Source organism: Amycolatopsis thailandensis, from assembly GCF_042723255.1.
In the GTDB taxonomy this organism is placed as follows: domain Bacteria; phylum Actinomycetota; class Actinomycetes; order Mycobacteriales; family Pseudonocardiaceae; genus Amycolatopsis; species Amycolatopsis thailandensis.
Genome location: NZ_JBHXJK010000002.1, coordinates 59,301 through 153,925 on the forward strand (window position 1 = coordinate 59,301; position 94,625 = coordinate 153,925).

Sequence of the window (94,625 nt, forward strand, 5' to 3'; positions counted from 1 at the left end):
GAGCCCTGGTGGTCGGCGGGGACGATGACAGCCGCCCGGGCCTAGGTCGCCATGTGGCTTGCGGTGGTGGTGAGCGCGGTGACCAGCAGCGCGCGAGCCCCGGCGGGGGCACCGGCGCCGACCAGCCCGAGGCCGCGGGCGGTCGCGAGGTCCAAGGCGACCTCGCGACCGTCGCGGACACCCAGACCTGGCGCGACGGTGGGGGGTCGGCCGGCGCCGGTCTGGGGCGCGCCCACCACGAGGGGTGGCGCAGGCGGGACACGCTGTGGACGCTGCTGTTCCCCGTCCTCGAGGTAGTCCTCGTCGAGGTCGATCTCGTCGTCGGCCTCGGCGCGCAGGTGAGCCAGCCGCAGCTGGTAGACCACCGGCGCGACGGGCAGGTCGTCGCGGTCACCGCTGCCGGGCCGATACCGGCTGCGATAGCGGCGGCGGGCGACCATCAGCGCCGCGCTGACCGCGGCGGCAAGCCCGAGACCGACGAACAGCTCCGCTCCCCACCGGACGCCGGGGTCGCCCGTCGCGGGAGGGGTGTTCGTGCTGGTCGCGGCCGGTGGTGCCTGCTGGGTGGACGGTGCGGGTTGCGCTGGTGTGGATGGTTGGATGCTCGTCGGTGGCGCGGCGGAGGTCGGCGGCGCTGCTGTCGGCGGGGTCGGAGTCGTCTGCTGCGGGTCGGCTGGCTGCTGCGGCGGCACGGCCGGCGCGCTCGCCTCGCGCGGCAGGGCGAGTTCCTCGCCGGGGAAGATCAAGCTGGGCTTGGTGAAGCTATGTCCGTTCGGTTGCGGCTTTCCCTTGTTGAGGTCGAAGATCTCCGGCCAGCGCGCGCCGTCACCGAGGCTGCGTTCGGCGATGCGCCACAACGAGTCGTGGACTCCGTTCTGCGGTGCCAGCACGACCACCGACTCCGGATGCGCGGGAGCGGTGACAGTGTTGTCTCCGGTGGTGGTCTGAGCGGCGAAGACCGCGTTGCGGACCACTACGGTCTCCCCGGCGGGGGCCTGGTGTTGCCAGGCCGGGGCGGTCGCCACGACCTGCGATCCGGTCCCGAGCGATGCGGACAACGAAGCGACCGGTGCCGGTGCGGGCCGGTTGCCCAGCACCGCCAGCAGCACCGCACCGACCAAGACGCCCGCCAGCGCGTGAACTGGACCGGCGGCGGAGAAGTCCGGCAACCGGGCCGCGTCGAACCCGCTGCGAGCCAGATCCACCGTGCACCGCAGGACGTCGATGGTGAATGCGGCCCACGTGATCCAACACAAGCAGGCGAGGAAGTCCAGCAGGAACGTGGTCGTCATCGGGCCGAGCAGCACGCCCTGGACCTCGGCCCACGTCGGGACGTGGTTCGGCAACGGCCAGCCGATGTAGTGCCACAACGCCCAGGGCAAGCCCGCCACAAGCGCGAGCAACACGCTGCCCGCGATGAGACCTCGTAGCACCCGGCCAACGAACCGGAACATGCCGCCCAGCGCCCACCAGACGCGGCGGCCCGCGCTCGGTGGCCGTGCCGGTTCCCGGCCGGACTGGTGCGATGTCGAGGTCACAGCTGGCTCGTTTCCTTGGCAGTACAGGGCTTTAGAGTTCGATCCTCGCCACTCCACGAGGCATCGGACGCAGAGGAGCCGGGGTGCGCCTTGCGCGGCAGCCGCCGACGGGCTCGAGCGTTGTCATGTCACTCCCGCCGTGACGCGTTCGGGCGCGTCTGCGCTGTCGGTGCGAGGTACGGCGGGCTCGGGCGGCACGGGCGCCTGGCCGTTCGTCGCTGTCTTCGTCGCGGACGGCGCTCCGCTGGGTGTAATCGCGGCGGGCCTCTTCTTCTTTGTGGCGCGGGGCGGTTTCCGGGGCGTGAGCCACGCCGTCAGATCGGCGGCCGGAATGTTGGTGAACCGCGCCAGCTCATCGATGTCCAGCACGTCGCTCGCGTCAGCGAGTACCTCACCGAGTTGCCGTTCGACCTCGTCGAGTTGCTCGACGAGCGCCGTCCGGCGTTGGGCGAGTTCACCGACCTCCTTTGCCGCAGCGGAACGCTTCGCGCGCCGGGCCGTGTCGGCCGCCTCGACGCGGCGGTCGATCTCCTCGGCCGTGGCAATGTCGGTTGTAGCCATCCTGGTCTCCTTTGCGTTGACGTGCCGATGCGAGCGTTGGGTGCCCTATGGGTCGATGGTCACCACCCCGCGCTGGGGATGAGCGCTGCCGGTGCCGTGGACGGTGAGGCTGGAGATCCCGACCATGCCCAGCAGCTGTGTGTTCTGGGAGGCGGTGATGGTGACTGTGACCGTGTCGCCGGAGACGGTCACGGTTCCGGAGGCCCCGACGGTCGCGAGATAGCTTTGCGCGTCGGCGACCGCCTGAACCGGCACCAGTTGCAGGGTGCCTGTGCTGCGGTAGGAGGCGAGGTCGATGGCCTGGGCGCCGGCGCGAGCAGCGGCCTCCGCTTGCCCGTTCGCCTTGACCTTGGCGGACAAGGCCAAGCCCCCGTCCAGGGTCAGTCCGGCCAGCGCGAGGATTCCGATGGTGAGCACCACGACGAACGCGGTCGCCCTGCCTTCGTCGGCCCGCCACCAGGTCTGCCGCTGTGTTCGCCACCAGTGGCTCCAGGGTGGCCGCTGATCCTGTTCCTGGCGGATCATGCGCCGCCTCCGGAGGTATTCCCCGAGACCGAGCGCCAGGTATCGACTGGCTCGACAGCGGTGGCGGACAAGCGTTTCTGGCCGGGAACGCCGAGGATCAGCGCGTCGCCGAAGTCGACCGCGCACGACACCGTCACGCTGATCGTGCCGCCCGGTCGCATCCCTCCGGTGGCGGTGTCCACGCTCAGCGACGCGCATGTCACTCCGGCTGAGGACAGCGCGTTGGTGGCGGTGGACTGCGCCGCTGCGGTCGCGGTTGCCGAGGTGCGTTCGATGCTCGCCGCGCGGGCCGCTTGGTGGGCGGCATCGTCCAGCCGCAACCGGGCATCCACCCCTCGGTGGATCACCACAGCGACGAACACGAGCAGCATGACCAGAAACGGCGCCGCTATGGTGACTTCCGCAGCCACGGAGCCCCGGTCCGCGCGCCACCAGGCCACCCACCAACCCCAGCGGGGGTGATCGCGCCCCAGTGGGCGTTCTGGACCACCAGACGGACACGTGGCGGGTATCCGGGTGGTGGGCGGGTTCGTGGTCGTCATAGTGTCCGATCACCCACCGCTGGCCAGATCGGGAACGAACCGTTCGACCGGGCCGGACGCCTCGGCGTGCACCGGCAAGCTGAGGAACGGGATCACCGACGTCGCGGTCCCGGCGATCCGGATCGCCGCGGAGTTCGCGGTGCGGTCGGCACCGACGCTGGTGCCGGTCAACGGGCCGCGCGCGAGCTGATCGAGCATCTGCTGCGCACTCGCGCTGCCCGCGGCCGCGGTTCCGTTCTGGGCTCGCGCGGCGGCGAGCCCCTGGGACGCCGCGGCCTGAGCGATGTGAGTCGCGTGCGACCACAGCGCGAACTGCACGATCGCCAGCAGCATCAACAGAAGCAGCGGCGTCGCGATCACCAGTTCCGCGCTGACCGCGCCGCGGTCGCCGCGCAGCAGCCGCCGGATACGGCCTCGCGAGGCCGTCCTCCCGCGCGCAGGCTGCGGCCGGCCATCACCGCGGGCCCTGTCGGCGCGGCGGCGGCACCGTTGTTCCTGCTCCCCGCGCATCACGGTTACAGGTTGATGCCGTTGGCCTTGGCGGTGACCTTCGCGATGATGATCGCGATGATCGCCAACGCGGCTACCACGAGCAGCGCTGTCACCAGCACCGTCTCGGTCGAGTACCCGGCCTCGGGTTCCCGGCGCAGCACTTCCCACCGCGCCTTCACCGTCGTCCACAATGTCACCAGGTAGAGGTGCATCGCGTTTCTCCTCCCATTTCCACGTGCCTCCGCAACTCACAGTCCATTCAGGACTTGCGTCAGTGCGGGGTAGGCGATGAACGCCAAGAAGCCCAGGAACAACGCCATCACCGGCAGCGACATGCGTTCGGTGGCGGCCTGGGCGTTACCTTCGGCGTCGGTGATCTGGTGCGTGCGCAGCGCCCCGGCCTTGGCCGCCAGTGAGGTGCGGACCTTCGCGCCCTCGGTGCCGGCCAGGCTGACCGAGGCCGCGAGCTCGGACAGCTCGGTGACGTCGAGTTCCTCACCGAGCTGGCGCAGCGTCGCCCACGGTGTCGTTCGGGTCAGCCGGGCGGTGTCGAGGGCTCGGCGGATCTGCTCGAACGCCCAGCCTCGGCCGATGGCGACCGAGTCGTTGAGCGCGCTGTCGACCCCGGCGCCACCGGCGAGAGTGATCCACACCAGATCGAGGTAGGCGGACAGGGCGTGGCGGAACCCAGTGCGCAGCTTCGCCGCGTCCGACTTCGCTTGCAGGTCGGGCAGAAAGAATCCGGCGGCGGCCAGAACGAGTCCAGCGATGATCGGGAACTCGATCCCCAGCGACAACCCGGCCACGGTCAGCAGCAATTGCAACAGGACTGGGGCGAGCAGCCCCGCGATCGCCAGGGTTGCCTTCTCGGCCAGATGGGTCGCGACCGGGCGGCCGATGACCGCCAGATCACGAGCCAACCGCTCGCCGGGCAGCCCGAGCGCGCGCAGCGGCGCGATGAACGGGCGACCGAGCTTGGCCGCCCACCCGGTGTCCTCGGTGGCCAGGATCGGCGTCGGCGCAGGCGCCGCCGTGCTGCGTGCCAGAACCGCCCCCAGGGCGGGCCGGGGCGGGAACGCCCACACCGCCAGCGCCCACAGACCCAAGCCGAGCCCGGTTCCCAGAATCAGTGCGGTGATCACGGGGTCACACCTGCCTCTCGGCGACGAGCGCGGGCTGGTCCTCGGAATCGGCGGCCAAGGACAAGAACCGTTCAGGCTCGGCGACCCTGGCGACCCGCACCAGCCACGTGAAGCCCAGTCCAAACAGGACGCCGATGCCCAGCAGGACGATCTGTCCGGTGGCCGAGTCGTAGGCGGACAAGTACGGGCGGTTGAGCAGCACCACGGCCACCGCGAAGCACAAGGTGGTGCCGACGATCACCCGCACGCTGGTTCGGGTCCGGGCGCGCCCGGCTTCGACCCGCATCCGCATCGAGGCTTGCTCGCGAGCGGTGTGCGCCAGCGAGCCGAGCAGGTCACCGAGCTGGCGGGCCTGCTGCTCCGCCGCGAGCACCAGCGCGGCGATGACGAGGTCGCCGGTGGGGTCGGCGAGCTGGTCGGCCAGGTGGCGCAGGGAGGGCGCCAGCCGGTCTCCGTTCTCGATCCGTACCGCGAGGTCGGTGATCTCGCCGCGGATGGCCGGCGGCGCCAGCGGAGCGGTCGCGAGGATGGCCTGCTCCAGCCCGGCGGCGGCCGAGAGCGTGTCGCGCAGCATCTCAGTCCAGGTCGCGATCGCCTCGATCCGCGCCACCCGGCGTGCGTGCTCGGGGTCGCGGCCCAAGACACGGGGCAATGCCCAGACCGCGAGCCCAGCCAGCACAGCGCCGACAACCCAGCCGGTGGCCACCCCGATAAGCACACCCACCGCGACCGCCAGGCCGCCCCGCAGCGCCTGGCGCTGGTCTCGCGGCCCGGCTTGGGCGCGGCGCGTCTGCCCGCGGCGGAACAGTCCGGAGCGCCGGTTCGCGTCCACGCCACGCCAGCCGATGATGACCAGCAGCAGCCCGACACCGAGTCCGACGCCGAGCAAGGCCGACAGGGCGGTGGTGGCGCTGATCGTGATGTTCACCGCGGCCACCAGCCTTCCGGCTGCTCGAGCAGGCCGGGGTCGAACCCGGCGTCGACGAGGTCGTCGAGGGTGTCGGTGCGCAGTGCCCCGGCCACCGGACGGGCGCGGCGGTCCGCGCCGGGCCGGTAGACCTCATTGGAGACCACTTGGGGGCCGTCGGCACCGACGACCTCGCGGATCGAGGACACGACGCGGGTCGTGCGGTCGGTGCCGCGGGCCAGGTGCACGACAAAGTGCACCGCAGAGGCGACCAGCAGGTTCGTCGCGTCCAGTGGGAGGCGTTCGATGCCTTGGGCGGCATAGGAGGCCAGCCGGGTGAAGGCGATCCTTGAGCTGCTGGCGTGCAGGGTCGCCATCGAGCCGTCGTTGCCCTGGCTCATGGCGTTGCACATTGGGATGACTTCCGGTCCCCGGATCTCGCCGACGATCACCCGGTCCGGCGACATGCGCAGGCCCCACCGGACGAGTTCGGCCTGGGAGATCGCGCCCGCGCCCTCGACGTTGGCTTCACGGGCCTGGAAGGCGGTCACGTCGGCGTGGATGTCGGGGTCGAGTTCCAGGCCGAGCTCGAACGCGTCCTCGATGGTGACGATGCGCTCCATCGAGTCCATCTCCGAGGCGAGTGCCCGCAGCAGGGTGGTCTTGCCCGCGCCGGTGCCGCCGGTGATCAGGATGTTCTTGCGCGCCCGCACCAACGCGCGGAGGAACTGCTCCAGGCCGGGGTCGATGGTGCCGCGAGTACGCAGCTCGGGCAGGGTCACAGTGAGATAGCCGTGCCGGCGGATCGACAGTGAGGTCACCCCGCCCGCGGTCAGGCCCATCACCGCGAACAGTCGTTCCCCGCCGGGCAGTTGGAGGTTGACGGCCGGGGAGCCGTAATCAAAGCGGCGTTCCTGGCTCGACGCGCGGGCGGCGAGCAGCCGGACGAGGTCGGTCAGCTCCTCGTTCGAGCCCGCGATCGGGGCGACCCGTGCGCGGCGGCCGTCGTTGTATTGCACGAAGACCCGGTCGTAGCGGTTGGCGTTGATCGTCTCCACCGTCGGGTCGTCCAGCAGCGGCTGCAAGCCCGCCATGCCGAACAGTTCGTTGATGACCTCGGTGATCACCCGCTGCTCGACATCCCGGCCGACCAGCGACCGGTTGTCCATCAGCTCGTTCTCGCTGTGCGCAGCGACCGCGTCATCCAGGATCGACCGCGCCAGCTCGCGCCGAGCCTCCCTGGTGACCGGGGCGCCGCTGCGGCGCTGCTGGGCATCCACCCGCAGGGGCAGCTCGGTGCCGAGCGTGTCGCGCAGGTGCTGGCGAAGCCGGCCGACAGCCTCGGTTGCCTGCACCGGCTCCGGGCCACTCGGTGCTGGTTGCGGGGACGACTGCGCCCAGCTGGGATGGCCGGACGTATTGGCCGGTTGCCAACCCTGTGGTTGTCCCTGCTGCTGGTGGTGGGGACGCAGGGGGACTGGAGGCGGATAGCCGTTGGGCGGAGGACTGTTGGGCGGATACGTCATGACGCTTGCCCTCCGCGTGAAGTGTTCTCGGGGTTCGGCGGCAGGGGCGCTGGCGCGAGTCGCAGACCGTTGGCCGAGACCGGGCTGGCCGGCACGCCGGGCACACCGTGTACGCCAGCCACCGCGCGCAGCACCGGCATCGGCTGGTTGTCGGCCGGTGCCTGCCGAGGCAACGCGGGCGGCGGTGCCTGCTCAGCGATGAGCACTTTTGCGACCCTGTGCGCTACCTGCCCCAGCGCCGAATGGGCCGGTCCGCTCCGGCCCCACCGCAGCGTGCTGGGCCGTCCACACAGCACAGCGGCACCGTGCGGATCGTCGGGAACGCGGCCCAGCGGCAGCACGCCGAGTTCGCGGGCGACTTCCGCGGTGGAATACCCCTCGCCGACCAGCAACATCGCCGGATGCGCGGTCCACCGGCCGATCGCCGGCAGGCGGCGGGCCAGGTGCGCGAGGTCGTCGGCGTGCGCACGGGTCAGCAAGACCATCGCGTCGGCCGCGCGCACGATCGGCATCGCCGGAGAACCAGCGTCGATCCGGCCGCAGTCCACGATCACCACGGACTCCGGCGCACTCGCGGCCGTCCGCAGGACGCCCGCGCCAGTTGTCGGGTCGGCCAGCGCGGACAACGCCGCTCGCGCGCGGTCGGCGTCCGCTGGCGCGGCCACCACCGGCAACCCGCCCGGCAGGGACTGTGCGTGCTGCCATAGCAACGCCGGGTCGTCGCTGCGCCGGGCGGCGACCGCCACACTCACCAGCCCTGGTGCGGATTCCAGCGAGAACCGCGTCCCGACGTCCCCGCCCGAGGGGTCGGCCTCCACCAGCAGCGCGCGGGCGGGCGTGGGCCAGCGCGCGGCCAGCGCAACCGAGAACGTGGTCACCCCAGGCGACCCTTTCACCGACAGCACCGCCACCAACATCACTGACCACTTCCCGGAAGCATCACGATCGACAACTGACCCGCGGGCACGGCGGCGATCTGGCGGGCGGCGGCCTGGCTCAGCTGCACCGACACCACCGTGATCTGCTGGTTCGGCGGCGAGGTCACGCTGGTGACCACCGCCGGCCACACGGTCGTGGAGTCCGGCGTCGGCGGGCTGGCCAACGCGGCGCCCGCCTGACCGGGCACGAACACCACCGACACATGCGCGCCGGGCGACACCTCCACCGGGAACTGGCCCGCCTTCAACGACAACGCCGCGATCGCCTGCCCCGTCGCGGGAACACCGGCCCCGCTCACCGCGTCCAAGGTCAGCAGTGCACCGGCGGGCAGGCTCGCGGACAGTGTCTTACCCACCACGCTGGCCGCCTGACTAGCGTCCACAATAGACACTCCGGGGTCGACGGCGACGTTGACCTGCTTGAGATCCTGCGCGGTAAGCACTTGCCCGACCGTCACCGGCCGCGCCAACGCCAAGACCGTTTCGCGGTTCCCGGAGTTCAGCGACACCAGCAGGAACGCGGCGGCACACGCCAGCACGAGCAGGGCACCCAGCAGCAGGTGCGGGACACTTCGCCGCCGTTTCGTTCCGCGTAGCCGCGAGGCGGGCTTCTTGCCGTCCGCGACCCAGGGACCGCTGGCCGACTTCGTGGGTCGGTCGATGTCCGGCTGGCTCGTGATGTTCGTGGTCACGCCGGTACCTCCTCCGGGCATGGGGGTAGTGCGCCGCGTCGCCGAGGTTCTTCAGCGAGCGGAGGGATGAGTTGCTGTTTGTGTTGTTATGAAAGGAGGTGCTGCCCGTGGGTGGTCAGCCGCCGCCGTTGTTGAGGGCTTGGGCCTCCGCGACACGGAAGGCCGCGTTGCCGGTCGTGGTCAGGTCCGGGAACGTTCCGCCTTGGCCCGCGCCCGCCCAGGTGACTGTCCAGTGCACCGTCGCGGCGACCGGGAACGCTTGCCCGGATTGCTTCGCGGACGAGGTGCGGTAGGTGTGGCCGCAGTCCGGCGACGGAGCCTTCGGGTCACTGCCCGTCCGGAACGGCGTGCCCGCCCCGGTGCACGTCACCGTGCTGCCGTCGCCCATGGACCACGTCACCGACGTCGGCGTCGCGGTGGCCGTCACTGATACGCCCGGCACGGAGGCTGTCGCCGATACCGGCCCCCACCCGCTCGACAACCACATCCATGTCGGCAAGTTCACCAGCTGATCGCCGATGGGGTTCGCCGCGATGGTCGGCGTGGGCAGCCGCAACTGCTTGCGCGCCATCTGCGCCAACTCGGCCGGCGAAGGCAACTGCGCCGCTCCGGGCGGCTGTCCATCAGCCATCCACACCGGTGGCCGGTACAGGCCGTCGGTGACGCCCGCGGTCGAGCATTGCCATACGTACCAAGAACCTTGCTGGCCCTGAGCTGGTTGAGCGGCTTGCGCCAGGACCACACCACCCGCTGCTGGGCGGGTGAAGACAGCGGGCTGCGCGGTCACGCCGCCTGCGTTCAGGGGCTTGGTGAAGGCGGCGGTGACCACACCGCCGGATGGCGGCTGGTAATCGCTCTTCACGTAGGAGCACTTGGCCAGGTTCGAGTTCCCGCCGATGATCGTGTCGCCGGGGTTGCTGTTGCCGTTGCCTGGGTTGCCGTTGCCCGGACGTCCCGGTTTGTTGCCGTTTCCGGGGTTTCCCGGTTTGTTGTCTTCGCCTTTGCCCGCGCCGAGGTCGCATACCGGGGCCGGCGTCTGGTTGCACGTCGTGCTGCCGTAGCCGCCGTCAGCGAGCGCCGGAGTCACGATGCATATGCCGCCGATGACCACCAGTCCTGTCACGATTGAGACGCGTCGTAGTTTCAGCATGTCCCCACCTCGTGGACGCCGTACTCCGAGACCTTCCATGATCCGTCTGCTTGCTTCAGGACGATGGCGTTGATGAGGTGCCGACCGCCCGGAGTGTCGTTGGCGGGCTGCCCGGTGGAAGCCTTGTACTTCAACCAGCGAGAATCGTCGGAGCAGTCCGTGATCACGATCTTGTTCGGATTGTCAGCAGGGTCGACAGAGGACACTGCGGGCTCGTAAGTGGGCTCGCCCTTGGTCACCAAGCCGTTGTAGTGATCGGCGTACAAGGCCCGTGACATGTTCGTCAGCGCGATCCCCGTCGCGTACCGCCCCAGCTTCGGCGACTGCCAGTCCGATGTGGTCCCAGCGGCGACGAAGTCCTGCCACATGCCTCGGTACGAGGCGAGAGCATCCTGCTTGGCTTTGTCCACAACAGACAACGCCGTGGTCGACGGAGCCGAAGTCGTTGGCGCCTGCCCGGTCGGCTGGGTCGCGCCGGACGATGGGGTGGTCGTGCCGGAACTACACGCGGCGAGAATCACCAACGTGGCTCCCAGGCCGAGCACCGCCCTGGCTCGGCGCCCACTAACGATCAAGACCTTGCGGGCTACCACACCCCACCCCCCAGACATCAGTGAAGATCGTCTATCGTTTTCGTGATACACACCACGTCTACACCACCTACCCCCACCGACTGCAAAGTGTGTAGGCGACTGACTTTGAAGTCGGAAAGGCATTTTCTGTAGATCTTCACTCTTTTGGGCGATAGGCGTCACTGTCTGAGGTTGCCTGCGCGACACTGGAGGCGCGACCAGCACTTTCTGGGGGTAGGCAGTGGCGAATCGACTACAGAACGTTAAAAGTGTCGGTGTCGGTTGATGTCCGCCGCGTTCATCACGGCGTGGGCGGGGGCGGGAATCCTCGTTGGCGGCGCCCTGGCATTCGGCTTCCAATGCCTGCTCACGACCGCTCCGACCGTAACCCTCGCGATGCGGCTCACCGCCACGCTCCTGACTGCCCTCATGTTCGGGGCCCTCGCCTGGCGCTTCGGTCATCAGTTCGACTTGCTGCCGTACAGCGTGCTCGCCGCACTCGGTGTAGCACTCGGCGTGATCGACGTCCTCGAGCAACGACTACCCAGCGTGCTCGTCTACTCGGGCGTCGCCATCGTCGGCGCGCTGCTGGCGACCTCGGCGATCCTGCACTCCAAAGGACCGGACTTCGTGCGCGCCCTGGTCGGCATGGCAGTCATCGCCATCCTCTACCTGGTGCTCGCGTTGGTGTCCGGAGGCGGACTGGGGGCCGGCGACGTGAAACTGGGCGGCCTACTCGGCCTCGCGCTCGGCTGGTTGAGCTGGTCGGCACTCGTTACGGCCACCGTCCTCGGCTGGTTCGCAGCCGCCCTGGTGTTGCTCCTGGTTCGGGCGACCCGACGAAGACCGCAGGGCTCATTGGTGCCTATGGGGCCGTTTCTCCTGTTCGGGGCGTTGATCACGATCGTGGTCGTTCCGGGGTGACGTTCGCTGAAGCTTCGCGCGCCGTCACGACGGCACCTCGGAGTAGTCGACGGCCCCACTCGACAACGCCTGCTGTGCACGGGAAAGGCGCTGGGCCATGTCCGGCCGGAGCCTTCGACTGGCTTCCTCGGGATCGAACATCGCGAACTCGCTGACTTCAGGGTCGATCGCGCGCAAGTTGGCCAACTGATCTCCAGTCAGCGTTCCGCCATCGAAGATGAACACGAGCTGGTCGTCCCATGGACCATGGGGGCCGACCCAGTCCAGCACGAGTATCCGCCCCGCGGTGATGGTGACGCCGAGTTCCTCCACGAGTTCGCGCTCTGCTGCCTTGCGGGGCGGCTCGTTGCTTTCAGCCATCCCGCCGGGCAGGTCCCAGTGCTCCTTGTATGTCGGATTCACCAGAAGGATTCGGCCTGACTCGTCGCGCAGCAAGACGTCGGCAGCCACGCGCTTGCGGGCCTGCTTGGCGTTCCCCTCGGCGAGGTAGGCGAAACGGGCCTCGTCGTCAGTCAGACCGGCCACGTGACAGTTCGCCCTTCCTGCTTACTGGGGACGGGGCTGAGCGCGGCCAGCGCTGTCAGGAAGTCCGCTACTTCGGGCAGGCTTCGAACCACCGCCAAGGATTGGCCGAGTTCGCTCAGGCGCTGCACCACGCGGGCCGAGCTGAGCGATATGGTCAACTGACACACCTCTTGGCCCAGCGACGCAGCCTCATCCGGGCGACCTGCTTCAAGCAGCACGTTCGCGAGGGTGAGCTGACCGAACGCACGGCTACGCACGCGATCCCCCGACCTGAGTCGGATCACCTCTCTGGCTTGGCGTTCGGCTTCCCGGTACTCAGTCAATTGCAGGAAGCACAGGGCGGCCTCACTCGCCAGAGAAGCGTCGTCGAAATTCGCGATCCAGTCGGCAGCGGGTTCGTTGTTCGCTCCGGTCAATATGCGCTCTGCCGTCTCCAGCTCGTGAGTGCACCTTGTTCGTTCCCCTCGCAGCGCGAAGGCGCGTGCTCGCATGGAGTGCAGACGGGCCAATAGCCTTACTGCGCCGGGAGTCTCGCGGGTTCGGTCGAGTCCGACAGTGGCGATCCGAAGGGCGTTGTTCGCTTGGTCGAGCTCGATCGCAAGGTGCGCCATCGAAGCGCAGGCGTTTCCAGCCAACGCTTCGTTGTGGGCAGCCGTCGCCAGCCGAAAGGCTCGGTCAAAGTGGTGATGCGCCAAGGCATCCCGCCCACCGTCATGCGACATCCAGCCCGCGATCTCTGTCATCGAAGCTGCCGCCGCGAACAGGGCCGAGCCATGAACTCCATCTCCCGGATCGAGCAGGCGTGGCCCGATCTCAAGGTTGAGGTACTGCACAACCGACGGGTACAACACTCCGCCACCAACACGTCGGTCGGCGGTCTGGAATGCCTGTGCGGTTACCTGGATTCTTTCCACAACTCCAAGGCCGTGATCTTCCCGCAGCGAAAGTGGTCCGATCGCCGTTGGGGACAGCTCGTTGGTAGCGGGAGCGCGTGTTATCGGGCCGACATTGTTTAGGAGGTCGGCGAGCCCTTCCGGTGAAAGTTCCAACGCCTTGGCGAGGTCTGGCTGGTTCCATGGCTGCGGCGTGCCGGTACCGCGTTCCCACCGGCCGACCGTGGACCGTTCAGTCCCCAGACGCTCGGCCAGCGTCTCCTGGGTGAATCCCATCGCCGCGCGGCGTCGTGCGAGGCCGTCGCGTCGCGTCGCCATGCTCGTCCCCGTTCCGTCGACCAGCCCCGATGTTCCCGTCGCCATTTGCCCAGGTCAAGCCTAGGTATGCGCGGAGTGTACGAGGCTCGATCTCCTGTTGATCTTCCGCAGTCAGTCCCTAGGGTCGCGGTCGGGCGGCGGTCGCCGGAGCGGCCAACTTCTGGCGGCGTGCATCACCATTCCAGAGGCTCGCGTTCGTAGAAGAATCCCCCGGTGGGGCCGTCGTCGGGCAACGTGGCGAGCCAGACGGGCGTGTCGGCACCCTGCTCGACGGTGCGTGGAGCGTTCGGGCCGCCGAGGTCGGTGCGGACCCAGCCGGGGGACGCGGAGTTCACCAGGATTCCGGTGCCGGCGAGTTCCGCGGCGAGGACCCGTGTGACGGCGTTGAGGGCCGCCTTGGAGACGCGGTAGGCGGGCTCGGTGGGCCGCGTCATGTGATGCAGGGAGCCGAGCGTGCTGGACAGGTTGACGATCCGGCCGTACCCGGCGGTACGCATCGCGGGAAGGACGGCTTCGGCGCATTGCCAGGCGCCGAGCACGTTCACCTGCCAGACACGGGAGGCCAGGTCGACGTCGATGTGCGACGGCTGTTGGTCTCCGTCGCTGATCCCAGCGTTGTTCACGAGGATGTCGATCCGGCCGTGCCGGTCGAGGGTGTGCTGGACCGCCGTGGTGATGGTGTCGGGTTCGGTCACATCGAGGCGTACGCCGGAGGAGGCCCACCCTCGGCCGACGAGATCGGTCGCGGTCCGGTTCGCCTGCTCGACGTCGCGGGCGGTGGTGACGACATGGATATCGCGTTCGGCTAGCTGTCCGGCGATGGCGTAGCCGATGCCCCGGTTCGCGCCCGTCACGAGCGCGACCCTGCGAGAGCTGTGCATTCGTTAAGCGGCCAGGTCGGCGAGGTGGAGATCGAGCTTCTGGACTCGAGCCTCGCGGTCGTAGCGCGACATCGCGCTGCGCGCGCTACGGATGGTGTGGATGGACCGCACCGAGCCGGTGTGGCCGGCGAGGTCGACCGCGGTGTGGAGGTCGTCGCAGGCGAGGTCGAGGTCGTTGGCGTGCAGATGTGCTTCGGCGCTGCGGACGTGATAGATCGTGCGATCCCGGACGTACTGGGGGTTCATGCTGCTCAGCGCGTTGTCGATCAGCGGGCGAGCCTTGGCGGGCTGGCGGAGGTCGACCCAGCAGGCAGCGGCCTGCGCGGCGAGTTCCGACTCGTCGAAGAAGTAGATCCAGTCGGGTTCCGGGGTCTGGGACGTGGTCGCGTCGAGTCGTCGTTCGGCGTCGTTGAGGGCGTGACCGCAGGATGCCGCGTCGCCCGCCTTCGCGTACGCCCGCGCCTTCCGGCTGGCCAGCAGCGCCCGAAGTCGCGGAGTGGCGGTGTGCTTCGTCCGGTCCTCGGCGGCGTCGATCAGGGCGATGGCTTCCTGTTGGTGGCCGGTCAGCGTTGCTTGGAAGCTCATGCACGCCAAGACGTGCGCACCGGTCAGGGAGTCGTTCGCGCTGGCCGAGGACCGCAGGGCCGCGACGTAGTAGGACTGGGCGGCGGCATGATGGGCCGCGTCGAAGTGCAGCCATCCGCACAGGCGGGCTGCCTCGGTGACGAGGCTGAAGAGCCGCTGTCCGGCGGCGGTGCTGTAGTCCGCTTGATCGGCGAGGCGAGTCAGCCAGTTGAATTCCGCGACCGCGAGCTGGTGGAGTTCGCGTCCGCCGAACTCGTCATCGAGCTGGCGAAGGTCGGCGAGCCGGTGGTCGAGCCGGTCCAGGACCGTGGCGGACAGGCGCGGGTCGCGATGCTCGGGCAGCGCGCCCGTGGTCGGTGGAACGACGCCAGTCAGGGCTGAACCCCATCGGTCTGCCACGCCAGCGAGCGCGGCACCCGTGATGATCAAGAACCCCCGGCGATCCATCGTGCCTCCCGCGACCTCGTGAAGAACCTGCATCGTCCCGGTAATCGACCAGGGTGGCTCCAGGACGCTGGCCTGCCCGGCTCCGCGCCAGTCCGGCCAGTTGAACGCAGCGCCCACGTCGCGCGCAACCTCAAGCTCGGAGGTCCGGCCAGTGGGAGGACCGGCGAGTTGATCAGGACCGAGGAGAGTGGCGAGGGCGTCGCGGGACAAGTCGAGGGCCTTGGCGAGGTCGGGCTGGTTCCACGGCTGCGGTGTACCGGTCCCTCGCTCCCAGCGGCCTACTGTGGATCGTTCGAGCCCGAGGCGCTCGGCGAGCGTGTCCTGGGTGAAACCCATCGCCGCGCGGCGTCGTGCCAGGCCGTCTCGTCGTGCTGCCATGCTCGTCCCCGTCCGGCTAGACCGCCCCTGATGTTCCCGTCGCCGTTTGGCCAGGTCAAGACTAGGGCCACAAGACACCGAAAGTCCGGCAGGCCGGCGGATCAGCGGAGTACCGAAAAACAGGCGCACGAGCTGCCTTTTGTGTTCGGCGAGAAGCCTCACCGGCTGTGGGGCGGCATGGGTACCATTCGTTCACGCTTCCGAACGCGGCCGAGTAAATGTCCGTCTCCTGGGCGCTGTGGCGTCCGGAACGCACAATCGAGAAGTCTGGTTACACACGGTGTCAACCCGCTTCACCCGATTGACGTAGACGCCGCTCGGTCCATGTTTGGGCAGGTCATCGGGGGTAACGCTCCATCCGCGCCCCATCGCCGCCCCACCGCCGCTCTGGTCCGATCCCCGTGGCGATCGTTTAGTTGATCGGTGTTCGCAGCCGCAACCACCAGCAGTTTTGGAACCGGCCACGGGCACCGCCTGGCTGGCGCACCGAATGGTCGCCGGGTGTCGATCGTGGGCCATTTTGACGGCCTACTCGGATGAAAACGACTCAAACAAACCAAATAATAGGGACTCGCTGACTATTGGAGTAGATATGCTCTCCCAGCGATTCGCGATGCTTTGTGCGTCGCGATGCCCACAGACTCAGCTCGCTGTGCCGTGTTTGTTCGTGCAGCCGGTGTGTCGACGGGAATGGAGTAGGGACACCGCGCGAGGCGGTGCCGCACGATGAACACCGGACCCTGGTCCATCGCGTGCCGTGATGTCGCCGGCCGCGAGCGGACCCTGCGTGTTGTCGTGCGTGGCTCGGAGGTCGTGGTCATGGCTCCCCCAGGGGAAGTCGCGGTCCTCGACCGCGCCGCCACCGCCCAGTTCCGCTCCGCCGTCATGCAAGCCACCGAGGTGGCGACCACACCCGCGCCAGGTGCACCTGGCCTCATCACGACAACCGGCATGGCGAGCACGGCGGAGCAGAACAACGGCGGTCTTCCCCCAACCGCCGAGGGGCGCCCTGCTCTGCTGTCATGTCGCGGCGGGACCACGACCCCGATACCTGGTCTCGCCGCGATCCCCGCCACCAGGGGTGACGCCGGATGATCGCCCTGGTCATCACGGCGAGCGCCGCGCTGGCGTTTGTCTGTTGCCTGCTGCGGTTCGCGTGGCGGCGTCGACAGCAGACCGAATCCGCCTACGCCGGTTCGCATCGGCGCGCGCCACGCCAGCCTCCCAACAGGGTCCTGCGGCACGCGATCGCGACCGCCGGAACACACGGCCTCGGCATGATCCGAAAGACCGAAGGCCCATGAGGCGGCCATGTCACACCGTGCCCGCCGCGACCTTGCTTCGTCGGCTGGGATGGCACCACCGCAAAGTCGACTGCCGCGACGGCGACGGCCAGCGGTCCGCGCTGCACCTTCGGCGGCGCACTCCCGCGGACGTCGAGATCGAGCTGCCCGGCGGACGGCTCGCCCGGCTGACTAACGCCGAGGCCGGGCAGCTCCGGGCGGCACTGCGCGACGTTCTGCTCGCCGAGCACCCGCCGCACCGAGCGGGGGCCGTCTAGCCAGATGTTGAAGCCAGGCCGGATTTGTCGCCGTGCCTTCGGACGAGCGCGCGCTCGCGCCACCGACTGCGGCCGGGCGGAAGCGGTTCCACGACGCCTTCCGCCCGGCCGCCACCAGCACCCACCCCTCTCGAGGAGGACCGACTCATGACCGCCGTCATCGACGACCACCCCGCCCTGGCCGAGCAGCAACCTGACCAACGCGCGCGGGACTACAGCGACGTGTTCGCGTGGCCAACCACCATCGACAGCGTCACCGGCGACGTCCGCCTTCAACTCGGCACGAACGTCGACGCGCTCATCATGCGCGCCGGGTTCGCTGGAGAGGTCAACAATTTCCTTGCGCGGCACATGTTGCGCGCGCCCATCATCGTGGTTCCCGGCGATCCCAACGACTGGATCTTCCTCACCCAGCCACGCACGACCCTGCGCCAGTCGTCCTGGGATGACCTGGTGCGCATCCAGGTCGGCTGGAAACGGCGCGGCGACACCATCTTGCTCCCCGCTTTGGACAACGTGGACGAAGGCGTGCGGTGGCTTGAACGACCGCAACCACACGTGGCCCTTCCGCCGTGGACCGCAGTGGTCGGCGCGGCCCGCTCGACGTCCTCGCTGTGCGGGACGTGGTGAAGATGCCGATCGGCACCCCTGCGCACCGGCATCCGCGCCGCGCCATTGTGATCGCCTCCGGCGGGCTGGACTCCACTGTGCTGGCGTACTGGCTGGCCGCGCGCGGGGCCGAGCTGACGCTGTTGTCCTTCGACTACGGCCAACGGCACCGAGTCGAACTGGAGTACGCGGCCGACATTGCGCGACTGCTCAACTGTCCACACGAGACCGTTGAACTCGCGATGCTCGGGCGGCTGTTGGTCGGTTCGGCCCTGACCGACACCGACGTGTCGGTGCCCGACGGGCACTACACCGACGAGTCGATGCGCGCCACGGTCGTCCCGAACCGAAACGCGATCATGCTCGACATCGCGGTCGCGGTGGCGATCGTGAGCAAGGCCGATGTGGTGGCGTTCGGCGCGCACGCCGGTGATCACGCCATTTATCCCGACTGCCGGACAGAGTTCGTCGAGCGGTTCACCAGGTCGGTCCGCACTGCCAACGAGGGACTGCTGGTCGACGATTTCGAGATCCTCGCCCCATTTCTCACTCAGAGCAAGACCGACATCGTCCGCATCGGCGCGGCACTGGAGGTTCCGTTCGAGCGGACGTGGTCGTGCTACCGAGGCGAGGCAGCGCACTGCGGGACGTGCGGTACGTGCACCGAACGCAAGGAAGCGTTTCAGCAGAGCGGCATCACCGACCCCACCAACTACCGCAGCGTGTGAGGAGATGACCATGATGGCGGGGAAGGAACTCGGCGCACCGGCTGGGCCTGGGCGGGGCCGTCGTTCCCCGTGCCATGGCTCGCGCGTGTCGGGTTGCGAACCGGTACAACGTGGCGAGGGGATCGTTCCTGCCGCCCAAGCACCCAGCACGGTAGCGCAGCGGGCCGGAACAGCGCCAGCGCCCTCCGCCTCCGGACCGCAGTCGCACTCGCTGATGCCGCTGCTGTCCGAGCCGCACCTGCGACGCGCGTTGCGGCAGTGCGGCCGGCGAGCCTCGGCACCCGGTGCCGACGACATGACCTGGGGTCACCTTCGCCGCGATGCGCGCCTGGTGTTGCCGCAACTGGCCATCGAACTCGCTGACGGAACCTGGCGACCCGGACCGGTCCGCGACGTACAGCTCCCCACCTACACCGGCAAACAGATGCACACCTTCATCCCCACCGTGCGGGATCGACTGGTACACCGTGCGCTGCGCAACGCCATCGAACCGGTACTGGAAGCGAGCGCCTTCCGCGATTGGGTCTCCGGGTTCCGCCCACGCCGCAACCGCATCACCTCCCTACGCCAGGCCGCCGTGTACCACCAGGCGCGTTTCCGGTGGGTAGCCGATCTCGACGTCGCCTCGGTGTCGGAAGGCGCAACAGTCGACGAAGTCATCGACTGGCACGCCGAGCACATCCACGACGGCACCTTCCTGGCCCGCCTGCGCAACGCGCTCGCCGCGATGCCGAGCCCGATCGCGCCGGGCTCCGGTCTCGCACCCATGCTGATCAACCTTCGACTGTCCCAAGTGGATAAGAAAATCTCCGGGCTCCGAGTCGTGCGCTTCGCCGACAACTACGTCGCTTTCGCCCGAACCCGCGTAGACGCGCAGGAGGCGTTCTACACCATCAGCGACGCACTCCTGCAACTTCGGCTGCGGCCCAACGAGATCAAGAGCCGCATCCGCGAAGACGTCAACGTCGAAGACCTGTTCCTGATCGGCGGCTGAGGCATGAACCTGGAATGGATCGAGGTCACCGGAGGAGTCTGCGCTTTCGGGGACGACGCGCGCCCTGTCCCGGTCCCGACCCTGTTGTGGACGCGCACCCCCATCGCCTACGGGCACCTGCCGAACGAGCACCCCGGAGTCGGGCCGCGGTTCCCCGTCGCCGAGATCAGCCACGCCGAGGCGGCCGACATTGCCAGCCAGTTGGGCGGGCGGTTGCCGCGCTCGGCGGAGTGGGAGTGGATGGCCGCCGGACCGGACCGCCGACGCTGGCCATGGGGCAACACGCCGTGGCAACCGGCGTTCGCGAACCTCCGCGACTCCGGGCACGGCACAGTCACCCCGGTCGACACGCACCCCGACGGTGCCACGCCCGAAGGCGTGCTCGACGTTGCGGGCAACGTGTGGGAATGGACCGCCAGCACCGCGATGAGCGACGGAGTCGTCATCCGTGGCGGTTCGTACGCCGCGCCGCCGATGTACGCCCAGTGCACCTTCCTCAACGCTGCGCCCGCTGAACTGCGCTCACGCGGAATCGGCCTGCGGGTGGTGCGAGAACCATGACACTCCGGCCGCCCACCACATGCATCCTCACACCCGACCAGGGTTTGATCATCCTCAACTGCTCGCGGGAGAAGCTCGTCACCAGCGTCCCCGTTGCGGCACTTGACCTCTACCAAGGCGCGTGCGTCCCACGCGCGCGTGAACACTTCGCCGCAGACCCGGCACGCCGAGCCCGCATCCGCATCCTCTCGGCCGCACACGGCCTGCTGCGCCCCGAAGACCCGATCACCACCTACGACCACCGGCTCACGAACCGGACCGAAGCCGTCCGCCTGCACGAGCAGGCGGTTGCCGAGCAACTGGACGCCGAGCTCGCCGAGACACCGTCGATGCGGCACATGCTGATCCTGGTCGAGCCGCTATACCTGCTCGCCTTGCAGCGCCTGTTCGACCACCTCGACCGATTCGATCAAATCGCGATCATCCCGGACCCCTGGGGATGGCAGGACGGGTTGACCTACCTGCGCCGCTGGGGGTGGGCGTGACCTCATTGCACGAGGAGCTGTTGCGCCGCAACAACTTTCACACCAGCAGTACCCGCAGCTGGGAAGCCATCTCCGGGATCGGGTGGCACGAGCCCACGCCGTCGGCCCTTTCGCTCGCCGCCGTGCGGTCTCTCTCTGTCGTCGTCCCGGCCCACAACGTCGCCTACTGCCTGCCGGCCGTGCTCGACGCCCTGGAAGGCCAGCACCACCGGTACCGGTTCGAGGTCATCGTCATCGACGACGCCAGCACCGACACCACGGCCGCCATCGCCGCCCAACACCCGATCGTCACCACGGTCCTGCGGCTCCCGGAACAAATGGGCGGGGCCACCGCGCGCAACCTCGGCACCGCGCTCGCGCGCGGGCAGACGGTGCTCTACCTCGACGCGGACATGGTCCTGCCCCCACACGTGATCACCGACGTCACCGCCCGCGCCACCGACACCACGGTGCTCGTCGGGTTCCGCCACAACCTCCCTTACGACCTGCACCAGGGCGGGCGCGGTGTCCTGGCCGACCACCCACACCTCGCCGCGGATCACCGGGTCGTGTGGCGACCTCCGGTTGGCCGCCCGTTGCTCTACACCGGCATCACGTTGACCGAGCGCCTTGACGGCCGTCCGCTGGATCACACCCACGACTTCGTCGACCTCGGCTACGGCCAGCGCTATGTCGACTGGGACCTGCCCCGCATGGTCGTCACCTGCCTCGTCGCCGTTCCACGCGCCGCCGTCCTCAACGTCGGAGGGTTCGATCCCGAGTTCGGCCGGATCGGCTGGGGCATGGAAGACACCTACCTTGGCGCGTGCCTGATCGCGAGCGGGCTGCTGGTGATTCCGCTTCGGCAGGTCGTCGGGTTCCACCTCGATCCACCGGACGCGGAGCAGCAGTGGCAACGCAAGCTCGCCACCTGGCCCGACACCCTCGCCCGTTACTGGGACCTGATGCGGCGGCCCGCCCCGACCGGCCGCTCCCACTCGTTCACCGCCGAGATGTCGGAGTTGCTGCGCACCTGCGAGGTACTGCGATGACCCCACCAGCCCTGGCCCCGGCCGCCAGCATCGAACGCCGCCGCGACGGCACCGACCAGAAAGAAGACGCTGCCCGATGATCGACCCGATCTCCCTCGCGGTAGGCGCCGGCCTGTTCGCCGCAGGACTGCTGTCCGGCAAGCTGACCCGCCGCCGAGCACCCGCAGACACCGCTCCGAAGGCGTTCTGCGGCTGCTCGCACGGACTGGAACAGCACGACCCCGACACCAAGGAATGCCACGGCCAGATCCTGCACAAGAACGCGCGAACCAAGGGCGGCACTCCGATCGGAAATCAGTGGGTGCCCTGCACATGCCGCCAGTACGTCGGCCCGAAGCCGTTCGAGGAGCTGTTCGCCCCGCAGTTGCTGCCCCCGCAGGACACGCTATGACCAGGCGACGCACCGCCACGACGCGCACCTTCACGGCGCGGACACACGGCAGCGAGCGCGTCGTCCATGACCCGCTGACCGGGCTGACCCACCGCGCCGGTATCGAACTCGTCTCCGGCCGTGTTCGGCTGTCCGACGCCGACGTCGCATCCTGGCCCGAGGTCCACCCGGCGGCCGTGCACGTCAACGAGCCGATCAGCGTGTGCTGGTCGCCCCTGGTGCGCTGCAACCTCGCCTGCCCCCACTGCCTGGACGACAAGGCCGTGTCCGAACTTGCCCGACCCGACCGCCACCGCATCGCACACCTGCTCGCCGAGTCCGCGATCCTGGGGGTGGACATCTCCGGCGGCGAACCACTGCTGCTGCGCGAACTGCCCGAGCTGATCGACGTGCTCGTCGCGGGCGGCTGCGCGGTCAGCGTCACGACCAACGGCACACACCTGGTCCGCCGCGCCGAAGCCCTAGCGTCCCGCGTGGACGCCGTACGGGTCAGCCTGGACGGTCCGGACGCCGAACGCCACGACCACTGGCGCGGCACTGGCAGCTTCGAACGCGCCATCGCCGGAATCCGCGCGGCGGTCGCCCACGGCATCCCCACCCAGATCCAGACCGTGCTCCTACGCTCCACCGCGCGAGCCAGCGTCCGGCCGATGACCGAGCTGGCCGCCGCGCTCGGCGCGCACGGGGTGACCTTCCTGCAGATGCTCCCCATCGGGGAAGGCGCCGCGCTGGCCGACGCCGAGCAGCTGACCGACGACGAGGCCACCGACCTCCTCGCCGAGCTGAGCACCACCGCGGCCGTACCCGTACGCCTGCGCACCCGCGAGGCAGCCGGGGGCTTCACCGTGATCCGAGCCGACGGCCAGGTGTGGCGCAACCAACCGGGTTCGCACGCCATTTCCTCCCTCCGCCCACTGCTTGGCGTCAACGACCTCGCACTGACCGCGCGGGACGGCTCGGCGTGAACGGCTCCTCGAACCGTCTCGACACAGCACGGCTGCGGGCACGCACCGCACAACAGGAGGACTGGCGATGAACACGCCGACCAGCGAACAACTCGATCAGTTCGCGCGAGTGCTGGGAGACCTGCTGCGGACCGCGCGGAAAGACCGCGGCTGGACCCGCAAGCAGATGCGTGCGGAGATGGGTGCCGAAGAGGAGGACGAGGTGTCCCTGCAAACCCTCGCCACCTACGAACTCGGCACACGCCGCCTCTCTGTCGAGCGGCTGGTCGAACTGTGCGCTGTGCTGGAACAGCGACCAGACGAGCTGTTGCTCCGCGCGACCACTCTCGCGTTCGGTGATCACGACGGTCGCCTCAAGGTCGACCTGTCGGCTCTCGCGCACACGACCGACCCCCGGCTGCAGCCCCTCCAACGATGGGCGAGGGTTCGAGCCCGCCAATGCCCGGTCGGGCGCGCTCCCATCGAAGAACTCGACGCCCACGCACTGACCGCGCTGGCCGGAATCGCCGGGTCACCCATGTACGACCTCGTGCAAGCCCTGCGTGAACTCCGAGGCGCATAGGACCCGCGACCACCTCACTGACGCGACATCCCTTGCCCCTCAACGAACGGACCACGAATGACCACGACACGCCGTGTCTTCGAGCACCACCAGATCTGGCGCTTGACCCCCGACGCGCTCCGCGAGGCCACCACGCTGCTGGCCGGCGCGATCCTGAGCGATCACCAATCGGTCCAGCACGTCATCGGCATCGCCAACGGCGGTGTCGCCCCCGCCCGCATGATCGCCTCCACGCTCGGCGTAAAAGCCCGTACGGTCCACGCCCGCCACAACACCGGCGACGCGACCTACCAGCAGGCCACGGGCAAGGTGACCCTCGACCTCGACCCGCTGATCCGCGCCCTCAATGGGCAACGGATGAAGGGCCGAGTGCTGGTGGTGGACGACATCTGCGGCAGCGGCGCCACCCTGCGCCGCCTCCAACACGACCTCGCGCCCTTGCTCAGCCCGAGCGCGCAGCTGCTGACCGCGGTCTTGTGCCTCAACACCGGGGCGACCACGTTGCCGGACTACTCGGTCTGGACCGTCTCGGACTGGGTCGTCTTTCCCTGGGAGAAGCCGCCCGCCGACCAGGACACCACCCCGCTGCCACGCCCAGAGGAGGTCCTCTGCCATGCCTAGCCCGCCTCCGCTGACCATCGCGTTCGTCCTGGCCTCCTACACGCCGAACGCGCCGGCCGGGATCGAACGCGCCACCGCCGCCCTCGCCCACGGCCTGCGCCAGCTCGGCCACCGCAGCCTCATCCTGACCGCCGCCCCGACCGACACCTCGGACGACAACGTGGTGAGGGTGTGTTCGGTGGGCGTCAACTTCCCCTGCGACGACGATGAACTGCGCGACGCGATCAGCACCCACGGGCAGGACGCCCTGCTCGCCGCGGAACTGTGCGAGTTGTACCGCAAGCACCGGGTCGACGTCGCCGTCTACACCGACGGGTTGTGGGGCCTCGGCAGAGCCGCGCCGGTCAGCAGGGCGCGCTCGGTACTGGCCATGCACGTCGTCGGCCACGATCAAGACCTCGAGCCTGCCCTGGATCGCGCCGACCTGGTGATCGCGCCGTCCCAGACGGTGCTCGACCAGGCGCACGATCGCGACTACGACACCGACCGCTGGCAGGTCGTGCCCAACGCCCTGCTCGACGACCACACACCGCCATCCGACTCACGCCGGGAAGCGCTGCGACGGCACGGCCCGATCCGTGTGCTGGCCCGGCTCGGGCCGGAGAAGAACGTGCGGGCATTGCTGGATGCTGGGCGGCTGGTCGATCGGACGATCGAGGTAGTCGTCGGCGAGGCCGGATTCGAGGCCGCCGCCGGCGGCCAGGCGGCCGAATTGGACAAGTGCCGCTACTCGGCGGCCCACCTCAAGCTCGGCACCATCCACGGCGACGGCCTCGACTGGCGTCAGGTGCCGTCCTGGCTCGCGCAGGCCGCAGTGGTGATCGTGCCCTCGCTGCGCGAGACCTTCGGACTGGTCGCGCTTGAGGCGATGAGCGTCGGCACCCCGGTGGTTGCCTTCGACGTAGGCAACCTGCCCGCCCTGGTCGGCACCGGCGACGGTGCGGGTGGGGTGATTGTCCCCCGATCGTGGGGTGAGCACGGTTTGTGGCGCGCCGCCGAGCACCTGCTCGAAGATTCGGTACGCTACGCCGAACTATCCAGGGCTGCGTACTACCGCTCGCGGGACTATCTGCCCACCACAGTCGCCGAGACATTCGTAAAGGCGGTGCGGTGATGCCTGCTGGCGTCCCTTTGCTCCTGGTTGACGGTCACAACCTCCTCTGGCGCGCGGCGTTCGGGTTCCCCGCCGCGATCCTCTCCCGCGACAAGACCCGCGATCTGACCGCAGAGTTCGGGTTCTTCGCGCTTCTGCGCGTCGCCATCCGCGACGAGCTCCCCGAGCCACCCGAAGTGCTGGTCGTGTTCGACGGCGAGCACGGCGCCGCCGAGCGCAAGGGCAGCGACGCCGACTACAAGGCCAACCGCGTCATCGACGAGGCCGCCCTCAAACCGCTGCGCGCGATTCCGCACGTCCAGCGGGCGCTGACCGCCTACGGCATCGGGTGGATCGAGATCGACACCGCCGAAGCCGACGACGTGATCGCCACCCTCGTCACCACCACCCGCCGCCAGGTCCCCGAGCGGCATGTGCGGATCATGTCCGGCGATCGCGACTTCTACCAGCTCGTCGACGACCAGGTGCGCGCGCTCAACACCGTGATGAAACGCGGCCGACGCCACATCGGCCCCGCCGAGGTCGTCGAGCGCTACGGCGTCACCCCGGACCAATGGCCCGACTTCTGTGCCCTCAAAGGCGACCCCGCCGACAACATCCCTGGCGTGAAGGGAATCGGCGAAGGGACGGCGGCCAAACTGCTGGCAGGCGGGCTCCACCTCGACCAACTCCCAACGTCCGGACGACTGACCGGCGCGAAGAAGACCAAGGTCACTGACACCTGGGACCAGGTACTCGCCTGGCGCGAACTCATCCGGATGCGCACCGACCTCGAACTTCCGCACCACCCGACCGGCCAACCCACGCGCGAACTCCCCAAACCGGCCGATGTCATCGAGAAGCTCGGACTCTGGTGACCGCCATGCCGTTCACCTCTCCGGCGTCTGTGCTGACGGTGATGGCACACTCCGACGACGCCGAGCTCTGGGCTGGCGGAACCCTTGCCCGTTGCTCCGCCTCCGGGGCCGCCGTCACCATCGCCGTCCCGCACCACGTCGAACCAGTCCGGGATGCCGAGGCAACAGCCGGAGCGGCGATCCTGGGGGCCAAGCTGTACCAGTACGACCAGCCCACCGTGACGGCCCTGCGTGAACTGCTGCTCGCCGTCCAACCCGAGATCGTCATCACCCACCCGCTCCGAGACGTTCACCCCGACCACCGGAACCTCGCTGAAACGCTCATGGCGGCCCTGCCCGACGTCGTCATCACCACCGGCCACCCACGCCGCGTCTACACCGCCGACACCTACAACAGCCTCACTGCCGACGGCCCCGTACCCGCACACACCACCATCGACATCACCGACACCTACGACATCAAGAAGCGCGCCCTGGCGGTCCACACGTCCCAGCCGATCAGCGACCACTTCGGCCCCATGGCCGAGACCCTCGCCCGGCTGTGGGGCTCTCGCATCGGCGTGCGCTACGCCGAGAACTTCGTACCGGTGCCTATCCTCGGTCGTCTCCCAGCGGCGTCGACATTGTGACCAGGCTCCGGTTGAGGGGTGCCGCGCAGCCCCTGTGACCTGCGCATACGTGAGATGTCGGTACGATGCGCCGGTGACTGACGAGGTGGTCTGCTGATGGTCGACTCAGTGAGTCCACTGGCCGCGTATCGCCTGGCCGCTGGCTTCACGCAGGAGAGCCTCGCCGAGCAACTGAGTATCGACCGCGGCACCATCGGCCGATGGGAACGGGGTACCCAAGCACCTCAGCCATGGCAACGACCGGACCTCGCGACGAGCCTGCGGATCTCCCTCGCTGAACTCGACGACATCCTGCACCGGACGAAACTCCAGACCGACTCCAGGTCTGCCGTCCCGACGTCGAACAAGACCGCTTCAGCGGACGTACGGCGCAGCCAGCAGGAATGGCTCCACGTGCGGAACGCGCCAGGGGTACGAGGTCGCGAGCTGACCGAGCTGGCCGCCTGGCTCTATCCGGAATCACAACGGGCACCCGGCGGCCACGTGCTCGCTGGCCCCGGCTGGCTGCTCGAGCAGCCAGTTCCCTTGGAATCGGTGCGGCTGGCGTGGTCAGACCAGCAGCGGCCGACTCGACCATTGCGGTCCTTGGAGCACGTCCTGCCGCTGACTGAGCGGGGCGAGCTGTACGCGGGCTACAGCCGAGCGGTGCGGGACCTCGTCCGACCACGGCTGCTGGAGAACCGGCTGAGCTACCGGCTACTTGGCCTGCAGTCCGATCACGGACTGGCGCTGAGCTTCGGGACCACCACCTTCTTCGAGGTGTTCGACGTCAAGCAGGCCCTCGCGCACGAGTTCAAGGCTGCGTGGCTAGCCTCGAACCGCTCAGTGCCTGGCTGGAATGCTCTTCCCCTGCGCACCGCAATCGGTGATCCTTTCGACCCTCAGCAGCTGCTGATGTCGCCGGGGATCAGCACGCTGACCATCCGGCGTGACAGGTCGGACGGTCAGCACCGGTTCGTGCTGCACGAGCGCGACGGTGGAAAGGTCGCGGACGGTGGCGGCCTGTGCCACGTGATGCCAGCCGGTGAATTCCAGCCATCCTCGGTCGATCTTGCCGACATGCGCAACGACTTCTCGTTGTGGCGCAACATCATGCGCGAGTTCTCCGAGGAATTCCTCGGAAACCCCGAGCACGACGGCTCCACGTCCAGGCCGATCGACTACGCACATGAAGAGCCGTTCCGATCATTCGATCGAGCACGCGCCGAAGGCGGGCTTCGACTCTGGCACTACGGCCTAGCGATGGAGCCCTTGGAGCTCGGGGCCGTCCAGATGACCGTGGCCGTGGTCAACGACGAGGTATTCGACCGGTTGTTCGCCGATCTCGTGGACACCAACGACGAGGGACGGGTGATCGGCCGCGGCGGACGAACCGACATGCCGTTCACGGCAGAGGCCATCGACGGGCTTGGGCCCCGGTTGTCAGCCAGTGCACTCACCTTGCTTCGCTTGGGGTGGCGTGATCGACGACAGCTCCTGGATGACTGAGGCTCTGATCTAACATTGGACGGTCGATGAGAGCGTGCGCGATGACGCCGGAAAACCGAACCTTCGCAGAACAAGCGCCTCGCTACCTGTCCACAACAGACCTTGTTGCCTCGCGCAGAGCTGCGATAACTTGCGACCAGTCGAAGGTCGCCAGGCCATCCTCAGCGCGCCTGGTTGTGGCGTCTGGATCGAGTAGCACCACGCCGGCGTTTGTGAGCCGGGCGATACTCTCGGCGTAAGCAGGATGCTGGCGGAGTACCGGTTTGACGCACGGAGCCGCGATGATCGGGACTCCGGCACCGAGCATCTCGTTGAGCACGCCCAGCGCGAGCGTGTCGCTGGTGCCCGATGCCCACTTGTTGATCGAGTTGAACGTCGCCGGGGCCGCCAGGACCGCTTCGGCTCGCGGGAGCGACTCCTCCTGCTGTCGGGGCGGTCGCGGGTGCACCCTCGCAAGGCATCCCGTGGTTGCGGCCAAGGCGTCGAGGTCGATCCACGTCGCAGCAGTCGGTGTCGCGATCACACACACCGCCCAGCCGTCGGCGTACAGGGCGGGAATGAACTCCTCAAGCCGCAACACCGGCGGGGCAGCTGAGGCCACCAGGTACAGCCACCGCGGATCGACGGTCACGCGGCGACTCCGGCGCGCAAGGCGAGACCGCGCAAGGCAGGCACTTCGCGGCGACGCTCGCGGGCGAGCAGGCCCTCTATCAACGAGCGAGCGTTCGGGTTGGCCCGGACCAGTTCGGGCGCCACCCGCTCGGTTTCCAACAGATGGATCACCGCTTGCGGGTCTTCCGTGAGCTGCGCGTGCGCCCACGCGCTGTCTAGGTGGAACTGAGCCTGCCGTCCGTTCAGACCCACCGGCAACGCGGTGATGTCCAACTGCTCTGCCGTCGCAAGCGCACCTCGGGGATCATTCAGGGCGACCGCTACTGACGTGCGATGGATCAGCACGTTCGTCGGGCCGAACGCGGTCCACCCGATGTTGCCGTCAGCGCCGAGCCACCGCGCCAGTGCGTCGGCGTGATCGAGCCGCTCGCCCGCTGCGGCAAAATCGTTGCGGCGCGCGGCAATGACCGCACTGATCAGGGTCAACGCGCCTCGCCAGGTTGCGCTCTGCGGATCCTGGCCTCGCAGACCGGCGGCGGCGGAGACTGCAATCTGCTCGGCGTTCTCGGCATTGCCTGCGCGCAGCAGAGCGCACGCCCGCTGATATGCCGCAGCGGCGAGGCCAAAGGTGTCCTCGGCCGACTCGGCCGCCTCCCGAGCCCGCTCTGCCGCGGCCCAACCCGCCTCACCGTCGCCCGCCTTGGTCGCCAACTTGGCCGCCACGATGGCCACACTGCACTGCAGACCGAGCGCTTCTCGCCGTTTTCGCGCTGGCCCGTCGGCTACCAGGGCGTCAACCGCCGCACTGACTTCAGGCAATCGCCGGGCAACGTCGCCATAGCGGGCGGCCTGATACTTCCGATGAAGATCTGCAACCCGCGCTGACGCGATCGAGAGGGTCGTCCGATGACGCCGTGGGGGCTCCTCGCTGTGGGTGCCCAACATGTGGTCGGCGGCAATCACGCCAGTGAGAAGGGCCGCGTCCACCATGACCTCGCGCCGCGTCGCCGAGGTGTGGCCAGCCGCAATCCTTGACCCCGGTGGATTGAGCAGGATGTCCAGTTCATCCAAGGACACCTTGAGCGACTTGGCTAGATCCGGACGCCTCCACGGCTGCGGCGTCAGCGTTCCGCGCTCCCACCGCCCGATTGTCGAGAGCTCCACCCCAAGCTCCTGGGCGAGGGTTTCCTGGGTGAAGCCGAGAGCCTCGCGCCGTGCTGCGAGGGCATCTCGTCGTATCGCCATGATCACTCCCAGATTCGCTAGCTCACCCACGCTACCCGGCGTTGATCGGACCTGATCAGCGGCCATGTCAACGACGAAACGGCAGACGTCCACGTCTGGACGTTCGACCCATCCCGCCCATGAAAGCGCCAGGGCGGGATGGAGCTTGGGACGATCCGTGCTTGTCCGCCGGGGCCGCCACTAACCAAAGCCCCGCCGGCCGGATCAGCGCGCCTCGACCGCGTGCTCTGCCGCGAGTCGGCGCACATATGCGCGGATGCGGTCACGATCCTCGGGGAACACGCTCTCCCAGGATTCGTTCAGGTCGACCCACTTCGGCGGCTGTCCCTTCTCCCCGCCAAGTTGCGCGTCGCGGCTGATGACGGCTCCGTAGGACAGGCTCAGCGTTGGCGTCCAGTCGGCGCGGAAAGAGCGGACAGCGACGGCCGCCGGCACCGACAGCAGCTCGCCCTGCAGGCCGGTCTCCTCCAAGAGTTCACGGGCTGCTGCGGCTCGAGGCGTCTCGCCTGGCTCAACGGTTCCGCCAGGCGGTACCCAGCCTCGCACCCGGTGCCGCACGAGCAGCACGTGACGGTGCTCCGGGTCGGTGACCCAGACCTCGGCTGCGAGCGGCTCCAACGCGGTCGAACGTGCGTGTAGCCACGCTTGAGCGTCGTCGTACTCGGTCTCGGCAAGGCGAGCATCGACGGCCGCAGCGTCGATGGTCGCCTGGTCAGGCATCGTGTTCGATGCGCTCGAAGATGTCGATGTCCGTCGCCTTCTGCCAGTCCGGCAAATCGTTCCAGTCCGCGACGTACGACGGCTTCGGCTCGGGGAAGTGCTTGAAGATCTGGCCGATCCAGCACAACGCCACAAAGCGGCCTTTCTGGTCTGGGGTCAGTTTGGTGGTGGCGCCGTCGGTGGCCTTGATGAAGGCGAGGACCTGGTCGTACACGGCGGTCGCGGCGTCGCGTTCCCAGTCGGGGGTCTGGTCCCACGGGGTGACGTAGCCAGGCTTCGGCTCACCGGGGTAGTGCTTGGTGACTCCGGCGATCCACGCCTCGCGGAACACGCGGCCACGGTCGTTGTGCATTCGGTCGTCCTCCATCACGCGGCGTGGTTGCCGACGAGTTCGGTGATCTCGGCATCGAGTCGCTGGATTTGTTGGTCGTTGAGCAAGGAAGCAAGGTGTGGTTGAAGGACCCGTAGCTTCTGTGCGATGACCCCCGAGCGGGTCTGGCGGGCGGTAGCCAGGACGGTGTCGGCGTAGGTGACGACCTGGTCCGGGTCTCGGCGGTGCACACCGATCATCGCCAGGTCGGTCAGGACGCCTGCTTTCCGGCGGGCGGTCAAGGTGCCCTGCAGGGCGTCGACCAGAGCCGCTTCAGCGAGGTCGTGACGGCCCAGCGTGACGTAGCAGGTACCGCGTTCTTCAGCCAAGCGGGAGCCGTCGAACCGGAGCCAGCCGCCGTTGTGCACCTGGCCCCGTAGGCGCTGGACCTCAGCAGCGGTGTCGAGGGCACGTTGGCAGGAGTCAAAGTCGCCGAGGCCGGCGAAGGTCTCGGCCTGCACCACGGCGACCCAGTGTCGGGTCGACAGGCTGGGGTCGCCTCGACGTGCGAGGGTGGCGGCCACGTCGAGCATCGGCGCAGCATCCGCGAATCGGCGCTCGTACACGGCGACGAAAGCATGCCTGGTCAACGCGCAGGCCCACAGGTCGGAAGCGGCGGCCTCCTTGCTCGCTGTTGCCGCAAGCGTGTAGCAGTGAGCGGCGTCGGTGTATCGGTTGCCGTCGAAGAAGATTTCCCCCGCCAGCTGGAAGAGGTCGGCGGTCAGTTCGCAGAGCCGTTGTCGGATGGTCGGTGTCTGCGGTCGTCGCAAGGAGTCGCTGAGTACACCGAGTTGGGCTCGGACCAGTGGCAGCACCTGGGCCTTGGTCGGCGACAGTGCGTACACGCGCCACAGGTGGGAGTTGAGTTGGGCGAACTCCGCTGCTCCCGCCGTGTCCACCGTGCCGGTGTGAGCTGTGGCGGCGAGCCGGTCGACGTCGCCGAATACTGTCTCGCCAGCAGGCAGCGCGAGCAACGCGCCGGTCATGCTGAACAAGCGCAGCAGGTCGCGACGGTTCATGTCGTCGGCCTCCGCAGGGTCGGCTGGTTTAGTGGCAACGGTAGAAGCTTGCCGGTCCGGCGTGAGCAACGCATCCAACTGGTCGAGGCTCACATCGAGGGTCTTAGCCAAACACGGTCGACGGTACGGCTGCGGGGTCAGGGTGCCGCGTTCCCAGCGTCCGACCGTGGAGAACTCCACGCCCACCGCCGCGCCGAAGCTCTCTTGGGTGTAGCCCATCTGCTCACGCCGCGCGGCGAAGGCATCTCGTCGGTCACCCATGAACACCACCTCACCCCGTCGGTCACCTGCCACGATAGCCAGCTACGGGTCAAGGCTGATCACCTGCTCGGCGAGCTGTACCCGTTCGGACTACCGCCTCTGAAAAGGCGTTTGCGCAGGTCAGAGGTAGTGACGCCTCGTTGCCGCCTCATCGACGCCTCGTTGGCGCTCTGGCTGTCGTTGATCATCAGGGGTGGACTGATGTCGCTGCGGTCCGGGCGAGCTTCCGCTTCGGCGCAGTCCGAGCATCCGGAGCGTCTTCACCGGGACGTGCCGCCGAGGGGTGTGTGGTGGTGGGACTGCCCTCCACTTCGACGGAATTCCGCTCGCGGGTGTGCAGGCGGGAGCGCTCGGTATGGGCACGCGCTCCCCACCACGTTGCTGGCGGACGTCACAACAGCTCTTGCCCCTGCCGAAGAGGTCATGGCACGCAACGTCCCCGCTCCGGCAAACCCGTAATGCTGTCGGCGGACGGGTGAAGATCCGGGTGGGCGGACATCGCGTTCCGGGTCTGCGGACATGAAAACTCCGGATTGACGGACTTGGATGCGGGGCGCGACACGCCCTGTTGATCAATGCCGGGAGGGGCCTCTCCGGCGGTTCACGCTCTGGTTGTCGATCAGTGCGTAACCGCTCTCGGAGAGGCCCCTCGTGACCAAGTCTGACAGGAAAATAATGGAGATACTGGAAGCGTTCGATCTAACACGGTGCGCTCACTCGGCAGCGCAGTTGGTCGGGGTGGACGAGAAGACCGTCGCCCGCTATGTCGCCATCCGCGATGCCGGTGGTGACCCGGCCGGGCGGCCGGTGAACAGGCCGAAGATCGACCCGTTCGTCGAGAAGATCGAGGAGCTGGTCGAGGCGTCGGAGGGCAAGGTCCGCTCCGATGTGGTGCATGAACGCCTGGTCGCGATGGGGTTCACCGGCGTCGACCGGACCACCCGCCGCGCCGTCGCCCGCGCCAAGCAGGCGTGGAAGGCCGGCCACCGCCGAAAATATCGTCCCTGGATCCCCGATCCGGGAATGTGGTGCCAATTCGACTGGGGCGAAGGCCCGAAGGTCGGCGGGCGGCGGACACAGCTGTTCTGCGCATGGTTGTCCTGGTCACGCTTTCGGGTGGTTCTCCCGGTCTGGGACCAGACCCTCGGAACGCTGGTGTCCTGCTTGGACACGACCCTGCGGCGGATCGGTGGGGCGCCGACCTATCTGCTGACCGACAACCCGCGGACGGTCACCATGGACCGCGTCGCCGGGCTTCCGGTCCGCCACCCGGACATCGTGTCCGCGGGCCGCCACTACGGCTGCAAAGTCGAAACCTGCGAGCCGTTCGACCCCGAATCCAAGGGCGGCGCGGAGAACACCGTCAAGATCGCCAAAGCCGACCTGGTCCCGACGGGCGCGAACCTGCTGCCCGAGTACGGATCGTTCGCCGAGCTCGCCGACGCCTGCTTCCAGTGGTGCGAACGGGTCAACAACCGGGTCCACCGCGAAACCGCGGTCACTCCGATCGCTCGCCTCGCGCAGGAACGGGCTCACCTGCATGTCCTGCCCGCGCGCCCGCATGCGCTCGCTCTGGGCGAGGAGCGGGTGGTCGAGCCGGATCAGACGATCCGGTTCGGGTCGGTGCGGTATTCGACCCCGGACGGGCATCAGGGCAGCAGGGTCTGGGTCCGCGTCGTCGGTGACGAGCTCGTCGTCACCGCCCGCGGCCCGGCCGGGTTGGCCGAGATCGCCCGGCACCTGCTCTCGACGCCGGGCAACCCGCGGATCCTCGACGCTCACTACGCCAGCACGCGTTGCACGAGTGCGCCGCGGCCGCCGCGGATTCGGCCCCGGACCGAGACCGAGGTCGCGTTCCTCGACCTGGGTGAGGGGGCGCATCGCTGGTTGATCGAGGCCGCCGCGACCGGGGTCACCCGGATCCGGGTGAAGATGCTCAAGGCGCTCGAGCTCGCCGCGGCCCTCGGCGCCCAGCGCGTCGATGAAGCGCTCGGCTTGGCCGCGATCGCCGGCCGGTTCTCCGATGAGGACTTGCCCTCCATCGTCGATCATCTCGCGACGTCGGCCGCGGTGACCGATGTCGTCCGCGCCGACGAGGGCTTCTCGGCGCAGCCGGGGACCTCGGGCTGGGAGGCGTTCGGCGCATGAGCACGATCAAGGCACCGGCGCTGCCGGAGGATCTGGAGCGGCTGCTGGTCCGGATGCGGCTGCCTTATCTGCGCAAAGCCGCGCCCGAGGTCGTCGCGACGGCCCGGGCCCAGCGCTGGGACCCCGCCGAGGTTCTGCGGGTTCTGCTCGAGGAGGAGGCGACCGGCCGGTCGGCGGCGACCAGGCGGATGCGGCGGTCGAAAGCGAACTTGCCGAAAGGGAAAACGCTCTCGTCCTGGCGTCCGGAGATCTCCTCGATCAGCGATTCCACCCAGAATGCGTTGATCACTCTTGAGTGGGTTGGGCGGCGTGAGAATCTGGTTTTCAGTGGCCCGTCGGGGACTGGGAAGAGTCACTTCGCTGAAGCGCTGGCCAACGTCGCGATCGAGCGGGACATGCGGGTTGCCTGGCACACGCTGGAGACTCTGGCCGCGACGATCATGAAGTCGAAGGTTGACGGCAGCGTCGCCAAGACTGTCTCGCGGCTCTGCGGCAACGACTTGATCGTGGTCGATGATATCGGCCTGCTGCCGGTTCCCAACGACGCCGCCGAGGCCCTCTATCGGGTTTGCGACGCTGCCTACGAGCGTCGCTCGATCTTGGTGACGAGCAACATTCATCCCGCTGGCTTCGACACGATCATGCCGAAAACTACGGCCACAGCGACAGTCGATCGGCTGTTGCATCACGCGCACCTGGTCGCCACCAAAGGCGAGAGCCACCGGCTCGCCGAGGCCCTGGCTGGCAACGGCGTTATCGCGCTCACCAGCGACACGACCGAGTGACACCATGTCCGCCCACCCGGAGAAACGATGTCCGCCAGCCCGGAGGACTGAAGTCCATCGGCCCGGACAACCAGATGACCGTTGACATAATGCTAATGACCGATGGCAGAGGTGGTTCTCAATGTCGTCCCTGCACGCGGAGCGGCGAGTGGGTCACGCTCCATTCGTGTTTGCCGCCATTGTGGTCGTGGGGTGGGTCTTCTGTGCGGCGACCTCTTTCGTGTTCCGGCTGGTGTCCGCTGCCCGCGCCCAACGCCGGGTCGTCGAGGAACGATGTGCCTGACCTCGACGATTGGTGGACCAGCCCGCACGCCGCCGACGTTGTCCCGTCCTCTCGAGACACGAGCCCATGTCTGACCTGCTCAGAGGCGGTGCGAAACTGGGTGCCGGGCAGCGGCGGAGGGATGTTTGGGCGTGCACACCGTGGGCGACATGGACTTGAAACTGCATACAGGTATCGACGTCGGCGCGAACGACGAAGAGTGTGCCGCAGTGATCGCCGTCGACAAACGCGCGCTGCAGAAGGTTACGCCGTTCGGCGCGACAGTCGACCTACTGCTCGACCTTGCCCTTAAGCACGGCCTGACCAGGCTGAACAACTACACGACCTTCGATCCGGCCAGCCAGCCGGTGGTCGCAGACTGGAAGCTGAACGTGGAGCGCCCTGGGCTCGTGACGATCGACTACAGCGCCGGACAGCTGCTGACCAGCCGCCGCCTGGAGTGTCCCGAGCGCTGGCTGTCGGCCGCGAGCAGTCGTGGCACGGTGAACCTCCTGGTCGTCGGAGGCAACGGAAGTTGGTTCCGTACGGGAACCAACGCGCTCGCCGAACTTGACGCCGCCGCCCAGTTCGGGCAGCTGGTCGCCGGCGCGATCGCGTTCTCCGGACCGTCAGCCAAGGCCAATCCGACACCGAACTGGATGAACTGGCCACTGCACGGCCTCACCATCTCGGCCGAAGGTGGTCAATTCGCGCTGAACATCAGCAGTCCGGACCGCGGCCTGCTCAACTCGTTCCCGTTGAACCCGGATGAGGTCAAGCCGCTGGCGAAGGCTCTGTCCCGCGCGGTAGCCAGCAGCACTGAACCAGTCAACATCTCGGCGATCGTTCGCGAAGTGACTGGTCGGCATCTGCCACCGCCTGGACGCGACTGATCGCGGGGTGGGTTCGAGCGGTGACGTCGAGGCTGGACTTCAGCAGCAGCAGATCCGGCTCTCGCTCGTGTTTCGCATCAACCGACATGATCATGTGCGCGGGATTACGTCCCAGTAGGTTGTCGAAGTGGACAAGCCCATCGGGGACTGGACCCTGAACGAGCTCATGACGAGTCCCGATGCGGGGCGCGCCGTTCGACAGGTATGGACGTGGGCGCGGGAGGTCGGCGCGATCACCGACGGCGATCCGGAGGCAGCCAGGTTCCGGAGGTTCGGTGAGAGCAGCCGCATTGAGTTCCCGCAGCTGCTACTGCAAAACACGGACTGGATCTCGCTCGGGCCGCACACCAGCGTCGGCCCATTCGCGGTGCTGTCGGTGGGCATGATCGAAGGCCAGGACGGGCTCGATACGGGACCGCGCGGCGCCGAGCCGATCGTCACCGTCGGCGAGCGGTGCGGGTTCGGCCGATACTTCCAGCTCATTGCACACCTGCACGTCGAGATCGGCGACGTGACCTGGTTCGCGCCGGGCTGTTACGTGACTGATCAGAATCACCGGTACGACCTCGTTGACCAGCCGATCCATGATCAGTGGCCGCTCGACAGCCGCCCGGTTTCGATCGGCGCAGGGTGCAGCATCGGTCGGAACGTGACGGTGCTGGCCGGTGCCCGCATCGGTCGGAACACGTTGGTCGCCGCGAACTCAGTCGTTACTCGGGGCGAGTATCCGGACTTCGCAGTCTTGGCGGGCAGTCCTGCTCGGGTGAAGCGCCGCTACGACCCGGCGAGCGGGTGGGTGCCCCCTCGCCCTGAGTCACCTGATGAGGTGAGGCGCTCAACCGACGAGGCCAGCCCTTCTGATGTCATGAGGGCATGGTGAGCGCGGTGGTGTTCGACGTGGGTGAAACTCTGCTGGACGATTCACGCGAATGGCGTGCGTGGGCCGACTGGGTGGGGGTGTCTCCACATACGTTCTCGACCGTGCTCGGCGCTGTGACGGCGGCAGGCCGGGACAACGCCGAGACGTTCGAGTACTTCCGCCCCGGCTTTGACCTGGCCCGTGAGCGACAGTTGCGGGAGGAGGCCGGGCGCGGGGAGCAGATCGACGACAGCGATCTGTACCCGGACGTACGACCCAGCCTGGCGGCCCTCCGCGCAGGAGGTTTGTGGGTAGGCGTCGCCGGCAACCAGACCCCACGAGCTGCTCAGCTGCTGCGGGCATTGGACTTGCCCGTGGACTACGTCGGCACGTCCGGCGAATGGGGCGTGGCGAAGCCGAACCCCGGCTTCTTCGAATGGGTCGTCGACGTCGCACCCGGCCCGGCCGACCAGATCGTGTACGTCGGTGACCACCGCGACAACGACGTGCTGCCCGCGAAGGCGGCCGGTCTCCGTGCCGCGTTGATCCGGCGTGGCCCATGGGGGTACCTCTGGGCCGACGACCCGGTAGCGAGGGAGAACGCCGATTGGGTGATCGACTCGCTCGCCGAGCTGCCCGCCCTTCTTCTCGACCAGTAGCCCGGCAGCCGTCAACGCGCGCGAGCCCAAGCAGCCAACTCCAACAGGCGGTCATCTGGTGACCCGTGGGTTCGCAGCAGCGCCGACAGCGTCTGCCGAACCTGGGGGTGCTCGCGAACGTGCTGCGGGGCGACCCGACGGGCGGCTTCCAGATCGAGATAGGCGTCCTGGTGGTGGCCAAGGCGAAGCTGGGCGCGAGCGAGGTCGATGTAGTAGTGCGAGCGCCGTTCGGCTGGGAGATGACTTGGTGGGTGCCAGGCTGCCGCTCGCTCCACCGCCGCTGGGCTGTCGCCTAGCTCGACGGCGACCGCGAGTTCGTGGATGCGTACCGACGCCGGTCCGAAGGCCGTGCCGAAGTAGACACCTTCAGGCACCTGCCGGGCGGCTCGATGCGCCTCGCCGAGGTGATCCCACGCGGCGTCGGGCTTGCCAGCGCGGCCGGCGACGACAGCGGCTCGCATGTGCAGGGCGCCGAAGGCCGCGGCGGAGGACGCCGACGCGCCGGGGTCAGCCGACAGATCGTCCGCCGCGGCCATCAGCAGCCGCGAGGCCGACGCCAGGTCGCCCGTGGCGAAGAAGGTCTCGGTGCGCACGTAGGCGACGGCGGCCACAAGCAGCGGATCCTCGGCTGCCAGGGCGGACACACGCATGAGGTCGATGATCCGGGCCGAGAGGTCGAGGTGGCCGAACTTGTAAGCCACACCATCGGCTGCTCGGAAGGCGAGGGTCAGCAGCATGGCGGTGTCGCGTGCACCGTGCCGGGCATTGGCGTGCGCCCGCGCCAGCTCGGAAATCAGTCCGGGCAGACGCCACGCCATCTCGACGTAGCGCGCCTGCAGGCGGTGCTCGATCATTCCTGCGACCTCGGCTGCGAGTTCGGCGAAGGAGCGGGTCGGACCGTCGTCCGGGAGATCGATGCTGTCGAGCGCCCGCCGCAGCCGCGGGATGGCGGCGTGCACAGCGTCATCACCGGAGAACACGTTGACCATTCCCCGCTGATGGTCAGCGAGAGGCACGGAGAATGAAGGGCCGGGGGTGAGGAATGGTTCGAGAACGGCTGACGGATTTGTGTGCCGTTTCGTTCGCCGGAGCAGGTCGTCAAGATGATCCAGGCTGACATCCAGTGCTGTGGCAAGGTCGGGACGTTGCCATGGTTGGGGAGATTGCACACCGCGTTCCCAACGTCCGACGGTGGTTCGGTCGACACCCAGCTTGTCGGCGAAGGTCTCCTGGGTGTAGCCAGCGGCGTGGCGGCAGTCGGCCAACGGGCTCAACTGTTGGGTTGCCATCTCCTCACCCCCTGGTGTGCGGCTGTCACGGTACCCGGCCCGGTTGGCGCAGCTCACGAGGGTTAACGCCGCATCAGCGCCTCATCGCCGCCCCACGTGCGCTCTGGTGGCCGACGGTAGCGGGCGATCTACTGGCGTTCGACAACACCGACACGGCAGCGGAACTGGGGAGCCACGATTCCTGCCCGTTCAGTATTCGGCAACTGTTCCTCCGGAAATGACTTACTCCTTGGCAATGTCGCGCAACCAGAACATCGTGGTGAAAGCGGGATCACCATGAGCACCACCGTGACCCACAGCAAAACCCAATTCCGCCAGGCGGTCCCTGCGCGCCTCGCCGTCGATGCACTCGGAGCACCTCGGTGACCGAGCCAGGGCACCGTAACGATGTCGACGGGGCAGTTAGCGGGTCCGTTCTGCAAGCGCGCACCGTGATCGCTCACACGATCGCCATGGGGCAACCGGCCGCGCGGACGCGGACCCCGCACCAGTTGCCGCCCCCACATCCGGTGTGGACGAACCGCGCCCGAGAGCTGGCCACACTCGATGAACTCGCCGCTCGAGCGACCTCGACCAGGGCGCTGCTGACCGGGCTGGCAGGCATCGGCAAGACCGAACTGGCGGTCCGCTGGCTCCTCGATCAGCGCGCTGACCACCCGGACGGCGAGTTGTACGCGGATCTGAGCGCGTGGCGTGATCAACCGCCCGTCCGTCCTCACCAAGTGCTGGCAGGCTGGCTTCGAGCCCTCGGCATTCCGCCCGACGACCTGCCTGACGACCCGGCCGAACTGACCGCGCTCTATCGCAGTGTCACCGCCGAGAAGTCGCTACTGGTCCTGGTGGACAACATCTTCTCTGCCGAACAGGTCCGCCTTCTGATCCCGGCCTCGCCGAGCAGCACCATCCTCGCCACCAGCCGTCGCCAGCTGCGCGGGCTTCTCCTCGCCGGGTTTCATCCGGTGGATCTGACCTACTTCACCCCGGACGCGGGCGGCACCATGCTGGCGGCGCTGCTCGGCCAACCGCCGCCCGGCGAGCTGGGCGAGCTTCGAGCCTTGGCCTCGCGGTGCCACGGCCACCCATTCGCCTTGGCTGTGGCCGGCGTGCACCTGGCCGCGAACCCGCACCGCAGCCCGGCCGACCTGATCACCCGTCTCAACACCGACCACGGCGCCACCCTGGCCTTGCACGTGGACGAGGCATCCGTGGGAGGAATCCTCGACATGAGCTACGACGACCTCGACGTCGACACCGCGCGCCTGTACCGGCTCCTGGCCGTGCACCCCGGCGCCGAGTTCACCGCTGACCCGCTCGCAGTAGCACTCGACCAGCCCGTCGCCGAGGTCGAACATGGACTGACCCTGCTGGCAGATGCCCACCTCGTCACCGCGGTGGCCGCCGGCCGCTTCCGCCAGCACGACTTGCCGCGCGAGCACGCCCAGGCACTGGCCGAGCAACATGACGACAAGAGCGTGCGCCGGGCCGCGCTGCGCAGCATGATCGAGTGGTATCTACGACGCACCGCTGCCGCCGACATGGCGATCAACCCTCGGTCGCGGCGGTTCAGCCCGGTGTACGAACAGCTGGACACTGAGCCGTTCTCCAACGTCGAACTTGCTCTGAACTGGTTCACCCTCGAACGGGCGAACGTGCTTGCCTCCCAATACCTCGCCGCACAGCAGGGCTGGGACGGGCTGGTGTTCCAGCTTGCCGAAGCCGTCTGGAACCCGTTGCGCCCCAGCTACTTCGCCGACGACCTGGTCCAGACGCAAGAGCTCGGCATCGTCTCCGCCCAGCGCTGCAAGCACATCCTCGAAGCGGTGTTCCTGACCCGGCTGGGGTTCGGCGAGTCCAACCGCGCCCACCACGACGCGGCGATCACGGTCTGCACCACGGCGATTGAGCGAGCAACCGCATTCGGCGACAGCTGGGTACAGGCGGCGGCCCTATCCACCCGAGCGCGCGCGTTGACAGCTGCCGGGCAACCGCGTACCGCGCTGGAGGATCTCGGCAGCGCCCTGCACCTCGACGAGCAACGGGGTGACCGCCGCAGCATTGCCCTGCGGCATCGGCGAATCGGCCAGGCATACGCCCACCCTGAGATCGCCGATTTCCCTCAAGCCACGTGGCACCTGCGCGAAGCCGCCGATCTGATGGAAGCCTTGGGTGACCAGTCCGGCCATGCCCGAGTGATCACCTACCTCGCCGAGGTCCACGTCGCGGCTCGGCAGCCGGACGCCGCGCTGTTCACCCTCCGCCGAATCGACGACACCTTGGCGTCCTGCGGTTCGTCGCGCTACCGAGGTCACGCCTACACCGTCATGGGTCGGGCGCACGCCCAGCTCGGCAACAACGCGGACGCGGATCGTTGCTACGGCAACGCGCTGGCACTCTTCGCCGACGCAGGGTCGGGCGCAGCAGCCGATCGTGAGGCTGTGCTGAAGCTCCGCTACGAACTTGGCGACACGGCGACACACGGCTCGCATGTGGACACCACCATTGCGGAACACGAGAACACGGAAGGAAATACGAGCGAATGATCATGCAGATTCTGGCAATCCTGTATGTCGGCGTCGCTGTTGGCGTTGGCGCGGTTGTCTGGAGCCGCACTCGCGGCACCTGGGCCGCCGGAAAACTCAGCTCTCATGTCGCCCGATGCGTGGTCCTCACGATCGTCGCCGGGGCATCGTGGCCGGCGGCCGTGCTCTTCGCCGCGGCATATGAACTCCCGGCGGCCCGAGAGGTCGTTGACCGCCTCGTCTTCGGCCCCTCCGCGAACGGCAATGTCTGACCTGGGAAGCGGTCGGTCATGCCACCAGTGACGAAGGTCGAGAAGGGGAAGCGGGTTACCGGTTCCGCGCGGACTCGTATGGGCGCGGAACTGAAGAAGAAGTACGAGAAGGGTGCCAGCATCCGCACCTTGGCCAGGCTGACTGGGCGCTCGTACGGCTTCGTACACCGGATCCTGTCCGAGTCCGGAGTCCAGCTGCGCGCACGCGGCGGCGGTCCTCACCGTCGGCGCAGCCAAACCACACGGACCGCGCGCTCAAGTCGGCAGATCGGAGCCGGTTAGATGTCGAGAGGAACGCTGCGTGGCTACCGCTGGGGCCACACGACGGTGGAACCCGATCGCTACACCGGACCTGTCCCACGAGTGACCGCCTGGTTCACGTGCACGCGTGGGCACGAGTTCGCGGTGCACTTCGCAGTGGAGGCGGAGCTACCCGCACGCTGGAACTGTCGGCAGCACGGCGTCGAGGGCTGCGCTCGAATCGACGCCACTGCTTCGGCGGCGGCCAAGAGCAAGGGCAAACCCCCTCGCACCCACCTGACGATGCTGTACGAGCGACGCAGCGTGGCCGAGCTTGAGGTTCTGCTCGCCGACACGCTTGCGGCAATCCGCCGACAAGGAGGCGCCCAGCCGGGCTGTGTGCAGTTTGGGGACAAGACGTATTCGTTCCGCTACGACGGCTGACCGTCGTCAATCAGCTGGGTTACATTTCGGTCCTGACCGGGTGAACACGTGCCGCGCATCAGCGCTGATGGCGTGCAGCTTCGCTGGTCAGGACGGTCGACGCCCCATTCGCGCCTCATCGACGCCGCACGCACGCTCTGGATAACGATGATCACCCGTCGTTGACTGGACCGGACTGCGGCGGAAGGCGTCCTCCTTCCCCCCTCGGTCTTCCGCCGCAGCCCACAACCAGTCCTCGTCGATGAGTACGCGTGTGCGGGAACGCACTTGAGGTGAAAGGATCTGGCGCTCACGATGCTTGGCCCGGAGACAACCGATCACGCCACCGCTCGCCCAGCGGCCTTCGTGACGGAGGATCCCGCGCCGGCAGCCCACCAGATCACCATCGAGCACACCTTCGAAACCGCGCATCGCCTGCCGCACCTGGGCGGCAAGTGCACCAGCCTGCATGGACATTCCTGGCGGGTCGCGGTGTCGGTGATCGCCCAGACCCTCAGTAACGATGTCACCGTCGTGGAGTTCGGTGCCCTCAAAGCCGGAGTCCGGGAGTGGATCGACACCTACCTCGATCACGGCACCATGCTCGGCGTGCACGACCCGCTCGCCGTGCACCTCTACAAAGCGAAGTGCAAGGTCTTTCGCTTCGGCGCCGATGACCGTCAGACGGTCGAGGATCCAGAGCTGCTTGCTACCGATTTGGCCTGGCCCACCGTCGAAGCTGTCGCGGTCTTGCTACGACGCGTGAGCCAGGCCGTTCTTGCCGCACTGCCTTGTGCTCCCGATGCTTGCGTCGGCCGGGTGTTCGTCCGCGAAACGCACCTCAACACCGCGACCTACGGACCGGTGGACACACCGTGAAGCTACCTGTTGTGTCTGATGTGGACCGTGAGCTTGTTGTCAACGAAACGTTCGGTCCGACCTTTCAGGGCGAAGGATCGAGTACCGGTCGCTACGCGCACTTCATCCGACTGTTCGGCTGTCACCTGTCGTGCACGTGGTGTGATAGCCCGCAAACCCATGACTCCACCCGTTACGACCTCGACGCCGAACAGCGGATCCTCTCGATCGAGGATGTCCTGTCCTGGCTCGCCGCTGGCCCGGCCGACTTGCTGGTGATCACGGGCGGCGAGCCGCTGCTACAGCCGCATGTCGTGGGCCGGCTGCTGGGGGCGATCCGGGAGCGTGCGCTGGCCACCGACATCGAGATCGAGACATCCGGCACCATCGCGCCCACGAACATGATCACGTCGGCGGTGACACGGTTCAACGTCTCGCCGAAGCTCGCGCATTCGGGGCTGCGTCGCCATCAACGCATCCGCCCCGCAGTGCTGCGCGACCTCGCCGACAGTGGGAAGGCCGTTTGGAAGTTCGTGGTCCAAGCGCTCGACGACTTGGACGAGATCCAGGCACTTGTCGACGCCTACGGCCTTCACCCGGTCTGGGTCATGCCGGAGGGCACGGACAGCTCCACCGTCCTGGCACGGATGCGGATGCTGGCCGATCCGGTCCTGGCACGCCGCTGGAACCTGTCGACCCGGCTCCACACACTGCTGTGGGAGAACGACCGTGGCCGCTGACATCACCACAAACGAGTTCGCCGGTCGGAAGTTCGCGCCCGGCGTCGCTCGCACTCCAGAACATCTCCCAACGACAGGCGGTCCACGATGAGCGAACCCGACACCCCGGCCGTCGGCCCCCGCGTCCGGGTCTACGCCCTCGTTGGGCAGGACGACCGCCTGCTCCTCGTCGAGTACCCAGGCCACGACGCGCTGCCCGGCGGCGTGGTCTGTGCCGGTGAACCCGTCGAGCAGGCGCTCCGCAGAACCCTGCTCGACCAGCTCGGCGCGACCATTGCCGAGCTGGACTTCTGCGCCGTTGTCGAACACGGCACCAACGAGCCCGGCGAAACGCCCGCCTCCGAGATGGTCGTCCTGTTCGACGTGACGCTCACAGACACCGACCGCCTCATCGACTCGGCGCAACCGCATCGGTGGGCCAACGAACACGAACTCTCCGCTTTGCGCCCCCACGCGGTACGGGACGGGCTGGTCGCAGGCACGCTGTCGGCGGAATACCCGTGGCGGGCGTGGACGCCATGAGCAGCCTCGGCCCCGCGTTCCTGACCAACCTCGCAGCGCGCGTTGTCGCGGTGAGTGCCTCATGACCCCAGAACAGGCTGCCGCCCTAACCGAGTACCCCGAGCTGCAGCGGCTCATCGATCTTCGCGGCGCGGGCTGGATGTTTCTGCCCACCGTCGTTGACGGCGAACTCGTTGAGGTGCATGGCGTGCGGACCTGGCCGGAAGGGTGGGCGGACGCCTTGCGTGTCCGCTACACCACCGACGCTGCCGGCCTGCGCAACGACTACTCCGGCGGCGTCACCTGGCAACGAGAGGGCACCCTCACCGAGGTCATTGATGGCCTGATCGCCCTGCCTGCCCCCAGCGACCGCCTCGCGCCCCGGCTCGTCATCGCACGTCGCCCGCTGCCATGGACCGCATAAGCCGCCACTTCGCCGTACGCACCGACCAGTTGGCGCTCCGGCCCAAAGACCGTGTCACGCAGAATCCGAGGATCGCCGCTCAATGCCCTCCCCAAATCTTGATCACGCTCTCACGGCCGCGCAGCGCGCGATCGATCTCGCCGTCCAACACGCTCTGAGCCACCAGCCGACGCACATCACCACCAAAGGCGACCGCGATGTCGTGACCAACATCGACGTGGCCGTCGAAAACCTCATCAGGGACCGGCTGAGCAACTGGGATCCCGCCGTCGGCTTCGTGGGCGAGGAAAACGGAGCCTCCGGCGACGAGAACACCTACTGGGTCCTTGACCCGATCGACGGCACCATCAACTTCTCCCACGGCAGCCCGCTGTGCGCCATTGCTCTCGGCCTCGTCCACGACGACCAACCGCTGCTCGGCGTCACGGCTGTTCCGTTCCTCGGACACCGGTACTGGGCCGTCACGGGCGAAGGCGCCTACCGAGACGGGGACCCCATCACCGTCTCCAAGACCGCCCGCCTCGACAATGCGCTCATCGGAATGTGCGACTACGGAAGCGGCCCCGATGCCAGCACCCGCGACCGGCTCTGCAGCGACCTCGACCAGCGTCTGACCGGCCAAGCCCAAGGAGTCCGTCGCCTGGGTACCACCGCGCTCGAATTGGTGTGGGTCGCCGACGGCACCCTCGACGCCAGCATCCTGTTCGGCAACCGCGCCTGGGACACCGCCTCCGGAGCGATCATCGCGCGGGAAGCCGGCGCCCTCGTCCTCGACGCCGACGGCAGCCCACACTCCACCCGTTCCCGCTGCACACTGGCGACCACGCCCGCGCTCGCAGAGGCGCTCGTGCCGATGATGGAGGTCGCCCGCAATACGACCTACTGGCCGCAGCCGGCGGGCACCCCGTGAACGCGGCGCGAGCGCTACTGCCCGAGCACACCGAACCGGAGCACGCGACGTTGGACCGCGACACCATCCCGCACGACCTGCTGACCGAGCTGCGCGTCCTGCACCGAGAGCGACCCGAGGCTTTGAGCACGGACCTGCCGGAGTACGGATTGATCCCGATCACCGGCGGCCGGAACAACCGCGTCTACCGCTGGAGCAGCCCTCGCGGCCCGGTGTGCCTCAAGCTCTACCGCACCGACAAGCGTGACCGCGCCCGCTGCGAATGGACAGCCCTGCGGCACCTCGCTGACCACGACGTCAAGGCCACGTCCACGGCGTTGTGGCACGACCCGCATCCCGAACTGCCCGCCGTCGGCTTGCGGTTTGTACCCGGACGCCCCATGACCGCACTGGACAGGCCGAGCACCGCCCTCCCCGCGATGGTCACCGCCCTCGACCAGATCCGCCAGGTTCCGCTCGGACCGTTCGCCAGCCTGGGCCGACTGGACTCGGCGAGCGACTTCATCCGGCGCATCACCACGTGGCCCGAGCAACTCCGCCAGTACCCCGACGAACCACTCAGCCGCGACATGGCCGCGATGATCGGGATCTGGCACGACCGCGGCGACGCCGCCGTGCTCGCCGAACCGGCCCCACGTGTGCTCTCCCACGGCGACGGCAACCTGGACAACTGGCACTGGCACGACTTCATCAGCGCCATCTACGCCCTGGACTGGGAATTCGCAGGACACTCCGACGCCGCCTACGACGCGGCGGAACTCATCGAGCATCCCAGCGCGCGTGCGATCGACGACGACCTGTGGCTCGCTCTCCTTCCCGAGCTCGGGGTCAACGACGGCCAGGCGCGCCGCCGTTTCGTCGCCGCGCGTCGTACCGCCGCCCTGCGCTGGTTGGCCGTCCGCTGGAAACGACGCGACACCAGCGCGTCCGCCTTCGAGCAGCAGCTACACCGCACCCGAAGCCTGATTACAGGCGACCACGGATAACTGCCATTCCAGCCCATCCAGAGGTGCCCCGATGACGAAGAAAACGCGAGCCGTCTTGAGCGCTCTCCTTGCCGAGCCGGACAAAGAACTGTACGGCCTGGAGATCTACGAACGAACCGGGCTATTGCCCGGAACGACCTACCCGATCCTCCTTCGATTGCAGACCGCAGGGTTGGTGTGCTCCCGCTGGGAAGACGTCGACCCCGCCGACCCCCGTCGGCCACGTCGCCGCTACTACCAGCTCACCGACCTCGGGCTCGGCGCTGCACCAGCGAAGCTGGCCGAGGTGACCGGCCTGATTGGACTCCTACGCCGCTGGCTCAGGTGGATGCCACAGCCAGCAGCGCAGGTCGCCACCTCGGTCACGTCCACGAGGAACTAGACGTCGGGATGGCGGTCGCGTGGATTGCGGCTGGTTGCGCATTCGGTTCACTGCTCGTTGCGGTGCTGGTGTTCCTGGCAGTTGCGCAAGCACGAGCATGGCGCGCCGACCGGCAAGTCTACTTTCGACCACCGACCCTTTCGTCCGCACAAGTCCGATGGGCGAACGAAAAACGGCTCAGCGACGATCCCGAAGCGACGCTGATCATCCCCGCCGATCATCCGGACTACATCAGACCCGTTGACTGGCAAGCGTTACGTGCACGACACAGGACCTGACCGTTTGCATCGGGCCAGGTCGTCTCGTTCATCGGGACTTAGACATGTCCACCGTCGCCGCCAAACCCGCGCGTATGCCACCTACAGCTGGAATAACCCGCAGGTCACTGCGCTCGCCGCCACATCGGCGCCTCATGTCCGCCGCATCAGCGCTCTGGAAGCTCTCACGCATGAACGATTCACTGCGTTGACAGCACAGTTGATCTGACACGACGGACAATAAGGGCGACGACGCCCGGAGAGCGTTGCCGCAGCCATGATTGCTCCCAACTACGACACAGGTCTTCACCCGCTTAGATGGGTGAGGCGTCGGCGATGACCGCGTGGCCGCCGATGTCACGCATGGCGCGCGTGTTCGCCGCTACGCCGACACTGGAGAAGCGCTCATCCGCGACCCGCCGGATGAGTATGTCGGGCTGCATCGGGTCGTTCCTGGCGATGACAACCCAACCATGCCACCAGAATTCTTGTTCCCGCCGAGGGACGACTTACGCGACGCGGTCACCGCGTACCTGCCGCGTGTCGGGAGGCTCGGCGACGAGCCACCAGCCGAGAACAGTGACGACGATTTCGTCAACGAGAGAGCCGCGGCGACGCGGGCGATTCGGCAGAGCGTCGAGCCGGATCTCGGATTCCTCCAGCGAGTTTTGGATGGTTTGCGACGGCTGTGAGTCCGCAGCCGGCCGTCGTCACCGGGGGCGTCCAGCGATCTCAAGACAAGGTCATTCGCCAGAAGGCGTGCCGGACGGCGAACGGGGCTACAGCTATCGGCGGAAGCCACGATGACGGTCGCGCGGCGGAGTATTGCCGAACTCCTCGAACCACCGCTCGGCCTCGTCTCGTTCAAGCGGGACGCGGTAGCTGAGCAGCCCTTCGTAGTCCTTGTCCTGGAACAGAACGTCCTGCAGGGTGTCCCAGTTGTAGTCAGATCGCGAGGCCGGTAGCTCGGTCTCCAAGTCCGCGACCAGTTCGTCCTCGTCGTGGTAGAGCCGCTCGGCATCTTGGATCGCCAGGTCGAGCGCGATCTCCTCGGCGGTACAGGTCGGTGTGGGGAACCGGCCGATCTGGAGATCCGAGCTGAGGTCGTCGAAGGCACGGGCGTAGCGGCGAAGGAACCATTCGTCCTGGTCGGCAACGCAGGGGACCACCGCGCCCAGCGGGCCGGGCGTTCCGTCGCGGCACATTCCGGTCCGGTAGATGTAGTCGTACGCCTCGTCGGCGAGGATGGCCAGTGCATGGCCGAGCACCGCGGCCGTGCGCGGCGTCAGCGTCACCGGGAGGCAGACCTCGCACCCGCCGTCGGCGCACTCCGGGCAGTCGACGCAGTCGTCACGACACGTCCCACAGAACTCGCACCGGCCAGGGCAGTTGGTCGTCGGGAACTGTAGAAAGCCACCGTCTCCGACAGGCGGGAGCTGCCGGGCCACTCGCAGGGCCGCCGGGTCATCGGCGGTGGCTGTGGCCAGCACAGGCAGCAGTGCGGAGACCGCCTTCCGCACCGGATCGGGTGCACCGTCCAACACCGCTTCCAGACGCCGCTCGGCGGTGACCTGGTGCAGCAGGACGCCGTTGAGCGCCGACGCCAGCATGGTGGCCGATGGGGCATCGGAGAGGGCCACGAGGGTCTCAGCCTCGGGACCATCGCCGCGCTCGACCACCGCCAGCACGCCGTGGCTGTTTGCCGTGTGCTGCGGCACGAAGGCCAGGTAGGACCGGCTTGTACTGGACATCGAGCTCCTCAGCGATGGTGAAAGCAAATCGTACGATCTGGCGTCTCCGCTGGTGGACGTACCTCGCACGTGTCACGGTGACGGGTGAGGTCTGGATCAACGGTGCAGCGCTCTACACGCACGACGTCCGCGTTAAAGTCGAGTCCACTATGAGCCGAACTCGCGAGACCCTGGTGCTCACGTGCAACGTTCAGCGAGCCAGTGTTTCGAGGGCTCGTCGGCAAGCCGCGTGGTTGGTTGATAGTGGTGCTGATGTCCTTGTTTTGACTGAGGTATCGGCAGGGGAGTCAGGCGACGAACTGGCTAAGCTGCTTGCGGACGACGGCTTCGGAGTAGCGCTTCCGAAGCCGTCTGAGAATGATCGATATCGAGTGCTCGTAGCAGGCCGAGGCGTCGAGCTGACGGGTGTCGATGTTGGAGCTGGCTCAATGGGGCATCGCTGTGTCGCCGCACGGGCCGCTCTACCGGCCGGCGAGATCGGTGTTCTCGGCCTCTACGTGCCCTCGAGAGGTCCGGCGGCTCGCCGCAACCAGGACAAACGCGCCTTTCAAGAACGTGTCATGACCGTGCTGCCAACCGTCGAGGCGGTGCTTGACGTGCCCGGTCCCGTCGTGATTAGCGGCGATCTCAACGTTGTGGAACCGGCCCACGATCCACGCTATGCCGTATTTGGTGAATGGGAATACGACTTTTACCGTGCATTTGGCCGAGCGGGATTCGACGATGCTTTTCGCATCAAAGAACCGACCGCTATGGACTACTCATGGTTTGGTCGGCCATCCGCCAACGGTGAACGAAACGGGTATCGGTTCGACCACACCTTCGTAAGCCGGGCGCACCGTACTGCGGTGCTTGCCTGCCGATACGACCATTCGGTGCGAACGGACGGACTGACCGACCACTCTGCCATGACCTTGGCACTCGACCTGACCAGGGCGGTTGCGTAGGCCCTCCGTGTCGACGAGACGAGTGGCGGCGTGTGCTCCGCGAGTTGCTGCCGGAGCGCTGCTAGGGTCCCGCCACGCGCCCTCGGGCGTCGGCAAACGTCGCTGCTGGGGAGCAGCGGCTCGAACTGAGCGCGAACGTGGCGGAGGACTTCGAAGATGACGGTGGCAGGTCAGGATCCGCGGGACGTGGTGCACGACCTGGTAGCAGGTGTGACCCCCCTCGACGACCACGAGGTCCAGGACAGGGCAGCCACGTTGGAGTGGATCCGGTCGGGCGCGCCCTTGTTCCGAATCGCTCGACCAGCCACGCCCGACAAGCACCTATGCGTCTATTTCGCCCTGTTTGACGACGCGCGACGTTCGGTCTTGCTGGTCGATCATGTGAAGGCGGGCTTGTGGCTGTTCCCCGGCGGTCACGTTGACGACGGCGAGGACCCGCGTACGACGGTGCTGCGGGAAGCCGCCGAGGAGTTGCGTATCGACGGTGAGTTTCACTCGCGATTCGGAGATGAGCCACTGTTCCTGACGGTCACGAAGACGCGCGGCGAGCACAGCCACACGGATGTGTCGTTCTGGTTCGTGCTGGCCGCCGATCAGGACATGCAGATCGTGGCGGACCCCCGAGAAGCGAACGGGGTCCGCTGGTTCGCGCTGGACGACCCCGCGGAGTGGGCACATGATCGGTTCGATCCGCACATGAAGCGCTTCCGTGACAAGCTCTTGGCTCGCCTGGGCACTCCTGCGCTGGTTGGCTAGCACCCACCTCGAGCGGTCGTTGCTTACCCGGCGCCTTGGCCGTTCATCGCCGCACGGTCGGCACACAGCCCGATGGTGGTGAGCAGGGCGGCATGATCGCTCAGGTCATCACTTCGGGTGGTGTGGTCGTACGCGCAAGCTCGGATGTTCCCTGCGCCAGCGCTGACCAGGCTGTGGTCGAGGCGTTGGTTGCCGAAGCGCGGATTGAGCCAGCTGTGGTCGCCGCCGGCAGGGTTGAGCTCGCGGTAGGCATCACGGAGACCAAGCGCGAGAAGGCCGGTGTAGAAGGCGTAGTCGTGGTCTTCGAAGGCCGGAAGGTGCGGGCGGTGATTGGGCTCGACGACGTTGAGGTCGCCCGCCACGCACAGCGTTGAGTTGTTGATCTCGGCGAGATAGTCGAGGAACCGACGTTGGAACTCCCGGCGGCGGTGGCTGCTTTCCGGGGTCATGCCGTTGGTCGGGCCGTAGAGGCCCACGAGGCGCACGGCCGTGGCGTCGCTGGTGAGGTCAACAGCGGCGATACGGGGATCGAACCCGGCCGGCTGCACAGGAACAGCCTCGACGCCTCGGGTGGCGACGGCGGTGAAGTACCGGACGTCTTTCCAGCCTGGCGGGCACGTGGTGGTGAATCCCTCCGCCTGGAGGGCGGCCAACATGTGGCGGCCTCCTTCGGAGGGCTGCATCTCGGTCAGCACCAGAGTGTTGCTCTTGGTTGCCAGCAGCCAGTTGACGATGCGTTGTGCGCGGCTGGGGTTGGGGCTATTGACGTTGAGCGCACACACGCGCAGCTCATCGACTGGGCCATCCTCGATGGTCTCGCCCTCGGCTGAGGTGGCGCCGAACAGCATGCCCTGCCAAGCGTCGTCGGTCACGGTGTGTCTACCTTCCGTCGAGAGTTGCGGATCGGCTCGCCGAGTCGAGGTCCGCGATAAGGCGTTGGATGCGGGTGATGGTGTTGGCGAGTTGGTCGCGGGTCAAGCGTTTGCTGGCGCGCTGTTCGGGTGACTCTTGAGCTGCGCCGTAGACCCAAAAGAAGCCACCCGCAGCGGCATCCACGATCAGGAACCTCTGCTTGGCGGAAGGGCCGCGGACAAGCAGGGAGATCGTGTCAGCCTCGGCTTGAACGGTGTGCACGCTGGTGTGGTGCAGGGCGTAGGTCGAGCCGGGTTGTTCGAACCGTTCATGGATGGGGAGCAGGCTGTCGGGGTCGGTGTCCTCACCGAACTGATCGTCGCGGCCGAAGATGCGGTGGGTGTAGCCGCCACGGAGGATATGGCTGGCGAAGCTCCACCGGTGGTTGTGCGGCCGATCGAAGAATCCCTCCCGGTAGACGTGCAGCCGAAGCCGAACACCGAGGTCAGTCGCGTCGTAGAGGACCAGCTTGTGCATGAAGTCGTATCCCTCGCACATGTCGGCCAGATGCGAGTCATCGGCGATGCCCGCGACGAGGGCCGACAGCAGAAGGGGATCGCTGGCCAGGGATTGGAACACGGGTGTGCAGCCGCGCAGGATCGAGGTGGTGTCGTTCCAGTCGATGTGGCCGAGCGCGGCGAAGCTGGGATGAGGTGAGCTGGTCATGGCTGGATCACCGTCCGTCGAGGGCCATCGTCGTAGGCGTAGGGCGAAGCGTCGAGCAGGCGCTTGAGATGGGGATGCAGGCGGTAGAACTGAGTTCCCGCCGCAGGTTGCGGGGTGAGGTCGGGTAACGCGCCCGTGTCCGCGATGTGCGCGGCGCCAGCCAGCAGGAGCTGGAGCTGAGTGGCTTTCACTCTGGCAGCCAGCGTGTCCACGGGCGCGATCGGTACGGGATGCGCCGCGATGACCTCGCCAGCGTCGACCATAGGACGGGCCAGGTGCAGGCTGCACACGACTGGCTGGTTGTTCAGCAATGCCCACCCGACCGCGTCCATGCCGCGACAACTGGGCAGGGCGCCGTTGTGCGCATTGAGCACACCCAGCCTGGCGGCGCCGAGCACGTGGTCGGGAACCACGGGCATGCCGACCAGGAGCACAACGTCAGCGTCGGTGGCTCGGACCGCTGCGGCCACATCGTCCCACGAATGGGCTGTGGTGGTGGGCACGCCGCTCGGCACCTCGGGCGAGGTCGTCGGGCCAGGTGCGGCTGGCGGGTACCAGGCGCTGGCGTAGTTCGACGACTCCGTCGGCCCGGTGTGCGAGGGCGCGTACCAGCACACGGCCTGGATGGGCAGCCCCGCGGTGGTCGCTGCGGTGACCAGGCGTCCGGCGCTGCGAGAACCAGCGCTCGCTAGCACGGTGATTCGAGCCTGGTCCGCAGTACCGCGCCGACTTGGCCAGGGCGCCTCTTCGCTGATGCCAGCGGACTCGTTAAGGACGATGCGGTTGGCCAACCGGCGCCGCAGCCGATCGGTGGCCTCATCGAGCTGGCGTGCCACGGCGGCCATCTGCCCGGTCAGACCCGGTTCGTGCCACAGCCCGCCAGCACGCTCATAGTGCAGCCAAGCGGCACCGGTGAGTTTGCACGCGGTGTTGAGGAAGCGCAGGTCGCCGCTGGATTGGGAGAGATCAACCCAGCGCGCGGCCAGCGCCAGCCAGGCCGCGCCGACCTCGGGGCTCAGGTCCGCGACCTGCTCGCGGACGGGTGGCCGGAACAAGCTGCTGGCTTCGATCCGGTGGAGGAGGACGGCGTCGGCCTCGGTCGGCGCGGACGGCGTATCGACCAGCTCACGCGGAGCACCGGCGGTCGATCCGGCGTCGTCGGCCGCATGAAGTCGCCGCAACGCGGCGAGGGTCGTGGGGACGGCGTGGAGCCTGCGCGCGGGGCCAGCCTCCGGGAGGGCCAGCAGGTCGTCGAGCGCGAAGTCTCCATCAATGTCGACTCGCACGGGATGACGAGCCTCCACGCGCGCGCTCGCGTGCTCGGAGGCTGGTGCGGCTGTCATCGGGCGACCGCGGCGGAGACCTTGGCGAGGACATCGAGGTAGCCGGCCACGAGCGGCTCGTCGCCCTCGTAGCCCCACAGCGGGATCTTGATGAAGGTGTCGGCGAACGTGGTCACTCCGGGCATGTCGGTGGTCGGCGGCGTGCTGGGTACCCACTGCGCGAACGGGTCCCGGCGTGAGAACAGGGGCTCGGGGCTGATGTCGCGGGTCGAGCCGGGGGCGTCCACTTCCGTGGCGCCTTCGGCTTGGCAGAGGGCAACGAACTCGTCGCGCGAAACCGAGGCGTTCTCCGGGTTGAACCGCAGTCCCATCACGTAGAGGCCATGCTGTCCCTCTGCCTCGGGCACGACCGCGGGGGCGATCACGGTGTTGTCGGCCAGGCCCGCCGCGTACCGGGCGAGGATCGCGCGACGGCGGCGTTCGATGTCGGCCGCGTTGTCGAGTTGGTGGACACCGATCGCAGCGCCCAGCGTGGTGATGCGGTGTTTGAGGCCCATTCCGGTGAAGGCGTACGGGTAGTACTCGGCGCGGGGGTCGATTTCCTTCTGGCAGCGCTTGTTGTAGTGCCCGAACAGCAACGCCAGTTCCCGGTAGCGGTCGCTCGCGGTGACGAGGACTCCACCTTCGCCGGTGGTGATCGCCTTCTGGTTGGTGGAAAACACCGCCATATCCCCGAATGTGCCGACCCGCTGTCCTCGCCACGATGCGAAGTGCGCGTGGGAGCAGTCCTCCAGCAGCAGGAGGTCGTGGGCGCGGCAGAACTCGACGATCTCGTCCATCGGGCACGGGTTGCCCCACATGTGCGTGACGATGACGGCCCGGACCGCAGGTGTGAGTTTCTCCGCCAGGGTCGCGGCGGTGACGTTGCCGTAGCGGTCGGCGTCGGCGAAGCGGACCTCGATGCCGTCGTAGGCGAAGGGCGTGGCGGTGGCGAAGAAGGTGTAGGCCGGGGCGAGGATCGCGTCACCGGGTCGTAGTCCGGCGATGCGGCTCATGGCGTGGATGGCCGACGTGCCGGAGGCGAACGACACGGCGTGAGGGGCTCCGACGAATCGGGCGAAGGCTGCCTCGAACTCCCCGATCACGCCGGAGGCATCCCGGTCGGACAGGGACCGGTGGAGTTGCGTGTGGACCGCGTCTTCCAGTTCGCCGGTGATGGCAGGCCATTGATAGTGGGGCTGCGGAAGGTCCAGGACCCTCGTTCCGCCGTGCGCGGCGAGCGGGCTGGTCATGGTCATCGTGGCACCTCTCCATTCCTCGTCGTGGCCGCCATCGACGCAAGTCCGGGCGGTGTCCGAAGCTCGGCCATGGTCGGCGCGAGCCGCCGCGCGGTGGCAGGGATGGGCTCGTCTGGGTCGAGTTCCAGCGTGTGCCAGCCGTGCCGTTCGGCGAAGGTCAGCAAGTTGGCGGCGGTCTTGGTCTGGTAGTCGACGAAGGTGTCGCGGCCCAGGTCGTCGAGGTCGCCGTAGCTGGCGTGCATCCCCAGTTCGGCGGGCCGGAAGTCCTGGCGGCGGTCGTACACCGCGCCCGCGTCGGCCTGCAGCAGCATCACCGCGTCTGGCATCCGCACGCGGTCGAAGATCACGGCGAGATCCGGCTCGGTGAATCCTTGCAGGAGCAGCTTGGCGAAGAACTTGTACAGCCAGCCATCGACGATGACATCGAATCCGGCCTCCAGCAGCGGACCCACGACGGTCTCGGTGTGCGCGGTGAACCACGCTGCCTGCAGAGACACCCAGAATGCGTCGGAGAGGTCTGGGGCGTCTCCGCTGTGCCAGAGCATGGTGGATAGGTGCTCCATCAAGGTGGCCGCGTAGGTCGAGGTCTCGGAGATCTGCCTGCGCGAGACGAACGCCAACGCCCCAGCGTCTCCCTGCGCCGGGCGGTGCGCAGCAGGCTGCGAGAGTCGGGCGACGGCGGTCTCGTAGCTGATGTCAGCGAGGTGGCGCGCAAGGGAGGTCTTGCCGACTCCGTCGGTCCCCTCCAACGCGATGAAGCGGCCAGGCACGCGTGCGGCTCCTCCCAGTGGCGACCGTGACCCAGGGAGGGCACGACCACCGATTGTTGTGACGGCGGATGAGCGAGGCAACACCTCGGCTCCGGCAGCTCGAACGGTGGCCGGAGCGACGGTGGTGGTCAGGTGCCGCATGGGTCGTTCGCGTTGATCAGACGCCACCCCGCAGCGTCACACCATCGAGTGAATTCGTGATCGAGTAGCTGCCCATTCGTCGCTGGCAGGCTCGGAAGCACGTGCTCGATCGCGAGCGACATCGTCGTGGACAACTCGCCGAACGCGGTGTCCAGGAGCGCGAGCACGGCAGTATCCAGGCCGGGATCGGGTACGTCCGGACCGTAGGCGCCGATGAGGTCGAGCATCCTGGTGAGCACTCGGAATGAGCCGTCCTTGAGGACGACCCGTGCGGCGCGCAGGCGACGGCGGGGCAGGCCGTCGAGGATCTTCTCCAAGCTCTTGAGGGTGTAGTCGAGAGCGAAGTGGCGATCGACCCACATTTGCGCGCGGCGAGAACAGGCGCCGATCCGCCAGTCCGCGAACTGTGCCTCGACCCGGCCCATCGCGGGGTCCGCGGAACCGGCGAGGCCCTGGGATTGCACCGCGCGGGTGTACGGGGCGCCGATCAGACACTCCATCGAGACCAGCATGTAGGAGATCTCGGTGTAGAACGGTCGCCCGGTCGCGTGCTCGGCCACGAAGTCCGGGTCGGTGACGCCGTCGACGATCTGTTCGACCGACAGCTCGGGCAGCGGACGCAGCAGCAGATCGGTGCGGGCCTGGAAGGCGTGGCTCGCCGCCAGTTCGTCGGCGGTCATCAGGTGGTCGAAGGTGATGTAGGTGAACCGCGTCGGCACGCCGAGGGCCGACAGGGTGCGGATCGCCAGGGCGTTTTGCTCGGCTGTGCTGTCCTTGGCGAACCGTTCCAGGATCGAGGTCACGCCAGACTCGACGCCGAACAGCATCCTGCGCAGGCCGGCGCCGAGCAGGCTGCGCCACATCGAGGCGCGCTCCACGTGCCAGGCGCGATCACGATCCGGGCGAACGACCTGGTCGATCCTGCACGACGACTCCCAGGTGAACCCGGCACCGCTGATCGTGCTCGCGACGTCCAGCGCCCGGTGGACAGCGTCCTCGCCGCGGCCGATGAACTCCTCGTCGACCACGTAGAGCGTGCGCGAGATCGCCGGATGCCGATCGGCGACCTTGCCGATCTCGGCGAGCATCCACGGCAGCCCGTCGGTGTTGCCGCCGGACCAGGAGCCCTTGTGCCCGCGGGGACAGAACGAACAATGGCTGGTGCACCCTCGGGAGATCTCCAGCTGCGCCACACCGTTGCGCGCGAAGGTGGCGTCCAGCAGGTCGAGTTCGGGAAGGAAGTCGTCCTGGAGCCGGTTCGGCTGCACCGCAGTGTGCCGCGGCCTGCTGCCAATCGCGATGGCCCCGCCCCGAGGTGCTCCGCGATAGCCGATGCCGCGGACGCTCGCGAGCTCGCAGTCGCCGTGGAAGTGCGCCATCGTGTCAGCGATCGTCGGCTCGCCGGCCCCGCGGGCGATGAGCAGCCTTGGGTACTGCTCCAGCAGCATCGCCTCGTTGCGCACGGTCAAGCTGCCACCCGCGAGCACCAACGGCGGAACAGGCATCCGGTCCAGCCGGTCGAGCAGCTCGCTCATCAGGTCGTGCTGGCCGAACGTGGCCGAGATCCCCACGATGTCCGGGCCGTGATCATGAACCCACTGGGTGATGTCGTCCAGCGAGGAGCCCAGTTGCATGTCGATCAACCGCACCTGCCCCATCAGCGTCAGCCGGGCAGCCCGTGCAAGGTCAGAGATCGCCAACGGAAAGCGAGGCAGCGGAAACCACTCCGGGTGATAAAGCGACGCCAGCAGGACCCTCGGGCGCGCCAACCGATCCGCGGCATCACCTGATAACTCAGCGACGGACAGCCAGCGATCGGGCTCAGCGAGACTCACCCGACCGGCCGTCCACGCTGGCCATTCACGCGTACTGTGCGGCTGTCCGGACAGGTCGGCGACCACCCAGCCGCCCAATGCGACGGACCGTTCGGCGAACAGGAGACGGCGATCCAAGCCTCCCGTGAGGCTGAACCTGCCGGGCACAGCATCCGCCACGAGCCTGCCCAGCCTGGTCAGATCCGTCTCGGGGACTTCCGGCAGAGCGGCGATGATGTGGTCCGCGACGACGCCATCCGCCGAGGTGGCGCGGATTGCCTCCGCGAGCCTGCCGACAAACGGAGAAGTTGCGCGCCAGTCCGTGGTCGTCGAGGTGCTGATGCCGTGCAGCGTGCGCATGCTGTGCTCCCCACCAGGATGTGCCGTGGATCCTTAGCAGACCTGCACGAGGCCCTGGCCGACAAGCACACCGGACACACCCGGACTGTCCGAGTATTCGCACGTCCCTTACCTGCACCGACACGCGACCAACGGCACGAAGACAGGTAAGGTTTCGGACAGTATGGGACACCCTCCGGTCCACCACAGAGATCGATGACATCACCGACAGACGACATCGACCCGCTCGACGCGACCGACGTCGCCGAATTCGCCGAATGCCTTCGCGCAGTGCGTCTCCGCGCGGGCAACCCGTCCTACCGGACCCTGCAGCAGTGGGGCGCGCGCAACAAGATCGCGCTCCCGCGCAGCACCGTCCAAGACGCCCTCGCCGGCCGCCGCCTGCCCCGCAAGGCCCTTGTCCTCGGACTCGTCCGCGCCTGCGGCATCCCCACGAGCGATCGCCGCTGGGAAATCGCCTGGACCCGACTGGCTGATCAAACGAGCAAATCCACTCCACCACGGACTCAGATCCAGCAGAGCCTGACGCGCGACTTCGCGACCGCGGGCCTTCTCCGGATCGGCTCCACCTACCTCGGCGAGCTGGAATGGAAACAACTCTTCGCCGAGGTCACCGAACTCGACATCGTCGTGGCGTACGGCCAAACCTGGCGCAACATGCACGCCCGCGAACTTGCTCAGGTCGCCGCCAGGCCCAACAGCCGAATCCGCGTGTTCTTGGCCGACCCCGAGGACGAACTCACCGTCGCGGTCCTCGCCGACCGCTTCGACGCGACTCCCGACGAACTACGCTCTCGCATCACAGCCACCCGTAGCGCCTACGAGACCCTCCGCCAGCTCAACGGCGCGCAGATCGAGGTGTACTACCGACCGGGTGATCGTCTCTTCAGCTTCTACCGGTTCGATGACATCGCCGTCGTCGGGCTCTACAGTCACTCCCGCGCCCGCGGCGCCGCCGTACCGGTATTCGTCTGCGCGCGGCCCGGCGAACTCTACGAGTTCATCCAGGACGAACTCGCCGTCATCCTCGACCAGAGCAGGCTGGCATGACCTCCCCCCACACTGATCACCACGTCGATCGCCCGCTGATCCCGACCCGCCAGCTCGGTGCCACCGGCATCACCGTGCCCGCCATCGGCATCGGCTGCTGGGCCATCGGCGGCCCCGACAACAATCTCGGTATGCCGATGGGCTGGTCCACTGGCGACGACGAAGCACGCTCCCTAGCTGGGCTGGAAGCCGCCTGGCAGCATGGCGCCCGCCTCTACGACACCGCCGACGTCTACGGCCACGGCCGATCCGAACGCCTCATCGGCAGGCTTGTCACGCAGGTTCCCCGCCGCGAGATCGTGCTCGCCTCCAAGGGCGGGTACTTCGCCGGCACCGCCGAGCACGGCTTCGAGCCCCGGCACATGCGTCGCCAACTAGAACAATCGCTGGACAACCTCCGCACCGACCACCTCGACATCTACGCCTTGCACCATCCCAACTTCGGCGCCGACGACCGCTGGCTGCACCCCGCGATCGAGGCCATGCGAGCATTCCGCGACGAGGGCCTCATCAAGGCCATCGGGATGCGCGGCCCCCATCGGTTCGCGCTCGATCGCCTCACCACTCCGCCCGATCAACGCGGTGACAAAATCGCGCGCTTCAGCGCCCTGTTCGACATCGTGCGGCCCGACATCCTGGCGATCCGAGACAACCTCTTGACCCCAACGGACCGGTCCGAGGGCGTGTTCTCCTTCGCCGACGAACACAACGTCGGCATCCTGATCAGCAAGCCCCTCGGACAGGGACTACTCACAGGGACCTACCGTTCGGATGTACAGCGCGCGTTCGGCGATGGAGATCACCGGCTCCGCAAGCGTTGGTTCCAGCCTGACGCAATCGAGATCATCAACGCAGGGCTCGATCGAGTGCGCGCGATTGTCGGCCCACGCACCGAAGACCTCATCCGGGTCGCGTTGTGGGGATGCCTGGACCGGTCGCCCAACGCTGTCGTGCTCGTGGGATTCACTACCCCCGAGCAAGTCGGGATGAACGTCGGTTCACTTGGGCTACGACCAGACGCCGCCGAGATCGCAACAGCGCGGGAGATCATGGCCGATATTCAGGCACACCTCGACGCTGCCGGTGAAACCGTTCTGGCTACGCCCACACCTTCCACTCCTCGCTAAACGACTGCCAGGGATGCCGTCCGGAGTCGTGGCGGTCCATCAGCAGCACGACGCCTTCAGCCCACATCGGGAGGTCTGCCATCTCGAGCAGAAGTCGCCGCTGCATCTCAGCCCAGCGCAGCTCGATGGTTCGAGTGCCGCGGTGCGCGCGGAGCACGACCTCGTCCGGTTGGACGGTTTCCTGATCGCGAGGGAGTACCCACTCCGCGGCGAGACCGGCATCGTCCAGCGCAGCCAGCAGCGGCTCGCTGGACATCGTCACGAAGTACATGGCGTAGTCGGTGATCAGCCGCGCGCACAACGCTGGCGACAGCGGATAGATCGACCACGGCGGCATCGTCGGCGAGCGCGCCACGAGGTCATCGCTGCGCGCCCAGACCAGGTGCCCGACATCAAGGATGCGAGCCCGCTTCACGGCCTGGAGGTGTTCGGCGGCCGTCCGGTCGATGAATTCGCGCTCGGACCACAATTCGTAGCCGCGCACGATGTCGCTCGCCACCAGTGCCCGGCCGCCGGGAATCTTCATCCCCTGGACGCCACGCTCGTGGGCGAGGTCGAAAGCTTTGCCCAGCAGGTCGAGGTGCGTCTTGTACGGAATGTCGAGCGGCACCAGCCGGCCGGGCAAATCGCCGGGCAACGGGCCACCGGAGCGGATCGCTTCCTCGGCCATCCGCTGGCGGCGCGCTTGCCGTGACACGGTGCGGTTGGGATCGGATTTGATCTCATGCAGGTACGCCTCGTACTCGTTGCCGATCTCCTTGAACGAGGTGGCGTCGCCGATGCTCAGGCACGAGGTCAGGTCGTGCAGCAGGACGAACCGGCCCTCGTCGCGCCACCACTTGGTCACGAACTCGCGTTCGGCGGCCAAGCCCTTCTTGCCGGCCATCGGGCCAGGATGCTGATTCCGCGAGAGCGCGATGATGACGCGCCGGTCGTAGCTGAACACCCGCCAGGCCAGACCATCCGCGACCGACCGCAGCTGACGGTCCACCCGCTCACAGACATCCGCTTCCAGATCCCAGGTCTCGGGGCTGGTCGCCGGGTCGGTAGACCTCAGCTCGGGGGCGTCGGCCGGCACGGCTTTGCCCTGTCGGAGCAGCGTCGCAACGCGCCGACACCCTGCCCGATGTTCCTGGACCTCCAGCACTCGCGAGAGCAGGTCCTGTTGGAAGTCGTAGAAGTCCTCGGCGCTCCGACATTGCCGCAACGCGGTGATCAGCCGGATCAGGGTGCCGACCCCGTCCTGGTGAATCGGGTGGCGGAAGATCTGGTTCGTTCGCTCGAGCGGCATGTCGTTGAGCAGCGGCATCAGCGCAGCCTCCCACGCCATCGCCGAGCACCAGGTCAATTAAGGCGGCTGAGGCGCGTGCCGGATCGTCTGAAACGTCCCTGAACAGGGAGAATGCCTGCGCCACACGTTGTCGGCCCTCGGTCGGCGAGCCAGCGGCTCAGTAATGCCGCGCCGATCGGCAGCGATGGAATGGACGGGTGGGCCAGCCTTTCCCCCTCGATGCTGGCCCGCCCGTGGTCTGGCTCTTCTGGCTGCCCTGACCAGCGAGTTGACGCGACAAGTCGATCTTCGTCAGGGGCGAGGTGAACGGGGCCTCGCCCCTTCGCAAACCGCGTGCTCCGAGATCCTCCGCAGCGACGCGCCGCTAGCTGGGCATCCCCAGTCGACGCCCGCCACGGCCGCGCAGTTGCTCGTCGTTTCTTACCCGACGACCGCGTATGCCCTCTGACCAGGGAGTTTCACGCTCCAGCCCCGAGAACCGGTTGAGGCAGGAGTACCGCTCGGCAAGCCCGCGCCCGGTCCTGCGAAGGAGATGCGCTATCGGAGCGTCGGCCTCGCCCGCAGCGGCCGGCCAGGTATCCCGCACCTCGTTGAACAGGTCTTTCACGTCAGAAAGTCGCTCGCTGCCGGGCCTCAGGAGACAGCACGGCGATGCCCGCGTCGTAGCAAGGCGACTACCAGGGCATTCACGGGGCTCCGATGCGCGCACAGTCGCGTGAACTGGCACAACAGCAGCGATGGTCATCCTTTGTGGACGCTCAAGATAGGTCGACCAGGGGCTATGGAGTGCGGCGTCCCGTGTGGATGGCCTCTGATCAGCAGTTCCGGACAGTTTTGACCTCCGAGAGAGGGGCTGCACTGCATCTCGCGGCTGCTCTGGCACCGCCGCGAGCCGATAGTGCCCGTTTTATCCGGAATTCTCCGTCGAACCCGTTTGTGCTGGTCAGGGCCTACGGTCGGCGTGGTCGATGTCGAAGGCATGGCCTCTGACCTGGATTTACGCGTTCCGGCGATGCGTGCCCGAGGCGTCGCGACGACGACGTCCGTGACCAGCGGAAACGACCGCGACCGGCGCCGGAACGAGTGTTTACGCAGGTCAACGGAGGTTTGGGCGACTCCGGCCGCGATGGGCGAGATCCGCTCAAAATCGGTGACACAACTCACATTCGAGAGGGGTCCTGTCCGGACAGCGTGCGTTGCCGATCTCCCGCCGCGGTCCTCCATGATGGAAAAGCCCCGGCGAGAGCGGTGGCAGGCCACCACCAGCGTTGCTCTCGCCCCCGGCACGTCGACAGCCCTCAACCGCTGACACCCAACTGGAGTGACCACCTGATGTCCGCATTCTCGCTTTCGGTGCCGATGCCGCCTCGCACAACGTGTGGCGCCGCACCCCGCGCTCAGATCATCACGCTCGGCGTCCTGGCCGTCTTCGTCGTCGTGATGGTGGTGCTGGGCCAACCGCTCACCGTCGCGGCCGGTGTCGCGGGATGGCTTGTCACGGTGACCGCCCCGGCCCCGGCCGTGAGGCGGAACAAGCGACGGAACGAGGTCTGATGTGACGACGATGAGCATCCCTCCCACACAGGACAACCCGACCAACGGACGCGGCGAGGAGTGGCGCCTCGACGCGGAGCTGCTCCGATCGACCTTGGCGCGGCTATGCGAGCGGCCCGTCTCCGGTGCGATCTGGCCGTCGACGCTCCTGGCCTTCGAAACGGGCCTGCCGATCACCGAGGTGGAACTCGCCCTCGATCCTGGCCGCCAACGCGACCGCACCTCAAAGCCGGAACTCGCCACCTGGTCGGTCTACGAGCAACTGCTGTACCGGCTGCAGGCTGGTGACCACGACCGCGAGGTCTGCCAGGCAGCACATGAACGGCTCGCTCGGCAGCTGTGGCAGCGCGTCTCTCCGCCGCGCGACATCGCCACCATCGTCAGGGAGGCGGACTTCATGGCCGCCATGGCGGCGCTGACCGCCAAGTCAGGTATGAGCCTGCGGGCGATCGCAGAAGCGATGCGGGATCTCGACAGCGAGCACGCCTGGACCAAATCCGGGGTGCAGCCGTACGTCGCCGGGAAGACCCTGCCGCCACTGGACAAGAAGAAACACCTGCGCACCTTGCTGTCGGTGTTGTGTGAGCGAGCCGGGCGGCCCGCCGACGACGTCGAGCACTACCTCTGGGCGTGGGACTCGTTCCGACCTCGTCCGCAGTTCGCCCGCCCGCAGCTCGTGACCCTGCCGGCTGCTTCGCGGCACCAGGAGCAGAACCCGCCTCCCATTTCGGCTCGACGAGTACCCCGCACCATCCAGCTGACCATGTCGGTCGCGACGGTCGGAGTCATTGCTCTGATCGTGCTCGTCGTCATCGTCGGGGTGGCGCTCTTGATCTAGGATCGGAGCGGTGACCAGGCACAACAGACTATGGACGAAGGCCGGCCGGTGCCTGCCCGGCATCGGTGATGGCACACCCGGTCACCGTCGCCGCTGAACTTCCTACCGGCGACACGGAGACGGGACGCTTCATTGAACCGCCCCGGTCTTGATCTTGAGGTCACAGCTCCAGGAAGGCGAAAATGTCCAGCCGCAGACCATTGGACGCCGACACGCTGCTCAGCGGCGACGAGACCGAAGCGCTCCTCGCGCTCCTTTCCGACATCTCTCAGGGCCACGGTGACGACCCTGGAGTTCGCGACGCGGCGAGCGCAGCCTGGTCGCTGCTGGGCAACCGCTCGGCAGCCCAAGGCGGATACGCACAGGTTCGCGACGACGGCTACTACGCCAACCTTCTGGGGAGAATGCAGAATCGGGACCGGCCCTGGCGCCCCGCGCGGTAACCACCGCAGCCGGATCCGGCTTCTGAGCGGATCCGGCCCGTTCGCCCATCGTTGCGGGCGGTCGTGCTGGCGGTCAGGGGGCTGTGGCACCCACCGCGCGCCGGTCAGGTTGTCCACCGTTCGGACCGACCAGTCCGACACGGCTGACGCCGACCAAGAGAACGGCTATGGCCGGCTCGCGACAATAGGGACGACGACGGCGCTGCGGGCGATCCATCCGTTCAAGATCGGGTTGCCCGTGGGTGTCGCGGGGTCGTACTGCGCAGGGCTCCCTGCTCGTATGGGCTCGCACTGGGCGGCGCGTGACAACCAGCGGTTCGGGTGTCACACGCTGGGCATCGAGACAAGTACCTGGCGTGGCGGCACCCGATTCCTAGCGTGGATACTTCGTCATCGGTGAGCGAGTTGGAGGTTGGCGGGTGCCCATGGACGAGCAGATGTGGGGGCGGTGGTTGTGCGCGATCGGCAAGCACGTCGTCAAGTTCCAGCAGGACAGCCGGTCGACGTACGTACACGCGACGTTGCGTACGTCGCAAGAAGCCGACCTGCTGATGCGCCTACGCAGGCAGGGGCGTGTCTCCGGCGAGAAGTTCAGGACGCTGGCCCGCCAGTGCGGTTTGCCGATGCAAGAGTTGTCCGATTGCCTTCGGGCACAGGCCAATGCCAGGCTGCTGGGCTTCGAGGCCGACGCAAATGGGCAGATCATCTCGGTCACCGAGGCGATCTTCACCGAGGACGAGATATTCCGCTACGCCGCGACCCGCTTCCTTCAGCGTCAGCCTGAACCTGCCGAGCGTGCGCTCCTACCGCTGATGGACCTGCTCAGCCGACTGCCGTTGGACATTGACCAGGTCATCGACCAGCTTGCGCGCATGGGTATCGCCGAGGCCGACGCCCACCAAGCCATTGAACTCGCCGAAGCCTTCAGGCTGATCCAGCGACGCGACGTGCCCGACTTCGACAAATCGCTGCTGTACAACGAGTACCTGTGGGCACACAAGATGGACGGCGTCCAGCGGGTGCTGGCTGGCCTGGGCGACCGGGACACCAATGACCTACTGGGCCTCATGGAAGAGGTCAGGCAGGCCCAGGGCACCCCCGCCGAGGCGCTGACCGCTGCGCCGCCGCATCTCATCCAGATGGCGACCCGCGTCGGACTGGTCGACGGCGTCAAGATTGAGACCGCCTCCGGGCGAGAGAAGACGTTCACCTTCAGCCCGCAGTTCCACGGCCTGGGGACCGGCCGGGCGGACAGCGGGCTTCACGGCATCTCCGACCAGGTCAAACTCTTGGTCGCCTCGATCCAGTACGGAGTCCGCTACTCCGAGGACTTCCACCTGAATTCGCCAATCGCGTTCATGAACCGGCTCGTCAACGAGGGTCAAGCGGGCAACGCCACGCCGATCGGACGTGACTACATCCTGGTAGAGAAGTTCGGCATCCTGCGAACCGTTCCCACCTCCGGCGACCGACACCGCTTCGAGGTCATCAAGAAGGACATCGTCGTCGCTGCCCGCGATGCGCTCGCCCAAGGACAGCTCAGCAACGGGACTGGCGACGGGACCCTGGTCAACCAGAGTGACTACACCTCGCCCGAGGGGATGCGCGTGCGATTGGCTGACTCCGCCGGCCCTACTGAACGCCTGGAGATGCTCCACCTCGCGGCACTTCGTCAGACGGTGCAGAACGGGACGTGGTCATGACGAACCCGACCCGACGTCCGCGAGGCGGCCGTGAAGCTAACGAGATCGGCGCCAGCTGGGAGTACCGACTCGCCCGGCTGAGGTTTGTGCAGGGCTTCTTCGTTCGACGCGCGATCGACGTGTGGCCCGATGGTCTCCAAGGGAATCAGTTGGCAGAGCTGGATGTGCTGGCAACAAGCTTCGACCCGAGGACCCGTCGCCGCACCGAGCTTATCGAGGCCAAGAGTGGCTCCGGTGCCAAAGAGGTCGACCGAGTCATGTGGATGCGCGGCATGGCCGCGTACACCAGCGTCGACGAAGTCACCTTCGCCAAAGTGCGGGTCGATGCGCGGGTACGGCAGGTGGCAAAGCGTGTTCGTGTCAACATCCTCGACGAGGCCGCGGTCATCGCAGCGGAAAAGGCCGTCGGAATCGACCCTGACGATTGGGTCGGCTACGCCGACCCTCAGCTGGGCGAAACAGTCGTCAAGGAGGCCAGGGCACATCTGAACTCCAGTGACCCGCTGCGCAGAGCGGGGAAGTTCCTGTTCGGCACCTTCTGGAGCACGGACGAGTTCGCACGCATTCAGCAGTTGCGCACTCTCGCTGGCCTGTTGAATGAGCACCGTGACCAAGTCGAACCCACTGCCTTTGCGTTCGCGTGCAACGAAGTCGTGACGCTGACGGCGCTGTCCACACTGGAAGTGACCAATTGGCGCGGTCAGTACGAACCGGCCGAGTTCCAGAAGTTCGCTACTGAGCAGCTGACCGGCGGGTTTGGTCGACCTGATGGCCTGCGCCGCGTACTCGCCCAGGTCGACGCCATGAACCACCAGTTCATCGAAGATCTTCACGACGAGTACACGGCAACTGGCGTGGCTCGCATCAGCCGCCGCATCCCTCAGTTGCAGCAAGAACTTCTGAGGGTGCCCGAATGGGTCGAGGCATTCATGGACCTGAGTGCCCGGATGCAGGAACACGCGGGGATTTCTATGCACGTCCTGCGGCTTCTCGATCTTAGGGCGGCGGGACGACTCGGCAGCACCCGCGATACCAGCAAGATCACGAAAGCGTGGGCGGGAGACTCCCAACGAGTCGAGGACATAGCGAACCTGATCGAGAAGTTCTGCGTTTCGGCGTGGGGACTGCCCGAACACGGGCTTGAACGAGTGAACGCAGGGAAGGCGTCGCCCGTCGACACGCAGCGGCACGCCATGCCGTCCGCTATCCCCCCGGCCGGGCAGGCTGTTCAGCCGACACTCGACCAGGACACGTGAGCAATAACTGAGCGGTCGCTTATGACCGTGGCCGTCCATGGGTGTCTCGGGTAGGGACGCCACGTTCGCGGAGTTTGGTTAGCACGGTGGTGTGATCGACGCCCAGGTGTGCGCCGACTCGGGCGAGGGACCAGCCGAGGTTGTATAGGTGGATGGCTTCGTCGATGTGCTCGGGGGACAGGCCGCGGCGGCGCATCGGTACGTCGTGTCGTTTGAGGATGTTGCTGACTGTCCGCCGTTCGATGCCGAACCGGTCGCCCAGTTCGTACACGGTCGCTCCGGCTTGGTACCCGGAGATGAGGTCCTGGACCTGGTCGGCGTCGAGCTGGCGCGCCCGCCGGAGTTTGGGGCGGTCAACGGACGGTGGAGCGGGCGTAGACGGGCCGGGGAGCTTCTGGAGCAGGGTCTCCAGGGCTTCTACCTGGGGTTTTGTGTTGTAGTAAGTTCCCCCAAGGTCCACAGACACGAAAGCCGCCCACTTGGCAAATTGGTCCAGGTAGGGCGGTTTTTTCGTTTGCTTCACTTCGAGAATTGACCTGGCAGACTTCAGTTACACATCCTCTGCTCCAGTGTTGTAATCCGACCGGGTAGCTCTTTCAAGCACACCGCAGCGTGCGGACCTCGCCCAGGCAGCCCCAAACCTCGCTTTCGGTCACCTCGGACCGAGACCGTCCCAGCGCGGCCGACGCAATCCGTGGATCGTCAAGCCGGGCCGGCCTGTCGTCTCCCTCCCCCGGAGCCTGACGGAGAGGTTCTGGCTCGCGGCGGAACTACCGCGCTCTGCATGGCAGGCTCCGATCCGGACACCCTGGAAAAGATGGCAACTCTCCTCGAAAGGGGCTCTCCGCACGACGCGGATGCGCCTCAGCCGCCATTCATTATCGACCCTCCGGTTCTCACCGTAGCGGCCGGAAGAAGTCGGTGAGGTCGTGCGCGAGCAGCTCGGGTTCTTCGTGTGCGGGGAAATGCCCGCCGCGGGGCATTTCCGTGTATCTCGTGATGTTGTAGGTGCGCTCGGCCCAGCTGCGCGGCGGCCGGGTGAGGTCGGCCGGGAACAGCACAAAGGCGGTGGGGACATCGATTCGCTCGACTCTGCGCGTCATGTTCTCGCTGTACTCGTAGTACGGCCGGAACGAGGTCGAGATGGTGTTGGTGAACCAGTAGAGCGACGCCTGTGTCAGCAGGAAGTCGTCGCTGAACCGCGAGGACAGGTCACCTCCGCAGTCGCTCCACGCACGGTACTTCTCGATCATCCATGCGAGCAGCCCGGTCGGCGAGTCGGCCAGCCCGTAGGCCAAGGTGACGGGTCGGGTGCTCTGCTGGTGCTGATACGCGCCTTCCTTCGCCGACCAGGTCTTCACCGAGTCGAGATAGGCGCGCTCCTGCGTGGTGATGCTCTCGTCGTCGTAGGCGACCGGACTGGCGACGGCACCGAGGTGGATACCCACCAGAGCGTCGGGATGGGCTTCGGCCAGCCGGGAGGTGATGCCCGCGCCCAGATCTGTGCCGTGCGCACCGTAACTGGCCAGGCCCAGTTCCTCTCGCATGAGCAAGTGCCACAGTTCGTGTGTCTGCAAGGGATCCGTGAGCGAGGGCCGTTGCGGGGAGAAGGCGAATCCCGGCAGCGACGGGACGATGACGGTGAACGAGTCCGCCGCGCGGCCACCATGTTTGGACGGGGTGGCCAGCCGCTGGGCCAGACCGGTCAACTCCAGAAACGAGCTGGGCCACCCGTTGGTCAGCACGATCGGCAGGGCATCCGGAGCCTCCCCGTCGAAACGCAGGTAGTGCACCGGTGTCCCGGCGATGTCCGCGACGTGGTGGGGCAGCGCGTTGATGGCCGCTTCCTGAGCCCGCCAGTCATAGCCAGTCGCCCAGTAGGCGACCAGTCGCCGCAACTCACCGGGATCGGTTCCCGCCGACCATCCGGTCACCGGCCACGGAGCCGGCCATCGCGTGGCGGCCAGCCGGGCTCGCAGCTCGCCGAGTTCGGCATCGGCAACCTCAAGCACTGGCCTGTCGGACACCATGGCATCTCCTCACACTCACCTAATTTGTATTTCAAAGTACAGAAAAGGTAGGGTGGTCGTCATGGGCGCCGGCAGACCACGAGAGTTCGACGTAACGGCAGTGCTCGACGCGGTCGCCGGACGATTCCGCGTACGCGGGTTCGCCGACACCTCGACCGAGCAGCTGTGCGAGGCGGCCGGTGTGCGGCGCAGCAGCTTGTACAACACGTTCACCTCGAAGAACGAGCTGTTCGTCCGCGCGCTGGAGCGACAGACCAGCCTGGCCCTGGAGCAGCAGGCGGCGGTCCTGACCGATGAGAGACTGCCAGGCGCCGAGCGCCTCGTCGCCCTTTTCGACCTCGTCCTCGCCGAGGAACGTGCCGCCGGGAGGGAGGGCCACGCCGCGGGCTGCATGATCGTGGCGTCACGGATGGCGCCGGATCTCGGAGCCAGGGAGCCGCGCGTGCAGAGTCTCCTCGACCGCTACACCGACATTCAGCTCTCGTTGGTGGCCGGCGCGGTGCGAGCCGGCCAGCTGGACGGCACCCTCCGCGAGGATGTCGCGCCGCACGACGCTGCGCTGATGGTCTCCTCGGCCATCTCGGGGCTACGCGTCCTCGCGCAGTCCGGTTCCGGGGTCGCCGAACTCGCGCGGGTGGCCGAGCTCCACCTCGGTTCTTTGCGCGCGGCCACCTGACCGGGGTTTTCGCGTCGCTCATTTTTGTACTTTCGAATACATATTAAGTCCGACGACAGGGTTGGGACGCCGATGACGAGACACTTGTACCTGCTGATGCTGACCATGCTCATCGTGGTGTCGAGCGAGCTGCAGATCCCGGCGATGATGCCCGTGATGGCCCATGACCTGGGCGTGGACACGGGCATGATCGGGATGCTCGTCTCGATCTTCGCGCTGGGCATGGCGATCGGCGGCCCGGCCATCGCCTTCGTCCTGCGGCACCGGCCGCCGAAGCAGGCACTGCTCACCGTGGTCGCGGCGTACGCGATCCCCGAACTGCTCGTGCCTCTCGTGCACGAGTACTGGTGGGTGGCGCTGATGCGCCTCCTGACGGGATGCCTCGCCGGAGCGGCTGTCGGTCTGTCGATCGCCTACGCCACCAGGCTCGCCCGGAGCCCGGACAAGATCGGCGAGGCCGTCTCGATCGTGCTGAGCGGAATCATGGTCGGCACCGTCGTCGGGCTGCCGGTGTCACACTTCATCGCCGATCGGTGGAGCTGGCAGACCACGTTCTACGTCCTCGGCGCCGCCGCTGTCGTCGTCTTCGTCGTGAGCCTGCTCGCCCTCCCGAAGCGGGAGGCGGCGACGGCCGACGACGCTGCCAAGGACATGCGCAACCTGCGCCTGCCCCGTCTGTGGTCGCGCTACCTGGTCAGCTTCCTGACGATCGGCGCCGCGTACGCGGCTTTCTCCTACTTCACCCCGCTCCTGGAGCAGAACGCCGGATTCGGCTCGTCGGCGACGACGCTGATCCTGCTCGCGTACGGCTTCTGTTCACTCGTGGGGAACTTGGTGGTCGGGAAGCTGGCCGACCGGCACGCCGTCGGCGTCCTGCGGTTCGGCCACGCCATGCTCGCCGTCTCGCTGGCCATGATCGCGGTCGCCAGTGACGCGCGGCCGGTGGTCCTGGTCATGGTCCTCGCCGTCGGACTCGCCGGTGTCACGATGAATCCGCCGCTGGTCACGCGGGTCGTCGAGGTCGGCGGCAGTGGAGCCCTCGTCAGCACCGTCCACACGTCGATCATCACCCTGGGCATCACTGTCGGCACGGCCGTCAGCGCGGCCACGATCGACGCGTTCGGCAACGACCCCGCGGTGGCCATGTGGACTGGCAGCGGGTTCGCCGTGCTCGCCGCGATCGTGCTGGCCCTGCAACTCCCGCGACGCCACGACACTGACGGGCCGCGCACACCGGCGCTGCCCCGGCAGGCAACCCAGACGACGGCCCGGTAGGAGACGACGATGTCCGCGGAATCCGCACACACGACGTGGCATCCCGGCGAGGAGACGATGCATCGGCTCCTGCGGGTGGTGCACGGCGACAACCCCACGATCCCCGGTCTGCCGGTGTCGTACGGGGCCTGGATGGCCGAAAGTCCGCTACTCGCGCTGGGCACGGTCGACGGGCACGACCGCGTCTGGACCACCGTGCTCGGTGGCGCCGCCGGAGTGGTCCGGCCCGTCGCTGCCGGTGTCCTGGGAGTGCGCGCCCGCTCGCGTGAGCCGTTGATGGGCTTCGATCCCGTTCTGGAAGCGTTGTTCGCCGGGCAAGACCTGCGCGACGGCGGGATCGCCCGGCACCCGGGCGGCGGGAAGCTGGTCGGCGGGCTGGCCATCGATCTGGAGACCCGGTCACGGGTCAAGATCTCGGGCAGGGTGCTGGGCGGTGCCCTCGCGGCGACCGATCCGCGGGCCGGCGTGCAGCTGGCGGTGGCCGTCGAAGAGACACTGGGCAACTGCCCGAAGTATCTGAACCGGAAGTCGATTCGGTCCCACGACTCGTCGCCGACGCTGGTCAGCGACCGGCTCCCGCTCGTCCCCGATGCGATCGACCTCATCGGCAGATCCGACCTGTTCGCCCTCTCCAGCCGGCACGGCACGGTGAGCATGGACACCAACGTCCGCGGTGGGGCACCCGGGTTCGTGCGGATCCTCACCAACTCGGAGGCGGAGGGCGTCACCCTCGTCTATCCGGAGTACTCCGGGAACCGTCTCTTCCAGACCCTGGGCAACCTGCAGGCCGATCCCGCGGTCGGCGTGACCTTCCCCGACGTCGAGACCGGTGCCGTTCTGTACCTCAGCGGACGCGCCGACGTCGTCGTCGGCGCGGACGCCGCCGCGCTGCTGCCGCACAGCAAGCTCGCCGTCCGCGTGCACGTCGAAGCGGCCCGTTTCGTGCGGGACGGGTTGCCGTTCCGCGGAACACTGCTGGATCCGTCGCCCTACAACCCGCCGGTCCACCGGTTGGCGCACGAGATCGACGGTCCTCCCGCGTGCTCCCTCGGGACGACCGATCCCGACGGGAAGCCACTGGCCGTCGCCACGGCGACGCTGCTCCGCCGATCGACCATCACGCCGACGATCTCGCGGTATACCTTCCGGCTCGGCCCCGAGACGTCGACCGCGCCCTCGCGAGCCGCGTTCGCGGAGCTGAAACCGTGGCGTGCGGGGCAGCACGTCACCCTGGACTTCTCCGCCCACCTCGATCGCGGGTGGTCGCACATGCGCGACCACGATCCCCGATCGCTCAACGACGACCACATCAGGTCGTTCACGATCTCAAGCCGGCCCGGGGGCCGCTCGGCGGTGCTGGACGGCGCCGAGTTCGACATCACCGTCCGCGAGCAGGGGCCGGTGACGGCCTTCCTCGGGCGGTGGCGTCCGGGCCGGTCGGTCGACGTCGCCGTGCTGGGCTTCGGGGACGGCGACGAAATCGAGTTCGGCACCGACCCCGCCGGCGAAGACGTCGTCGTGGTGGCTGCCGGCGTGGGGATCACGCCGCTCATGGCGCAGGCGCGATCGGCGTCCGCGGCGGCGTCAGGTCGGCGGCTGAAGCTGTTCTGGAGCGTGCGGGCCGACGATCTGCCGCTGGCGATCGACGTCCTCGGAGCGCTCCACGAGGTGGCAGCCGTGACCGACGTGTTCGTCACGCGCACCGCCGACGCCGAACCGGAACCGGGGATCGCGGAACTGCGCGAGCTCGGCGCGCGCGTCCACACACGACGGATCGAGCCGGCCGACGTCCGGTCCGCAGGCACCGCCGGGCGGCGGCGCTTCCACGTGTGCGCGCCGCCAGGCTTGACCCGGTCGGTACTGGAATGGGTCGGAGGCGAGCACGTGCGATGCGCGACCTTCACGTACTGAACCCGCGACACCCCTTCGGCCCGATCGACCTCCACAGGTCTCGCCGACCGCCTCTTCACACGGCCTCAGGTGGTGAAGGCCCGCACATGTCAACCTCACCCTGCGTGCGGACGCCAGGCCTTCGGGTCAGCGCGTGAGTGGGACAGCGATCCGGCCGGGGAACCGCGGGTTCTCCGCTTCGTCGAGCATCGCGGCGGCAACGGTGTCCCGGCTCACCATGATGCGGAAGATGCTCTTGGGGGAGGCATCGAGCCCGACGGTGCGCCGGTCCGGGCTGATCGGTTTGTTCGACAGGGGTCCGGCGTGGAAAACCGTCCCGCCGGCTTCGGTGACCACGGCGTCCGACTCGACCTTGTCGGCGATCTCCGCTCCGAGTCCTTTGAGGACCAGCCGGTTGAGCGCGCTTGCCACCGCGGCCGAGGGGCCCGTGCCGTAAGCACCCAGCCAAATGACGCGGGCGCCCGAGGCCACCGCCGACCGGGCGCCCGCGGTCAGCACACCCGGTTTCGTCCCCTTGGGCACCCCCAGTCCGGACAGCACCAGTTCACTGCCTTCGAGCGCCGAGTCGATCTCGCTGGTGCGGAACACGTCCGCGACGATCTTGGTCAGCCCCGGGGCGTCCGGAACGGTGATCCGGTCCGGATCGCGGGCGATGGCTCTGACGACGTGGCCACGTTCGAGTGCCTGCCGGGTAAGGGAAAGTCCGGTCGGGCCGGACGCGGCGAGAACGGTGAGGTGCATGAAAATCCACTCCTGAGGGTCAGTGCGTGTGCCGAGCCGGATTTCAGTCGAGAATGTTCGGCTGTGCCGATGCATCCGGGGAATCGACCGGATCGAGGTAGAAGCGGACCGCTGCGGCGCGGCCGTCCTCGACCCGGATGATGACGGTGCCGCGGATGGTCTCGACGATTCCGTCAGCCCGCGTGCCGATCATCTCCCACTCGGTCCACACCCGGTCACCGTCCACCACGGAGTCGATGACCCGGGCGTCCAGGCCGTTCGGATACCGGGCGAAGATCGTCGTGTAGTTCGCGCGAACCTGGTCGGCACCGCGGAAGGAGCGATCAGGGTGCAGCGGCATCACGCAGTCGAAGTCGTCGGTGTAGTTGGCCACCAGCTTTTCGACGTCACGATCGGACATCGCCGCGGCCATGCGAAACGGAATGGCGCGCACGTCGTCGGTCGATGCGCTCACTTCTCGCCCGCCTTGTCCGCGGGCCTCCTTGGCGATCGCGTAAAGCTCGGGGTTGCCCGCGAAAGGGGCCTTCCGCACGACGCGGATGCGCCTCAGCCGCCATTCATTGTCGATCCGTTGCAGATCGACGTGCCAGAAAGCACGAACGACGAGCCAGTCGACCTCGTCGGTGGGAACGTGGTGGTAGGCCACCACGAAACTCCGGTAGGTGGCGTGGTCGCCCTCAACTTCGACGATGATGTTGGAGGTCGAATGGTGAGTACTCTGGAACCCTTTCAGCATTGCCTGGCTGGCGACCACGAAATCATCGGCACTCAATTCTTGCGACGGCGTGCCCAAGTGCTCGGAGACGTCCATTGTTACGGTGTCGGCGAGGATCGCACGCAGACCGGCCCAGTCCTTGAGATCCTGTGACCAAGCGAAACGGGCCACGGTCTCGGCGACAGCGACCCGGTCGGCGAGGTAGTTGACATCAGTCATGAAAATTCCTTCATCGAGAATACGATCGGTAAAACATCGAGAGCGAAGCATGTGTCAACACGGATTCGCGTGCGCTGCCTCCGCCTTCCTGGTGGTCATTCTTCCGGGATTCGGCCGCCGTAGCAGGGGCCAGGATGTCCCCTCCTGACGGATGCCGCTGATATTCTTCGGTCATGTCGGACGCGAGCACTTTGGGAACGGTGTTGCGGGAGCGACGTGAACGCACTCGGCCCGAACAGGTGGGTGTCGTCGGTCACGGCCGCAGGCGCACGGGCGGCCTGCGCCGGGAAGAGCTCGCCGAATTGGCAGGCGTGTCGACGGATCACTTGAAACGCATGGAGCAGGGTCGTCGGCACCCCTCGCCCGGCGTGTTGAACGCCTTGGCCCGAGCGCTCCGGATGAGCAGGGCGGAGTACGAGCACCTGTGCACGCTGGCCGGTTACGCGCCGGTGGAAGGGCGGGTGCCAAGGCGGCTGAGTGATGCCGCGCGCCGGCTCGTGGACCGGATAGAGGGCACGCCGGTGTGCGTGCTCGACGCCACGTGGACGGTCGTCGGCTGGAACCGGGCTTGGGAAGCGCTGGCCTGCGGGGTGCCCTCGCTCCACCCGCGCGAGGGCAACATCCCCTGGCGGGTGTTCGTCGGCCAGGGCGGCCAGGTGCGGCGATCGCCAGGTGACGACGCGCGCTTCCAGCGCCTGCTGGTGGCCGAACTGCACGCGGCCTCGACCCGCTACCCCGAGGACGAAGACCTGGCGTCTTTGACCGCCGACCTCCAGCGCGCCAGCGTCGTGTTCGCCGAGCTCTGGGCGAGCACGCCTGCCGCCGGGCGGCACGACAGCCGGATGCTGCTGCAGCATGAGGATCTGGGGCAGATCGCACTGGACTGCGACACCGTCCACATTCCCGACGGCGACCTGAGGGCGGTGGTGTTCACGGCGGACCCGGGCCCTGCCGACGCGGACACCTTTGCCGATGGCGAACGCTTCGGCCGGTGATCACGTCCCAGCACGCGCATCAGCGTCTTGCCGCTTGAATTTCCATCCGCGACGCGTCAGGCACTCGCGGTCCAGTGCTCGATCGTGACGTCCAACGCCGGCGCAAGCGCAAGTGACCGCAGGCGTAGCCGCGACGTCAAGGCCGGACCATTCGACATGCGAAGCCCGTAAGTGGTACTTCAGCCAACGCTCTCGACCGGATGAGCTACCCGGATGCGTACTGCGCACCGATTATCGGACCACGCCTTTCCGGGTTCGCCGAATGATCACTACGCGAACGACCGAGCAATACCTTCAGGCGCAGAAAGTGAACCATCCCGATAGCATTGCGTCGGAATGCGAGCCTCGAGACCGCCGCCGACAACGGAATCAACACGGCGATTGCGCCGCTCGTGAAGTCGGCTCGCACTGGCGGGAACGACCGGCACTCGTCGTGCACGGAGCATATGCTCCTGCACGTGGCTCGCCCGTGAAACCAGCCCTGGGACTCCCGCTACCGTGAGTGACACGTGATGGCCACCTGCCGGTCAAATCCGCCGAGGAGCTCCGTTACCGGAGTAAGTCCGCAGAGCGGTACTGGCGCACCGATGGCTTTTCCTTCAGCGGCAGCCGGGGAATCACCGCGCTGCCTTCAGTCGTGGTGGACGAGCGTGGATGCGGCGGTGCAGGCCTGTTCGTCCTCGGCGAAGGTGTGCCATCCGCCGGAACAGGCGAGTCGCCGTTCGCTGTCGATGACGGCCTGTGCCAGCTCGCGCACTCGATCACCGGTCGCTTCGAGGTCGGCGAGGTGACGCAGCGCGGCGATTCGGACAGGCAGGCAGTCGCCGTGGGCGAGTGGGTAGGCCAATTCGGTCAGGATGGTCACAGGCTCGGTCGGGTCGCCGGTGATCCGCGCCAAGGCGTAGGCGGCTTCGGCGCGAGTCCAGTCGTCGGCGGAACGGCTCAAGGAACGGAGTTCGTCAACGCACGACGCGGCCTGAGGACCAAGGTCGGCCAAGAGAGCGATCATCGTGTGTCGGCGGTCCGGTCGGGTGACATGATCCGTCAGCGCGGCGACGGCTCTATCGGGATCGGCACCGGTGCGCCAAAGTGCCCATGCCGCGGCAGGTTCGCTCGTGTGGCGTCGCAACGCGTCCACCGCGCTGACCGCGGCGGGCCCCATGGCCCCGATCGCCTTCGCTGCCGCGGGCCGCACCTTGTCGTCGTCGAGGAATCGAGTGACGACGGGTAAGGCGGCTGCCGTGCTCGGTCCCCAGGCCGCGATCACCTGGCACAGGTTCGACGCGAGTATGGCGTCGCGGCGCGCTTTGGCCAGCCGGGTGATGACCGCGTCCAGAAGAGCATCGACGTGTCCACGCAACGGGATCAGTACCTCGCCGATCCCCGGCTGCTCCAGTATCGGAATAGTCCTGTCGTAGTAGGTGCTCGCGTAGCCGAACCCGAGGCGGCTGCCGGACAGCCGTTTCACCAGACCCGGTACACAGCCTGGATGATGCTGCCTGGCCAGTGCCCACACCGCGGCATCCCCTACGGTCGTGGCAGAACGAGCGTCCCGCACCGTGTGATCGGTGGTGCGGGCGATCAACTGTTCGGCGTACGGCGCTCCTCTCTCGCCTACGCAGGCGAGCAGGGCTGCCGCCCGGTAACGCGCTTCCGGCGATTCGTCGTCGAGGTGCGCGGCCAGCAGCGGCAGTAGCTCCTCGGTGGTGGTGCGCCACTGGGACAGCACCTGCTGGACATGTCCCAGCGCGGCGACTCGCTTGGCCGTGTCACCGGAACGAGCGACGGCGCGAGCGAACGCGGTGGCCGTGGCCGGATCGCCGAGCAACAAACTCCCGGTCTCGTGGACGAGCGCCGCCGGGCCATGGCCGACCCACTCGGAACCCTGGTACCGCACGGTGTCGGCGTTCAACACTCCCGATATCAGCAGGTCGACCTCGTCCGTCGCGACAGCGGGATCGGACGCGGCCAGAGCATGCACGGCGGCCAGCCCGATCAGTGGGTCTTCATCAGCCAACAGCGCTTTCAGGTCCTCGCGTAGTGCTTCGTCCCGCGACCAGGCGAGCACGGCACCCAACGCGAACACGAGATCGATCCGGATCGTGCGATCGGTCTCCACCGTCCACCGTTGGCGCAGCTTCGCGGCCGACTCGGGGTGACGGATACCGTTCGCGGCGAGCGTGATCGCCGCCCGCCGCACGGCCGGATCCGTGTCGTCCAGCAAAGCAAGCAGTCGTGGTCTCACGCTCTCCAGCGCGGGCCGCCAACCAGGGGCGACGAACCGCTCGGAAACCTCGGCCGCTTCACCCGCCAGCCAGCCGACCAGCTCGACCACCTCGTACCGCTCATGGACGGCCGGATCACCGGCGAGGTCGACCAGACCGGGCAACGCGGCCGGCGCAGCCGAGCACACCCATCCTCCTTGATGGAAAAGCTTGTTCGACAGGTCGGAAAGCGCGTCCGAGGCTGTCTTCGCGTCCGGGCTCGCACAGCCACGGAGCAACCCCGGGACATCCGACGCATCGCCGTAATTGTGTTCGAGCCGCGACCAGTCCACATTGTCCAAGGCGTCCCCCATCCCTCCACCCTAGACAAACGGAGTGCGGCGGATGGCTCCGCCAAGGCGGTCTTTCGTTCAGCGGAAGAGGCGGAAGAACCCGCGCACCTGCTCGACCAACGACTCCGGCTGCTCCAGAGCGGCGAAGTGGCCGCCTCGTGGCAGTTCCTCGAACCAGCGCAGGTCGGTGAACCGCAGTTCGGCCTCCCGTCGTGAGGGGCGGGTTATGTCGCGTGGGTAGATCGACAGCCCGGATGGCGCGGTCACCTTGTCCCGGAAGTCGGCGAAGCTCTCCCAGTACAGACGCGCCGACGACGTGGCCGACGCGGTGAACCAATAGACCGAGATCTCGTCGAGGATCTTCTGCCGCGGCAACACGTCTCCGGGATGGCCGTTGTCGTCCGTCCACGCCCGGTACTTCTCGGCGATCCAGGCGGCCTGGCCCGCCGGGGAGTCGGTGAGGCCGTATCCGAGGGTTTGCGGGCGGGTCGCCTGGATCGCCGAGTACCCCCGGCCGGTGCGCTGGAACTCCTTCTCGGCCTGGAGATTCGCCAGTTCCGCGGGCGTCGGGTCGTCGAAAGTGCCCGCTGCCACGGATCCCAGGTTCAGGTGGACGCCCGCGACACGCTCGGGTGCCACCTCGCCCAGCGCACCGGACACCGCCGAACCCCAGTCACCGCCCTGCGCGCCGTACCGCTCGTACCCCAGCGACACCATCAACGTGTCCCAGGCGCGCGCGATGCGCGTGACACCCCATCCGGTCGTCGACGGCTTGTCACTCCAGCCGTACCCGGGCAACGACGGCGCGACCACGTGGAACGCGTCCGCCGGATCCCCGCCGTGCGCGCGCGGATCGGTCAGCGGGCCGAGGACATCCAGGAACTCCAGCACCGAGCCCGGCCAACCGTGCGTGAGCACGAGCGGGAACGCGTCCGGCTCCGGCGATCGGACGTGCAGGAAGTGAATGCCCAGCCCGTCGACCGTGTCGCGGTACTGGGGGAAGGCGTTCAGCCGCTCGGCGAACCCGAAGTCGTACTCCTCGGCCCAGCCACGGCACAGCTCCTGCGCGTAAGCCAGCGGCAACCCCTGCGACCAGTCGTCCACCGGCTCGGGCTCGGGCCACCGCGTCCGTCGCAACCGGTCACGCAGATCCGCGATCTCGGCTTCGGTGATGCTGCCCCTGAACGGCTCGGCGGCCATGACGGGCTCCCTTCGGTCGACGGCGCGGTTCGCAGGACCCAACGTCATGAAAGCAGGCAGCTTTTCGTTCCGCCCCACGCCAAGGTCCGCGGCCCGGACGGTTCAGCTGACGAAGCCCGCCGACTTGAGCCAGTCGTGAGCGACCGTGGCGGCCTTCTGGCCGTCGACGCTGACCTTCTTGTTCAGGTCCGTGAGCGTCGCGGTGTCGAGCTTCGCGGCGATCGGCGTGAAGACCTGTTCCAGTTGCGGGTATTTCTGGGCGAGCGGAGCGGCGATCGTGATGGCGGGGTTGTACGTCGGGAAGAAATGCTTGTCGTCTTCGAGCACAGTGAGCTGCTGCGCGGCCACGCGCCCGTCGGTGGAGGCGACCGAGCCGAAGCCGCAGGGCTCCCCCTTGCCGATGCTCGGGTAGACGACGGCGTCGTTGAGCAGGTGCACCTGCGGGTCGGGCAGTGCGAACCCGTACGCCTTCGCCAGGCCTGGGAAGCCGTCGTCCCGGCTCTTGAACTCCGGTCCCATACAGGTCGAGGCCGCTGCCGGGTCCCGCTTCACCAGGGCCGCGTAGTCGGACAGCGTCTTGACGCCGGTCCGGGCCACTGTCGCCGGGTTGCCGGCGAGGGCGTAGGTGTCGTTGGCGGGCGAGCGTGCCCACCAAGTGACGCCGTTGGCGATGTCGGCCTGCTTGACCGCTTCGTACTGCGCCTGCGGGTCACTGATCGGCTTGGTCTGGTTGAGATAGCTGATCCAGGCGGTGCCGGTGTATTCCCAGTACAGGTCGACCGCGCCGCTGGTGAGCGCTTGGCGGACGTTGCTGGAGCCGGTGATGTTGGTCTTGTCCTGCGGGCTCGCCCCGGCGGCCTGCAGTGCGACGAGCGCGATCTGGCCGAGCAGCAACTGCTCGTCGAACTCCTTGGAGCTGACGCGGATCTGGACGCCGTTCAGCGCGTCGATCTTCTTGATGGATCCCGCACCCACCTGGGCACCGGTCTCGTCCTTGCCGATCGTGCAGCCGACCGAGAGCGCCGCGGTCGCGACGAGCGCGAGCACAACGGCGGTCGTGCGCTGGAGCATCCGCATGGTTGGTCCTCCTTCGAAGTCGGTCGAGCTACAGGCCGCGCGGGTGCAGGACCTCCTCGGCGACCAGGCCGAGCCAGTCGACGAAAAGCGCCAGTGCGGCGACGATGATGCCGAAGGTCAGGCTCAGGATCGGGCGGTACAGCCCGATCCCGGCGACCAGCCCGCCGCCGAGGCCGCCGCCGTCGACGAACGTCGCCAGCGTCGCGCTCGCGACCGTGAGCACCAGCGCGGTCCGGATCCCGGCGAGAATCACCGGGACGGCCAGCGGCAGTTCGATCCGCCACAGGATGGCCGTCTTGCCCATGCCCATTCCTCGCGCGGCGTCGACGAGGGTCGGGTCGACGCCGTCGAGCCCGACGATCGTGTTGCGCAGCACCGGCAAAGTCGCGTAGACGACGAGCGCCGTCACCGCCGTGGCGGTGCCCGTGCCCATCCAGAGCGCGAGCAGCACGACGAGCCCGATCGACGGGATCGCCTGGCCGAGGTTCCCCAGCCCCAGCCCGATGGGCCTGGCCCAGCGGGCGCCGGCGCGGGTGAGCAGGATGCCGAGCGGGAGGGCGATGGCGACGGTGCACGCCGTCGAGATCACGGTGAGCCGCAGGTGCTGGCCCAGTTCGGTGAAGATCTCGCCGGCGTTGAGAAAACGCTGTTCGATCGAGTCGATCTCGTGCGCGCGCACGATCAGGAAGAGCGCCAGCAAGGCGAGGGTCAGCAGGATCGGGCGCACCAGCAGCCCGAGCCGTCGACGGCGAGGCCGCGCGGGCGCCGTGGTGTCCGGACCGGGGGCCGGCGCCTCCGGGATCGCGGGCTTGGTTGTCTCGCCGGTATGTCCGAGCGCCGCGACGAGACCGTCGACGTCGCACACCCCCAGCGGCCGCGCGGGGTTCTCCCCGGTGACGACGACCGCGGTGCTTCCGGTCCGCACCATCACGTCCAGCACGTCCAGCAGGGTGGCGTCGGGCCGGGCCGGTGGCAGGCCGTCCGGGCTCGCCATCTGCCGGAGGTCCAGGTCGCCCACCCGGATCAGCGCGAGCCGCTTCAGGTTCCGCTTCGAGCCGGCGAAGCTCGCGACGTACTCGTCCGCCGGCGCGGCGAGGATCGCCTGGGGCGTGTCGTACTGAGCGATCACCGACCGGGGCCGAAGCACGGCTATCCGGTCGCCGACCTTCAGCGCCTCGTCGAAATCGTGCGTGACGAACACGATCGTCTTGCGCACTTCCCGTTGCAGGCGGAGGAATTCGTCCTGCAGCCGGGCGCGGGTGATCGGGTCGGTGGAGCCGAACGGCTCGTCCATCAGCATGACCGGCGGGTCCGCGGCCATCGCCCGCGCCACCCCGACGCGCTGCTGCTGACCGCCGGAAAGCTCACGCGGATACCGGCTGCCGTGCTCGCGGTTCAGGCCGACGACGTCGAGCAGTTCGCGCACGCGGTCGGCGACACGTCGTCGAGTCCAGCCGAGCAGCCGTGGCACCACGCCGATGTTGGCGTCCACCCGCAGATGCGGGAAGAGCCCGATCTGCTGGATGACGTAGCCGGTGTTGCGCCGGTGTTCGTCGAGGTCGAGCGCCGACACGTCGGTGCCGCCGATCGTGACGACGCCCGCGGTGGGCTCGACGAGCCGGTTGATCATCCGCATGGTCGTCGTCTTGCCGCATCCCGACGGACCGGTCAGCACGACGATTTCGCCCGCGGGGATCCGCATCGTCAGGCCTTCCACCGCCGGTACCGCCCGCCCGGGGTAGTGCTTGCCGACATCCCGCAGCTCGATCGCCTCACCGCTCCTGCCGGCCACCGCCGTCGACGCCGCCGGGGCCGCCGCCCGGCCGGCACGGGGGCGTCGCCGGGTGGTCAGCTTGCCGACCATCACGAAGGCGAGGTCGAACAGCAGCGCCAGCACCATGATCCCGAGCGTTCCGGTGAGGACCTGGTTCAGCGAGTTGACCGAACCGAACCGGCCGAGCCCGTCGAAGATCTCGTTGCCGAGGCCGGGCCCCTTGACATACGCGCCGATCGCCGCGATGCCGATCGTGATCTGCGTCGAGACCCGGATGCCGGAAAGGATCACCGGCCAGGCGAGCGGCAGGCGCACACGGAACAGCAGCCGCGCGCGGCCGAACCCCATCCCGCGCGCCGCGTCCACCACGGCCGGATCGACGCCGCGCAGCCCGACGATCGTGTTGCGCGTGATCGGCAGAAGCGCGTAGAGCACCAGTGCGCACAGGACATTCGTCAGCCCCAGCCCGAACGGGCCGATCAGGATGCCCAGCAGCGCGATCGACGGAACGGTCAGGAACGCCGCCGTCGTCGTGGTCGCCATCGCGCCGAGCCAACGCCGCCGGTAGGTGAGCAGGCCGATCGTCATCCCGATCAGCACGGCCAGTGCCATCGCCGCCAGAGTGAGATCCACGTGCAGGATCGCGTCGTTGACGACGTCGATCCAGTTCTCCCGGAGGTACTCCGACAGGCTCAGGGCGCCACTCCTCGACGTAGCAGGGAGAAAATCGCCGACCACGTCAGGTTCGGCCGGTCTCAGCCCAACACGTCCTCGGTGCTCCTGTCCACAGCTCGGCGTAAAGATCTCGATCCGGCGGCTACCGCCCCACCAGCTCGTTCGTCCAGCCGGTCACCGCGTCGTGCAGCAGCGGCGCGTTGGGCGCGAGGTTGATCGAGTGCCCGTAGCCCGAAAGCACGAACGTGCGCAGGTTCGCCGCGGGCGAGTAGTACCCGGCCTCACTCTGCCGCAGGCTTTCCGCGCTGGAGCAGTCGCTGGCCAGTGGGCCGCAGAACACGCCGTCCCGCTCTCCCATGGCGAGCAGAACGGGCGCGCTGATCTGCCTGCTGTAGGGAAGCACCACACCGAGCACGACGGCGTCCACCATCTCGCCGGGCGCGATCAGGTCTTTGGTCGCCTCGTCCACGTCGATGACCTGCTGGTCGAAGGGCCCGGGGTGGTGGAAAGCGGTGTACCGCATGCCCGGCGCCGTGGTCAGATACCCCGGGTTCGGCAACGCCGGGGTCAGCGAGGCCACCGTGGGCACCACCGTCAGCGGGGCGAGCCGGTGGGTGAACCCGGTGATCACCACGCCGTCCACGTCGTGGAAAGTGCCCGCCTCGATGATCGTGGTGGCCGATCCGAGCGAGTGCCCGACGAGGACGATCTTGTCGAACCCGGGCCCCGAAGTGCCCGTCCGCATCGCCTGGATGGCGTGGTGCACCGCGTTGGCCTGGGCGCTCGCGGACAACAGCGCGCTCAGCGGCTTGGAGCTGCGCCCCGAGCCGACGCGGTCCACCGCCAGGGTGGCGTACCCGGCGTCGTTCACCGCCTTGCGGAACGAGTGGGTCTCCGAAAGGCCGGGCGGGTCGTAGTAGGCCGAGTTGTACGTCCCGCCGGGCACCAGCACCTGCAGTGTGCGACTGCCACCCGGCGGGACGCACAGCCTGCCGTACATGGTCTGGTCCTTGAGCCCGAGCAGTGGCGTGGCCACCAGTGACACGGGGATGTTCAGGTCCTGGCAGGCCGCCTCGGTGGCGGACGCCTGCGCCGGGGTGAGCACCGTGCCGACGCACAGCAGAGTCAGCGCCGCAGCAATGAGGCGACGCAAGGGCAAACGCACAAGAATCTCCATACTCCGTTGTGGGACAACTACTTCCTCGGGCGCACTGTCATCGGCATGCCACGCGGGTAGGCCATGGTGGTGTACCGCACCCGGACCGGGCCGACGGGTTCCAGGCGCCATCGCGCGAAGATCGTCGCCAGGCCGATGACCACCTCGGCCCGGGCGAACAGGTGGCCGATGCACTGCCGGCTCCCGCTGCCGAACGGGATGAACACACCCGGCGGCAACGATCGCACCCGTTCGGTGGACCAGCGATCCGGATCGAAGACGTCCGGGTGATCCCAATACCGGGGATCGGTGTGCAGGGCGAGCGGGCTGAACATCACCTCGTCGCCGGGCCGCAGCCGCACCGGGCCGAGGTCGACCTCCTGCTCGGTCCGGCGCATCAGGATCCACAACGCGTACTTCCTCAGCACCTCGCTGACCACCTGACCGGTGTAGACCAGCGCGGGCAGGTCGTCGAAGGTCACCGGGCGCCCTCCCAGCACCTGGTCCACCTCGGCCCGCACCCGTTCCGCCATGCCGGGGTCACGCCCCAATTCGTGGCAGGACCAGGCCAGGATCAGCGCGGTGGTCTCGGTGCCCGCGGTGAGCAGGGTCATCACCTCGTCGTGCACCTGCTCCCGGGTCATCCGCTCCCCGGTCTCGGCGTCCCTGGCCAGCAGCAGCGTGGACAGCAGGTCACCGTGGTCGGTGTCGGCGTCGCGGCCCGCCAGCAGCTCGTGCACGACGGCCTTCATCCGTGTGGTGGCCTGGTCGAAACGCCGGTTGAACGGCAGCTTCTCCGCGAAGCCCGGGGAGAGCACCCGGTACATGCCCAGCCGAATGATCAGGGGGATCGAGCGGCGGGCTTCGCGGATCGCCTCCTCGCCCAATTCGGTGCCGAACAGCGTCTCGCCCACGTTGGTCATGGCCAAGGCGTGCATGTCCGCGTCGAGCTGCCGCACCTCGCCCGGCCGCCAGGACTCGACCAGGGCGGTGGTCGCCCGGACCCAGATCTCGGCGTAGCGACGCAGGTGCTGCCGTCCGAAGGCGGGCAGCATCAGCTTGCGCTGCCTGCGGTGGAAAGGCTCGTCGGACAAGGCCAAGCCATTGCCGGCGTACGGCCGGAATTTGCGGAACATGATCCCGGTTCCGAAGCTCGATCCGTTCGTCACCAGTACACGGTGAATGATTTCCGGATTCGTGAGGAAATATGTTTGAAGTGGCCCCAATGACAATTGGACCACGTCACCGTGTTCCCTCAGTCCGGCGGTGAATCGGACGGGACGGCGGACCAGCGCGACTGTATGTCCCAGCAACGGCCACCGTCCGGGTGCCACCCGGAGGGCCACGAGAAACTCCTTGGTATTGAAGGGAAAACTGGAAGGTCGCCACCTTACGACCATTCGGCCGCGCCGACAGCACCCGATCGGGTAGAAGGCGGCCACGATTGACGGATTAAGGCGTTGTGGCCGGAGTGGGTATGCTGGTCCGTCTCCCGAACCCGATGAGGTGCGTGATGGTGAGTACACGGGACTGGGTCCCGGCCGGAGTCGATACGGCAACACCGAACGTCGCCCGGATCTACGATTACTGGCTCGGCGGCAGCCACAATTTCGAAATGGATCGAAACACCGCGGACCACATCGAGCGAACCTTGCCCTGGGTCCGGCAATCGGTGCGGCTCAACCGCGCCTTCCTCGGCCGCGCGGTGCGCTTCATGGTCGCGCGAGGCATCCGCCAGTTCCTCGATTTGGGCGCGGGCATCCCCACCGTGGGCAACGTGCACGAGATCGCCCAGCGGGAGGCTCCCGAAGCCCGGGTGGTCTACGTCGACAAGGAAGCAGTGGCGGTCGCGCACAGCGAGCTGCTGCTGGCGGGCGACGACCGCACCTCCGTCCTGCACGCGGACGTCCGCGACGTGGCCGGGGTGCTGGCCAGCTCGGAGGTCCGGCGGCTGATCGACTTCTCCGAGCCGGTGGGCCTGCTGTGCATGCTGCTGTTGCACTGGATCCCGGACGAGGACGACCCTGCCGGACTGATACGCGCCTACCAGGAACCCTTGACCCCGGGCAGTCTGCTCGCCTTCACCCACGTCACGTCCGACGCACAGCCGGAGTTGATCGCCGCGGCGACCGGCCAGATGGCCGAGCAGCGCGGCGAGGTGCCGCTCGACCGTTCCCATGACCAGGTCCTCGGCCTGCTCGGGGACCTGGAACTGGTCGAGCCGGGCCTGGTGGGCTGTGGCAGCTGGCGACCGGCCGGGCCCACCGACATCGCCGAGGACCCGATCTGGAACGAGCTGCTCTACGCAGGCGTGGCGCGGAAGTCCTGAACCCATGACCGAACCCGGCAGACACATCCCGGCGCCGTCCAGGGACGGTCGCCACGAACGAGGCCTGCTCGCGCGCAAGTGGGCGTACCTGCTGGGCGGGATCGGCTACGTGCCGCTGACGCACTCCCGCTTCGAGACCGAGCTGACCGCGTTGCTGGACGTCGTGTGCGCCGAAATCCACGAGAGCGGGCAGGAGCACTCGCCGTCGCTGGAGGCCGAGGGCGCCCGGCTGGTCGAGCTGAACTGCGCGAGCGGGCAGGCGCTCACCGTCACCATGGGCATCCTGGGCAAAGGCCTGCTCACACTGCCCGAATTCCAGCCCTCCGGCGAGTTCGCCGAACGCGTGGTGGGCGTGCTCGGCGAACTGGCCGCGGGCATGTTGGTGGCCGCGCAGGGCGCCACCCTCGCCCAGCAGGAGACCTTGAAGTTGTCGCTGCTCAAGGCCGTGCGGGACGCCAAATACGAGCTGCGGACCGCGCAGGCGCGGTTCGACGAGGTCGCGCTGTCCTCGGCCAGCGGCATCCTGGTCGCCGACCTGGACGGCACACTGGTCACCGTGAACGCCGCGGCGGGCTTGATGCTCGGGCACGCCCCGGATCAGCTGACCGGACGCGATCTGTTCGAGCTGGTGCACCCCGACTACACGCCGGTGCTGCGCGAGGACTATCGCGCGCTGCTGGCGGGCAAGGTCGAGCGGATCAAACAGTCCCAGCGGCTACTGCACCGCGACGGCGAGCCGGTGTCGGTGTCGTTGACCGCCTCGCTGTTGCGCGGCGCCGGGGGCGAGCCCAGCCACTTCGTCACCGTTCTCGAGGACGGCACCGAGCTTTTGCTGCTGCAGAACGAAATCAACCGGCAGGCCCTGCACGATGTGCTCACCGGCCTGCCCAACCGGCAGTGCTTCGGCACGCGGATGGAGACCTCGCTGGGCAGAGCCGACCCGGAGCTGGGCGTGACGCTTTTGCGACTGGAGCTGGACTCCTTCGCCGTGGTGCGCAACGGCCTCGGCGAGCGCGTGGCCGACCAGCTGCTGGTCACCGTGGCGCAGCGGCTGAAATCCGTGCTGGCCGAGGAGAAGGCGCTTCTCGCCCGGTTCGACGGTGCCGAGTTCGCGGTGCTGGTGGAGAACGCGCCGGACACCCCGGACCCGGTGCGCCTGGTGCACGAGCTACGCCAGGAGCTGGCCGAACCGACCTATGTGGACGGTCACGGACTGGCTCTGTCGGTCAGCGTCGGCGTGGTCAACCGGCCCGCCCAGGACCGCGAGGCCGCCGATCTGCTGCGCGAGTCCCACCAGGCACTGCGCCGGGCCAAGGCCAACGGGCACGGGCAGTGGGAGCTGTCCCACCCCGAGCAGAACCGGCTGGACCGCGAGACCGACGCACTGGCCGCGGTCATGCCGGGCGCTTTCGAGCACGGGGACGTGCGGGCGCGGTACCGGCCGCTGGTCCGGCTGGCCGACGGTGCGGTGCACGGGATGGAGGTGCTGCTCGGCTGGGACCCACCCGGGGTGGGCGCGCTGTCCGACCGGAGCTGCCGCCGCCTGGCCGAGGCCACCGGGCTGATGCTGCCGCTGGGCGAGTGGCTGCTGAGCACCGGCTGCCGGCAGGTGGGCTGGTGGCGGCAACGGCTGGACCGCGACCTGCGGCTGCTGATCAGCCTGAGCCCGCACCAGGCGGCCGACACGGACCTGCTCACCCGGGTGGTCGGCGTGCTGGAGGAGACGCGGTTCCCGGCCGAGCGGCTGCTGGTCGAGCTGCCCATGTCCGCCCTGAGCACCGACCTCGGCGAGACCAGGGACAACCTGCGGGCGCTGGCCGATCTGGGCGTGCGGCCGGTGATCAGCGTCGGCGGGCTGGGCGAAGGCGCGCTGGCCGTGGTGGCCGACTTGCCGGTGCACGGCGTGCGGCTGGACGGCGGGCTGTTGGACGGGTCCGCGCCGGACTCGCCGGTGGCCGGCCTGCTGCGGGAACTGCCCGGCTTGGCGCACCGGGCGGGCGCGGAGGTGATCGTGGACGGTCTGGCCACCGCCGGGCGAGCGCGGTTCTGGCAGGCCGCCGGAGCCGAACTGGCGCTGGGCGACCACTGCGGGGCGCCCTGCGGTCCGGACGAACTGGCCGCCGCCATCGACGATTTCGGTTGGCGGACAACGTAGGCGTTTTCAGACAAGCCCGTTCTCGTAGGCGTAGATGACCACCTGAGCGCGATCACGCACGCACAGCTTCTGGTAAACGTGCTTCACGTGCGACTTGATGGTGCTCTCGCCGAGCATGAGCGTCGAGGCGATCTCCTCGTTCGAAAGACCGCGGACGAGCAGCCGGAAGACGTCCAGCTCGCGCGGGGTGAGCGTCATCAATCCGGATTCGGCGACCGAGGCGAGCACGGGACGGCGAATGAACTCGGAGATCAAGCGCCTGGTGACCGACGGCGACAGCATCGAATCCCCACTGGTCGCGGCCCTGATCGCTTCGGCGAGCTGCGCGGGCAAGCAGTCCTTGAGCAAGAACCCGCTCGCCCCCGCGCGCAACGCCTCGAACACGTGCTCATCCTGGTCGTACAGCGTCAAAATGATCACCTTCGTCCGGACGGCGGCATCGGGTCCGCAGATCTCGCGGGTGGCCTGCAGGCCGTTCATCCTCGGCATGGTGATGTCCATCAGCACCACGTCCGGACTCAGCGCCTTGACCATTTTGACCGCCATGAACCCGTCGGCCGCCTCCCCCACCACCGTGAAACCGGATTCCTGGGCGAGCGCCGAGCGGAGCCCGTCACGAATCAGCGCGTGATCGTCGACCAACAGCACCCGAATGGGCTTCATGTCCCCGTGCGCGCAACGGGAAACGCGGCACGGAGCACGAATCCGCCGTCCCCGGTGGATCCGTGCTCGAGCTCGCCCCCGCTGCGGGTGACGCGGTCACGCAGCCCGGGCAACCCATACCCGCCGCCGTCCGAGACACGGGAGCGCCGCGGCGCTCCGGCGCTGCTGCGCACAGCCACCGTCAGCGGGTGATATCCGAGAGTCACCCTGACCACACCTTCGCCCACGTGCTTGATCGCGTTGGTGAGCCCTTCTTCGACCACCCGCAGCGCCACGCGGCGCTCACCTTCCGGCACCGGACGTTCGGCACCGACCGTTTCCATCGAGACCGACAGCGCGCCGTCCGGGATACGCGAAACGATCTTGCCGATATCTCCCGCCAATTCACCGGACGAGTCCGTCGAGGAAACACGCTTCAGCGTGCCCACAATTTCCCGGATCTCCGCCAGTGCCTCGGTGGCCGACTCGTCGATGATTCCGAGACTTGTTCGCAATTCAGGAACTTGGACACTCAGATGCCGCACCTGCATCGCGATGATCACCAGCCGGTGCCCGACGGAGTCGTGGAGTTCCCCGGCGATACGAGCACGTTCGACCTCGACCGAGGTCGCGGCCGTCATCCTCTTCCGCAACCCGAATTTGGTACGAAATCCACGCGCCGTACCGGAAAAAAGGTCTAGAAAACACTGTCGGAAAGACCGAAACCCCCAGTATTTCATCATCACTGGCCCCCCTGAGCCATGCGCAGTCCCCCTACGCGCCGAAATTAGTGGTAATGAACGCTACCGCCACTCGAAGCGCTGGTCAAGGAACTGTCGAGCAAGGCCGATCAGGGGAGGATAGGCTCATTCCCAGTGCGCGATCACTTTCAGCGTCCGCATCCGCGCGGAGCGTCGAAGTCGCCGTAGCGGTTCGGTGATGGAGTGCTGAGCATTACTCCTTTCAAAAGCCGAGAAAGCGTCTTCGCTCTCCCAGTCCGAGGTGAGAACATAACCGGATTCGTCACGGCACAGCGTCTGGCGGAGGCAGCCTGGCTGTTCCCTCACCCAGGCGGCCACCAGGTTCCACTCGCGCTCGAACTCCGCGGTGTCCCCGGCGGCCACCGTCATGGTCAGCTCGGCGCGTACTACCCGGGCCATGGCAGACCGAACAGCGCCGTCGCGTTGCGCCAGCCGACCGCGTCCCGGTCCTCGGCGGGCAGTGCCGACACCAGCCCGGTGACCCGGTCGAGCTGCGCCAGCAAAGGCGGCGAGTCCGAACCGAACAACACCCGCCCGGATCCGAACACCCGCAGGTTCGCGGAGAGCTGCGCCTCGCTCGGGCACGACGTTTCGACGTAGACCTTCGCCAGCGAATCGACGGCGCGCCCGGCGAGCCGGGGCCCGGACGCGGCCCGCCCCGGTGTCCTGGCCACCGCCAGTCCCAGTTTCTCGGCAAGCAACGCGAGTCCACCGCCACCGGCGGCGGCTATCAGCGGCAGCTGGGGATACCGCTCCAGCCAGCCGCCTGCCACGATCGCGGCGATGCCGATCGTCACATCGCAGGGCCGCGCGATGTGCTCGATGAGGCCGTGGTGGCCGTGCAGCCCGGCAGTGCCCGACGGCTCCGCCGGCGGATGCACCAGCACCGGCACCCCGGTCTCGTCGGCCATGGCGAAGAAATCGGCCGCCCGCTCGGAACCGAGGTACTCGCCGCGCACACTGCTGTTTATCAGCAGGCCGGCGAACCGGTCGTCCTTCACCAGCTCGGCCGCCTGGCCGAGCATGGCCTCGTCGCCGAACGGGTCCAGGTAGGCGTACGCGCGGAGCTCGGCGGGGAACCGGTCGACCAGTTCGCCCATGAGCTCGTTGTGCGCCCGGACCCGGTCGGCGGGCTGATCGTAGTTGCCCGCGGCGGCGCCGGGCACCATGGAGCCCGCCCCGACCGGGCTGCCGATGATCGTCATCCGCACCCCCAGCGCGCGTTTGGCGGCGAGGGAACCGGCGGGGTCGCGAAGGCTCGGCGGGCCTCCTCCGGTCTCCCCGTACGGCGCGAGATGGCCGTGCACGTCGATGTACACGGCACTCACGCGTCGACCGGCGCGGCACGGTCCGGCGCCACCCTGGTGGTGATGTGCTCCATCATGGCGCGGCGGAAGAACTCCCTGGCGCCGTCCGGGGTACTCGCGTCCCGGCGATCGCTGTCGACGAGATACTTGTCGAGTTCCCGCTCCACCTCCTGGATGTTGGGTTCGGCCGAGATGTGGCGGACCAGATCCGGCAGGTTGCCCTCGATCTCGATCATCCGGACGACCAGTCCGTCCTTCATGAACACCGAGGTGCTGAGCAACCTGGTGCCCGCCGGGGTGACCCGGTTGGGCGGCGGGTAGTTGGCTAGCAGCTCGCGGACCGCGTCCTCGGTGCCCGGCCGGATCCTGAACATTACCGCGAAGCGTTCCACTTTCGGCCTCCTGTCGAAGTGTGCGTTCCTGGCCAGCCTCACCGTGATCGGCGCGGCTGTCTGCCTTCCCCGGCGGGAGGCCGCCTCTCCACTGCGCGGGTGAGGTCCTGCCCCGTGCGGAGGTTGTCCCCGTTGGTAGGCATGAAAAAGAGACCGACGGAGGTGGGTATGCGGATCAATCTGACCGGGAAGACCGCGCTGGTGACAGGCGGGCCCCGCGGGATCGGCAGGGCCGTGACACTGGCGCTGGCCGAGGCGGGGGCGACGCTGGTCGTGTGTCATCGTCAGGACAGCGCGGATGCCCTGGAGCTGGGCGAAAAACTGGGCGCGGGGCACAGCGTTCTCAAGGCCGACGTCAGCGTCGAGTCCGACGTCGACGCGCTGGCCGAGCACTGCCGGAGCCGGTTCGGAACACTCGACATCGTGGTGAGCAACGCGGGGGTGATCTCCCACGTGCCGTTCGGGAAGCTGCCGTTCGAGGAATGGCGCCGTGTCGTCGACACGAACCTGACCGGCACCTTCCTGGTGACCCAGCGAACGCTACCCTTGTTGTCCCCCAACGCTTCTATCGTTCTGATCGGCTCGAAGGCGGCGGCCGTCGGCGTGCCGTTGCGCGCGCACTACACGGCGACGAAGTCGGCGCTGGTGGGTTTCATGCGCAGCGTCACCAAGGAGATCGGCACGAACGGGACGCGGATCAACGTGGTGGCGCCGGGCATCGTCGACACCGTCGAGCTGTCGCCGGAAGCGAGAAAACGCTACGAGACCATCATCGCTCTCGGCAGGCTCGGCGAGCCGGAAGAGATCGCGAACGTCGTCGCCTTCCTGGCCAGCGATCTGGCCCGCTACGTCACCGGCGAGACGATCAACGTGGACGGAGGAACCTGAAATGCCCCCTACAGCAGGCTTTCGCGTCATGCTGACCATGCGGATCCACCCGGGACGCGGTGCCGAGTTCGAACAGGCCTGGCGTGCGGCGGGCGCGGCGGTGAGCGGCCACCCGGCGAACCTCGGTCATCGGCTCTACCTCGACGGCGGCACCGAAGACCTGTACTACATCTGCAGCGACTGGATCGACGAGGAACAGTTCCGCGCGTTCGAGAACAGTCCGGCGCATCTCGAGCACCGGGAGAAGCTGCATCCCTACCGGGCCGAAGGCAGCATCGCGATGATGCGCGCCGTGGACGGCGCGGCGTGAGCGGCCGGGTGCGAGTGCTCGTCTGGCACCGGGCGGGCACATCGGGTGCGGACCCGATCGCCGACGCCTATCACGAAGTGAGCCGCGAGCTGCTCGGCGTGCCCGGTCTGCTCGGGAACGAGCTGCTCGGTGCGGCCGTCGACCGCGATGTGCTCGTGGTGATGAGCGAATGGGAGAGCATGGAAGCCTTCAGCGCCTGGGAAAAAGGTGCGGGACATCGCGGCACCACCGCTCCGCTGCGCCCGTTTCGTGACCACACCAGGCCTGTCCCGTTCGATGTGCTGACCGTACTGGCCGAGTACCCGGGGGCGGCCACGTGAAGGTGATCGGAGCCGGTTTCGGCCGCACCGGGACCGCCTCGCTCGCCGAAGCGCTGGAGCGGCTCGGTTTCGGGCCGTGCCACCATATGTTCGACGTCGTCGGCGAGCCATGGCGGATGCGCGACTGGATCACCGCCGCGGAAGGCGGCGACGTCGACTGGGACGCCGTGTTCCGTGGCTACGAATCGACGATCGACTGGCCGTCCGCGGCGTTCTGGGCCGAGCTGGCCGCGCATTTCCCCGCCGCCAAGGTGATCTTGACCGTGCGTGATCCGGAGAAGTGGTACGACAGCGCGTCGAACACGATCTTCAAGAACGCGCTGCGACGGCGTGGTCCGGTCGGCCGGGCGGGACTCGCCGTGCTGCGGCGCTTCAGCCCGCCGTTCGCCACCTTCCTCCGCATGACGGACGCGGCGATCCTGTCCAGGGTCTTCGACGGCCGTCTCGCCGACCGCGCGCACGCGGTCGCGACCTTCACCCGGCACGTCGAAGACGTCAAGTCGCGAGTCGAGGCGGACCGGCTGCTGGTCTTCGACGTCGCCGAGGGCTGGGAACCGCTGTGCGCCTTCCTCGGCGTCCCCGTCCCGGATTCGCCGTTCCCCCGCGGCAACGACACCGCCGCCTTCCACCGCGAGGACCGCCGGCGCATGTCCCGGCTCATCCTGAGCCGGTGACCGAGCCGGGCGTGGGCACGCTCAGGAGCCTCCGGAACGGCGTTCCGGAGGCTCCTATTGAGGGGTAAGGCAAAGGTGGCGTGTGCCTGGCCTGCCCACCTGCCGGTTTCGGGTGTTGCG

At 67.8% G+C, this 94,625-nt stretch carries 100 protein-coding genes and 2 pseudogenes; 54 read left to right on the forward strand and 48 right to left on the reverse strand.

Features of this window, described 5'->3' with window-relative positions:
- Nucleotides 1-41 precede the first annotated feature (41 nt).
- The 13 genes from ACFWMR_RS01060 to ACFWMR_RS01120 form a co-directional block, all read right to left on the reverse strand.
- On the reverse strand, nt 42-1,538 hold the full coding sequence (locus tag ACFWMR_RS01060; RefSeq protein WP_378375908.1) for a LysM peptidoglycan-binding domain-containing protein: 1,497 nt from the start codon (nt 1,536-1,538) through the stop codon (nt 42-44).
- A 123-nt stretch (nt 1,539-1,661) separates the two neighbouring features.
- A complete protein-coding gene (locus ACFWMR_RS01065) occupies nt 1,662-2,099 on the reverse strand; it encodes a hypothetical protein (RefSeq protein ID WP_378375910.1) in 438 nt (145 codons plus the stop codon).
- Nucleotides 2,100-2,144: 45 nt separating this feature from the next.
- Entirely contained in the window at nt 2,145-2,624 is a 480-nt protein-coding gene (locus ACFWMR_RS01070) for a pilus assembly protein TadG-related protein (RefSeq protein WP_378375912.1), read from the reverse strand.
- Nucleotides 2,621-3,034, reverse strand: a complete 414-nt coding sequence (locus tag ACFWMR_RS01075) for a pilus assembly protein TadE (protein ID WP_378375914.1) — start codon at nt 3,032-3,034, stop codon at nt 2,621-2,623. The genes ACFWMR_RS01070 and ACFWMR_RS01075 overlap by 4 nt, the downstream gene beginning before the upstream one ends.
- A 141-nt stretch (nt 3,035-3,175) precedes the next feature.
- The gene (locus tag ACFWMR_RS01080) at nt 3,176-3,676 is read right to left on the reverse strand and encodes a TadE/TadG family type IV pilus assembly protein (protein WP_378376079.1); all 501 of its coding nucleotides are present in this window, start codon (nt 3,674-3,676) and stop codon (nt 3,176-3,178) included.
- A 5-nt stretch (nt 3,677-3,681) separates the two neighbouring features.
- Complete coding sequence (locus tag ACFWMR_RS01085; protein WP_098513947.1) at nt 3,682-3,870, reverse strand: hypothetical protein; 189 nt, start codon at nt 3,868-3,870, stop codon at nt 3,682-3,684.
- 36 nt (nt 3,871-3,906) lie between these two features.
- Entirely contained in the window at nt 3,907-4,800 is an 894-nt protein-coding gene (locus tag ACFWMR_RS01090) for a type II secretion system F family protein (protein ID WP_378375916.1), read from the reverse strand.
- Between the two features lie 4 nt (nt 4,801-4,804).
- Complete coding sequence (locus ACFWMR_RS01095) at nt 4,805-5,737, reverse strand: type II secretion system F family protein (RefSeq protein ID WP_378375918.1); 933 nt, start codon at nt 5,735-5,737, stop codon at nt 4,805-4,807.
- Nucleotides 5,725-7,233 carry a CpaF family protein gene (locus ACFWMR_RS01100; RefSeq protein ID WP_378375920.1) on the reverse strand — a complete coding sequence of 503 codons (1,509 nt, stop codon included), beginning with the start codon at nt 7,231-7,233 and terminating at the stop codon, nt 5,725-5,727. Before ACFWMR_RS01100 ends, ACFWMR_RS01095 begins: the two co-directional genes overlap by 13 nt.
- A complete protein-coding gene (locus tag ACFWMR_RS01105; protein ID WP_378375921.1) occupies nt 7,230-8,111 on the reverse strand; it encodes a MinD/ParA family ATP-binding protein in 882 nt (293 codons plus the stop codon). The genes ACFWMR_RS01100 and ACFWMR_RS01105 overlap by 4 nt, the downstream gene beginning before the upstream one ends.
- A gap of 38 nt (nt 8,112-8,149) precedes the next feature.
- Nucleotides 8,150-8,863, reverse strand: a complete 714-nt coding sequence (locus ACFWMR_RS01110) for an SAF domain-containing protein (protein WP_378375923.1) — start codon at nt 8,861-8,863, stop codon at nt 8,150-8,152.
- Nucleotides 8,864-8,978: 115 nt separating this feature from the next.
- Nucleotides 8,979-10,013 (reverse strand): hypothetical protein, encoded by a 1,035-nt coding sequence (locus tag ACFWMR_RS01115; protein WP_378375925.1) that lies wholly within the window; start codon nt 10,011-10,013, stop codon nt 8,979-8,981.
- Nucleotides 10,007-10,534, reverse strand: a complete 528-nt coding sequence (locus tag ACFWMR_RS01120) for a hypothetical protein (protein ID WP_378376081.1) — start codon at nt 10,532-10,534, stop codon at nt 10,007-10,009. The genes ACFWMR_RS01115 and ACFWMR_RS01120 overlap by 7 nt, the downstream gene beginning before the upstream one ends.
- 336 nt (nt 10,535-10,870) lie before the next feature.
- On the opposite strand from ACFWMR_RS01120, the gene ACFWMR_RS01125 reads away from it, so the two are divergent.
- Nucleotides 10,871-11,509 carry a prepilin peptidase gene (locus tag ACFWMR_RS01125; RefSeq protein ID WP_378375927.1) on the forward strand — a complete coding sequence of 213 codons (639 nt, stop codon included), beginning with the start codon at nt 10,871-10,873 and terminating at the stop codon, nt 11,507-11,509.
- A gap of 24 nt (nt 11,510-11,533) precedes the next feature.
- Here ACFWMR_RS01125 and ACFWMR_RS01130 read toward each other — a convergent pair whose 3' ends face one another.
- The 4 genes from ACFWMR_RS01130 to ACFWMR_RS01145 all read right to left on the reverse strand — a co-directional run bounded on the left by ACFWMR_RS01130 (nt 11,534) and on the right by ACFWMR_RS01145 (nt 15,536).
- Nucleotides 11,534-12,034, reverse strand: a complete 501-nt coding sequence (locus ACFWMR_RS01130; RefSeq protein ID WP_378375928.1) for an NUDIX domain-containing protein — start codon at nt 12,032-12,034, stop codon at nt 11,534-11,536.
- The gene (locus tag ACFWMR_RS01135; RefSeq protein ID WP_378375930.1) at nt 12,022-13,245 is read right to left on the reverse strand and encodes a helix-turn-helix domain-containing protein; all 1,224 of its coding nucleotides are present in this window, start codon (nt 13,243-13,245) and stop codon (nt 12,022-12,024) included. The genes ACFWMR_RS01130 and ACFWMR_RS01135 overlap by 13 nt, the downstream gene beginning before the upstream one ends.
- 173 nt (nt 13,246-13,418) lie before the next feature.
- Complete coding sequence (locus tag ACFWMR_RS01140; protein WP_378375932.1) at nt 13,419-14,099, reverse strand: SDR family oxidoreductase; 681 nt, start codon at nt 14,097-14,099, stop codon at nt 13,419-13,421.
- A 30-nt stretch (nt 14,100-14,129) separates the two neighbouring features.
- Nucleotides 14,130-15,536 (reverse strand): helix-turn-helix domain-containing protein, encoded by a 1,407-nt coding sequence (locus ACFWMR_RS01145; protein WP_378375934.1) that lies wholly within the window; start codon nt 15,534-15,536, stop codon nt 14,130-14,132.
- Between the two features lie 726 nt (nt 15,537-16,262).
- Here ACFWMR_RS01145 and ACFWMR_RS01150 point away from each other — a divergent pair.
- From ACFWMR_RS01150 to ACFWMR_RS01230, 17 genes are all read left to right on the forward strand, one after another.
- The gene (locus ACFWMR_RS01150; RefSeq protein ID WP_378375936.1) at nt 16,263-16,631 is read left to right on the forward strand and encodes a hypothetical protein; all 369 of its coding nucleotides are present in this window, start codon (nt 16,263-16,265) and stop codon (nt 16,629-16,631) included.
- The gene (locus ACFWMR_RS01155; protein WP_378375938.1) at nt 16,628-16,840 is read left to right on the forward strand and encodes a hypothetical protein; all 213 of its coding nucleotides are present in this window, start codon (nt 16,628-16,630) and stop codon (nt 16,838-16,840) included. Before ACFWMR_RS01150 ends, ACFWMR_RS01155 begins: the two co-directional genes overlap by 4 nt.
- 17 nt (nt 16,841-16,857) lie before the next feature.
- A complete protein-coding gene (locus ACFWMR_RS01160; RefSeq protein WP_101434365.1) occupies nt 16,858-17,097 on the forward strand; it encodes a hypothetical protein in 240 nt (79 codons plus the stop codon).
- A gap of 147 nt (nt 17,098-17,244) precedes the next feature.
- Nucleotides 17,245-17,727: a hypothetical protein gene (locus ACFWMR_RS01165; RefSeq protein ID WP_378375940.1), complete on the forward strand. Its 483-nt coding sequence runs from the start codon at nt 17,245-17,247 to the stop codon at nt 17,725-17,727.
- Between the two features lie 2 nt (nt 17,728-17,729).
- Nucleotides 17,730-18,434, forward strand: a complete 705-nt coding sequence (gene queC, locus ACFWMR_RS01170; protein ID WP_378376083.1) for a 7-cyano-7-deazaguanine synthase QueC — start codon at nt 17,730-17,732, stop codon at nt 18,432-18,434.
- A 214-nt stretch (nt 18,435-18,648) separates the two neighbouring features.
- On the forward strand, nt 18,649-19,428 hold the full coding sequence (locus ACFWMR_RS01175; protein ID WP_378375942.1) for a reverse transcriptase domain-containing protein: 780 nt from the start codon (nt 18,649-18,651) through the stop codon (nt 19,426-19,428).
- 3 nt (nt 19,429-19,431) lie between these two features.
- Complete coding sequence (locus tag ACFWMR_RS01180; RefSeq protein WP_378375944.1) at nt 19,432-19,989, forward strand: formylglycine-generating enzyme family protein; 558 nt, start codon at nt 19,432-19,434, stop codon at nt 19,987-19,989.
- Complete coding sequence (locus tag ACFWMR_RS01185; RefSeq protein WP_378375946.1) at nt 19,986-20,474, forward strand: DUF6884 domain-containing protein; 489 nt, start codon at nt 19,986-19,988, stop codon at nt 20,472-20,474. The genes ACFWMR_RS01180 and ACFWMR_RS01185 overlap by 4 nt, the downstream gene beginning before the upstream one ends.
- Nucleotides 20,471-21,505, forward strand: a complete 1,035-nt coding sequence (locus ACFWMR_RS01190; protein WP_378375948.1) for a glycosyltransferase — start codon at nt 20,471-20,473, stop codon at nt 21,503-21,505. Before ACFWMR_RS01185 ends, ACFWMR_RS01190 begins: the two co-directional genes overlap by 4 nt.
- A 76-nt stretch (nt 21,506-21,581) precedes the next feature.
- A complete protein-coding gene (locus ACFWMR_RS01195) occupies nt 21,582-21,896 on the forward strand; it encodes a hypothetical protein (protein ID WP_378375950.1) in 315 nt (104 codons plus the stop codon).
- Nucleotides 21,893-22,861 carry a radical SAM protein gene (locus ACFWMR_RS01200; protein WP_378375952.1) on the forward strand — a complete coding sequence of 323 codons (969 nt, stop codon included), beginning with the start codon at nt 21,893-21,895 and terminating at the stop codon, nt 22,859-22,861. The genes ACFWMR_RS01195 and ACFWMR_RS01200 overlap by 4 nt, the downstream gene beginning before the upstream one ends.
- Before the next feature lie 67 nt (nt 22,862-22,928).
- Nucleotides 22,929-23,423: a helix-turn-helix domain-containing protein gene (locus ACFWMR_RS01205; protein ID WP_378375953.1), complete on the forward strand. Its 495-nt coding sequence runs from the start codon at nt 22,929-22,931 to the stop codon at nt 23,421-23,423.
- A 57-nt stretch (nt 23,424-23,480) separates the two neighbouring features.
- Nucleotides 23,481-24,044: a phosphoribosyltransferase gene (locus ACFWMR_RS01210; RefSeq protein WP_378375955.1), complete on the forward strand. Its 564-nt coding sequence runs from the start codon at nt 23,481-23,483 to the stop codon at nt 24,042-24,044.
- Nucleotides 24,037-25,158, forward strand: coding sequence for a glycosyltransferase family 4 protein (locus tag ACFWMR_RS01215; protein WP_378375957.1), 1,122 nt, complete (start codon nt 24,037-24,039; stop codon nt 25,156-25,158). Before ACFWMR_RS01210 ends, ACFWMR_RS01215 begins: the two co-directional genes overlap by 8 nt.
- Nucleotides 25,158-26,015, forward strand: coding sequence for a 5'-3' exonuclease (locus ACFWMR_RS01220; RefSeq protein ID WP_378375959.1), 858 nt, complete (start codon nt 25,158-25,160; stop codon nt 26,013-26,015). The genes ACFWMR_RS01215 and ACFWMR_RS01220 overlap by 1 nt, the downstream gene beginning before the upstream one ends.
- Nucleotides 26,016-26,020: 5 nt before the next feature.
- Nucleotides 26,021-26,644 (forward strand): PIG-L deacetylase family protein, encoded by a 624-nt coding sequence (locus ACFWMR_RS01225; RefSeq protein ID WP_378376084.1) that lies wholly within the window; start codon nt 26,021-26,023, stop codon nt 26,642-26,644.
- 108 nt (nt 26,645-26,752) lie between these two features.
- Nucleotides 26,753-28,132, forward strand: a complete 1,380-nt coding sequence (locus tag ACFWMR_RS01230) for a helix-turn-helix transcriptional regulator (RefSeq protein ID WP_378375961.1) — start codon at nt 26,753-26,755, stop codon at nt 28,130-28,132.
- A gap of 82 nt (nt 28,133-28,214) precedes the next feature.
- On the opposite strand, the gene ACFWMR_RS01235 is transcribed toward ACFWMR_RS01230, so the two are convergent.
- From ACFWMR_RS01235 to ACFWMR_RS01255, 5 genes are all read right to left on the reverse strand, one after another.
- Nucleotides 28,215-28,763, reverse strand: coding sequence for a flavoprotein (locus ACFWMR_RS01235; RefSeq protein ID WP_378375963.1), 549 nt, complete (start codon nt 28,761-28,763; stop codon nt 28,215-28,217).
- Complete coding sequence (locus ACFWMR_RS01240; RefSeq protein WP_378375965.1) at nt 28,760-30,055, reverse strand: helix-turn-helix domain-containing protein; 1,296 nt, start codon at nt 30,053-30,055, stop codon at nt 28,760-28,762. The genes ACFWMR_RS01235 and ACFWMR_RS01240 overlap by 4 nt, the downstream gene beginning before the upstream one ends.
- A gap of 138 nt (nt 30,056-30,193) precedes the next feature.
- Nucleotides 30,194-30,709, reverse strand: coding sequence for an NUDIX hydrolase (locus tag ACFWMR_RS01245; RefSeq protein ID WP_378375967.1), 516 nt, complete (start codon nt 30,707-30,709; stop codon nt 30,194-30,196).
- The gene (locus ACFWMR_RS01250; RefSeq protein WP_378375969.1) at nt 30,702-31,061 is read right to left on the reverse strand and encodes a hypothetical protein; all 360 of its coding nucleotides are present in this window, start codon (nt 31,059-31,061) and stop codon (nt 30,702-30,704) included. The genes ACFWMR_RS01245 and ACFWMR_RS01250 overlap by 8 nt, the downstream gene beginning before the upstream one ends.
- 14 nt (nt 31,062-31,075) lie before the next feature.
- On the reverse strand, nt 31,076-32,359 hold the full coding sequence (locus ACFWMR_RS01255; RefSeq protein ID WP_378375971.1) for a helix-turn-helix domain-containing protein: 1,284 nt from the start codon (nt 32,357-32,359) through the stop codon (nt 31,076-31,078).
- Nucleotides 32,360-33,034: 675 nt separating this feature from the next.
- On the opposite strand from ACFWMR_RS01255, the gene istA reads away from it, so the two are divergent.
- The 5 genes from istA to ACFWMR_RS01280 all read left to right on the forward strand — a co-directional run bounded on the left by istA (nt 33,035) and on the right by ACFWMR_RS01280 (nt 37,965).
- Nucleotides 33,035-34,507 carry an IS21 family transposase gene (gene istA / locus ACFWMR_RS01260; protein WP_378375973.1) on the forward strand — a complete coding sequence of 491 codons (1,473 nt, stop codon included), beginning with the start codon at nt 33,035-33,037 and terminating at the stop codon, nt 34,505-34,507.
- Complete coding sequence (gene istB, locus ACFWMR_RS01265) at nt 34,504-35,292, forward strand: IS21-like element helper ATPase IstB (protein WP_378375975.1); 789 nt, start codon at nt 34,504-34,506, stop codon at nt 35,290-35,292. The genes istA and istB overlap by 4 nt, the downstream gene beginning before the upstream one ends.
- Before the next feature lie 432 nt (nt 35,293-35,724).
- Nucleotides 35,725-36,447 (forward strand): hypothetical protein, encoded by a 723-nt coding sequence (locus ACFWMR_RS01270; protein ID WP_378375977.1) that lies wholly within the window; start codon nt 35,725-35,727, stop codon nt 36,445-36,447.
- Between the two features lie 127 nt (nt 36,448-36,574).
- Nucleotides 36,575-37,327, forward strand: a complete 753-nt coding sequence (locus ACFWMR_RS01275) for an acyltransferase (protein WP_378375978.1) — start codon at nt 36,575-36,577, stop codon at nt 37,325-37,327.
- Nucleotides 37,321-37,965, forward strand: a complete 645-nt coding sequence (locus ACFWMR_RS01280) for an HAD family hydrolase (protein WP_378375980.1) — start codon at nt 37,321-37,323, stop codon at nt 37,963-37,965. Before ACFWMR_RS01275 ends, ACFWMR_RS01280 begins: the two co-directional genes overlap by 7 nt.
- An 11-nt stretch (nt 37,966-37,976) precedes the next feature.
- Here the strand turns inward: ACFWMR_RS01280 and ACFWMR_RS01285 are convergent, their stop codons facing one another.
- Nucleotides 37,977-39,254: a helix-turn-helix domain-containing protein gene (locus tag ACFWMR_RS01285; RefSeq protein WP_378375982.1), complete on the reverse strand. Its 1,278-nt coding sequence runs from the start codon at nt 39,252-39,254 to the stop codon at nt 37,977-37,979.
- A gap of 362 nt (nt 39,255-39,616) precedes the next feature.
- Between ACFWMR_RS01285 and ACFWMR_RS01290 the strand changes: the two genes are divergently transcribed.
- The 12 genes from ACFWMR_RS01290 to ACFWMR_RS01345 all read left to right on the forward strand — a co-directional run bounded on the left by ACFWMR_RS01290 (nt 39,617) and on the right by ACFWMR_RS01345 (nt 48,458).
- Entirely contained in the window at nt 39,617-41,794 is a 2,178-nt protein-coding gene (locus ACFWMR_RS01290) for a hypothetical protein (RefSeq protein WP_378375984.1), read from the forward strand.
- Nucleotides 41,791-42,045, forward strand: coding sequence for a hypothetical protein (locus ACFWMR_RS01295; RefSeq protein ID WP_378375986.1), 255 nt, complete (start codon nt 41,791-41,793; stop codon nt 42,043-42,045). The genes ACFWMR_RS01290 and ACFWMR_RS01295 overlap by 4 nt, the downstream gene beginning before the upstream one ends.
- 27 nt (nt 42,046-42,072) lie before the next feature.
- A complete protein-coding gene (locus tag ACFWMR_RS01300) occupies nt 42,073-42,327 on the forward strand; it encodes a helix-turn-helix domain-containing protein (RefSeq protein ID WP_378376086.1) in 255 nt (84 codons plus the stop codon).
- Nucleotides 42,328-42,729 carry an RNA polymerase-binding protein RbpA gene (locus ACFWMR_RS01305; protein ID WP_378375987.1) on the forward strand — a complete coding sequence of 134 codons (402 nt, stop codon included), beginning with the start codon at nt 42,328-42,330 and terminating at the stop codon, nt 42,727-42,729.
- Nucleotides 42,730-43,023: 294 nt separating this feature from the next.
- Nucleotides 43,024-43,587, forward strand: a complete 564-nt coding sequence (locus tag ACFWMR_RS01310; RefSeq protein ID WP_378375989.1) for a 6-pyruvoyl trahydropterin synthase family protein — start codon at nt 43,024-43,026, stop codon at nt 43,585-43,587.
- Between the two features lie 11 nt (nt 43,588-43,598).
- The gene (locus ACFWMR_RS01315; RefSeq protein WP_378375991.1) at nt 43,599-44,306 is read left to right on the forward strand and encodes a 7-carboxy-7-deazaguanine synthase QueE; all 708 of its coding nucleotides are present in this window, start codon (nt 43,599-43,601) and stop codon (nt 44,304-44,306) included.
- An 87-nt stretch (nt 44,307-44,393) separates the two neighbouring features.
- Nucleotides 44,394-44,828, forward strand: coding sequence for an NUDIX domain-containing protein (locus tag ACFWMR_RS01320; RefSeq protein WP_378375993.1), 435 nt, complete (start codon nt 44,394-44,396; stop codon nt 44,826-44,828).
- 61 nt (nt 44,829-44,889) lie between these two features.
- Nucleotides 44,890-45,231, forward strand: a complete 342-nt coding sequence (locus ACFWMR_RS01325) for a hypothetical protein (protein ID WP_378375995.1) — start codon at nt 44,890-44,892, stop codon at nt 45,229-45,231.
- 82 nt (nt 45,232-45,313) lie between these two features.
- Nucleotides 45,314-46,141 carry an inositol monophosphatase family protein gene (locus ACFWMR_RS01330; RefSeq protein ID WP_378375996.1) on the forward strand — a complete coding sequence of 276 codons (828 nt, stop codon included), beginning with the start codon at nt 45,314-45,316 and terminating at the stop codon, nt 46,139-46,141.
- Nucleotides 46,138-47,127 carry an aminoglycoside phosphotransferase family protein gene (locus ACFWMR_RS01335; RefSeq protein WP_378375998.1) on the forward strand — a complete coding sequence of 330 codons (990 nt, stop codon included), beginning with the start codon at nt 46,138-46,140 and terminating at the stop codon, nt 47,125-47,127. The genes ACFWMR_RS01330 and ACFWMR_RS01335 overlap by 4 nt, the downstream gene beginning before the upstream one ends.
- 31 nt (nt 47,128-47,158) lie before the next feature.
- Nucleotides 47,159-47,509, forward strand: coding sequence for a helix-turn-helix transcriptional regulator (locus ACFWMR_RS01340; protein ID WP_378376000.1), 351 nt, complete (start codon nt 47,159-47,161; stop codon nt 47,507-47,509).
- Nucleotides 47,510-48,110: 601 nt separating this feature from the next.
- The gene (locus ACFWMR_RS01345; RefSeq protein WP_378376002.1) at nt 48,111-48,458 is read left to right on the forward strand and encodes a hypothetical protein; all 348 of its coding nucleotides are present in this window, start codon (nt 48,111-48,113) and stop codon (nt 48,456-48,458) included.
- 93 nt (nt 48,459-48,551) lie between these two features.
- Here ACFWMR_RS01345 and ACFWMR_RS01350 read toward each other — a convergent pair whose 3' ends face one another.
- Entirely contained in the window at nt 48,552-49,517 is a 966-nt protein-coding gene (locus ACFWMR_RS01350; RefSeq protein WP_378376004.1) for a hypothetical protein, read from the reverse strand.
- Between the two features lie 149 nt (nt 49,518-49,666).
- On the opposite strand from ACFWMR_RS01350, the gene ACFWMR_RS01355 reads away from it, so the two are divergent.
- Together ACFWMR_RS01355 and ACFWMR_RS01360 are read left to right on the forward strand one after the other, a co-directional pair.
- A complete protein-coding gene (locus ACFWMR_RS01355; RefSeq protein ID WP_378376088.1) occupies nt 49,667-50,464 on the forward strand; it encodes an endonuclease/exonuclease/phosphatase family protein in 798 nt (265 codons plus the stop codon).
- A gap of 156 nt (nt 50,465-50,620) precedes the next feature.
- Nucleotides 50,621-51,220: an NUDIX hydrolase gene (locus ACFWMR_RS01360; RefSeq protein WP_378376006.1), complete on the forward strand. Its 600-nt coding sequence runs from the start codon at nt 50,621-50,623 to the stop codon at nt 51,218-51,220.
- A gap of 23 nt (nt 51,221-51,243) precedes the next feature.
- Here the strand turns inward: ACFWMR_RS01360 and ACFWMR_RS01365 are convergent, their stop codons facing one another.
- The 6 genes from ACFWMR_RS01365 to ACFWMR_RS01390 form a co-directional block, all read right to left on the reverse strand.
- Nucleotides 51,244-52,092: an endonuclease/exonuclease/phosphatase family protein gene (locus tag ACFWMR_RS01365; RefSeq protein WP_378376008.1), complete on the reverse strand. Its 849-nt coding sequence runs from the start codon at nt 52,090-52,092 to the stop codon at nt 51,244-51,246.
- A gap of 7 nt (nt 52,093-52,099) precedes the next feature.
- Nucleotides 52,100-52,798, reverse strand: coding sequence for a hypothetical protein (locus ACFWMR_RS01370; RefSeq protein WP_378376010.1), 699 nt, complete (start codon nt 52,796-52,798; stop codon nt 52,100-52,102).
- Nucleotides 52,795-54,141 (reverse strand): formyltransferase family protein, encoded by a 1,347-nt coding sequence (locus ACFWMR_RS01375; protein WP_378376012.1) that lies wholly within the window; start codon nt 54,139-54,141, stop codon nt 52,795-52,797. Before ACFWMR_RS01375 ends, ACFWMR_RS01370 begins: the two co-directional genes overlap by 4 nt.
- Nucleotides 54,138-55,379 (reverse strand): DegT/DnrJ/EryC1/StrS family aminotransferase, encoded by a 1,242-nt coding sequence (locus tag ACFWMR_RS01380; protein ID WP_378376014.1) that lies wholly within the window; start codon nt 55,377-55,379, stop codon nt 54,138-54,140. The genes ACFWMR_RS01375 and ACFWMR_RS01380 overlap by 4 nt, the downstream gene beginning before the upstream one ends.
- A complete protein-coding gene (locus ACFWMR_RS01385; RefSeq protein ID WP_378376016.1) occupies nt 55,376-56,149 on the reverse strand; it encodes a dTMP kinase in 774 nt (257 codons plus the stop codon). The genes ACFWMR_RS01380 and ACFWMR_RS01385 overlap by 4 nt, the downstream gene beginning before the upstream one ends.
- A 128-nt stretch (nt 56,150-56,277) precedes the next feature.
- Nucleotides 56,278-58,464: a B12-binding domain-containing radical SAM protein gene (locus ACFWMR_RS01390; RefSeq protein WP_378376018.1), complete on the reverse strand. Its 2,187-nt coding sequence runs from the start codon at nt 58,462-58,464 to the stop codon at nt 56,278-56,280.
- Nucleotides 58,465-58,659: 195 nt separating this feature from the next.
- On the opposite strand from ACFWMR_RS01390, the gene ACFWMR_RS01395 reads away from it, so the two are divergent.
- Together ACFWMR_RS01395 and ACFWMR_RS01400 are read left to right on the forward strand one after the other, a co-directional pair.
- Nucleotides 58,660-59,514, forward strand: a complete 855-nt coding sequence (locus tag ACFWMR_RS01395; protein WP_378376019.1) for a hypothetical protein — start codon at nt 58,660-58,662, stop codon at nt 59,512-59,514.
- The gene (locus tag ACFWMR_RS01400; RefSeq protein WP_378376021.1) at nt 59,511-60,641 is read left to right on the forward strand and encodes an aldo/keto reductase; all 1,131 of its coding nucleotides are present in this window, start codon (nt 59,511-59,513) and stop codon (nt 60,639-60,641) included. Before ACFWMR_RS01395 ends, ACFWMR_RS01400 begins: the two co-directional genes overlap by 4 nt.
- On the opposite strand, the gene ACFWMR_RS01405 is transcribed toward ACFWMR_RS01400, so the two are convergent.
- Nucleotides 60,613-61,950 (reverse strand): hypothetical protein, encoded by a 1,338-nt coding sequence (locus tag ACFWMR_RS01405; RefSeq protein ID WP_378376023.1) that lies wholly within the window; start codon nt 61,948-61,950, stop codon nt 60,613-60,615. The genes ACFWMR_RS01400 and ACFWMR_RS01405 overlap by 29 nt on opposite strands.
- A 1,314-nt stretch (nt 61,951-63,264) precedes the next feature.
- On the opposite strand from ACFWMR_RS01405, the gene ACFWMR_RS01410 reads away from it, so the two are divergent.
- The 5 genes from ACFWMR_RS01410 to ACFWMR_RS01430 all read left to right on the forward strand — a co-directional run bounded on the left by ACFWMR_RS01410 (nt 63,265) and on the right by ACFWMR_RS01430 (nt 67,726).
- Complete coding sequence (locus ACFWMR_RS01410; protein ID WP_378376024.1) at nt 63,265-63,486, forward strand: hypothetical protein; 222 nt, start codon at nt 63,265-63,267, stop codon at nt 63,484-63,486.
- A 10-nt stretch (nt 63,487-63,496) separates the two neighbouring features.
- Nucleotides 63,497-64,324 carry a hypothetical protein gene (locus tag ACFWMR_RS01415; protein ID WP_378376026.1) on the forward strand — a complete coding sequence of 276 codons (828 nt, stop codon included), beginning with the start codon at nt 63,497-63,499 and terminating at the stop codon, nt 64,322-64,324.
- A gap of 182 nt (nt 64,325-64,506) precedes the next feature.
- The gene (locus ACFWMR_RS01420) at nt 64,507-64,767 is read left to right on the forward strand and encodes a hypothetical protein (protein WP_378376028.1); all 261 of its coding nucleotides are present in this window, start codon (nt 64,507-64,509) and stop codon (nt 64,765-64,767) included.
- A gap of 425 nt (nt 64,768-65,192) precedes the next feature.
- A complete protein-coding gene (locus tag ACFWMR_RS01425; protein ID WP_378376030.1) occupies nt 65,193-66,470 on the forward strand; it encodes a hypothetical protein in 1,278 nt (425 codons plus the stop codon).
- The gene (locus tag ACFWMR_RS01430; RefSeq protein WP_378376031.1) at nt 66,467-67,726 is read left to right on the forward strand and encodes a hypothetical protein; all 1,260 of its coding nucleotides are present in this window, start codon (nt 66,467-66,469) and stop codon (nt 67,724-67,726) included. Before ACFWMR_RS01425 ends, ACFWMR_RS01430 begins: the two co-directional genes overlap by 4 nt.
- A 19-nt stretch (nt 67,727-67,745) precedes the next feature.
- On the opposite strand, the gene ACFWMR_RS01435 is transcribed toward ACFWMR_RS01430, so the two are convergent.
- Both ACFWMR_RS01435 and ACFWMR_RS01440 read right to left on the reverse strand, forming a co-directional pair.
- Nucleotides 67,746-68,249 carry a helix-turn-helix domain-containing protein gene (locus tag ACFWMR_RS01435; RefSeq protein WP_378376033.1) on the reverse strand — a complete coding sequence of 168 codons (504 nt, stop codon included), beginning with the start codon at nt 68,247-68,249 and terminating at the stop codon, nt 67,746-67,748.
- Nucleotides 68,250-68,622: 373 nt separating this feature from the next.
- Nucleotides 68,623-69,756, reverse strand: coding sequence for an epoxide hydrolase family protein (locus ACFWMR_RS01440; protein ID WP_378376035.1), 1,134 nt, complete (start codon nt 69,754-69,756; stop codon nt 68,623-68,625).
- Between the two features lie 61 nt (nt 69,757-69,817).
- Between ACFWMR_RS01440 and ACFWMR_RS01445 the strand changes: the two genes are divergently transcribed.
- The 3 genes from ACFWMR_RS01445 (at nt 69,818) to ACFWMR_RS01455 (ending at nt 73,618) form a co-directional block, all read left to right on the forward strand.
- The gene (locus tag ACFWMR_RS01445) at nt 69,818-70,432 is read left to right on the forward strand and encodes a TetR/AcrR family transcriptional regulator (RefSeq protein WP_378376037.1); all 615 of its coding nucleotides are present in this window, start codon (nt 69,818-69,820) and stop codon (nt 70,430-70,432) included.
- A gap of 72 nt (nt 70,433-70,504) precedes the next feature.
- Nucleotides 70,505-71,707, forward strand: coding sequence for an MFS transporter (locus ACFWMR_RS01450; RefSeq protein WP_378376039.1), 1,203 nt, complete (start codon nt 70,505-70,507; stop codon nt 71,705-71,707).
- A 9-nt stretch (nt 71,708-71,716) separates the two neighbouring features.
- Complete coding sequence (locus tag ACFWMR_RS01455; RefSeq protein ID WP_378376041.1) at nt 71,717-73,618, forward strand: pyridoxamine 5'-phosphate oxidase family protein; 1,902 nt, start codon at nt 71,717-71,719, stop codon at nt 73,616-73,618.
- Between the two features lie 126 nt (nt 73,619-73,744).
- Here the strand turns inward: ACFWMR_RS01455 and ACFWMR_RS01460 are convergent, their stop codons facing one another.
- Nucleotides 73,745-74,359 carry an NAD(P)-dependent oxidoreductase gene (locus ACFWMR_RS01460; RefSeq protein WP_378376043.1) on the reverse strand — a complete coding sequence of 205 codons (615 nt, stop codon included), beginning with the start codon at nt 74,357-74,359 and terminating at the stop codon, nt 73,745-73,747.
- A 43-nt stretch (nt 74,360-74,402) separates the two neighbouring features.
- Nucleotides 74,403-75,293, reverse strand: a complete 891-nt coding sequence (locus ACFWMR_RS01465; RefSeq protein ID WP_378376044.1) for a nuclear transport factor 2 family protein — start codon at nt 75,291-75,293, stop codon at nt 74,403-74,405.
- 173 nt (nt 75,294-75,466) lie between these two features.
- Between ACFWMR_RS01465 and ACFWMR_RS01470 the strand changes: the two genes are divergently transcribed.
- Entirely contained in the window at nt 75,467-76,288 is an 822-nt protein-coding gene (locus ACFWMR_RS01470) for a helix-turn-helix domain-containing protein (protein ID WP_378376046.1), read from the forward strand.
- A gap of 631 nt (nt 76,289-76,919) precedes the next feature.
- Here ACFWMR_RS01470 and ACFWMR_RS01475 read toward each other — a convergent pair.
- From ACFWMR_RS01475 to ACFWMR_RS01500, 8 genes and pseudogenes are all read right to left on the reverse strand, one after another.
- Complete coding sequence (locus tag ACFWMR_RS01475; RefSeq protein WP_378376048.1) at nt 76,920-78,701, reverse strand: HEAT repeat domain-containing protein; 1,782 nt, start codon at nt 78,699-78,701, stop codon at nt 76,920-76,922.
- A 222-nt stretch (nt 78,702-78,923) separates the two neighbouring features.
- A complete protein-coding gene (locus tag ACFWMR_RS01480) occupies nt 78,924-80,045 on the reverse strand; it encodes an epoxide hydrolase family protein (protein ID WP_378376050.1) in 1,122 nt (373 codons plus the stop codon).
- Nucleotides 80,046-80,147: 102 nt separating this feature from the next.
- Nucleotides 80,148-81,122 carry a glycine betaine ABC transporter substrate-binding protein gene (locus ACFWMR_RS01485; protein ID WP_093935317.1) on the reverse strand — a complete coding sequence of 325 codons (975 nt, stop codon included), beginning with the start codon at nt 81,120-81,122 and terminating at the stop codon, nt 80,148-80,150.
- A gap of 28 nt (nt 81,123-81,150) precedes the next feature.
- Nucleotides 81,151-82,116: an ABC transporter permease subunit gene (locus tag ACFWMR_RS42660; RefSeq protein ID WP_449224314.1), complete on the reverse strand. Its 966-nt coding sequence runs from the start codon at nt 82,114-82,116 to the stop codon at nt 81,151-81,153.
- Nucleotides 82,111-82,986: pseudogene (locus ACFWMR_RS42665) on the reverse strand (ABC transporter ATP-binding protein); the annotation flags it as partial. The pseudogene ACFWMR_RS42665 and the gene ACFWMR_RS42660, both read right to left, overlap by 6 nt.
- A gap of 51 nt (nt 82,987-83,037) precedes the next feature.
- Nucleotides 83,038-83,508, reverse strand: a pseudogene (locus ACFWMR_RS42670) (ABC transporter permease); the annotation flags it as partial.
- 205 nt (nt 83,509-83,713) lie between these two features.
- On the reverse strand, nt 83,714-84,736 hold the full coding sequence (locus tag ACFWMR_RS01495; protein ID WP_378376054.1) for an alpha/beta hydrolase: 1,023 nt from the start codon (nt 84,734-84,736) through the stop codon (nt 83,714-83,716).
- Nucleotides 84,737-84,765: 29 nt separating this feature from the next.
- Complete coding sequence (locus ACFWMR_RS01500) at nt 84,766-86,073, reverse strand: cytochrome P450 (protein WP_378376056.1); 1,308 nt, start codon at nt 86,071-86,073, stop codon at nt 84,766-84,768.
- A 167-nt stretch (nt 86,074-86,240) separates the two neighbouring features.
- Here ACFWMR_RS01500 and ACFWMR_RS01505 point away from each other — a divergent pair, with 167 nt between their 5' ends.
- Both ACFWMR_RS01505 and ACFWMR_RS01510 read left to right on the forward strand, forming a co-directional pair.
- The gene (locus ACFWMR_RS01505) at nt 86,241-87,056 is read left to right on the forward strand and encodes an SAM-dependent methyltransferase (RefSeq protein ID WP_378376058.1); all 816 of its coding nucleotides are present in this window, start codon (nt 86,241-86,243) and stop codon (nt 87,054-87,056) included.
- Nucleotides 87,057-87,060: 4 nt separating this feature from the next.
- The gene (locus ACFWMR_RS01510) at nt 87,061-89,211 is read left to right on the forward strand and encodes a putative bifunctional diguanylate cyclase/phosphodiesterase (RefSeq protein ID WP_378376059.1); all 2,151 of its coding nucleotides are present in this window, start codon (nt 87,061-87,063) and stop codon (nt 89,209-89,211) included.
- Nucleotides 89,212-89,217: 6 nt separating this feature from the next.
- On the opposite strand, the gene ACFWMR_RS01515 is transcribed toward ACFWMR_RS01510, so the two are convergent.
- From ACFWMR_RS01515 to ACFWMR_RS01535, 5 genes are all read right to left on the reverse strand, one after another.
- Entirely contained in the window at nt 89,218-89,874 is a 657-nt protein-coding gene (locus tag ACFWMR_RS01515; protein WP_378376061.1) for a response regulator, read from the reverse strand.
- Nucleotides 89,871-90,596, reverse strand: a complete 726-nt coding sequence (locus ACFWMR_RS01520) for a sensor histidine kinase (protein WP_378376063.1) — start codon at nt 90,594-90,596, stop codon at nt 89,871-89,873. Before ACFWMR_RS01520 ends, ACFWMR_RS01515 begins: the two co-directional genes overlap by 4 nt.
- Before the next feature lie 123 nt (nt 90,597-90,719).
- Nucleotides 90,720-90,983, reverse strand: coding sequence for an antibiotic biosynthesis monooxygenase family protein (locus ACFWMR_RS01525; RefSeq protein ID WP_378376065.1), 264 nt, complete (start codon nt 90,981-90,983; stop codon nt 90,720-90,722).
- Between the two features lie 17 nt (nt 90,984-91,000).
- Nucleotides 91,001-91,942 carry an amidohydrolase family protein gene (locus ACFWMR_RS01530; RefSeq protein WP_378376067.1) on the reverse strand — a complete coding sequence of 314 codons (942 nt, stop codon included), beginning with the start codon at nt 91,940-91,942 and terminating at the stop codon, nt 91,001-91,003.
- Nucleotides 91,939-92,313 carry a SchA/CurD-like domain-containing protein gene (locus tag ACFWMR_RS01535; protein ID WP_378376069.1) on the reverse strand — a complete coding sequence of 125 codons (375 nt, stop codon included), beginning with the start codon at nt 92,311-92,313 and terminating at the stop codon, nt 91,939-91,941. Before ACFWMR_RS01535 ends, ACFWMR_RS01530 begins: the two co-directional genes overlap by 4 nt.
- Nucleotides 92,314-92,481: 168 nt before the next feature.
- Between ACFWMR_RS01535 and ACFWMR_RS01540 the strand changes: the two genes are divergently transcribed.
- Genes ACFWMR_RS01540 through ACFWMR_RS01555 form a run of 4 tightly spaced genes read left to right on the forward strand, consistent with a single transcriptional unit; the run spans nt 92,482 to nt 94,505 of the window.
- On the forward strand, nt 92,482-93,201 hold the full coding sequence (locus tag ACFWMR_RS01540; protein ID WP_378376071.1) for an SDR family NAD(P)-dependent oxidoreductase: 720 nt from the start codon (nt 92,482-92,484) through the stop codon (nt 93,199-93,201).
- A gap of 1 nt (nt 93,202) precedes the next feature.
- Nucleotides 93,203-93,511, forward strand: a complete 309-nt coding sequence (locus tag ACFWMR_RS01545; RefSeq protein ID WP_378376073.1) for an antibiotic biosynthesis monooxygenase family protein — start codon at nt 93,203-93,205, stop codon at nt 93,509-93,511.
- Nucleotides 93,508-93,831: an antibiotic biosynthesis monooxygenase family protein gene (locus ACFWMR_RS01550; RefSeq protein WP_378376075.1), complete on the forward strand. Its 324-nt coding sequence runs from the start codon at nt 93,508-93,510 to the stop codon at nt 93,829-93,831. Before ACFWMR_RS01545 ends, ACFWMR_RS01550 begins: the two co-directional genes overlap by 4 nt.
- A complete protein-coding gene (locus ACFWMR_RS01555; RefSeq protein ID WP_378376077.1) occupies nt 93,828-94,505 on the forward strand; it encodes a sulfotransferase family protein in 678 nt (225 codons plus the stop codon). The genes ACFWMR_RS01550 and ACFWMR_RS01555 overlap by 4 nt, the downstream gene beginning before the upstream one ends.
- The last annotated feature ends 120 nt before the right edge of the window (nt 94,506-94,625 follow it).

Bases quoted from the DNA above. Each gene is read 5' to 3' on its own strand.
- ACFWMR_RS01215 (WP_378375957.1), top strand. From the start codon at position 24,037: ATGCCTAGCCCGCCTCCGCTGACCATCGCGTTCGTCCTGGCCTCCTAC.
- ACFWMR_RS01420 (WP_378376028.1), top strand. From the start codon at position 64,507: ATGTCCAGCCGCAGACCATTGGACGCCGACACGCTGCTCAGCGGCGAC.
- ACFWMR_RS01205 (WP_378375953.1), top strand. From the start codon at position 22,929: ATGAACACGCCGACCAGCGAACAACTCGATCAGTTCGCGCGAGTGCTG.
- ACFWMR_RS01085 (WP_098513947.1), bottom strand. From the start codon at position 3,870: ATGCACCTCTACCTGGTGACATTGTGGACGACGGTGAAGGCGCGGTGG.
- ACFWMR_RS01405 (WP_378376023.1), bottom strand. From the start codon at position 61,950: ATGCCGCTGCTCAACGACATGCCGCTCGAGCGAACGAACCAGATCTTC.
- istB (WP_378375975.1), top strand. From the start codon at position 34,504: ATGAGCACGATCAAGGCACCGGCGCTGCCGGAGGATCTGGAGCGGCTG.
- ACFWMR_RS01455 (WP_378376041.1), top strand. From the start codon at position 71,717: ATGTCCGCGGAATCCGCACACACGACGTGGCATCCCGGCGAGGAGACG.
- ACFWMR_RS01330 (WP_378375996.1), top strand. From the start codon at position 45,314: ATGCCCTCCCCAAATCTTGATCACGCTCTCACGGCCGCGCAGCGCGCG.
- ACFWMR_RS01340 (WP_378376000.1), top strand. From the start codon at position 47,159: ATGACGAAGAAAACGCGAGCCGTCTTGAGCGCTCTCCTTGCCGAGCCG.
- ACFWMR_RS01320 (WP_378375993.1), top strand. From the start codon at position 44,394: ATGAGCGAACCCGACACCCCGGCCGTCGGCCCCCGCGTCCGGGTCTAC.
- ACFWMR_RS01225 (WP_378376084.1), top strand. From the start codon at position 26,021: ATGCCGTTCACCTCTCCGGCGTCTGTGCTGACGGTGATGGCACACTCC.
- ACFWMR_RS01115 (WP_378375925.1), bottom strand. From the start codon at position 10,013: ATGCTGAAACTACGACGCGTCTCAATCGTGACAGGACTGGTGGTCATC.
- ACFWMR_RS01270 (WP_378375977.1), top strand. From the start codon at position 35,725: ATGGACTTGAAACTGCATACAGGTATCGACGTCGGCGCGAACGACGAA.
- ACFWMR_RS01280 (WP_378375980.1), top strand. From the start codon at position 37,321: ATGGTGAGCGCGGTGGTGTTCGACGTGGGTGAAACTCTGCTGGACGAT.
- ACFWMR_RS01355 (WP_378376088.1), top strand. From the start codon at position 49,667: ATGAGCCGAACTCGCGAGACCCTGGTGCTCACGTGCAACGTTCAGCGA.
- ACFWMR_RS01210 (WP_378375955.1), top strand. From the start codon at position 23,481: ATGACCACGACACGCCGTGTCTTCGAGCACCACCAGATCTGGCGCTTG.
- ACFWMR_RS01195 (WP_378375950.1), top strand. From the start codon at position 21,582: ATGATCGACCCGATCTCCCTCGCGGTAGGCGCCGGCCTGTTCGCCGCA.
- ACFWMR_RS01400 (WP_378376021.1), top strand. From the start codon at position 59,511: ATGACCTCCCCCCACACTGATCACCACGTCGATCGCCCGCTGATCCCG.
- ACFWMR_RS01525 (WP_378376065.1), bottom strand. From the start codon at position 90,983: ATGACGGTGGCCGCCGGGGACACCGCGGAGTTCGAGCGCGAGTGGAAC.
- ACFWMR_RS01545 (WP_378376073.1), top strand. From the start codon at position 93,203: ATGCCCCCTACAGCAGGCTTTCGCGTCATGCTGACCATGCGGATCCAC.
- ACFWMR_RS01200 (WP_378375952.1), top strand. From the start codon at position 21,893: ATGACCAGGCGACGCACCGCCACGACGCGCACCTTCACGGCGCGGACA.
- ACFWMR_RS01485 (WP_093935317.1), bottom strand. From the start codon at position 81,122: ATGCGGATGCTCCAGCGCACGACCGCCGTTGTGCTCGCGCTCGTCGCG.
- ACFWMR_RS01440 (WP_378376035.1), bottom strand. From the start codon at position 69,756: ATGGTGTCCGACAGGCCAGTGCTTGAGGTTGCCGATGCCGAACTCGGC.
- ACFWMR_RS01470 (WP_378376046.1), top strand. From the start codon at position 75,467: ATGTCGGACGCGAGCACTTTGGGAACGGTGTTGCGGGAGCGACGTGAA.
- ACFWMR_RS01250 (WP_378375969.1), bottom strand. From the start codon at position 31,061: ATGCACAACGACCGTGGCCGCGTGTTCCGCGAGGCGTGGATCGCCGGA.
- ACFWMR_RS01325 (WP_378375995.1), top strand. From the start codon at position 44,890: ATGACCCCAGAACAGGCTGCCGCCCTAACCGAGTACCCCGAGCTGCAG.
- ACFWMR_RS01480 (WP_378376050.1), bottom strand. From the start codon at position 80,045: ATGGCCGCCGAGCCGTTCAGGGGCAGCATCACCGAAGCCGAGATCGCG.
- ACFWMR_RS01460 (WP_378376043.1), bottom strand. From the start codon at position 74,359: ATGCACCTCACCGTTCTCGCCGCGTCCGGCCCGACCGGACTTTCCCTT.
- ACFWMR_RS01240 (WP_378375965.1), bottom strand. From the start codon at position 30,055: ATGGCCGCTGATCAGGTCCGATCAACGCCGGGTAGCGTGGGTGAGCTA.
- ACFWMR_RS01295 (WP_378375986.1), top strand. From the start codon at position 41,791: ATGATCATGCAGATTCTGGCAATCCTGTATGTCGGCGTCGCTGTTGGC.
- ACFWMR_RS01285 (WP_378375982.1), bottom strand. From the start codon at position 39,254: ATGGCAACCCAACAGTTGAGCCCGTTGGCCGACTGCCGCCACGCCGCT.
- ACFWMR_RS01155 (WP_378375938.1), top strand. From the start codon at position 16,628: ATGATCGCCCTGGTCATCACGGCGAGCGCCGCGCTGGCGTTTGTCTGT.
- ACFWMR_RS01445 (WP_378376037.1), top strand. From the start codon at position 69,818: ATGGGCGCCGGCAGACCACGAGAGTTCGACGTAACGGCAGTGCTCGAC.
- istA (WP_378375973.1), top strand. From the start codon at position 33,035: ATGGAGATACTGGAAGCGTTCGATCTAACACGGTGCGCTCACTCGGCA.
- ACFWMR_RS01410 (WP_378376024.1), top strand. From the start codon at position 63,265: ATGTCCGCATTCTCGCTTTCGGTGCCGATGCCGCCTCGCACAACGTGT.
- ACFWMR_RS01185 (WP_378375946.1), top strand. From the start codon at position 19,986: ATGACACTCCGGCCGCCCACCACATGCATCCTCACACCCGACCAGGGT.
- ACFWMR_RS01100 (WP_378375920.1), bottom strand. From the start codon at position 7,233: ATGACGTATCCGCCCAACAGTCCTCCGCCCAACGGCTATCCGCCTCCA.
- ACFWMR_RS01080 (WP_378376079.1), bottom strand. From the start codon at position 3,676: ATGCGCGGGGAGCAGGAACAACGGTGCCGCCGCCGCGCCGACAGGGCC.
- ACFWMR_RS01310 (WP_378375989.1), top strand. From the start codon at position 43,024: ATGCTTGGCCCGGAGACAACCGATCACGCCACCGCTCGCCCAGCGGCC.
- ACFWMR_RS01375 (WP_378376012.1), bottom strand. From the start codon at position 54,141: ATGACAGCCGCACCAGCCTCCGAGCACGCGAGCGCGCGCGTGGAGGCT.
- ACFWMR_RS01135 (WP_378375930.1), bottom strand. From the start codon at position 13,245: ATGGCGACGCGACGCGACGGCCTCGCACGACGCCGCGCGGCGATGGGA.
- ACFWMR_RS01515 (WP_378376061.1), bottom strand. From the start codon at position 89,874: ATGAAGCCCATTCGGGTGCTGTTGGTCGACGATCACGCGCTGATTCGT.
- ACFWMR_RS01540 (WP_378376071.1), top strand. From the start codon at position 92,482: ATGCGGATCAATCTGACCGGGAAGACCGCGCTGGTGACAGGCGGGCCC.
- ACFWMR_RS01360 (WP_378376006.1), top strand. From the start codon at position 50,621: ATGACGGTGGCAGGTCAGGATCCGCGGGACGTGGTGCACGACCTGGTA.
- ACFWMR_RS01505 (WP_378376058.1), top strand. From the start codon at position 86,241: ATGGTGAGTACACGGGACTGGGTCCCGGCCGGAGTCGATACGGCAACA.
- ACFWMR_RS01175 (WP_378375942.1), top strand. From the start codon at position 18,649: ATGCCGCTGCTGTCCGAGCCGCACCTGCGACGCGCGTTGCGGCAGTGC.
- ACFWMR_RS01065 (WP_378375910.1), bottom strand. From the start codon at position 2,099: ATGGCTACAACCGACATTGCCACGGCCGAGGAGATCGACCGCCGCGTC.
- ACFWMR_RS01380 (WP_378376014.1), bottom strand. From the start codon at position 55,379: ATGACCATGACCAGCCCGCTCGCCGCGCACGGCGGAACGAGGGTCCTG.
- ACFWMR_RS01370 (WP_378376010.1), bottom strand. From the start codon at position 52,798: ATGACCAGCTCACCTCATCCCAGCTTCGCCGCGCTCGGCCACATCGAC.
- ACFWMR_RS01520 (WP_378376063.1), bottom strand. From the start codon at position 90,596: ATGATGAAATACTGGGGGTTTCGGTCTTTCCGACAGTGTTTTCTAGAC.
- ACFWMR_RS01070 (WP_378375912.1), bottom strand. From the start codon at position 2,624: ATGATCCGCCAGGAACAGGATCAGCGGCCACCCTGGAGCCACTGGTGG.
- ACFWMR_RS01430 (WP_378376031.1), top strand. From the start codon at position 66,467: ATGACGAACCCGACCCGACGTCCGCGAGGCGGCCGTGAAGCTAACGAG.
- ACFWMR_RS01180 (WP_378375944.1), top strand. From the start codon at position 19,432: ATGAACCTGGAATGGATCGAGGTCACCGGAGGAGTCTGCGCTTTCGGG.
- ACFWMR_RS01305 (WP_378375987.1), top strand. From the start codon at position 42,328: ATGTCGAGAGGAACGCTGCGTGGCTACCGCTGGGGCCACACGACGGTG.
- ACFWMR_RS42660 (WP_449224314.1), bottom strand. From the start codon at position 82,116: ATGGCGAGCCCGGACGGCCTGCCACCGGCCCGGCCCGACGCCACCCTG.
- ACFWMR_RS01415 (WP_378376026.1), top strand. From the start codon at position 63,497: ATGAGCATCCCTCCCACACAGGACAACCCGACCAACGGACGCGGCGAG.
- ACFWMR_RS01450 (WP_378376039.1), top strand. From the start codon at position 70,505: ATGACGAGACACTTGTACCTGCTGATGCTGACCATGCTCATCGTGGTG.
- ACFWMR_RS01425 (WP_378376030.1), top strand. From the start codon at position 65,193: ATGGACGAGCAGATGTGGGGGCGGTGGTTGTGCGCGATCGGCAAGCAC.
- ACFWMR_RS01245 (WP_378375967.1), bottom strand. From the start codon at position 30,709: ATGCCTGACCAGGCGACCATCGACGCTGCGGCCGTCGATGCTCGCCTT.
- ACFWMR_RS01145 (WP_378375934.1), bottom strand. From the start codon at position 15,536: ATGGCAGCACGACGAGACGGCCTGGCACGACGCCGCGCGGCGATGGGT.
- ACFWMR_RS01150 (WP_378375936.1), top strand. From the start codon at position 16,263: ATGAACACCGGACCCTGGTCCATCGCGTGCCGTGATGTCGCCGGCCGC.
- ACFWMR_RS01350 (WP_378376004.1), bottom strand. From the start codon at position 49,517: ATGTCCAGTACAAGCCGGTCCTACCTGGCCTTCGTGCCGCAGCACACG.
- ACFWMR_RS01510 (WP_378376059.1), top strand. From the start codon at position 87,061: ATGACCGAACCCGGCAGACACATCCCGGCGCCGTCCAGGGACGGTCGC.
- ACFWMR_RS01125 (WP_378375927.1), top strand. From the start codon at position 10,871: ATGTCCGCCGCGTTCATCACGGCGTGGGCGGGGGCGGGAATCCTCGTT.
- ACFWMR_RS01465 (WP_378376044.1), bottom strand. From the start codon at position 75,293: ATGACTGATGTCAACTACCTCGCCGACCGGGTCGCTGTCGCCGAGACC.
- ACFWMR_RS01165 (WP_378375940.1), top strand. From the start codon at position 17,245: ATGACCGCCGTCATCGACGACCACCCCGCCCTGGCCGAGCAGCAACCT.
- ACFWMR_RS01220 (WP_378375959.1), top strand. From the start codon at position 25,158: ATGCCTGCTGGCGTCCCTTTGCTCCTGGTTGACGGTCACAACCTCCTC.
- queC (WP_378376083.1), top strand. From the start codon at position 17,730: ATGCCGATCGGCACCCCTGCGCACCGGCATCCGCGCCGCGCCATTGTG.
- ACFWMR_RS01395 (WP_378376019.1), top strand. From the start codon at position 58,660: ATGACATCACCGACAGACGACATCGACCCGCTCGACGCGACCGACGTC.
- ACFWMR_RS01255 (WP_378375971.1), bottom strand. From the start codon at position 32,359: ATGGGTGACCGACGAGATGCCTTCGCCGCGCGGCGTGAGCAGATGGGC.
- ACFWMR_RS01390 (WP_378376018.1), bottom strand. From the start codon at position 58,464: ATGCGCACGCTGCACGGCATCAGCACCTCGACGACCACGGACTGGCGC.